Origin of the sequence: Qaidamihabitans albus (assembly GCF_016464705.1) — a bacterium.
Lineage (GTDB): Bacteria > Actinomycetota > Actinomycetes > Mycobacteriales > Pseudonocardiaceae > Qaidamihabitans > Qaidamihabitans albus.
Genome location: NZ_JAEHOB010000015.1, coordinates 56,982 through 160,225 on the forward strand (window position 1 = coordinate 56,982; position 103,244 = coordinate 160,225).

Sequence of the window (103,244 nt, forward strand, 5' to 3'; positions counted from 1 at the left end):
GGATTTCCGGCGAGCGTCCATTCCGGCCAGGAGGAGTGCTCGTGAACAGCTCGTCGATGTGCTTCGAACCCCTCACCCCCACCGCGTTCCTCGACCGGGCTGCGGCCGCGCACGCGGACCGCACCGCCGTGGTGGACGGGCCCGCCCGGTTCACCTACGCCGAACTGCACGAGCGCTGCGCGCGCCTCGCCGGTGCACTCGCGACCCGGGCACGAGGCCGTCCGGTCGCAATCCTCGCGCCGAACGTTCACGAGATGCTGGAGGCGCACTTCGGCATCCCGTGGGCCGGGGCGCCGCTCGTCACGATCAACACTCGGCTCTCGGGCAACGAGATCCGCTACATCCTCGGGCACTGCCGTGCCTCGGTGCTCGTGTACGACCCGCTGTTCGACGAAGTCGTCGACGCCGCGGTGACCGGCCTCGCCGACCCGCCGGAACGCATCCGCATCGGTGAGCAGTACGAGACCCTGCTCGACGCTGCCGAGCCGACCACCCGTGCCGTGGACGACGAGACGACATTGCTCTCGATCAACTACACCTCGGGCACGACCGGCCGGCCGAAGGGAGTGATGTACCACCATCGGGGGGCCTACCTGCAAGCCCTGGCGATGGTCGCGCACACCGGGTTGTCGCCGAGCGCGGTACACCTGTGGACACTGCCAATGTTCCACTGCAACGGCTGGTGCTTCCCGTGGGCGGTCTCCGCTGCCGCCGCCACCCACGTGTGCCTGCCACGCGTCGAGCCGACGCTCGTCTGGGAGCTGATCCGGCGGGAGGGTGTGACGCACCTCGAGGGTGCCCCGACCGTGCTGTCCATGCTCGGGCACGCACCCGAAGCGGAGCCACTGCCGCACACCGTGCACCTGGCGACCGGGGGCGCGCCGCCCTCGCCGGCGATCCTGCGACGGATGACCGGACTCGGGTTCGACGTCACCCACCTCTACGGACTCACCGAGACCTACGGCCCCGCGATGATCTGCGAGTGGCGCCCCGAGTGGAACGACTGCGACGAGCTGACGAGAGCCACGCTGTCCGCCCGGCAGGGCGTCGGGAATCTGATCGCCTGCACTCCCCGCGTGCTGACCGACGACGGCCGTGACGTCCCTGCCGACGGCACCACCGTCGGGCAGATCACGCTGCGCGGCAACAATCTCATGCTCGGTTACCTCGACGCCCCCGAGAGCACCGCCGCCGCGGCTCCCGACGGCTGGTTCCGGACCGGCGACCTCGGCGTCCGGCATCCAGACGGGTACGTGGAACTGCGCGACCGGAGCAAGGACGTGATCATCTCCGGCGGCGAGAACATCGCCTCCGTCGAGGTGGAGCAGGTCATCGCCGAGCACCCCGCCGTGCTCGAGGTCGCGGTTGTCGCTGCTCCCGACGACCGGTGGGGCGAGGTTCCGGCGGCCTTCGTCACGTTGCAACCGTCGGCTACCGCAACGGAGGCCGAGATCATCGAACACGTTCGGGCGCGAATCGCGCGCTACAAGGCCCCGAAGTCAGTCGTCTTCGGCCCCTTGCCCAAGACCTCTACGGGAAAAATCAAGAAATACGTGCTGCGCGACGAGCAACGGACGGGCTGGCAGCGCACGTCAAATGGACCTGCCCGGTCCGATTCGGACGAATCAAAGGAGGAGGAAACCGCATGACTGTTGCCAACGTGTCCCACATCAGCCTCGGTTCGGGCGCCGGCGCCGTCGAGACGTCAGGAGAGGGCCCCACGTTGCCCACCCCGTGGGCACCGCTGAAGATCACCGCTGCGGAAATTCAGGAGACCATCGAGCGGCTGGCGCGGGGACCTGCTCCCGCCAACGGTCGACGTTCGGCGGTGCTGGTACACCCCGAGTCAGCCACCGGCCGGAGCTTCGCGCCCGGAGTTGAGGTCGTGATCGAGGTGCTGCTGCCGGGCGAACGGACGACGCCGTTGCGCCGCAACTCGAGTCTCGTTCAGATCGGCATCGAAGGCTCCGGGACTGTCCAGGTCGCGGACACGTCGCTGAAGCTGGACGACCGCGACGTGGTTACCGTGCCTTCGATGAAGCCGCACCGGTTCGTGAACACCGGCGAGCAACGGTGGGTGCGGCTGGCGTACTCCAATGCTCCGTTGCTCGCGTTCCTTGGAACCCACTTCTGGGAGGAACTCGACGAGGACTGGCTCCCCGGCGTGCCGGTCGACGGACCAATCGACATGGACGAGGTCACCGACATCGCCGATCTTGGGACCGCGCCCGACCACGAGGTCTCACCGACCGGGGCACGACTGCGCGGCTACGAGTACCTGGTCGACATCGAGCCGGTCCCGAACCGTCCGCTGCACTGGCCCTACGAAACGATCGCAGGTCTGATGTCGCAGACCCTCGGCGATGGCAAGCGCACGATCATGGCGCTATACAACCCGGCCACCGAACGCAAGCAAGGTGCTACCGGCACCTTCTTCGTGACGCTTTCCCGAATCCCGCAGGGAGTCAGGCAGCGTCCCGAGGGACCCGGCCACCGGCACAGCTCGGTCGCCATCAACTACCACGTCGAAGGGACCGGCTACTCGATCGTCGATGGGCAGCGGATCGACTTCGCGCCCGGGGATCTGCTGCTCTCAGCCCCCTCTTGGCGCGAACACGCGCACTATCCAAGCGAGACCGGCCTGACTGTCTACACGGTCCAGGACCACCCGCAACACATCGGTATGGAGTCACTGATTTGGCAGGAGGATCTCAACGGCCCCATTTTCGCGCTCGGACTCGAGAAGGGCCAGACCGGCTACGTCGCCCCGCGGAACTGGGACGACGAGTGAACGGTGCCCGCCGTTCGTGCGACGGGCACCAGTGAGCGATGAAGTGTGCATTTGCGGCAGTTGGCTCACCGAAGTCCGTTCACGCCGAAGGCCCGATGCCGGCTTGCGACGTGTGAACGGAGTCACCCGGCACTGCCGCACTTGCCACTGCTGTTCGATCTGTAGACCACCAGGCCCTTTTCTCGTATCGCGAATCGGGTCTGGGCAACGAGCGCTCTCCACCACACGAAAATGATGTGAGACCATGAGCATCCCGACAGAGCTCTACATCGACGGCCGCTGGATCCCCGGCTCCACCGGGCGGCGGTTCGACGTCGAGAACCCTGCCACCCGCACCGTGCTCGCCACCGTCGCCGACGGTGAAATCGCCGACGGCAGGGCGGCGGCTCACGCTGCGGAGCGCGCCGCCGACGACTGGCGCGACACCGCACCGCGCGAGCGCGCCGAGCTCCTACGCGCGATGTACGCCGAGACCATCGCACGGACCGATGAGATCGCCGAACTCATCGTCGCCGAGAACGGCAAACCGATGTCCGACGCCCGTGCCGAGGTGACCTACGCCGCTGAGTTCTTCCGCTGGTACAGCGAGGAAGCGGTCCGGCTTCCCGGCTTCCTAACCAGCTCGCCCAGCGGGACACGGCGGATCATGGAAATATCACAGCCGATCGGCGTATCGCTGCTTCTGACCCCGTGGAACCTTCCGGCCGCCATGATCACCCGCAAGATCGCTCCCGCGTTGGCGGCCGGCTGCACCACGATCGTCAAGCCCTCCTGGCAGACCCCGCTGACCGCCTTGGTGGGTGTTCGGGGACGGCGGGCTTGGACAGAGAGGGCAGCCGGAATGACGGTCGCGGGTAAGGGCCCCTGGGCGAACATCGTCACCTTCGGCCAGTAGTGACACCCCCGGGTTTACAAACGACCGGGCTTCCGGCACGATGCTCATATGGATTGTAACCCCGGGGGTGACGCGGCGTGGGACGCGGTGCTCGCCCACCGCCCAGCCGAGGTGCGTGCCGATGTGGCTGATCGTTTCGTCGAGAACGGCATTACGCCTACCGGCGTGGCGGCGGTGCTGGCGGATATGGGCGACGGTTTGCACGCCGCGGCGGCAACAGGGGACGAGCACTGGGCGGAGCGGTTTGGGGGGCCACTTGCTGTGGCCTTGCTGGCCGCCGAGGTCAGTGCATTGGCCGCTCACCTGAACTCACGCGCCTCCGCGGTGCGGGCCATTGCCGTGGGCGGTCTGCTCGACGACTTCAGCGCTGTGACCATCGCGGCGCGGCTGGGAGTCTCGCGGCAGAAGGTCTACGACATCGCCCGCGGCAGTGCGATCGGACCCTTCATCGAACATGCCCTAGGAGGCAGCCGTGCGTGAACTTACCGAGCTCGTCGATCTGCCCGATGTGGACAAACAGCCGCTGGTGCATCCGTTGGACCTGCAAGAAGCCCGTCGGCCGTTCCGACGGGCACAATTCATCGCCGCGTTGACGAACCCCGCGGTGGGACTGTGCCTTGCCGGGATCATCTGGTTCGCTAGCGGTAGTGTCCTTCCTCCCCTGGTCGCGGCCGTTGCGATCACCGGCTTCGGTGCTCTGGCGAGTCACCTCGCCCGCGAAGAGGCTTGGGCGTTCATCCCCCGGAAGCGTCAGGATCGGCACCGCGCTCTGCCCCTGATCTGGGATCTCGGGGGCGCGGTGGTGCTCGCCGCAGTACTCGCGGTGGCGCTGGTCCTGATGGTCGTCCGCCTGTCGCAGCCGGACGTGTCCACAGAGATACGCCAATTCACCTTCGGGATGGGAGTCGGAACGGGCCTGCTCATGATCGGTGACGCGATCACCAGACTGCTGCGCAAGCAAGGCAGAAGGGCTCTGCTCGCGCTGCCAGGGCTGCTCGCCGTCGCAGGCTCGCTCGCAGCCGCCGACATCACACTGTCCGGCACCCTCCACCCGACGACCTCGCCAACCGTGGCACTGGGCCTGGTCACCATGCTCGGAATCGGCGTCGCTGTCGGCGCGTGGAAGTACTTCGAATATCGACACCGGGCACCCGCACACTGAGCACCCGTGTCGTTGTCGCCACCAGCCCGACACGTAACGCCATGCGCTCGGCCTGTGCTGGTGGGCTCCTAAGCCGGGAGGCGTGGCAATGCCGTTCGAGCAGCGGGTGACCGAGACGTTCGTGGCGTCGACGGCAACCCGGGCAGGGTCTTGACCGCCTACCCACCTTCGGAGCGGGATGCCACTGCACAGCCTCTTCACTTCCACCCCGTGCCGGTGTAGTGCCTGCGGGCAGGGTCCTGAGTCCACTTTGGTCTTACTCGGGACCACATCTTGGCTGCACCGCCTGCTTTGCCATCGCACCCGTGCCCGCTCGGGAACTGGGTGCGAGGTTGGTCCGGGGAGACGATCGTCGTGCAATGTTCCGGGGCGTGCGTACGTTTCTTGCTATGTGGTGGGCCGCCTGCCGGCGGCCTGTGCGCCTGTTCCTAAACGGGTCTGGTGAGGCGTCGGCTGAGGATACGGATCATGCTCCATCGGACGATGGCGTCGTGGTGTTCAGGGAGGCGTTGGTAGTCGCGGGCGCAGCGTCGGTGTCGGGTGATCCAGGCGAGGGTGCGTTCAACCACCCAGCGTCGGGGTAAGGACCTGGAAACCGGTGGTGTAGTCGGAGCGTTTGACGATCTCGATGGTGAGTTTGAGGCTGTCGGCGGCCCAGGTGGCGAGCTTGCCGGCGTAGCCGCCGTGGCGTATTCGCCGTAACGAGGCCGCCAGGCGCTTCAGCAGGGCGCGTCCGGCGTCGCGGTCCTGCACCGACGCGGTGTGACGGCCACGCACAGCAGCAGGCCGAGCGTGTCGGTGACGATGTGGCGTTTACGGCCGTTGATCTTCTTGCCTGCGTCGTAGCCACGACTGGGCATTGCGACGGTTTCGGGGGCCTTGACCGACTGGGAATCGATGATCCCGGCCGACGGGTTGACCGCGCGCCCGTCGCGCAGCCGTGCCCGATCGCGCAGCACGTCCAGCATGGCGCTGGTGACACCGGCCTTTTCCCAGGCTGCGAAGTAGTTATAGACGGTCGACCAGGGCGGAAAGTCCGCGGGTAGCGCCCGCCATTTGATGCCGTTGTCGACCACGTAGAAGATCGCGTCCACGATCGCGCGGCGACAATGCGCCTCGCGGCGCCCGCCCTTGCCCGGCAGCCAGGCTGGGTTCGGCAGCAGTGGATCGATCGGCGCCCACTGCGCATCCGTGGAGTCCTAAGGATAGCGGCGAGACCGTGGCCCATGACCGCGGCGGTCGGGATCGTCAGCGTCGGTCACACCGGCCACGCGTCGTCCTGCTGCGGCCGCTCGAAACCGGTTGACCGGCGAGCCCCGAGTCAGCCGCTTCACCACCGTCGTCGACGTCGGGCAGGTGATCAGTGCACGGACGGCCCGCAGCCAGCTGGTGGGTGGCATCGTCTGGGGCATCGGCGCCGCACTGCTCGAGACCAACCCGATCGAGGAGGACACCGGGCGCCTCGCCGCCGCGACCCTCGCCGATTACCTCGTCGCCGTCAACGCCGACATCCCCCCGATCGACGTCAGCTGGATCGACTACCCGGACAACGCCTTCAGCTCCACGGGAGCCCGCGGCTTGGGCGAACTCACCGCCGTGGGAAGCTCGGCCGCCGTCGGCAACGCCGTCTTCAACGCCACCGGCATCCGGATCCGGGACCTGCCGATCACACTCGACAAACTCCTCACATGAACCGCGGCCTCACAGGCCGGTCCGGGGGACCTCGGCCCGGGCGCCCGCATCGGTGCTGTATGGATCACGGTGCCAGCGAAGGGACAAACGGCCACCCCGCACGACGGCGGCACCGGCGGCTTGCGAGCTTGGCTCGGCTCAGAAGCTGGTGATCAGGCGGTAGCAGGTGGCAAGGATCGCCAGGAGGCCGATGGCCGAGATGGCGTTCTGCCACCAGCGGTTGCGCAGCTCGCCCATCAGGTTGCGGTTGTTGCCGAGGATCACCAGCAGGATACCGAGCAGGGGCGCGACCACGACGGTGAACGCCTGCGCGGTGATGATCAGCTGTACGGGGGAGCCGCCAGCGACGGCGGCGACGATCGCGCCGAAGGCGAGCACGCCGAGGATTCCGGCGCGCACCCGGGTCGAGGACAGCTGGTTGCCCCAGCCGAGGCCGTCGGACAGCAGGGTGCCGCCGGCGGTGGCGTTGGCGATCATCGACGAGAACGCGGCACCGAAGAAGCCGAGCGCGAAGATGATCCGGCCCGCGTCGCCCGCGACAGGGTCGAGGACACCGGCCAACTGGGCAAGGCCGGCGCTCTCCTCGCCGCCGAGGACCGCGGCGGCCGCGACGATGACCAACGCAGTCATCACGCCAGGCGCAACGATGCCCGGGATGGTGTCGGCCAGCGTGGTCTGCCGGTACTGGTCGCGCCGCAGCCCGCGCTCGCGGGAGGCGTAGCCGGTGTAGAAGGCGGCGTTGATCGAGAAGTTTGTCCCGACCAGCGCCACCAGAAGCAGCCCGGTGCCCTCGGGGATCGTCGGCACCAAACCCGCGGCCGCGTCACCCCAGCTGGGCCTGCTGAGCACCGCCGTGACGACGAAGCACACCGCCATCGTGGCCACGATCGTGAGCAGCACCTTCTCGAGAACGCCGTAGCGGCCGCGGCTGAGCAGCACGACCGCGACCACGGCGGTGCACGCGAGCGTCCACCACACCGGCGAGCCGCCTAGCACCAGAGAAAGGCCGAGCCCGGCCCCGACGGCGTTGCCCACCGCGAACATCAGCGTGATCGCGAAGACGCCGAGCCCGGCGGCCGTGCCGACCGGACGGCCGAGGGTCTGCTTGACGGTCTCGACGACCGAGCCCCGGGACACGATCGCGATGCGCACGCTCATGTCGGTGAACATGATCATCAGCGCGGTCGAGACCACGATGACCCAGATCAGGGCATAGCCGAAGCTACTGCCCGCCTGGACGGCCGAGGTCAGGTTGCCGGGGCCGAACTGCCAGGCCCCGGCGATGAACGCGGGACCCATCAGCGTGAGCGCCCGGAGGAACCGGAACTTGCGTACTGGGCGCGGAGAGGGCGTGGACGGGGATCCAGCACCCGTAGATCGGGGAGTTGGCACTGCGTCGGGCATGTCCATCATTCCTCGCCCTCCACGCGGGGCGTGGAGTTCGTCGGGACTTCATTGTCACCGGCCGGAGCTCCTCCGGAGCGGCTCAGATCAGTTCGGCGCGCTTGAGCGCCAGCGCGATCTCTTCCTCGGCCTCGGCCGACAGCTCGATCAGCGGAGACCGCACGGTCGCCGACAGCAGGACGCCGCGGGCCTTGAGGCCGAGCTTCAACGCCACCGTGCCCTCCATGTGCGAACCGCGGTGATACACGGCCTTCGTCACGGGCAACAGCCGGTCGTGCACCGCCCTGGCCGCCGAATAGTCGCGCGCCTTGCCCGCGGCGATGAGCTCGAGCAGCGCCTCCGGAGCGAGACCGCCGTAGCCGACGAGCGCACCGTCGACGTCGAACATGGTGTGCAGCAGGTACTCGTCATGGCAGGTCAGGATCTGCAGCTCCGGGTGCTCGGCCCGAAGCACGGGGATCTCGGTGTCCCACCGGCGCATGTTGCGCACCCCGTTCTTGGTCGCGAACACGCCGGGCTGCGCGGCGATCTCCAGCTGCGTAGGCAGGTCGTAACTGGCTTTCGTGACGTCGGGATACTGGAACAGGATCAGCGGCAGCCCGGATTCCTCGTGGATCGCCCGGTAACGGTCCTGCGGCGCGCCCGGCTGGAAGCCGAACCGCAGCCAGCCGTGCGACGGATACACCAGACCCGCGGCCGCGCCCGCCTCCACCGCACGCACCGCCTCGGCGGCGGCGACCGCCGTGCCCTCGCCGGTGATACCGGCGATGATCGGCACCGCGCCATCGACCGCCTCGACCAGCGTGCGGGTCACCGCGACCTGCTCGTCCTGGGTCAGGAACGTGCCCTCACCGGCGTGGCCAAGGCACACCAGGCCCTTGACACCGTCGAACCCGGCCAGCCACTTCCCGTAGCCGGCCAGCGCTGGGTGGTCCACCGCGCCATCTGGGGTGAAAGGGGTGACCGGCGCCGGGACCAGCCCGCGGAGATCGAGAGACATACGTAGAGCCCTTCTGGTGTGGAACGATTGCGGGAACGTTCCCAACGATGAGCGATGTGAGCCGCGCCGTCAATACCCGCCCCTGTCCGATCAACGCTGCCGGTAACCTCGGACCGGTGGTGACCATCGTGGACGTGGCCCGAACCGCCGGGGTCAGCAAGTCGACGGTCTCGCGTGTCCTCGACGAACGACTGCCCCGCTCCAACAGCCCGACCGCTGAACGCGTCCGCCGCGTCGCCGCCGAACTCGGGTACGTCCGCAACCCCCTCGCCTCCGGACTGCGCCGCACCGGCACCAGCACCATCGGCGTCGTCGTCCCCCGGCTCACCGACACCGTCATGGCAGTCCTGTACGAACAGCTCGCCGACGCCGCGGCCCACCGGGGCCTGTTCGCACTTGTCGCCACCACCCAGGACGAGCCCGACGCCGAACATGTCGCCGTCGAGAAGCTCTTGCAACGCCGTGTCGATGGCCTCGTCCTCAGTACGGCGCGGCTCGGCACGCCGACCCGCGCACGCGTGCCCTACGCGCTAGCACTTCGTACCGACGGCATCAGCGCCGCTTCCGTCGGCGACGACCGACTCGGCGGGTACCTCGCCACCCGCCACCTGCTCGACCTCGGCCACGAACGCATCGGACTGGTCAGCGGCCCTGCCTACGCCTCCAGTGCCCAAGGCCGCCGCGACGGCTACCAACAGGCACTCACCGAGTCCGGCATTCCCCTCGACGAATCCCTCATTACCGGCGACTCATTCTCGATGGAGTCCGGTGAGACGGCCGCCCGCGCGCTCCTCGACAGGTCCGACCGCCCCACCGCCATCTTCGCCGTCAACGACAACACCGCCATCGGCGTCATGGCCACCGCCCACGCACTCGGCCTCCACGTGCCCGACGACCTCTCCGTCGTCGGCTACAACGACATCCCCGTCGTCAGCAAACTCCCCGTACCACTCACCACCGTGCGTGTCCCCTTCGAGCACATCGCCCGCGGAGCACTCGACCTCCTCGCCGAGCACGACACCGGCGAGGCACCCCGCACACTCGTCACGACGCCGACCCTCATTCCCCGCGGCACCACCACCCGCCGCGCCCGGTGACCACCGCCTCTGTCGAACCCGGCGACGAGCGTGGCCGGCGCCTTCGGCAAGGGCGCAACACCAGAGTGGCCTCGGTAATGACGCCCGAAGTTCCTTCACTTCCGATGAACAGCTTCGTCAGGTCGTAGCCCGCGCCGCCTCACCGACCTCATCCTCACCCACCCTGATCGCCCGACCGACGTCCAACGGCACCTACGCGACGAACTCGCTGCCGCCTGCCCCGAGATGATCGATCTCGCCGACACGGTCCGCGGCTTCGCGGACCTGCTCACACCCAGCCCAGGCAACGTCACACGGCTAAGGGAGCGGCTGACGACCGTACGCAGCTTTGATCTGCCCTGCCTGCACTCCGTCACCCGCAGACTGGAGAAAGACGCCAGCGCCGCGACCGCCAGGCTCGCCCAGCCCTACAGCAGCAGGCCCACCGAAGGCCACATCAACCCCATCAAAATGATCAAGCGACAGATGCACGACTCCGAGCAGGACTCGACCTCCTCCGCAAACGGGTTTCTCCATACCAGCTAAAACAACGTCACAAGATCAGCGACAGAGCCGATGCCCTGACACTCCCCCGCCCGGAACTCGAGGTGCTCGCCGTCGGTGGTGCGTTTGAGTTCGATGACGACGGGCTTACCCTCGCGGTCGACGCCCAGCAGGTCAATACCCCGCCGTGCGCCAGCGAACTCGGCGAACTCTTCGCTGACGATAAGGACGTCCTTGGTCACGGCATCGATCTGCGCGCAGCAGTCGTTGCAGATCGGCGCCTTCAAGGACTTGCCCTGCGGCGAACGTTGATGACGGAACGGCCTCGAGCGTGTCGACAGCCAACTCAAAAGCGGCATGCCAGCCAGCTTGGTTGGCGAACCGAGAAGACCGAAGCACGGCGGTGTCCCAGCTGCTCCGGAAGCCCTCTCAGAATGCCCAGACTAGGACCCAGCTACCCCTGGCGAATGGCCGAAGCGGCTGTCGTGAGCGCAACGTAGCCGACCAGGTAGTCGTACCAACAGCGGGCGTCACGACGCCTGCTCGACAATCTCTAGTCGTGGCCGAAGCTCAGTCTTAGACTTCGGACTAGCGAGCGTAAGACCCCTGCTCAGTTCACGCCGGAGCTTTCTCGTCTCGTCCACGGTCAGCCTCAAGCCTTCGCCGACCGGGCCTTGCATTATGTCCGGTTCGATCACGATTGCCGGCTCCACTCACCGTGGTCATAGAGCCCAGATCCATCCTTACGCTGGTGGTAGTAGTACGGATCGAGCAGAGCTGGGCGGAATTCCCACAGAAGGTGTGAGTAGTGCATCCGATCAACTGGGTGATCGTTTTCTTTATGCTCGGAGCAACACCACGGCGGACACGACACCGCGGAATTGTCCTTCAACCATGCGGCAGGTTGAGACTTACATTCGCTTGTAGACATACCGGATCCTTTCCTCATTTCGCTGACAACGCGAGGGATAACCGGAAGGCTTGTCGCTACTCTTGCAACAAAGGCAGATTCGTCGAATTGTAAGATCGACTCAATATAAGCGTCCGTAGTTCACTCATTACGGTGAAGGTTCACGGATTCGGCGCCAACCGCACCTAGATCCGATTTCTTGCCCGCCAGCTATTTAACACCCAAAGTAATTTGGCACTTACGGAACTGCGATGCCAGATTTGATACAATGCGCCTCGCTTGCCCCGTACCGCCCTTTGGGAGTTGCCATCAACCGAGCCAGGGCGCATCACGGACTCCGTCAGCATCCGCGTGGTTTGGAGGTCGTCATGGCATGGGTCGAGCGATCAGGACAACATTCCTGGCGGGTTCGCTACCGGCAGACCGCGGGCGGCACGAGTTCAGTGGGCGGATTCCGCAGCGCCGAGGACGCCCACGCCTACCTTTCCGACATGGCCACCGATCGGCGGCGCGGTGCATGGATCGACCCCGCCGCCAGTCGGACGACCCTCGCCGAGTGGGTCCAGCGCTGGCTGCCCGCCCTCGACCTGGACGAACGCACGATCGAGAGCTACCGCAGCAAACTGCGCTGCCACATCCTGCCCCACTTCGGCACGACAGCGCTCGGCGCCATCAGCACCCTCGATGTCACCCTCTGGACCAAAACACTCGCCCAGCGCTACGCCCCCTCCACCATCGCAGGCCTGCTCAACCTGCTGTCGATGATCCTCACCGACGCCGCCGACCAACGACTCATCTCCACCAACCCAATCCACAAACACCGCCGCCGCGGACGACGCTACCGCCACATCCGCCCCGAACGGGTCTGGGCCACACCGCAACAGGTCGTCGGCGTCGCCGACCAAGCAGCCATGCTCGGAGGCCGCGTGGCCTACCTGCTCATCATCACCGCCGCCTGGACCGGCCGCCGCTGGGGCGAACTCACCGGCCTGCACCGCAGCCAACTCGACCTCGACCACGGCATCCTCACCATCCACCCGTTCCTCGGAGCACTGCACGAGTCCGCACGCCAACGCTGGCTCGGCCCACCCAAGACACCCGCCGCCGCCCGCCACATCACCCTGCCACCATTCCTGACCCACCTACTACGCGAACACCTCAACCAACACCCGTACGAGTTCGTGTTCACCACCCCGTCGGGCACCTGGCTATGGCGCTCCACCTTCATCCGGCGCGTCTTCCGACCCGCCAACGACGGCACCCACCCCGGACTCCATCCCATCCGCAGCGGCCTGACCTTCCACGGGCTGCGCCACAGCCACAAAACCTGGCTCATCGCCGACCAGATCCCCGAAATCGCCCAAGCCCGCCGACTCGGGCACCGCCTCGACAACTGCATCGTCGAGACCTACAGCCATGTCGCCCCCGAAGTCGAACACCGACTCCTCACCGCCCTCGAAGGCCGCTGGCACACTGCCACTCATCACGACCCGCCACCGGAGCCCACCCCTGACGACGGACCGCTGGCCCCGGTTGTCCCCCTCTTCGCCGGTATGCGGGACAACACCCGCCCACACCGCAACGTCGAGCGCCAGCAACGAAAGCACCGGTATACACAGTCCACACGCCACCGGCCGCTGCCCCACAAACGCCCCACATGGGGCACGTACACGGCATTCCCCCGGATCACCCAAGATCACCCCAGGGCACAGGAAAACCCCTCCGACCAGCCGAAACGGCTTCATCGAAGGGGTTCACTACGCTGTGGAGCTAAGGGGACTCGAACCCCTGACCCCCTCACTGCCAGTGAGGTGCGCTACCAGCTGCGCCATAGCCCCGGGCGCGGAGTGAACTCCGCATCGCGTGGCCATCACTCTACCCGACAGGCCCGTCGGGTTTGTAGCGGGGTGGGTCAGCGGTCGGAGCGCAGCGTGGCCGGGTCGAACGAGTCGAGGTCGTGGTCCTCCTCGGCGGGCTCGCGCGGGGTGGCGGCGGGCGTGTGGCTGCCCGCGGCCTCCAGCCTCTCCTCCCGCCTGCGCTGGAACTCCTCCACCGTGAGGCCCGGATCGTCGTCCGGGTTCCGGGCGGGTGCCGGCATGCCGGACAGCTGCTCGATCAGGTACGTCATCTCCTCGCCGAGCAGGAGTGCCACCTGGTTGTAGCTGTTCTGCGTGGCCTCCCGCATCGCGACCTGCGTGACCTCGACGACGAGCGAGCCGAGCCGCTCGGGTCCCCAGTTCACCGCGGTCGGCGCGAGCCACAGCCTCAGCAGCCTGCCCCGCGCGTCGACGGTCACCTCCATCGTGTCGTCGACATCGTGAGCGGTGCCGGCCGCCTTCGCCATCAGGCTGTCGACCTGCGCGAGCGCGTCCTGGCGTTCCCGCGCCTGCTCGATCAGCCGCCGCGTGCTGCGCTCGACGGGTACCTGCTCGACCACGGTCATCTCCCCCCGTGCCCGGGCAGTGGCGCCTCGTCCTCGTCGTCATCAGGCAACGGCTCGTAGCCGAGCCTGGCCAGGTGTTTCTCGCCGTCCTTGCCGAGCACCGGCGACAGCGAGCCGTACATCCGGTCCCCGGCGCGGCGGGTCGCCCGCTCCGCCAGCTCCATGATCTGCTGCGCGACGGCCTCGGAGCCGCCACGCAACGCGGCGTGCGTCAGCCGCACGTCGGTGAGCAGGCCGCCGGGCGCCACCTCCACGCTGATCGCGCCGTTCGCCGACTCCGCGCGACCCGCGACGCTGCCCGCCCGCTCGAACCGCTCCCGCGCACGCTCGGCCGTCCGGTCCGCCTGCTCGCCGGCCCGGGCCACCTCCCGGTCGACGTCGAACTCCGCCACGTGCGATCTCCTATCCCGTCGGCCGGTAGAAGCCGATGAACTCCTGGCCCGCGTTCGTCGTCCGGATCGGGCCGATCTGCACCGGGTCACCGGCCTCGATCATCTGCCCGTCGCCGACCACCATCGCCACGTGCCCGGACCACACCACCAGGTCGCCGGGCAGGAGCTGGTCTATCGAGGGCACCTCGGCGCCGACGGTCTGGGTGTTCGCGATCCGCGGGATCTCCAGGCCGGCCTCGCCGTAGGAGGTCATGGTCAGGCCGCTGCAGTCGAGCCCGACCCCACGGGAGGTGCCACCCCAGACATACGGCACGCCGAGCTGGGAGATGGCGGCGCGCACGGCCTTCGCCGCCGTCTCGTTGGGCGCCTCCACCGTCTGGCCGTTCGGCAGGTTGACCTTGACACCGGTTCCCGGCTGCGGCGGGATGGCCACCGGCAGGCGCGGTTTCGTGACGGTCCCGCCACCACCGCCGTAGCCACCGCCGGACGAGCCGCTGCCGCCCCCTCCGCCGCCTGTGCCCTGGCTGTTGAACGACGAGGCGACGTGCGTGTCACCCGCGGCGCTGGCGCTGGTGGACTGGCCGCCGCCGAGCCGCCCGGCGATACCGGTCAGCGTGCCCAGCGTCTGGGCGCTCGTGTCGGCCGCCTGACCGGTGAGCTCGGCGATGCGCCGCTGCAGCGCCACCATCAGCTCCCGCACCGCTGCCTGGCCGCCCGCGGGCACCGGCGGCGTCATCCGCGCCGCGGCGACGGCGTTCATCGTCGAGGTGATCTCGCGGATGATCTCCTCGCGGATCCGGTCGTTCTCGACCTGGCCGACCTTGAGCGCCTCGGCGGCGTCCGCGACCGCCGTCTCGATCTGGTGGCTCTCCTCCAGCAGCGCCCGGATCTCCTGTTCAAGGCTCTCCGACGTGCTCGTTGCGGTGTCGGTCGCGTGCCCCGACGACCGCGCGGCCAGCGCCAGCCGCTGGTCACCGGCCGTGGTGCCGACACCGTCGAGGGACGTCCGCAGCGCCGACTGCCCACCCACCGCGCCGTCGATGGCGGCGTCGTCGGTCCGCATCTTGTCGGCGAAGCGGTTCGGCAGGTCGAGGCCGGATCGCAGCACCCGCTCCGTCTCGACGCTCATCTCAGGCCCTCACCCAGCCTGCCGATGGCCGCCTGCTGCTCCGCCTCGACGGCGTCGTAGTTGGCGCTGGTGCGCCGGGCCGCGTCGCCCATCTGCTGCCAGTTGCCGCCGAGCCGGCCGATGCGCTCCTGCAGGCTCCGCATCCGGCTCGCGTAGGCACCGGTGAACCCGGCCTCGGACCCCATCGCCGAGAAGCCGTCGCCTGCGAGATCGGTGTGCGGCGCGACGTGTCTGCCACCCGCGCCGCGTACCTCCTCGCCCGTGGGATCGATCGCCCTGGCGTAGCTGTCGTACGCCCCCTCCTCGACCCGGAAACCCTGGTGTGGTGTCGCGTTCACGTGCCCTCCTCGTACCTGGAGTGCGACGTCGCGACCCGGCGACCGGTCCCCATGAGCACCCCGGGTCAGCGTAGAGCACGGAACGTGCGCCGGCGGGTGAAACCGGGCAGCGTGGCTCGTGAGTGCCTACTCGAGCTCTAACTCGTGTAGGCACTCACGAGGCGGTGCCGGCCAGCAGCTTGTCGAGCCACTGCCCTTCGGAGAAGTCGACGATCCGGCCGTCGGCCACGACCGTCGGCGTGCCGAAGCCCCGGTTGCCGTCGAAGTCCTGCTGCAGCTCGGGGTCCTGCGCGATCCGTTCCATCTCGGCCGTGAGCTGCCGCTCGTACTTCCCCTCGCGCACGCCTTCGGCGAACGCCTGGCCGGTGATGCCCAGATCGTGGCCGAGCTGGATCAGCTGCCCGTCGTCGTAGCCGCGCTTGCCCTCCTCGGGCTGGGCGGCGAAGAGGCTGTCGTGATACGCGGTGAACCTGCCCTCGTCGGCGGCCAGCAGGGCTGCGTTCGCGGCGTCGAGCGAGTAGCCCGGCGGATCCGAGCGCTCCACGAGCATCGGCACCATGTGCGTGCGCACCCGCAGGTTGCCCTGCGCCATCTCCCGCTGGAGCCGGTCGCCGTAGCTCTCCTCGAACTGGGCGCAGACCGGGCAGAGGAAATCCGCGTAGACGTCGATCGTCACGGGTGCCTCCGGGCTGCCGGACACCACCACGACACCGTCCCGGCGCTCCGGGAAGTCCGTGCTCGCCGGCTGCGCCGTGGGAATGGTCTCGCCCTCGGTCGCGTTCTTGGACGCGTCGGTCCAGAGCACGCCGCCGATCACCACCGCGGCGGCCAGCACCACCGCGCCGATGATCGCGGCCGTCTTCTTGACGTCGGTACCGCCGCGCGCCTTGGCGACGGCCTGCCCGCCGGCCGCCTGCTGCTGCCGCCGTTTACGCGCGGTCCGTTCCGCTCCACCCACCTACGGGTCCTTCCTCGTTCGTCATATCACTCGATCGTGTGCAGCCGAGCCAGCAACCACCCGGCGGCCGGCCCGAGCCTGGCCGGCGTGCCCACGCCGTCGAGCAGTCCTCGGCGCGAACGGAACACGCACCTAGGCTAGCGAGCACCCCTGAGAACCCGGTGAGGAGACGCGATGCGACTGGCGAGGCTCGGCACGGCCGTTGCGCTCGCCTGCGCCGTCGTGGCGTGCTCCGCACCCGAAGCCGCCGAGGACTCCGTCGTCACCCATGCCTACGAGAGCGGCACGCTGACGATCGGTATCCGCTTCGACCAGCCCGGCCTGTCCGAGCGCACCGTCGACGGCCGCTTCGTCGGGTTCGACGTGGACGTCGCCGAGTTCGTCGCCGGGGAACTCGGGGTGGCGGCCGGCGACATCACCTGGCGGGAGACCACCCCGGCGCAGCGGGAGACCGACATCAGCTCCGGCGCGGTGGACCTGGTCGTGGCCGCCTACTCGATCACCGAGGGCCGCAAGGAACAGGTGTCCTTCGCAGGTCCCTACTTCAAGACCGGCCAGGACCTGCTGGTCCGCACGTCCGACACCGGGATCGACGGCCCGGAGGCGCTGGCGGGCAGGCGGCTGTGCTCGGTCACCGGGTCGACGTCGGCGGCGCAGGTCAAGGACCAGTTCGCGCAGTCGGTCCAGCTGGTCGAGTACCCGCGCAACTCCGACTGCGTGACCGCGCTGCTTGCCGGGCAGGTGGACGCCGTGACCACCGACGCGGTCATCCTCGCCGGCTACGTCGCGCAGAACCCCGAGCTGCTGCGCCTGGTCGGCGAGCACTTCTCCACCGAGCGCTACGGCGTCGGCCTGCGCAAGGGCGATACCGACGGGCAGGCCGCGATCGCCACCGCCATCGAGAAGATGATCGACTCGGGCGCGTGGCGGGAGTCCCTCGAACGCAACCTCGGCCCGGACTACCCGTTGCCCGACCCACCGGAGGTCACGGAACGGTGAGGCTGCCCGACCTGCCTGTCCGCGCGGTACTCGGCGATGTCACGTCCGCGCTGTCCGGCCGCGGCACAGCGGTACTGGTGGCCCCGCCCGGCACCGGCAAGACGACCCTCGTGCCGCTCGCGCTCGCCGAGACCTTCGACGGCCGGATCGTGGTCGCCGAGCCACGGCGGCTCGCCGCGCGGGCGGCCGCCGCCCGGATGGCGGCGCTGCTCGGCGAGCGGGTCGGCGAGACGGTCGGCTACTCGGTGCGCGGCGATCGCAGGGTGTCCGCCCGCACCCGCATCGAGGTCGTCACCTCCGGCCTGCTGGTGCGCAGGCTGCAGCGCGACCCGGAGCTGCCCGGGGTGTCGGCCGTGCTGCTCGACGAGGTCCACGAGCGGCACCTCGACGCCGACCTGCTGCTGGCGCTGCTGCTGGACGTGCGCGGCGGGCTGCGCGAGGACCTGCGGGTGCTCGCGACCTCGGCGACGGTGGCCGCGGAGCGCCTCGCGACACTGCTCGGCTCGAAGGCCGCCGCACCGGTGGTCACCGCGGAGGTCCGGACGTACCCGGTCGAGATCGTGCACCGGCCACCGGCGCGCGGCGAGCGCATCGAGACCTGTGCCGCCCGCGCGGTCCACGCCGCACTGTCCGATACGGACGGCGACGTGCTCGTGTTCCTGCCCGGTGCGGCCGAGATCGCCCGCGTCTCCGCCCTGCTCGACGTCGCGGGCGTGGACGTGCTGCCGCTGCACGGCAGGCTGAGCGCCGCCCGGCAGGACGCCGCGCTGACCGAGGGACCACGGCGGCGGGTCGTGCTGGCCACCGCCGTCGCCGAGTCCAGCCTCACCGTGCCCGGCGTGCGCGCGATCGTCGACTCAGGGCTGGCCCGCGTGCCCCGCGTGGACCACCGGCGCGGGCTACCCGGCCTGGCCACCGTGCGGGTGTCCGCCGCCGTGGCCGAGCAGCGGGCGGGCCGCGCGGGCAGGCAGGGCCCCGGTATCGCCTACCGGTGCTGGCCGCGGCACGAGCACGCGAGCCTGCCCGCCTACCCCGAACCGGAGATCCGGACCGCGGAACTGTCCCGCCTCGCCCTTGAGCTGGCCTGCTGGTCAACGCCGGACGGCGCGGGGCTGTCCTGGTGGGACCCGCCACCGGAGGGTGCGCTCGCCGCGGGCCGGGAGCTGTTGCGCACGCTCGACGCCGTCGGCGCCGGTGGCGAGCTCACCGGGCGGGGCCACCGGATGGCAGAGCTCGGCCTGCACCCCAGGCTGGCCCGTGCCCTGCTCGACGGCGCCGCCGAGCAGGGCGCCGACGCGGCGGCCGAGGTGGTGGCACTGCTGGACAACGGCGCGACCGGTGTGGACATCGAGGCCGAGCTGCGCCGGCTCCGTCGGGATCAGCGGGGTCAGGCGCAACGGTCGGGCGACGACGGGGCGGCCGCCGCCCGCTGGCGCCGCGACGCGCGCAGGCTCGCCGGGCTGGTGACCGGCGCGGCCACCGGGAAGCCCGACCCGGCCGCCGTGGTGGCGCTGGCGCATCCCGAGCGGCTCGCGCGGCGGCGGGCGCCCGGATCACCGGTGTACCTGATGGCTGGCGGGACCGCCGCCGAGCTGCCCGCGGGCAGTGGTCTCGGCGACAGCGAGTGGCTGGCGATCGCCGAGGTGACCCGCGAGCCCGGCCGTGCGCACGGGGTGATCCGGCTGGCGGCCAGGGCCGACGCCGAGGTGGCGGTGCGGGCGGCGCCCGGCCTGCTCACCGATTCCGAGGAGGTCGCCTGGTCCGATGGTGACGTGCTGGCCCGCTCGGTGCGCAGGCTCGGTGCGGTCACCCTCGCCGAGCGCCCGCTGCGGTCCCCGGACCCCGCCCGGCTGCGCGCGGCCGTGCTCGACGGGCTGCGCCGCGAGGGCCTCGGGCTGCTGAGCTGGCCGCAGGCTGCGCTGCGGCTGCGCGAGCGGATGGCGTTCCTGCACGAACGGCTCGGTGCGCCGTGGCCCTCGGTGGCCGAGGACGCACTGCTGTCCAGGATGGACGACTGGCTGGAGCCGGAACTGTCGGCGGTCACCCGGCGCTCCGGCCTCGCCCGCATCGACACGACCGCGGCACTGCGGCGCCTGCTGCCCTGGCCGGAGGCGAGCCGCCTCGACGAGCTCGCGCCCGACCGGCTGGAGGTGCCGACGGGCTCGCGGGTCCGCGTGGACTACTCGGGGCCCGAGCCGGTGCTCGCGGTGAAGCTGCAGGAGACGTTCGGCTGGCGCACGACTCCGCGAATCGCGGGCGGGACGGTCCCGGTGGTGCTGCGCCTGCTCTCCCCCGCGGGCCGTCCCGCCGCGGTGACGGCCGATCTGGAGTCGTTCTGGCGCAACGGGTACCCGCAGGTGCGGGCGGAGCTGCGCGGGCGCTATCCCAAGCATCCGTGGCCGGAGGACCCGCTCGCCGCCGAACCGGCGCGGGGGACGAAACGCCGCTAGCCGAGCGGACGCACCGGCGGCGGGGCGGGCAGTTCGGCCGCGACCCGCTCGTCGTCCTCCTCGTCCTCCTCGTCCTCCTCGTCCTCCTCGTCCTCCTCGTGCAGCCCCAGCTGGACGGCCTCACGGATCTGCTCCCGGTTCTCCCTGACCACGTGCGCGAAGAACTCGTCGATGCGCTCGTCGGTGAGCACGTCGAGGATCACCCGGATCGTCGTGTCCACAATGGTCTTCACCACCTCGTCGTGGAACGGGAGCCGGGACAACCTGCCCGCCTGCCGGTCGTTCCTGAGCTTCTCGGTGACGATCTCCCGCAGCATCTCCCGGTTCTCACCGAGGGAGCGCGCGAGGTTCTGCGGGTAGTTTCCCGTCTCCAGTACCTTCACCACCTCGTCGAGCACGGCGATCGTGATCGGCTTCTTGATGGCGAGCACGATCGGGCGGGAGAACCGCTCCACGAGGCGCTGGGTGACCCGTTCGCCGAACGCGCGGTCGGCGGTGCGGGCCAGCCGCACCACCACGACGACGATGCGCAGCAGCCGGAAGCCGCGCAGCGCCGGGTGGGAGATCGGGATCATGCCGAGTATCTCGTACCAGTTCCGCAGCGGGAACCGCTTCTCCCAGTGGTTCGCTCGCCAGCGCCACAGGAACTCGATGGCGAAGACGCCGCAGATGGACGTGTCGACGATGAAGACGGTGCGGGCCACGTCCTGGCTGTGCTCGAAGAAGGTGATGTAGGTGAGCAGTACCACCGAGAACGCCGCGAGCCCCAGCATCACCAGGTCCACGGTGATCCTGCCCCAGGTCCTCGACGTTCCGTTGAGCATGCGCCGCATTCTGCCTGACGAACGGCAGGGATGACCGGTGGCCATCGGCCACTGCGGCGGCGACCCCGCGCTTCCTACGTTCGTGGTCCGTTCCCGACACCACGGAGGCAACATGATCACACTTCGCGCGCTGACGAAGCGGTACGGGGAGAAGACCGTCGTCGACGACCTCACGTTCGACGTCGAGCCGGGCAGGGTCACCGGCTTCCTCGGGCCGAACGGCGCGGGCAAGTCGACCACGATGCGCATGGTTCTCGGACTCGACCGGCCGAGCGGCGGCGAGGCCCTGGTGGGCGGCCGCCACTACGCCGAGCTGCGGCATCCGGTGCGCGAGGTCGGCGCCATGCTCGACGCCGGATCGGTCCATCCGGCCCGCAGCGCGGGCAGGCATCTGCTCGCGATGGCCCGCAGCAACGGCGTGCCGGAGCGCCGCGTCGAGGAGGTGCTCGGCGCGGTCGGCCTCACCGACGTGGCCGGCAAGCGGGCCGGCACCTTCTCGCTGGGCATGAGCCAGCGGCTCGGCGTCGCCGGCGCGTTGCTCGGTGACCCGGGCATCCTGCTGTTCGACGAGCCGGTGAACGGGCTCGACCCGGACGGGCTGCGCTGGATACGGCAGCTGATGCGCTCGCTCGCCGAGCAGGGCCGCACGGTTCTCGTCTCCAGCCACCTGATGAGCGAGATGCAGCTGACCGCGGACCAGCTGGTCGTGATCGGCAGGGGCAGGCTGCTCGCCGACGCGCCGGTCGGCGAGTTCCTCGCGGGCGAATCGCGGCAGGCGGTGCACGTCCGGCTGCCCGGCGAGGCCGCCCGGCGGGCACTGGCGGCCCGCCTGCACGGCGCGGGCGCGGACACCGAGCACCGCGGCGGCGGCGAGCTGGTCGTGCACGGCATGCCGGTCGAGCGGGTGGGCGATCTGGCACACGAGCTCGGCATCCGGCTGCACGGGCTGAGCTCGCAGGCCGTCTCCCTCGAACAGGCGTACCTGGAGCTCACCGCGGCGTCGGCCGAGTACACCACCCCGGCACGGGAAACGGAGGTCTGAGCGATGGCAGCGATGACAGCGACAGAGATCACCACGGCGGACGAGCGGACGGGCGGCGGCCTGCATGGTGCGATCCACGCCGAGTGGACGAAGCTCTGGTCCGTGCGGTCCACCTGGTGGACCGTGTCCGCGGCAGCCCTGCTACTGATCGGCTACACCGCGCTGGCCGCCATCTCGGTCCGCGTACAGGCCGACAACGGCGGCCCGGAGGAGGTGCTGCCCTCAGCGCCGCAGATCACCACCGAGGCGGTGTTCTTCCTCGCCCAGTACGCGGTGCTCGCGGTCGCGACACTGTTCGTCGCCGGGGAGTACGCCACCGGCGGCATCCGCGCGACGCTGCAGTGGGTGCCCGACCGTACGCGCGTGCTGCTGGCCAAGTGCGCGGCACTGCTGCCCGCGCTGTTCGCGCTCGGCGCCGCGCTCGCCGCGGTGTCCCTCGTGATCGCGGTGCCCGCGATCGGCGGCGCCGGAGGGGGCTTCACCGTGGGCGAGGGCGTGCGGGCCTCGCTCGCGGTCGGCACCTACTGGGCGCTGCTCGGCGCGTTCGCACTGGGCATCGGCACCGCGCTGCGCAGCGTCGCCGGTGCGCTCACGGTCAGCTTCGTCGCGCTCGTGGTGCTGCCGATGCTGTGCGGCGCCGTCGGCCTGCCTGCGGTGATCGACTACCTGCCGGGGATCGCGGGGCTCAACCTGATGCTGGGGCCGGACGCGGTGAACAACATCACCGGGCAGCCGGTGCCCTACCCGGGATGGGCCGCGGTGGCGCTGCTGGCGGCCTGGTCCGGCGCCGCGCTCGCCGTGGGCAACGCGGTACTGCGCAACCGCGACGCAGGCTAGCGCGTGAATGCGGAGACGAAGGCCGGTCGTGAGTGCGTAACAGTGTTCTAACTCGTCTCCGCACTCACGAGGCCGGCCTCGTATGCCGCGATCGCCGCCTGCACGCGGTTGCGCACCTCGAGGCGGTTCAGGATCGTGCTGACGTAGGCCTTCACCGTGCCCTCGACGACGTGCAGCGTGCGGGCGATGTCCGCATTGGACAGCCCGGCGCCCACCAGTGCGAGCACCTCCCGTTCGCGGCCGGTCAGCGTAGCGATGCGCTGCCGCGCGTCGGCGGAGCGGGAGAGCCGCTGCCCGCCGGAGAGCTGGGCAATCGCCCACCGGGCGACCTTCGGCGACAGGTAGGCCGCGCCCTCGGCGACAGCGCGTACCCCAGCGATCAGCTCACGGGGATCGCCCGACTTGAGCAGGAAACCGCTCGCACCCTCGCCGAGGGCCCGCTCGATGTACTCCTCCTCACCGAACGTCGTCAGCATCACCACAGCGGTCTCCGGCCGCACGCGCCGGGTCTCCGCGGCCGCCGCGAGCCCGTCGAGGCGCGGCATGCGGATGTCGAGCAGCGCGACGTCCGGCCTGCTGAGCCGGACCTGCTCGACGGCCTCGTGCCCGTCAGCGGCCTCGGCCACCACCTCGATCCCGTCGTCGGCCGCGAGGATCGCCCCCACCCCGGCACGGACCATCGCCTCGTCATCGGCGAGCAGAACCCGGATCATTCAGCCTCCCCGTCTCGTCGCCCTCGTTGCCGATCCTGTCCTTGGACACCAGCCGCCCGTCCGCGAAGCACAACCGGTAGACGTCCCCGCTGGAGCCGAGCAGCGTCGCCTCGGTGCCGTAGAACTCGCAGCGCGCACCCGCGGGCGGCGACGGCTGCTCACCCGCCCTGCCGTCGAGCAGCTGCTGGCCCGGCAGCAGCGGCTCCACCTCGGCGCGCGGCTGTCCCGCCCGCAGCCGCTGGTACTCCTCCGGCTCCAGGACGGACGCGACCCTGTTGTAGCTGTAGTAGACCGCGCTCACGGCGATCAGCACGGCCAGCACGACGGCGGGCACGACCAGCGCGTGCACCAGGGTCCGGCGCACCTGGCGCTGGGCGAGCGCCAGCTCCCGTGCCGACTCGGACCCGCCGTCGCCCTCGTCCTCGGCCCCTGGGGCGGCGGCGTGCGGCAACCGGGCCGTCACCTCGAACCCGCCCTCGTGCGGACCGGTGCGCAGGCTGCCCCCGACCAGCCGGACCCGTTCTCGCAGGCCGGTCAGTCCCCGCTGCCCCGACGCGGCGCCGGGCAGCGGGCCCGCAGGCGGGCGGTCGTTGCGGACGGTCACCGCGGTCTCCTCCGCCGAGCGGCGGATATCGACGGTCACCGCGGCACCGGGCGCGTGCTTCGCGACGTTCGTCAGCGACTCCTGCACCACGCGGTACGCGGCCCGCTCCACCATCGGCGGCGCCGTGCCGGGGTCGATCCGCGCGACGACCTCCAGCCCGGACTCGTGAGCCCGCTCGACCAGGTCCGCCACGGTCGCGTCGGCGGGTTCGGTGGGCGCGGCCTCGTCCTCGCGCAGCAGCCCGATGATCTCCCGCAGCCGCTCCGTCGCCGTGGCAGCACCGGCCCGCAGCTCACCGGCTGCCGCCCGGTGCCGCTCGCCGAGGTCCGCGGCGACCTCCAGCGCGCCCGCCCGCAGCGCCAGCAGGCTCAGCTCGTGCCCCAGCGAGTCGTGCATGTCGCTCGCGATGCGCGCCCGCTCCCGCAGCCGCGCGCGCTCGGCCGCGATGCGCTGCTGCGCCTCGAACTGCTCCGCCCGCTCCCAGCCCGTCCGCACGAGGTCCTCGCGCAGCCGCGTGTACCGGCCCAGATGCCAGGGCACGAACACGGCGAAAAGCAACGTGAGGACCAGCGTCGCCCAGTTGCCCATCGCGTCGTCGGACACGGCGAACGCGATCGGCAGCCCGGCCAGCGCCACCCCGGCGAAGGTCAGCAAGGCCGGGCGGACCCGCGGCATCCGGCGCCCCGCGAAGTAGCCGGCCGCGATCATCAGGAACACCGGCCACATCGGGTACCGGCCGAGGTAGTTGAACAGCACGGCGACGCTCGAGACCGACGCCACGGCGAGCGACAGCAGCGGATGCCTGCGGGCGGACGCGATCGCCACCGTGGTGGCGACGACGCCGCCCGCCGCCTCCCACGGCCCCGCGTTGTGGTGGCTCTCGTACAGGCAGAGCGCGCTGATCCCGGCCCAGAGCGCGAGATCGAGCAGCACGGACGCCCTGTGCCGCCAGGTCGTGCTCACCGCGGCGACGTTACCGGCGGCGGCGCGCGACGCGGCACTGCCGAAAGTCAGGTCATGCGGTCGTGGTCACCCGGATGAAGTCCAGCACCTGCGGCCAGGAGACCGCATAGGCCCGCTCGTTCACCTCGTTGCCGTGCCGGGCGCGGTCGCTGAAGCCGTGCTCGGCGCGCGGGTAGACGTGCACGATGCTGGGACCGGCCTCCCGCGACTGGAGCGCGTCCTGCAGCCGGGTGAAGCTCTCCACCGGCACCAGCGAGTCGGCGCCGGGGTAGAGCATCATCACCGGTGCCGTGATCCGCCCGGTGTGCTCGACGGCGTCCACCGTGTGGTTCGGCGCCGGTGTGCCGGGCACGGTCGGGTGGTAGGCGACGACGTTGGCCAGCCGCTCGTCCCGGCCGCCGAGGATCAGCGCCAGCCTGCCGCCGAGGCACCAGCCGATCACCCCGACGCGGGCCAGCCCCAGGTCGGCGAACATGTGGTCGAGCAGCCGCCGGGCCTCGTCGAGGGAGTTCTCGTCGTCGAGCGCGCGCATCATCTCGAACAGCTTCTCGCGCGGCGTGTCGTCGCTGCTGGGACCGTGCCAGGGGTCCCAGCTCAGTGCGGTGACGCCGGACCCGGCGATGTCGTCGGCGAACTCGCGCAGCTGGGCCCCGATGCCGGTGACCATCGGCAGCAGCAGCATCCCGCTCGTGCCGCCGGCCACCGGGCGGGACAGGTACGCGCGCAGGTCGCCGACGCTGACGGTGGAGGTCTCGATCTCGTGTGCCATGTCCGGCACGGTAGTACCGGGATGAGGCATGATGATCGGCCGGAGTGCAAGGAGGTGCCCAATGGCCCCGACGGCCCCGATGCCTCAGCCGAGGCGCACGCTCGCCGAGCAGCTTGGCGGTGCGCTGCCCGAGGGCATCGAGGCGCTGGACGAGGAGCACAAGCGGCTGCTCGGCGACCTGCTGCGGGACAGGCGCAGGCGCCAGGCCGCGGCGCTGTCCGCCGCCGCGGAGGGATCGCTGGCGTACGTGCCGTTCGTGCTGCGCGGCGCCGTCCGGCGGGCGGTGGGCCTGTGAGCGGGGCGCTGCGCACGCTGGAGGCGCGGGCGGAGATCCTCAAGCTGGCGCGGGTGCTCGACGGGCCGCCCGAGCGGCTGGACTTCCTCGAGGATGTATCGCCCGAGGACATCCGCGCCCTGCGGGAGCAGGCCACCGACGTGCTGTTCGACGCCAACGGCGCCGTGCTGCGGCGGATGGCGGCCGCGAGCAGGCTGCTGCCTGCCGCCGTGCTCGCCAGGATCGCCGAGAAGGTCTTCGGGCCGCTGCTGTGCGCCCGGATCGCCGGGTTGGTCGACGCCTCCCGCGGGGTGGAGATCGCCTCCCGCCTGCCGCCGGACTTCCTCGCCGACGTGGCCGCCGAGCTGGACCCGCGCCGCGCCGGAGAGGTCATCGCGGGCATCCCGACCGGCACGGTCGGCGCGGTCGCCCGCGAGCTCGTCCGCCGCGAGGACTGGATCACGGTCGGCCGCTTCGTCGGGCATGTCCCGGACGACGCCGTGTCCGCGAGCTTCGACGTGCTCGACGACGCGGCCATGCTCCAGGTGGCCTTCGTGCTGGACGACAAGAGCCGCGCGTCCTACATCCTCGGCCTGCTGCCCACCACGCGCTACGACGGCCTGGTGCGCGCGGCCGCGGCGCACGACCTGTGGCCCGCGGCGTTCGACCTGCTCACCCGCGTGGAGCCGGAGCAGCTGGACCGGCTCGTCGCGGCCGTCGGGGCGCTCGACGAGGACACCCGCGCGCTGGCCGCCGAGCGCGCCAGGGAGCTGCGGGTGCTCGACCAGCTCGGCCCCGTGCGCGACGCGCTGCTCAGTTGACGCGGTGGCCGTGCCGCCACACCGCCCAGGTCAGCGGGACCCCGGGCCGGTAGGCGAGGTGGGTCACCGAGGGCGCGTCGAGCACATGCAGATCCGCCCGCGCGCCGACCCGCAGGACGCCCACCGCGCCGTCCCCGGTGTCGCGGCGCAGCGCCCGCGCGCCGCCTGCGGTCGCGGCCCACACCGCCTCCTCCACGGACAGGCCCATCTGGAGCACGGCCGTGGCGACGCAGAACGCCATCGACGTGGTGTAGGAGCTGCCCGGGTTGGCGTTGCTGGCCAGCGCGACCGTCGCTCCCGCGTCGAGCAGCCGCCGCGCGGGGGCGAGCGGCTGCCTGGTCGAGAGGTCGCAGGCCGGCAGCAGGGTCGCCACCGTGTCCGAACCGGCGAGCGCGTCCACGTCGGCGTCGGTCAGGTGCGTGCAGTGGTCCACGCTCGCCGCGCCGAGCCGCACGGCCAGCCGCACCCCCGGGCCCGGCGCGAGCTGGTTGCCGTGCACCCGCAGGCCGAGGCCGCGGGCGGCCGCGGCGCGCAGCACCCGCTCGGACTGCGCCTCGTCGAACGCCCCGGTCTCGCAGAAGATGTCGGCCCAGTCCACGAGGGGGGCGACCACGTCGAGCATCTCGCCGCAGACGAGGTCCAGGTAGGACTCCGCGTCGGTGCCGGGCGGCACGACGTGGGCGCCGAGGAACGTCACCTCGTCGGCGAGGACCGCGGCGATCCGCGCCGACCGGACCTCGTGCTCGACGTCCAGCCCGTAACCGGTCTTGATCTCCACGCAGGTCGTGCCCTGCCGGACCGCCTCGGCCACGTGCTCCGCCGCGTTCACGGTCAGTTCGGCCTCGGTCGCCCGCCGCGTCGCCTCGACGGTCGCCGCGATGCCGCCCGCCGTGTACGGCGTCCCGGCCATCCGGGCCTCGAACTCGGCGGTGCGGTCGCCCGCGAAGACCAGGTGCGTGTGGCTGTCCACCCAGCCGGGCAGCGCGGCCCGGCCCGCCACGTCCACCGCCGTGTCCGCCACCGGCGCCGACGCGGCGTCCCCCACCCACGCCACGCGCTCGCCCTCGAACACCACGGCGGCGTCGCGCAGCCTGCCGAGGCCGGGTTCGTTCGTGGTGAGCTCCCCGATACCGGTGACGAGGGTCGATCCCTTGGCCCGTCTCATGACCACAGCCTCCCGATCTCGTCCGCGAGCACCGCCGCGGGCCGCTCGACGAACCGGTGGACGCCGTCCCGCACGACCTGCCTGCCGTCCACCAGGACGTCCCTTACGTCGGCCGGTACGGCGGCGAACAGCACGGCGGCCGGATCGGTGCCCGCGGTGCGGACCGAGCCGAGGTCGACGGCGACCAGGTCCGCCCGCGCCCCCGGTACCAGCCTGCCCGCGTCGTCTCTGCCGATCGAGCCGTGGTCGGTGGCCGCGGCCAGCAGCTCGGCGGAGGTGAACCGGCCGCGCGACTCGCTGGCGAGGCGTTCGTGCAGTTCGAGCGCCCTGGCCTCCTCGAACGGGTCCACGACGGCGTGGCTGTCGCTGCCGAGGCACAGGCCCACCCCGTTGTCGTGCAGCCGCCGGGCGGGGCCGATGCCGTCGCCGAGGTCGCGTTCCGTGGTCGGGCAGAAGCACGCCCGCACCCCGGCATAGCGCAATGTCGACATGTCGCTCAGTCCTACGTGGGTGGCGTGCACGGCGACCGTGCGCGGCCCGAACACCCCGGCGTCGGCCAGCACCGACGTCGGGCTGCGGCCGTAGAACCGCAGGCAGTCCTCGTTCTCGGCGCGCTGCTCCGACAGGTGCACGTGCAGCGGGCGGCCGGCGGCCCACTCGGCCACCACCGGCAGCGCCCAGGCGGGCACGGCGCGCACCGAGTGCACGGCGGCACCGGTCAGCACGTGCTCCCCGGCCGGCCGGAAGGCGGCGGCGCGCTCGGCCCAGCTCTCGGCGTCCCCGTCGCCGAAGCGGAGCTGGTGCTCACCGAGGTCCCGCCCGAAGCCGCCGGCCAGGTAGCAGGTGTCGAGCAGGGTGAGCCGGATGCCCGCGTCGCCCGCCGCCGCCACCAGCGCGGCGCCCATCGCGTTCGGGTCCGCGTAGCGGGTGCCGCCGGGGCCGTGGTGCAGGTAGTGGAACTCACCGACGCCGGTGTAGCCGGCCAGCACCATCTCCGCGTAGACGCCGCGGGCGAGCCGGTAGTAGGAGTCGGGATCGAGGCGTGCCGCCAGCTCGTACATCCGTTCCCGCCACGTCCAGAACGTCCCGCGCGCCTGCTGGGTCCGGCCGCGCAGCGCCCGGTGGAACGCGTGGGAGTGGGCGTTGGCGAAGCCCGGCAGTACGAGCCCGCGCAGCACCGTCCCGGTGCGGGGCGAGTCCGGTGTGACGCCGCTGATCCGCCCGCCGGTGACATCGACGCGCACGCCCGCCGCCACCCCGCCGGGCAGCCAGGCGTACTCGCACCAGTAGGTCACCGGCACAGGTGCTCCAGCACGTCCGCGAGCGCGGCGGCTCCGCGTTCGACGTCGGCGGGCTCGGCGAACTCCTCGGGCGCGTGGCTGATGCCGGTGGGGTTGCGCACGTAGAGCATTGCGGCGGGCACGTGCGGGGCGAGGATCGCCGCGTCGTGGCCCGCGCCGGTCGCCAGCTCGGGAACGCCACCCAGCACCCCGCCCAGCTCGGCACGGAGTCCGGCGTCGAAGGTGACGGTGTCCGAGGCGGACTCCTCCCGCACATCCACCGTGCAGCCCTCCGCGGCGGCCGCCACGCGCGCGGCACCGGCGACCTCCTCCACCAGCGCGTGCGTGGAGCCGTCCGGCACCCGGGCGTCCAGCCACAGCCGCACGGTGGAGGCGATGACGTTCGTACCGCCAGGGGTGGGCACGATCCGGCCGACGGTCGCCCGCGCGTCCGGCGCGGCCGCGGCGAGCTCGCGGGCGGCGGTGACCGTGGCGGCGGCCGGGAGCATCGGATCGCGGCGGTCGCGCAGCAGCGTCGCCCCGGCGTGGTTGCCCTGGCCGGTGAAGGTGAACCGCCAGCGCCCGTGCGCGATCACCGTGGAGCCCACCGCGACCGGTGAGCCGAGGTCGACCAGCCCGCGGCCCTGCTCGACGTGCAGTTCGACGAACCGGCCGATGCGGCCGAGCGCCCCCGGGTCGGCGCCGATCCGGTCCGGGTCGAGACCGGCACCGGCCGCCGCCTCGGCGAACGTGCGGCCGTCCTGGTCGCGCAGCCGCCGCGCGGCCTCCGCACCGATCGCGCCGGTGAGCAGCCGGGAGCCGAGGCACGGCACGCCGAACCGGCCACCCTCCTCCTCGGCGAACACCACCACGGCGAGCGGCCGGCCGGGCACCGCACCCCTGTCCCGCAGGGCCCGCACCGCCGCGAGCGCGCTCGCCACACCGAGTGGCCCGTCGAACGCGCCGCCGCCCGGCACGGAGTCGAGGTGGCTACCGGTCACCACCGCGTCCGGGCCCTGGCCGCCCCACCACGCCCAGAGGTTGCCGTTGCGGTCGGTCTCGGTGTCGAGCCCGAGCCGCCGCGCGTGCGCGAGGAACCAGGTGCGCAGTTCCAGCTCGGCGCCGTCGAAGACGTGCCGCGAGTAGCCGCCGCGCGTACGGTCTCTCCCGACGTCGCCGATCTCCGCCAGCAGCGCCGAGGTCACGGTCGCTCCCGCATGGGGACGCGCAGGCCGCGCCCGGCGGCCACCTCGATGGCCCGCTCGTAGCCCGCGTCGGCGTGCCGCAGCACGCCCGTGCCCGGATCGTTGGTGAGCACCCGTTCGATCTTCTGCGCGGCCAGCGGTGTCCCGTCGGCCACGCAGACCTGGCCGGCGTGGATGGACCGGCCCATGCCGACGCCGCCGCCCTGGTGGATCGAAACCCAGCTGGCCCCCGACGCGGTGTTGACCAGCGCGTTGAGCAGCGGCCAGTCCGCGATCGCGTCGGAGCCGTCGGCCATCCCCTCGGTCTCCCGGTACGGCGAGGCGACGCTGCCCGCGTCGAGATGGTCGCGGCCGATCACGACCGGCGCCGTCAGCTCACCACTCGCGACCATCTCGTTGAACCGCATACCCGCGAGGTGCCGCTCGCCGTAGCCGAGCCAGCAGATCCGCGCGGGCAGGCCCTGGAACGCGATCCGCTCCCCCGCGAGGCGGATCCAGCGGGCGAGGGGCTCGTTGTCGCCGAACAGCTCCAGCACGGCGCGGTCGGTCGCCGCGATGTCGGCGGGATCCCCTGAGAGCGCCGCCCAGCGGAAGGGGCCCCTGCCCTCGCAGAACAGCGGCCGGATGTAGGCGGGCACGAAGCCCGGGTAGTCGAACGCCCGCTCGCAGCCGCCGAGCTTCGCCTCGCCGCGCAGCGAGTTGCCGTAGTCGAACACCTCCGCGCCGCCGTCCAGGAAGCCGATCATCGCGTCCACGTGCTCGGCCATCGAGTCGCGCGAGCGGTCGGTGAACTCGTCCGGTTTCGCCGCGGCGTAGTCGGGCCAGTCGTCGACGTCCACCCCGATCGGCAGGTAGGCGAGCGGGTCGTGGGCGGAGGTCTGGTCGGTGACGATGTCCGCCTCGACGCCCCGGCGGAGCAGTTCGGGCAGGACCTCGGCGGCGTTGCCGAGCACGCCGACGGACAGTGCCCTGCGGGCTGTCCTGGCCTCGCGCACGCGCGCGACGGCGTCGTCCAGGTCCGCCGCGAGCTCGTCGAGGTAGCCGGTCTCCAGCCTGCGCCGGGCCCGCCGGGGATCGCACTCGACGACCAGCGCCACGCCGCCGTTCATCGTCACGGCGAGCGGCTGCGCACCGCCCATGCCGCCGAGCCCAGCCGTGACCGTGAGCGTCCCGGCGAGTGAGCCGCCGAAGCGCTTCGCGGCCACCGCGGCGAACGTCTCGTAAGTGCCCTGCAGGATGCCCTGCGTGCCGATATAGATCCAGGAACCGGCCGTCATCTGGCCGTACATGGTGAGGCCGAGCGCGTCGAGCCTGCGGAACTCCGGCCAGTTCGCCCAGTCGCCGACGAGGTTCGAGTTCGCCAGCAGCACGCGGGGCGCCCACTCGTGCGTGCGCAGCACGCCTGCCGGCCTGCCCGACTGCACGAGCAGCGTCTCGTCGGCCGCGAGCGTGGTCAGGGTCCGGGTGATGGCGTCGAAGCTCGCCCAGTCCCTGGCGGCCTTGCCGGTGCCGCCGTAGACGACGAGGTCGCCGGGCCGCTCGGCGACTTCCGGGTCGAGGTTGTTGTGCAGCATCCGCAGCGCCGCCTCGGCCTGCCAGTTCCGCGCCGTCAGCGCGCCGCCCCTTGCCGCCCGGACCGTTCTCGTCATCAGTTACCTCCCAGCGTGGCTCGTGAGTGCGCAGACGAGTGAGAACTCGCGTACGCACTCACGAGGCAGGTGCTCGGCTCAGGTGCTCGGCTACGGCGCCGAGAACGGCTCCCGACGCGATGAGTTCCTCGGCGGAGGCGATCTCCGGCGCCAGGTGGCGGTCGGGGCCGGGCCCGTCGACGCGGGTCCGCAAGACGTCGCGCACCGCCGTGGTGACCGGCGCGGGCCGCAGCGGCGCGCGGAAGTCGAGCGCCCTGGCCGCGGTGAGCAACTCGACGGCGAGCACGGTCCGCAGCCCGTCGACGGCGCGGCGCAGCTTGCGCGCGCACCCCCAGCCCATCGAGACGTGGTCCTCCTGCATGGCGCTGCTCGGGATGGAGTCGACCGAGCCGGGCACGGCGAGCCGTTTGAGCTCGCTGACGACGGCGGCCTGCGTGTACTGCGCGATCATGTGGCCGGAGTCGACGCCGGGGTCGGCGGCAAGGAACGCGGGCAGCCCGTGCGAGCGCGCGATGTCCAGCATCCGGTCGGTTCGCCGCTCGGCGATGCCCGCGACGTCGGCGATCGGGATCGCGAGGAAATCCAGCACGTAGGCCAGTGGCGCGCCGTGGAAGTTGCCGTTGGACTCGACCCGCCCGTCGGCGAGCACCACGGGGTTGTCCACGGCCGCCGCCAGTTCCCGGTCGGCGACGAGCTCGGCGTGGTCCAGGGTGTCGCGCGCCGCGCCGTGCACCTGCGGCGCGCAGCGCAGCGAGTACGCGTCCTGCACGCGCGTGCATTCGGGGCCGCGGTGACTCGCCACGATCTCCGAGCCGGCCAGCGCGGCGTGCATCCGGCGCGCCGAGACGGCCTGGCCCGGATGCGGGCGCAGCGCCTGCAGGTCGGCGGCGAACGCACGGTCGGTGCCGAGCAGCGCCTCCACGCTCATCGCCGCCGTCAGGTCGGCCACGTCGAGCAGCCCGCGCAGGTCCGCGGCCGCCAGCACCAGCATGCCGAGCATGCCGTCGGTGCCGTTGGTCAGCGCGAGCCCCTCCTTCTCGGCCAGCGTCACCGGCTCGATCCCGGCCCGGTTCAGCGCCTGCCCGGCGGGCGCCCGCCGCCCCGAGGAGTCGAGCACCTCGCCCTCGCCCATCAGTGCGAGCGCGACCGCCGCGAGCGGTGCCAGGTCGCCGGAGCAGCCGAGTGAGCCGTGCTCGTGCACGACCGGGGTGATCCCGGCGTTGAGCATGGCCGCCAGTGCGGCCGCGGTGCCCGGCCGGACGCCGGTGTGGCCGGTCGCCAGGGTGCGCAGCCGCAGCAGCATCAGCGCGCGCACCACCTCGGACTCGACGGCGGGCCCGGCGCCCGCGGCGTGCGATCGGATCAGCGACCGCTGCAGGTCCATCCGCCGGTCGGCCGGGATGTGCCGCACGGCTAACGCACCGAAGCCGGTCGAGACGCCGTAGGTCGCCTCGGAGGCGCCTGCCAGCGCCTCGACGTGCTGCCGTGCGCGCGCGACGTTCTTCTCCGCCGCGCCGCCGAGTGCCACCGGCGCACCGTCCCGGGCGACCGCGACCACCTGGTCCCTGGCCAGCGTGGTGGCCCCGATCTCGATCGGCCGCAGCTCGTCGTCTCGCATGTCCCTATTCCACCGCCCTGCGGACCGGTGCATCATCGGCTGTGCACCGGAAGTGTCTGGGATTCCAGACGGAAAGGTCGAGGATAACGGTGGGCGGCACGAATGTGCCCGCGCTGCGGCGCGGCCTTGCGGTGCTCGGCGCGCTCGCGCGGCACGCCGGGCCGGTCTCGGCCGCGGCGCTCGCCCGCGAGCTCGGGCTGCCGCGTTCGAGCACCTATCACCTGCTCACGGAACTGGAGAGCGCCGGTTTCGTCGTGCACCTTCCCGCCGAACGGCGCTACGGACTGGGCATCGCGGCGTTCGAGCTGGGGTCCGCCTACCTGCGGCACGACCCGCTGGAGCGGCTGGCCGGCCCGCTGCTGCGCAGACTCGTCGACCAGGTGGGACACAACGCCCAGCTGGGCGTGCTGCACGGCAACGAGCTGCTGTACCTGTTGAAGGAGCGGCCGGCGCGGCCGCAGACACTGGTCACCGACGTCGGGGTGCGCCTGCCCGCGCATCTGACCGCATCCGGCCGGGCCATGCTGGCCTACCTGCCGGCGGCGCACGTGCGCGCGCTCTACCCTTCGGCGGCGGAGTTCGTGCGCCGTACCGATCGCGGGCCACGCGGTCCCGCCGAGCTGCGGCACACGCTGAAGGCGCACCGCAGGCTCGGCTGGGCGGTCGAGCACGGTCACGTCACCGCCGGGTTCGCCTCGGTGGCCTATCCGGTGTTCGACCACGGCAGCCGCCCGATGGCGTCGATCAGCGTGACGTTCCGGCACGACTGCGACGGGCGCGGCTGCGCCGCGACCTGGCCGGAGCTGGCCGGTCAGGTGCGGCTCGCCGCGACCGAGCTGACCGCCCGCATCGGCGGGCGCCCGCGGTGAGTCTCAGGACCGCAGCTCACCCGTGCTGCCCGCGTCGACCAGCTCGCGCAGCTCCTCGGGCAGCGAGTCGCGGACCTTGTTCAGCACACCCTGCGTCGCCTCGCCGGTCACCTCGAGCACCACGCGCGATCCGTAGACCGCGTCCGGCTGCTGCAGGTGGCCGCGCTCGGCGACCCGCTGGGCGAACTCGTCCAGGCCGAACCGCTCGCCGCTGCCGGCGCCGCCCATCGTGACCGTCCGGCGCAGGTGCTCGCCGATCTCGGTGGGCAGCTGGTCGGCCACGTGGTTGGCGACCTGCTCAGGGATCCGCTCCCCGAGCGTCTCCAGCGTGGCACGGGTGACGCCTTCGGCCTCACCCCGGCTGGCGAGCTGCGCCCTTGCCTGTACCTGACCGATGAAGTGATCGTGATCCATAGGCTCAGTCCTCCGAGAGGCGCTTGGCGAGAAGCTCCTTGCCCTGGTCGCCGGCCTTCTTGTTGTTCTCCTGGATCTTGCGGAACCAGCTCGCGAGCTCCTGGTCGCCCTGACGCTCGGCGTCCGCGATGTAGGTCTCCATCTGGAACACGTAGTGCAGCGAGGCCTGCACCACCGAGATCAGGTTGTAGTTCTTGTCCTTGAGCGGGCTCTGCGGTTCGTTCGCCATGTGACTCTCCCTTCGTCGCAATGGCAGATTTGCCCGCCCGCCCGGTATCCAAACCGCCGCGCCCGGCTACGGCGTGCGGCTCACCACGTGGTCGACGAAGCCGTAGTCCCGCGCCTGCTCGGCGGTGAACCAGCGGTCACGGTCCGCGTGGGCGATGATGCGCTCCACCGGCTGCCCGGTCTGCTGGGCGGTGAGTTCCGCGATGTGCCGCTTCATCTCGCCGAACACCTCGGCCTGGATGACGATGTCGGAAGCCGTACCGCTGACGCCCGCCGACGGCTGGTGCATCACCAGCCGCGCGTTCGGCAGGGCGTAGCGCTTGCCAGGGGCCCCGGAGGACAGCAGGAACTGGCCCATCGACGCCGCGAAGCCGAGGGCCCAGGTCGAGACGTCGGGCCGGATGAGCTGCATCGTGTCGTAGATGGCCATCCCGGCGGTCACCGAGCCGCCCGGCGAGTTGATGTAGAAGGTGATGTCGCGCTCGGCGTCGTCGGCGGCCAGCAGCAGGAGCTGTGCGGAGATCCGGTTCGCGACCGTATCGTCCACTTCGGACCCGAGGAAGACGATGCGCTCGGCGAGCAGGCGTTCGTAGACGGCATCCGGGTGCCCTGTCGCGTCCGCGGTGCGGAGTTCGGGAAGTCTCTCGATCGTCGTCGTCATGTCCCGAAACTAGCCTTCCCGGGGCCCGCCCACGGCCCCGTTCGCCGAGGGCTGAGCCGCGAGTCCCCCGCCCGAGCCCGCGAGTGCCGCATTGCCGCCCCGCGAGTGCCGCACTCGCGGGGCGGCAGTGCAACGGTGGCTACTCCTTCGGGACACGCGGCAGCGGCCCCCGGTACAGCACCCCACCCGCGGCGTCGTAGGCGGTCGCGGTCACGGCACTCGCACCGATGCCGGCACCGTCCGGCTCGACGCCGGGCACGAATGCCGCGAACGTCCGCGCATGTACGTCCACGTCCACGGTCGCGCCCGCCGCCTCAAGGCGGAGCTTCGCCACGTCCGCGCTGGTCACCCCGGCGACGGTGAGACCGGGGAAATGGCTGCCGCCACGCAGGAGCGCGATCGGAAGCTCCGGCGACGTCGCCGTCTCCGGCGCCGGATGTACCCGGAAGTCCCAGGACGGCGCGATGCTGCAGGTTGCGCTGGCCCGGCCGTTGGTGGCAACGACGAAGGTGGAGTCGTAGGCCGCGGCCGTCCTACCGGACTCCGGGTCTTCGACAGCCGGGAAATGGCGGTCGAACAGCGCACCCGCCCGCCAGGTAGTGGTATCGACCACGGGACCACCGCCGTTGCCCGGCTCGTTCAGGCAGGCCGTCAGTGCGGCTCCCGCGGCCGAGGAGTCCTCGGCGGGCTCCGCGGGCCGGTCGACCTGATACACCGCCGGAGGTGGAGCCGGCAACACCTGCTCGGTCTGCTCGTCCTGCTGGCTGTCCAGCCCGAGCACCGCGACGAACCCCGCGTCGCTGACGTCGTTCAGTGCCACGCTGCCCACGAAGATGCCGTCCCGGACCGCGAACGGCCCGGCGGCCAGCGGCGCGGGCTCCAGCGCGACGTCGGTTCCCACCGGGTCCTGGGTCCGCACCTGCACCTGGTCGATCCCGGACTCGACGAATCCGACGACGGTTCCGTTCGGGCTGCTCATGGCGGTGCTGACGCGCTGCCCTTCCGGCGGCTGCGGTGAGGTGATCGGCGCGGACACCGAAACCGAGGTCAGTGACGTCTCGCAGAACAGCGAGGTATCCCCCGCCCGGATGCCGGTGACGGTGGTCGCGGGCAGCGACTCGCGGAACAGCTGGCGCCACGCCTCGCGGGCCGGGTAGGCACCAGCCTGGTCGCTGTGCTGGATCGCCGTCCAGCACCGGTCCACATCGGCGTTGCCCGCCGTCGAGACCGGGACATCCTCGCTACCGGTGCCGTTGACGTAGACGGCGCCCCCGGCGAGCACGGCGACGGCGGCGGCGATGCCCAGCGGGACCCGCGCCGGGCGGCGGCGCGGGCCGTCCATCCCGGCCCGCACGGTGTCGTAGATCCGCTCGCGGGTCTGGGACGGGAGCTCGCGATCGGGTGGCAGGCCGAGGTCGTTCATGACTCCTCCAGCATCGTGCGGAGCCGGGCACGGGCCCGGGAGATCTGGGAGCGGACGGTCGCCTCGGCGACCGACAGTGCGGACGCGGCCTCGGCCACCGTCAGGTCGCCGAGCAGGCAGAGCTGCGCGGCCTCACGTTCGGACCGGGGCAGGCGGCGTACCGCGCCGAGCACCTCGCGGAGACGTTGCTCGCCGGAGAGGCGGTCGGCGACGTCCTCGGCGTGGTCGCGGTCGGTGCCTGCCCGCGGGACGCGGCGCAGCAGCCGGTCGAACCGCCGCTCACCGCGTGCGTGCGTGCGTGCGAGGTTGCCGGCGACGGCGTAGAGCCAGGGGCGGGCGCTGTCCTGGTCGAGGGCGATCCCGGCGCATTTGCGCCAGGCGGTCAGGAACGTCGACGAAGTGAGGTCCTCGGCCGCCGACCAGGAGGCGGTGAGCCGGTAGGCGTGGTTCCAGACGGCTTTGGCGTGGCGCCGGAACAGCTCGGCGAAGGCGGGTTCGTCTCCCGTCGCGGCACGGCTCCACAGGTCGGCGTCGGTGGGCGGGACGGTATCCGGCGGCTCGGCGTTATCCGCCCTGCGTAAGCCGGTCAGAGCCCGCACCTTTCTCGTGGGTTCGGATGCAATGGTCACGTACAGGGGTGTCCGGCACCGCGGCCGTGTTGCGCCGCCCGTGCGACAGAGGTTCCTCTCCTCCCTGAAAACCCCAGCCCGTCAGCCCTGATCTTTCGGGAGATCGGCTGGGTCGTGCGGAGCGGCGGGAGTGTCGTACTTCTCGCGGTTGACGAGCACCTCGTCCATGTGCGCCTCCGCCCACATCTTGATGCCGCGCATGACGTCGTGGAGCGAGAGCCCGAGGTCGGTCAGCTCGTAGGTGACCGTGACGGGCACGGTCGGCGTGACCGTGCGGGTGAGCAGGCCATCCCGCTCGAGGGAGCGCAGTGTCTGGGTGAGCATCTTCTGGCTGACCCCGGCCAGCCGGCGGGACAGCTCGGAGTAGCGCATCGACCGCGGCGCGCCTGCGCAGTCCTCCCCGGGGTGCGGACCGTCGCTGCCGAGCGCGGCCAGGACCAGGGCCACCCACTTGTCGGAGATCCGGTCGAGGAGCCGGCGACTGGGACAGCCCGCCAGGAACGCGTCGTAGTCCACCTTCGCCCGCGCCCGCTTCTGGGCCGCCGTCATCGTCGGCATCGACGGCTCCTTCCTACCGCTCGGTGACCTACGCACTTCGAAGTGCGTACTTCCCGTTGGAGAGTTACCTGTCCAGTGTGGTGGAGCAGCACTGATATCTCCACAGGAGGCGAACATGTCCACCACCTTCCGCGCCGCGGTCGTCCGCACCCCGGGCGGTCCCGACTCCATCGAGATCATCGAGGTACCCGTCGCCGAGCCCGGGCCGGGCCAGGTCCGGGTCGAGATCGCCGGGGCCACGGTCAACCCCGTCGACCTGGCGGTCGCCGACGGCGTGTTCCACCGGCTCGGGCTGATCGACCAGCCCGAGCACACCGGCCTTGGCTGGGACTTCGCCGGCACCGTCAGTGCAGCCGGTCCGGATGTCGACCTCCCGGTCGGCAGCCGCGTCGCGGGGCTGGTCGGTGGGTTCGACCGCGACTTCGGCACGTACGCCGAGCAACTGGTCGTCCCGGCGAGCGACATCGCACTCGTACCCGACGGGCTCGACCTGGTCACGGCCGCCGCGGTCCCGGTCAACAGCCTGGCCGCGGCCCAGCTGGTCGACCTGCTCGGCGACGGCGGAGGCCGCAGCCTGCTGGTGACCGGGGCCGCGGGCGCGGTCGGGGGCTACGTCATCCCGCTCGCCCGGGACCGCGGCTGGCGGGTCACCGGACTGGCCCGGGCCGAGGACGAGGAGTTCGTGCGCGGCCTCGGCGCCGGCTTCACCGCACAGGCCGCGCCCGGCTGGGACGCGGTAGCCGATGGTGCCGCGCTCCAGGAGCAGGGCGTCGCACTGGTCCGCGACGGCGGCCTCTTCGTCGGCGTGCAACCGGGCGCATTGCCGGCAGAGGAGCGCGGCGTCACCGTCCGCGTGGTGGTGGCGGAGCCCGACGGTCCCCGGCTCGCCCAACTGCTCGACGCCACCGCGAAAGACCGCCTGCCGGCGCGGGTGCACGCCGTCGTACCACTCGACCAGGTCGCCACCGCCCACCGAGCGGTCGCGAAGGGCGGGGTGCGCGGGAAGTACGTCCTTCAGCCCTGAGTCTCGCCCGGAACGGAGCAAGTGCTTGTTGGGCGTGCTCGACAGCGTCGGCACGCCCATGACTCCGCAGGGTCGCTTATCCGGTTCCGGCGTGCTCCGAGGCCAGTTGGTCGAAGGGCGTTCCTTCGACCAGGCGATCCAGTGTCGCGACCAAGGATGAGCATTCGCGGGTCGGGTGGTCGTGGGGGCACTGCAGGGTGTGTTTCAGCAACTCCCGTGCTCCTGTTGCGCGGGCGATCAGCTGGTCGAACTCGTCGACCTGCTGGGCGACGATCTGCCGCCACTGAGCGCTGGGTGCGTCGAGGATCATGGCGGCGGCGTCCAGCGGCAGACCCAGCTGGTGCGCGAGGCGCAGGAAGGCAAGGCGGCGGAGTTCGCCGGTGCCGTACAGCCGCCGACTCCCCTGACGCGAGGCGGGGTGTACCAGGCCACGCTCGTCGTAGTAGCGCAGTGTCGACGGTCTCACTCGCAGTTGCCTGGCGGCTTGGCCGATCGGGATGAGATCCATACCGTCCAGTTGACTTCAAGCCGCCTTGAACTCTCAAGCTGGCGGCTGTGGCAGGGGCGCGAGGAACGGGACTGCAGCGGCTACCGCCCGCGGTGCGCACCGACCTGCCGGTACTGGCGATGCTGGTGCTGTGTTGGCTGATGCTGACCGTCGCGGCGTGGGCGCATCTGGCGACCGGGCTGGTGTTGGCCGTCGTGATCGGTGTGCACCTGCGTACTCGCTGGCCACAGGTGCGGGCCCTGACGCGTGGTACGGGGCGGTCGATGTCGGTGCGCCGGCTGGTCAGGCGAGCGGCGCACCGGCTGCTGTTGGCTGCGGCAGCGGCGATGATCGCCAGCGGGCTGGCGCGTTGGGCCGGTGTACCTGCGCAGGACGCGTGGCATGGCACGAGCAGTTACACGCTGCTGGGGGTGGTCACCGTTCACCTGCTACTGGTGCGGCGACGGTTGTGGATACGCCTCAGAGGCAGGCAAGCCCGGAACGAGAACCCCGGGAACCGAACGTCGTGACGAACAACGGCCTACCGGGCCGCGTCGACGGGTGGATGACGGCCCGGAGCAACGCCGTCACCGAACGGCATCCGGTCGCGCTCGCGGACCCGGCCCGGCGGACGTCTACCGCTCTCCGTGCACCAGAAATGGCTACCCGGACATTTGACCGCGCTCACCACGAGTGTGGAACGAGCCGAGTTCGAGGAGGAGATCGGTGAGCTCGGCCGGCATGGTGACCATGGCGTCGTGGCCGGTCGGCAGTTCCCAGACCTGGGCCGGGCTGCCGTTGGGCTGGGTCTCGGGGACGGGGCGTCGCTCGAAACCCTCCGGTACGACCGTGTTGTGGATGTGGGTCCGTGGGATCGCGGTCGCGGCCGGGTTGTCGAGCCGGACCGGCTCCTGCAGAGCACGCACCGGTTGGTCCGACAGCATCGTGCGCAGCCAGGCGATGTCGTCCGGGTCGGTGACGCCGAACAGGCTCGCCGGAGGGGGCGGGACCCGCCAGCCGCTCTCGGAGTTCAGCCCCATGTCGATCAGGCGCTTGGTCGAGGGCATGACGTCGGCCGCGCTCTCCCCGTCCTCGGGAACCATCGCGTCGAGGTGGACCAGCCGCCCGATCCGCTCCGGGACCCGGTTGGCGACGGCCGAGATGACCATCCCGGCGTAGCTGTGCCCCACGAGCACGACGTCGGTGAGGTCTTCGGTTTCGAGCAGCCTGACGACGTCGTCGGCGTGCGTATTCAGCCCCACCTCGGGGCCGAGCAGATGCTTTTTGTCGCCGTAACCGGTCAGCGACGGCGCGAACACCCGGTGCCCGGCCGCCTCCAGCAGCGGGACCACGCGGTCCCAGGATCGACCGCTGTGCCAGGCGCCGTGTACCAGCAGAAATGTTGCCATGTTTGACGTTCCCAACTTGTCCGTTACAGGGCCACCGACCACGTTGCCGCCGGGGCATCGACCCAGCCAGAGCCCCCGCGATCCTGGGGGTGGCAGGACCAGGCATCCGCGGGTTCCCGCGGCTACCGTGGAGACATGGCCGACGAACCGAGCCTGCTGGGCGACTTCGTGCGCGCCCGGCGCGAGCTCGTCACTCCCGAGCAGGCCGGGATCTCCGTCGCCGGGGTACGGCGCGTGAAAGGACTGCGCCGGGAGGAGGTCGCGATGCTCGCCGGCATCAGCGCCGACTACTACCTGCGCCTGGAACAGGGCCGCGACCGCAACCCATCCGTGCAAGTCCTGGAATCCCTCGCCCGCGTGCTGCAGCTCGACGACGATGCGACCGAGCACCTGCTGCGCCTCGGCGCCGCCAAACCCCGGCGGCACAGGCGGCAGGCCCGCAAGGAAACCGTCCCACCGAGCACCGCCCAGTTCGTCGCCACGCTCCCGTTGCCGGCCTTCGTCGAGGGTCGCTACTTCGACGTCCTTGCTGCCAACGCCCTGGCGACCGCTCTGTCGTCACGGCTCGCGGTGGGCGGTAACCGCCTGCGGGATCTCTTCCTCGATCCCGAAGAGCAGGCCCTCTACCCGGACTGGGCAAACGCCACCGTCGACGCGGTCGCCGGCTTCCGCGAGTCCGTCGGCACCGACACCGACGATCCCCGGTTCATCGAACTCGTCGGCGAGCTCTCCCTCGCCAGCCGCCGGTTCAGCCGACTCTGGTCCCGCCACGACGTGGTCGTGTGCTCGGGCGTGCCCATGCGCATCGACCACCCCCAGGTCGGTGACCTGCTGCTGAACCGAGAGCGGCTCGGTGTCGACGGCGAGCCGGGCCAGACGCTCGTCGTCTTCCACCCGGATCCCGGCACGGACAGCGCCGGCAAGCTGGCACTGCTGGCCTCCGCCATACCCGCGACGGTCGACTAGATGTAGTCCTGCGAGTACGACCAAGATCGGAACAAAGCGAAAGCGCCCTCCGCTCGTCGAGCGGAGGGCGCTTTCGGTCGGGTGGAGGTGCCGGGAATCGAACCCGGGTCCTCTGTCGCCTCATCAGGGCTTCTCCGTGCGCAGTTCGCTATGCCTCTACTCGGCCCCACCGGTCACGCGAACAAGCCGGTGTGACGGGCCCAGCCACTGTTGGTTTCCCAACCAGCTCCCGTGGCCGGAGCTGGCGGTAAGCCTCCTGGCTGATGCCGGCAGACCGGGTCGGAGGCTTACCCGGGCCGACAGACTCGCACTCGCTCAGGCGGCGAGGGCGAAGTCGCGCTGACTGTTCGTCTTGGCGCTTATTTTAGTGCGATGACGCTTTCGGTGGTCTCTCGCCTGCACCGGCACGCTTCCCCTGAATCAACGTCCAGAGTCGAAACCGTTCACCCCCTCGGGCTTGGAACCGCTGTGCGCTTCCGTCAAGGATAACGCCTCGGGCAACCCGATGATTCCGGCCGCCCGGGGTGGGGCCCGCCCCACCCCGAAGCTGGCAGCTCACACCATGTTCCCCGCAGGTCGGAGCCTCCATCGTAGTGGGTGTACGGCACAGAAGAGGGAGAAACCCATGACTCCGGCACCAGCCGGGCGCGCCGAGAACCGGGCCCGCCCGCCGATCGGTGGTTCGATCGCCTACCTGCTGCTCAACCTGCCCGTGGGGATCGCGGGCTTCGTCGTCCTGCTCACGCTGGGCGCCGTGGGGGTGTCCACGGCCATCGTGTGGGTCGGCGTGCCGATCGCCGCGCTCGCGGTGCTCTGCGCCCGGGGTGGCGCCCGCCTCGAGCGAGCCAGGATCCACTCGATGCTCGGCACGTACATCCCGCTGCCCTACCGGCCGCTGCCCGAAGGCGGGCAGAAGCCGCGGTGGCGGGCCCGCCTGCGCGACGGCGCGACCTGGCGGGACGTCGCCTACTTCCTGCTGCTGTTCCCGCTGGGCATCGTGCAGTTCGTCCTGGTCGTCACGTTCTGGTCGGTGAGCCTCGCCCTGCTGGCCCTGCCGGTCTACTACCGGTTCCTGCCCGGTGGTGCCTACCACTTCCCCGGCTACGACCTACGCTGGATCACCGTCGACTCGGCGCTCGCGGCGCTGCCGTGGGCCGCGCTGGGCGTGCTGTTCGTGGCGCTCTCGGTGGCGCTGACCCGTGCGCTTGCGGCCGGGCACGCGGGCTTCGCCCGTTCGTTGCTCGGCCCGAGCAGCGAACGGTTCCGCGAGGCCGAGGACTCCTTTCGCGCCGCGCGGCCGATGAGCCCGGTGGCAGGATGACCACCAGCGCGACGACGGAGGTCCCAGCCATGACCGACAACAGTGCCGTGGCCGAGCAGCCGCGGCCGAACGCCTTCAAGGCGATCGGTTTCATGGTGGTGAGCTTCCCGCTGCGGCTGGTGCAGTTCGTGCTGGTCGTGGCGCTGACCTTGATCGGCATCGCCACGACGATCATCTGGGTCGGCATCCCGGTGCTCTTCGCCGCCACGCAGATCCTCCGCTGGTTCGCCGACGTGGAGCGGCGCTGGGTACGGACAGCGCTGAACACGCCGGTTCCCGACGCGGAGCGGCTGCCCGCCGAGGGGAACGCGCTGCAGCGCTGGCGGGTACAGCTGACCGACCCCACCACCTGGCGCGACCTCGCGTACCTGATGGCCGTATTCCCGATCGGCGTCATCGAGTTCGCACTGGGCCTGGCCGCGATCGTGCTGCTGCCGATAGCGATCTGGGTCATTCCCGGCCTCGGCTGGATCCACGGCCAGCTCGCGCTTTCGCTGCTCGGCCCGCCACGGGCCCACCGGCTCGCCGCGAGGGCATCCCGGCTGCAGGCCTCCCGCGCCCGTGGCGTCGACGCGGCCGAGGCGGAGCGGCGGCGGATCGAGCGTGACCTGCACGACGGGGCGCAGCAGCGCCTGGTCTCGGTGGCGATGAGCCTCGGCCGTGCGCGGACGAAGCTGGACGGTGACGCGGAGGGCCTGCGCGAGCTCATCGACGAGGCCCACAGCGACGCGAAGCTCGCCGTCTCGGAGCTGCGCGACCTCGCGCGCGGCATCTATCCGGCTGTGCTCGCCGACCGCGGGCTCGACGCGGCGCTCTCGGCGCAGGCCGCGAAGGCGCCGATCCACGTCGACGTGACCGTGGACGTGGAGCCTCGGCCGCCCGCGGCGGTGGAGACGACGGCGTACTTCATCGTCGGCGAGTCGCTGGCCAACGTCGCGAAGCACAGCGGTGCGACCGAGGCGAGCGTGCGGGTGTGGCGGGCCGGCGATCACCTCGACAACGTCGTGGTCGAGGTGACCGACAACGGGCACGGCGGCGCCGAGCTGCGTCCCGGAGGCGGGTTGGCGGGGCTGGCCGACCGGGCTGCCACGATTGACGGCATCATCACCGTCGTCAGTCCATCCGGCGGCCCCACCGTGATCCGAGCGGACCTTCCGTGCACGTGGTGAGCCGGTTCCAGTAGCTGGGGAGTTCACATGCGCGTGGTCATCGCCGAGGACGCCGTCCTGCTGCGGGCGGGGGTGCAACGGTTGCTGGCCGACGAGGGGATCGAGACGGTGGCCGCCGTCGACAGCGGGCCCGACCTGCTGGAGGCGATCGAACGGCACCGTCCCGAGCTGGCGATCGTCGACGTGCGGATGCCGCCGACGTTCACCGACGAGGGTCTGCGGGCGGCACTGCGGGCCCGGGAGCTCGTACCGGGCCTGCCGGTGCTGGTGCTTTCCCAGTACGTCGAGGAGACCTACGCGGTCGAGCTGCTCTCCGGCGGCGCGGGCGGGGTGGGATATCTGCTGAAGGAACGGGTCGCCGATGTCACCGACTTCCTGGACGCGGTACGCCGGGTCGCCACCGGCGGCACCGCGATCGACCCCGATGTGATCGCGCAGCTCATGGCACGCGGCAGGAGGAACCCGCTCGACTCGCTGACGGCCCGCGAGTCGGAGGTTCTCGGGCTGATGGCGCAGGGGCTGTCGAACACCGCGATCGCGAACAGGCTGGTGGTCTCGCACGGTGCCGTGGAGAAGCACATCGGCAACATCTTCGCCAAGCTCGGCCTGGAGGCCAGCTCCGAGGAGCACCGCCGCGTGCGCGCCGTCCTCACCTATCTGGGCCGCTGACCCCGCACCAGCCGCCGGCTCACCGGGCCCAGGGCGGATCGATGGTCCGGCCGTGCACGGTGCCGCGCATACCCCGGGACGTGCAGACGGTGAGCCACGCAGGCCCGGCGGCCGGGTTGCCCAGCCGCAGCGGCGTGTGCGGGGCGACGATCAGCGCGTCACCGGCCGCGAGCTCGTGCTCCACCCCGCCGACCTCGGCGACCAGCCGCCCCTCGTGGAGTACGAACACCTCCTCCCGGTCCACGGTGTGCGGCTCGCTCCACGCGCCCGCAGTGGCCTCCAGTGCCCAGACCGCCAGCTCCGCCGAACCCCGGCTCGGCACGGCCAGTGGCCGGAAGACGAACCCCGCGGTCTCGAACCGCGGCGCCTCCGCCAGGGTCGCCAACGTCATCACAACCTCCAGGTAGTCAAGTAGGTTTACCGCTAATAAGGTAAACAGACCTGACCATCTAGTCAAGTAGGTTGTCTATATGCCGCCGTCCGGCGACCTGCCCGCGCTGCTCGCGGTGTCCTTCCGCGCCGTGATGGATCGCGTACACACCCACCTCGCCGCCGAGGGGTTCGGCGACGTCCGGCCCGCACACGGGTTCGTCTTCCAGTACCTGTCCTTCCACCCGCACGCCACGGCCGTCGAGCTGGGCGAGCACCTTGGCATCACCAAGCAGGCCGCGGTCCAGCTCATCGACGAGCTGGACCGCCGCGGCTACGTCGAACGCCACCCGCACCCGACCGACCGCCGCAGCCGCGCCATCGGCCTCACCGCACGCGGGCGGGCGTGCATCGAGCGGGTGGTCGCGCACTGGCAGGACATCGAACGGCGCTGGGCCGAGCTGATCGGCGAGGAGCGGGTCCAGCGGCTGCGCGGCGACCTCGCGACGCTCACCGACGACACCGCGGGCGGGCGGCCGGTGCCGCTGCGGCCGCTGTGGTGAGCGCCGCCGTCACCCTTTCCGACGTCGGCCGGTGCCCGTTCGCTCGCCTACCATGGCCGGAAGTGCCGAAAACCGAGGAGGCGCCCATGACAACCGAACAGGTGCGCTTCTTCGGCGGCCCGCTCGACGGACGCACCCAGTCGCTCGACCTGGATCCGGTTCGCGGCAGCATCCTGCGCCACGTCCATCTGCACGACGGCCCGAAGATCGAGACCTACTACCAGCTCGGCTACACCGCCGCCACCGGCTGGAGCTACCGCCTCTGCGGCCTGCCGCTCGACGACGAGACCGCCGAGCCGGACGAGGTGGGCGAACGCTGACCGTGGGGCCTGCCCCACCCTCCGCGCCGGGAGAACCGTAAGGCCACAACGGTGGCCGGCAGGGCTGTGTCCCGGCGCCCTGCCGACCAGGCTCTACGGCATGCAGACCTCTCCGGCGAGGGACACCTTCCTCGACGTCGTCCGCACTCTCGCGATCGTGGGCGTCGTCGTCCAGCACTGGGCGATGCCGGTCCTCGACCACACCGGCGGGCAGCTCACGACCGGCAACGCCCTGACCACGCCCGGCTGGTGGGTGGTGACCTGGCTGTCACAGGTCATGCCGCTGGTGTTCTTCGCGGGCGGCGCGGCGAACCTGCTGTCCCTGCGCACGGCAGCCTCGGCGGCCGACTGGCTCGCCCGCCGCGTCCGCAGGCTGTTGCTGCCGGTCCTGCCGCTGCTGGCCGTGTGGCTCGTCATCCCACGGCTGCTGCGTGACCTCGGGGCACCGGAACAGCCGCTGGCGATCGCCGGCGCGATCGCCGCTCAGCTGCTGTGGTTCCTCGCCGTCTACCTGCTCACCGTGCTCGCGACGCCGCTGCTGGCCGCCGCGCATCGTCGGTGGGGCCTCGCGGTACCGCTGGCACTGGCCTGCGCCGCCGCCCTCGTCGACGTCGTCCGGTTCGACGTCTTCGGTCCGGCCGGCTACGTGAACGCGGTCTTCGTCTGGCTGGCGGTGCACCAGCTCGGCTTCCACTACGCCGAAGGCAGGCTCGGCGACCTCTCCCGGCCCGGCGCACTGACACTGGCGGCCGCGGGCTTCGGCGCCACCGCACTGCTCGTGGTGCTCGGGCCGTATGCCGCGAGCATGATCGGCATGCCCGGTGCGCCGGTTTCGAACATGAGCCCGCCCGCGGCCTGCCTGATCAGCCTGGCCATCGGCCAGATCGGCCTGGCGCTCGCCGCCCGCCCGGCGCTCGCCGGGCTCACCCGGCGCCCGGTCCCGCGGGCCGCGCTCGACTGGATCGGCCCGCGTTTCATGAGCGTCTACCTCTGGCACATGCCCGCGCTCGTGACCGTCTCCGGGGTCGCCGTGCTGGCGCTGGACTACGCCACCCCCGCGCCCGGCACGCTTCCGTGGCTGCTCGCGCTGCCGGTGTGGCTGGCGCTGACCGGCCTGGTGCTGGTGGCGCTGCTGCGGGTGTTCGGCCGGTTCGAGACCAGGCGGCCCACCGGCGGCGACCGGATCCCGGCAGGGCAGCTGGCCGGGGCCGGGCTGCTCGCCTCGACCGGACTGCTGGGGCTCGCCGCGAACGGGTTCTCCGCGACACCGGGCGACGGGCCGGTCCTGTGGGCGGGTCTGGTGCTCGTGGCCTACGTGCTCAGCACCAAAGCGGTCCGGCCGGTTCCGGTCGCGCCCCGCTAGCAGCCGAGCAGCTTCGCCGGCGTGTCGTGCAGCACCGAGCGCAGGAACGGCTCCCCGAGCCGGTCATCGGCCTCCGCCCAGTCCGCGATCGCCCGTAGCTGGGTGGCGTAGGAGTACGGGATGTTGGGGAAGTCGGTGCCCAGCACCACCCGGTCGGCGACATCCACGAGCCGCCGCGGCCAGTCCGCGGGCAACGGCGTCAGCTGCTGCGTGAAGGGCACGCCGACCATGGTCGTGTCCAGGTACACCCTCGGATAGGCCGCCGCAAGCTCCAGCGCCCCCTCGTACTCGGGCATCGCCGCGTGGGCCAGCACGGCGACCAGTCTCGGATGCCGGGCAAGCACCTCGGCGAACACGTCGAGCCCGGTGTACTCGCCCCGCAGCGGGCCATGTCCACAGTGGATCACCACGGGGACCCCTGCGTCGGCCAGCGCGCCCCAGACCCCGTCCAGCAGTCCGTCCCGCGGATCGTAGGCCCCGACCTGGACGTGCGCCTTGAAACAGCGGGCGCCCGCCCGCAGCGCCGCGTCCACGTAGGCCGGTGCCGAGGGCTCCGGGTAGAAGGTCGCGGTGGGCACGGCGTCCGGCTCCCGCCTGGCGAACTCCAGCGCCCATTCGGTGAGCCACTGCCCCATCCCCGGCTTGTGCGGGTACACCAGCGGGGCGAAGCGGCGCACGCCGAACGAGCGCAGCGCGGCGAGCCGGTCCCGTTCGGGCACCCTGTAGTGCACCGGCCAGTCGACGCCGTAGTGCTCGGACGCCTCGTCGAAGTACGCCCAGACCTTCCGCAGCATCCGTTCCGGCAGGAAGTGGACGTGCAGGTCCACCAGGCCGTCCAGCCCGAGGCCCCGCACCCAGGCCGCGATCTCCTCGTCCGAACCGGGGCCGGTCAACCGCGGTACTTCCCTTTCACCGCCTGGCCCATCGCCCTGGCCACTTCGCGCTGGGCGTCGCGCTTGGCGAGCGCCTGGCGCTTGTCGTAGGCCTTGCGGCCCTTCGCCAGCGCGAGCTCGACCTTCACCTTGCCATCCTTGAAGTACAGCGAAAGGGGCACCAGGGAGAGCCCGCTCTCCTTCGTCTTGCCGATGAGCTTCTCGATCTCACCCCGGTGCAGCAGCAGCTTGCGGGTACGGCGCGGCTCGTGGTTGGTCCAGGTGCCCTGCGCGTACTCCGGGACGTGCAGCCCGCGCAGGAAGACCTCGCCGTCGTCGACCGTCGCGAACGCGTCGGCCAGCGAGGCTTTGCCGTCGCGCAGGCTCTTCACCTCGGTACCGACCAGGACGAGCCCGGCCTCGTAGGTGTCGAGGATCGAGTAGTCGTGCCGCGCGCGGCGGTTCGACACGATCACCTTGCGACCGGTTTCCTTGGGCATAGTACGACTCTACGTCAGTGCCGCACGTACAGCCGAAGCGTCACGTACCCGGTCACCGCCGAGATGATGATCGACACCCCAAGCAGGATCGGCGCCACGGGGAACAGCACGTCGATCAGTTCGATCTTGGGTATCGCGCCTCCCGTCGCGGCCAGGATGCGATCCAGGACGACGTACTTCAGCGCCACCAGCCCGCCGAGCCCGATGATCGCGCCCAGCACTCCGGCGACGACGGCCTCCAGGAGGAACGGTAACTGCGTGTACCAGCGGGTCGCGCCGACGAGCCGCATGATCCCCACCTCGGTCCGCCGCGTGTACGCCGAGACCTGGATGGTGTTGGCGATCAGCAGCACGGCGGCGAGCGCCGCGATGAGCGCGACGATGAAGGTGCCGTTGCGGCCGGCGTTGAGCAGGTTGAAGAAGCGGTCGAGGAACTTGTTCTGGTCATCGACGTTGGCGACGCCCGGCTGGCCGGTGTACTCCTGCAGCAGCACCTCACTGCGGGCCGGGTCGAACAGCTTGACGTGCAGCGAGGCTGGCAGCGCCTCGGGCCGCGCAAGCTCCACCAGCTCGGGCTGCCCCTCGAAGATCCGCTTGAACCGCTCGTAGGCCTCGGCCCGGTCCTCGTAGACCACGGACTCGACGGCCTGGTTGTTCTCCAGCGACTGGCGGATGGAGGCACACGGCTCGCCGGTGCAGTTCTGGTCGTTCGCACTGATGTCCTCGGTGAGATACACCGTCACCTCGACGTCGTCGAGGTAGCTCACCTTCATCTTGTCGATCGTGCGGACGAAGAGCAGGCCACCGCCGAGCATGCCGAGCGAGATGGCGGTGGTGAGGATCATCGCGATGGTCATCGTGACGTTCCGGCGTAAACCGGTGATGACCTCGCTGAACACGAAGCTGGCACGCATCGGGGCGACGTTCCTTGGGTCGGGGCTGTCGGGTGGGGCGGGGCGTTGTCGGGTTGCCTGGGCGCTGTCGGGGTCAGCGGCCCACGCCGTAGACACCTCGCTTGTCGTCTCGGATCACCTTGCCGAGGTGCAGCTCGACCACCCGGCGGCGCATGGAGTCCACGATCGAGTGGTCATGGGTGGCCATCAGGACGGTCGTGCCGGTGCGGTTGATCCGCTCCAGCAGCAGCATGATGTCCTGGCTGGTGTCGGGGTCCAGATTCCCGGTCGGCTCGTCGGCGAGGAGCACGAGCGGGCGGTTGACGAACGCGCGGGCGATCGCGACGCGCTGCTGCTCACCGCCGGAGAGCTCGTTGGGCATCCGGTCCGCCTTGCCTTCGAGTCCGACCAGCTCGAGCACCTCGGGAACGACCTTCGTGATCGTGTGCTTCGGCTTGCCGATGACCTCGAGGGCGAATGCCACGTTCTCGGCGACCGTCTTGTTCGCGAGGAGCCGGAAGTCCTGGAACACGCAGCCGATGGTCTGCCGGAGGCGGGGGACCTTGCGGCGGGGCATCTTGGCCACGTCGAAGTTCGACACCATCACCCGGCCTTTGCTGGGCGCCTCCTCGCGGAGGAGCAGCCGCAGGAACGTCGACTTGCCGGAGCCGGAGGGACCGATGAGAAAGACGAACTCACCCTTGTCCACGTCGACGGAGACGCCCTCCAGTGCGGGGCGTGTCGAGGTCTTGTAGACCTTGGAAACACTATCGAGCCGGATCACGGTCGCACATCCTACTCATGGCGCCCGTTAAGCCCTGGTTGCCTCTGCGAATCACGGCGCCGGCCCCGCCGAGCAGGACGCTTCGCCACCGCGCCGCGCCGGTTACCCGTCCGCGGTCTGCTTGCGCCAGCGGATGCCCGCTTCCAGGAAGCCGTCGATGTCCCCTTCGAGCACGGCCGAGGGGTTGCCGACCTCGTGCTCGGTACGGATGTCCTTGACCATCTGGTACGGGTGCAGCACGTAGGAGCGCATCTGGTTGCCCCAGCTGGACCCGCCGTCACGCAGCGCGTCCATCTCGGCCCGGTCCTCCTCCTTCTTCCGCTGCAGCAGCTTGGCCTGCAGGACCTTCATCGCGGCCGCGCGGTTCTGCAGCTGCGACTTCTCGTTCTGGCAGGACACGACCACCCCGGTCGGCAGGTGCGTGATGCGCACCGCCGAGTCGGTGGTGTTGACGCTCTGCCCGCCGGGCCCCGAGGAGCGGTACACGTCGATCCGGATGTCCTTCTCCGGAATCTCGACGTGGTCGACCTCCTCGACCTCCGGCAGCACCTCGACGTGCGCGAACGAGGTCTGCCTGCGGCTCTGGTTGTCGAACGGCGAGATACGCACCAGGCGGTGCGTGCCCTGCTCGACCGACAGCGTCCCGTAGACATAGGGCGCGCTGACCTTGAAGGTGGCCGACTTGATGCCGGCCTCCTCGGCGTAGGAGATGTCGTAGACCTCGGTCGGGTAGCCGTGCCGCTCGGCCCAGCGCAGGTACATCCGGAGCAGCATCTCGGCCCAGTCGGCGGCGTCGACGCCACCGGCCTCGGACCGGATGGTGACCACGGCGTTGCGCTCGTCGTACTCGCCGGAGAGCAGCGTGCGGACCTCGAGGGCGTCGATCTCCTTGCCCAGCTCCTTCAGCTCGTTCTCGGCCTCGGTGCGGCTGGCGGCGTCACCCTCGGCCACGGCCAGCTCGTGCAGCACGCCCAGGTCGTCGAGCCGCTGGCGCAGCTCGGTGACCCGGCGCAGCCGGGCCTGCTTGTGCGAGAGCTGGCTGGTGACCTTCTGCGCCTCGCCAGGGTCGTCCCACAGGCTCGGGCTGGACGCCTGCTCCTCCAGCGCACCTACCTCGTTGCGCAGCGCGTCCAGATCCATCACGGCCTCGACCTGCGTCAGCTTGCCGGCGAGATCCTTCAGGTCTGTTTCGAACTCAGCACTCACAACCAACAAGGTTACGGCAATCACGCGGCCGCCCGGGACCGGGCGCACGCGCGGACGCGGGGCACCGGAGTCACGGTGCCCCGGCTCCGCGCGCCGCCGGTCCGGCCCGGCTCAGTCCGGCTCAGTCCGGGGAGACGGCATCGAGCAGCTTCAGCGCGGCCCTGGCGTGGGCCTGGCCGAACTCCGCGACGGCCTTGGCGACCGGGTCCGGTGCGCCCTTGGCGGCGGCCTTGGCCTCGTCGAGGTCCTGCGCGTACTTGGCCCTGGCGTTCTCGAAGAGCGTGGTGCGCTGCTTCGGCGTCAGCACACCCGCGTTCACGACGCGCAGGATCAGCGGGCTGCGCAGGTGGTCGGGCCCCGGCTCGCTGATGAGCCATGCCTTGAAGGCCTTCTTACCGGCTGCGGTGATGATGTACTGCTGGCTGGAACGCGGTCCCTGCTTGCCGAGGCGGACGAGGCCGGCCTGCGACAGGGCTGGTAGCTCCCGGTAGACCTGGCTGCGCGTGACGCTGAAGAACATGCCGAAGTGTTCCTCAGCGCCGGCGACGAGCTGGCCACCGGTCGCCGGACCGTCGTGGAGCAATCCAAGCAGTGCTGCGGCAGTTGCGTTCAAATCGGACACGTATCTACCGTGCCACGTCTTCGCTCATCTGTCCACTGTGGTCATGCTTCCGTCCACTGTGGAACAGGCGGTTCAGAAGGGTCACACACGGCCTGAGCACCGAAAAGAGGCCCGGACCACCCGGTCCGGGCCTCTTCGAAATTTGGTAGCGGGGACAGGATTCGAACCTGCGACCTCTGGGTTATGAGCCCAGCGAGCTACCGAACTGCTCCACCCCGCGTCGTTGTGAGTACAACTCTACCCCACCCCTCCCGGCGTCCGCACCGGGGGTCCCCACCTGGGTTCCAGGGGCGAAGCCCCTTGGCGGAGGTCCGGGGGTTCGACCCCCGGGGTAACGCGAAAGATGCCGGGTTCGCGCTCTCCGCGAACACCCGGCATCCAGCATCTGTAGCGGGGACAGGATTCGAACCTGCGACCTCTGGGTTATGAGCCCAGCGAGCTACCGAACTGCTCCACCCCGCGTCGTGACACCCACCTTACGCCCAGGTTTCTCCTGGGCGCAAAGTGGGTGCCCGGCACGTTACCGGCGTCACCCGCCGGAGTTCTGCAACTCCTGGTAGCGCTTGGCCGCGGCGTCGAGCTCGGCCAGCGCGTCACCCTGCTGGCCGAAGTCACCCGACTGCTGGGCCGACCGCAGCTTCTCCAGCGCTGCCTGGATGTCGGCGATCGCCTGGTCCATCTCGGGGCTGCCTTCGCCACCGCCGTCCTGCGGCGGCTGCTGCGTATCCGTCTCGGTCCCGTCCTCGGGCGGCGGGGTCTGCTCGCCCTCACTGCCGTCCGGGTCGTCGGCACCCTGCGCGGGACCGGTCGCCGCATCGCCGGTGCCCTCGCCGAAGACCTGGTCGAGCGCGCCGTTGAGGGTCGAGTCGAACCCGATCTTGTCGCCGAACGACACCAGGACACGGGCCAGCTGCGGGTAGCTCTGCGCGTTGCGCTGCTGGATGTAGATCGGCTCGACGTAGAGGAAGCCGCCCGCCACCGGAAGGGTGAGCAGGTTGCCGTACATGATGTTGACGCTCTGGTTACCGAGCAGCGTGCGGTCCTGGGTGAACCGCGGGTTGCTCTGGAACCGGTTCTGCACCTGCACCGGGCCGTCCAGCTGGATGCTGCCGTCGGTCGGCAGCTTCAGCACCTGCATGTCCCCGTAGCTGCCCGGGTCCGAGGACACCGAGACCCACGCCGACAGGTACTGCCGGGCGAGCGGGGTCAGCGCGCTGGTCAGCTGGAAGTTGGGGTTCTGCTGGCCCGGTGCCTGCGCCAGCACGTAGTACGGCGGCTGCTTCGCGGCGTCCGTGTTCGGGTCGAGCCCGCCTTCCGTGGTCGGATCCTGCGGGACGTTCCAGAACGTCTGCGTGGAGTAGAACTCCTGCGGGTTCTCCACGTGGTACTTCGTCAGCAGCTCGCGCTGGACCTTGAACATGTCCTCCGGGTAGCGGAAGTGCTCGCGCAGCTCCGGCGAGATCTCCGAGCTCGGCTTGACCATGCCGGGGAAGACGCTCTTCCACGCCTTGAGCACCGGGTCCTGGTCATCCATCGTGTACAGCTCGACGGTCCCGTCGAAGGCGTCCACGGTGGCCTTCACCGAGTTGCGGATGTAGTTGATCTCGTTGTCCTGCTGCCGCGCGACGCCGCTGAGCGAGTCCTGCGTGGCATCGCCCAGGTTGGTCTGCTGGGCGTACGGGTAGTTGTTGAGCGTGGTGTAACCATCGACGATCCACTTGATCTCCCCGTCGATCACGGCGGGGTACGGGTCACCGTCGACCGTGAGCCACGGCGCCACCTTCATGACGCGGTCGCGCGGGTCACGCTCGTACATGATCCTCGAGCCATCGCTGATGGCATCGGAGAAGAGGATGTTGCGCTCGCCGTACTGGGCCGCGAAGACGGCGCGGTTGAACCAGTTGTCGATCGGCACACCGCCCTGGCCCTGGTACAGGTAGCTGCGGTCGGTGGCGGTGTCGTACTCGCCGGGCGCCTGCCCCTCCTGACCGCCGACGATCGCGTAGTCGGTCGCCAGCTCGCCGAAGTAGATGCGCGGCTCGTCGACGTGGATTCCGTGCGCCCCCTCGGGGTCCTGGGTGTCACTGGTTCCCGCCAGGGGGTAGCCACCGTCGCTGTCGGCGCCCTCGATCGCCCGGTCGATCGTGTTGGCCGGGGCGGCGACGAACCCGTTGCCGTGCGTGTAGACGAGGTGGCGGTTGATCCACGTCCGCTGGTTCTCGCGCAGGCCGTCCGTGTTGATCTCCTTGGCGGCGACGATGTAGGCCTGCCGATCGTCGTCGACGGAGTAGCGGTCGATGTCGAGCTTGTCCGGGAAGCCGTAGAAGTTCTCCCGGCCGACCCGCTGGGTGAACGTCGGGCTCAGCACGTTCGGGTCGAGCAACCGGATGTTCGGGATCGTCCCCTGGTCGCTGCGTACTTCGCTCGGGCTCGCCTCCGACTCACCCGTGTAGTCCTTGTACTGGACATCCTGCAGGCCGAACGCGTGCCGGGTCGCATCCATGTTGCGCTGGATCGACTGCGCTTCCTTCTCGTTGGCGTTCGGGCGCACCGAGAACTGCTCGAGCACCGCGGGCCACGCGACCCCGATGATGATCCCGGACAGGATCAGCAGCACCAGCGCGATCGCCGGGAGCTGGAGGTTGCGCAGGAAGGCGCCGACGAAGAACGCGACGGCGCAGAAGATCGAGATGCACAGCAGGATCAGCTTGGCAGGCATCACCGCGCTGAGGTCGGTGTACGTGGCGCCGGTGAACAGCGGCTCGTTGCGGTCCGACAGCAGCAGGTAGTACCGGTCGAAGAAGTACTCGGCCGCCTTGAACAGCACGAACACGCCGAGCAGGACGGAGAGCTGGACCCGCGCGGCGCCGGAGACCTGGCCGCCCCGGCCCGCCAGCCGGATGCCGCCGAAGAGGTAGTGCGCGAGCAGCGCGCCGATGAAGGCGACGACGACGGCGACGAACATCCAGCCGAGCAGCCAGGTGTAGAACGGCAGGTCGAAGACGTAGAACCCGATGTCGTGGCCGAACTCGGGGTCGGTCCTGCCGAAGCTGGTGCCGTTGAAGAACAGCTGCACCCGCCGCCAGTCGCCCTGGGCGGAGGCCCCGGCGATCAGGCCGGCGAACACCGGGATGCCGATGCCGAACAGGCGGACCCGCGCGACGACCGTCGAGCGGTAGCGCGCGAGCGGGTCGTCGGCGCCGGTGACCGGGACGAACACCGGCCGTGTCCGGTAGGCGATGGCAAGGCTCAGCGCGAGCGTCCCGCCGACGAGTACCGCCGCGGAGAAGAAGAGGGCGATCCGCGTGAGCAGGATCTTGGTGAAGACGCTGCGAGCGTCGACCTCACCGAACCACAGCCAGTCGACATAGGTATCCAGCAGTCTCGCGCCGAGCAGCAGGGCCAGCACGATCACACCCGCGAGGATGAGCAGAATACGGCTGCGCCGGGACAGCTTCGGCAAGCTGACAGGGGGCCGAGTGGCCACTGCGCACACTCCTGTGGTCGAAATCGGTTCTCGGGGGCCGCCAGCGTCGCGAGCGTCCCTGGATACATAACTCTACGGATAGCCGTCCGAGTTCCCGAAAGGCCCCAAACCGGACGTGCATGTCCCGTCCGGCGAGACCCTGCCACGATAGGCCCATGACGGAGAGCGAGAACCGGGCGACGGCTCCGAGTGTGGCCGCACTGGCCCGTGAAGTCGAGGAGTTCGTGGCGACCGCCGGGTGGGACCAGCAGCCGCAGCTGTTCGCGCTCGTACCGACCGGCGAGCTGCTGCGCCAGCAGCCCGAGCTGGCCGGCCAGCTCGACGCGAGCAGCGCGCTGACACCGGTCGCCCAGGAGGGGCTGCCCGAGGGGGATCTCGCCGAGGCACTCGGCCGGATCGCCTGGCCGGAGACCGTGCACGGCTGCGCACTGGCGCAGGAGATCATCGTGCTGCCCCCGGACGCCGAGTCGGAGCTGCCGGACACCGGCGACGCGGCGGACCCCGAGGACGCGGAACGGCTCCGGCGGGCCGCCGCCGACCATCCCAGCCGCACCGAGGCCCGACTGGTGGCGGCCGTGCTGCGCGACGGCCCGGGGGCGTGCGTGATGCGGCTGCGCGGCACGGGCTCGCCGGGCGGGGAGAACCAGGACGACCAGGACGACAGCGTCGAGGAGATCATCGAGCACCCGGACCTCGCGCCGAACCTGCTCGACGCGCTCCGGACCACCCTGCTTCCGTAAGAGAGCCTGTCCCTGATCCCACGGAGGCGCGGCGTTGTGCCTGGTCACCTCTCGTGAGTGCGCACGCGAGTTAGAACTCGGTTCCTCACTCACGACCGGCGACCTGCGAAAACAGGCCGCTCTGGTTCGTTCCAGCAGGTTCGAGGACAGCCTCTACGGCTACCCCGCGGGCCCGCCCGCGCCAGGCGGGGGCTCAGCAGATCGGTACCGGCTGCCNCGACCTGCGAAAACAGGCCGCTCTGGTTCGTTCCAGCAGGTTCGAGGACAGCCTCTACGGCTACCCCGCGGGCCCGCCCGCGCCAGGCGGGGGCTCAGCAGATCGGTACCGGCTGCCCGGCTTCCAACTTCTCCAGCGCGCTGATCGCACCGTCGAGGTCGGCCACCTTCACCAGCTTCAGCCCTTCCGGCGCGGCGGACGCGGCCTCCGCACAGTTGCGCTGCGGAACGAGGAACGCCGACGCGCCGGACTCGCGGGCGGCGACCAGCTTGAACGAGATCCCCCCGATGGGGCCGACCCGGCCCTTCTGGTCGATCTCGCCGGTTCCGGCCACGTGCTCGCCCCCGACCAGGTCTCCCGGGGTCATCCGGTCGACGATGGCGAGCGCGAACATGAGCCCGGCCGAGGGGCCGCCGACGTCCTCGAGGGAGATGTCGACCTCGAACGGCACGTCGGCCCGGTCGATCGGCTGGAAACCCACGAAACCCTGCGGCTCGCTCGGGTGCTCCGCGAGCGTGACCGACTCGGTGCGTTCCGGCCCGTCCTCGTGCCGGAACGTCAGGGACACCGTCTGGCCGGGGCGGGTGTCGGCCAGCGCCGCACGCACGTCGTCCTCGTTGCCGATCTCCGTGCCGTCCACGGCGAGCAGCCGGTCGCCCGGGGAGAGCACCTGGTCGGCCGGGCTGCCCGACACCACTTCCTTGACCAGCACCTTCACCGGGTAGCCGAGCGTGCGCAGCGCGGCGACCTGGGCGTTGCTCTGCGAGTCCTGGAACTGCTTGACGTTCTCCCTCCGGACCTCCTCGTCGGTCTCGCCGGGCCGGAAGTAGTCCTCCCGGGGAGCCAGCGCATACCGGCCGCTGGCCCAGCGGCGGAGCCCGTCGAACAGGGTCACGTTGTCGACCAGCGAGACCGTGGTCATCCGCAGCTCACCGGTGGTCGGGTAGGTCCGTTCCCCCTCGATGGTGACGACCTGCCGTCCGTCGACCTGCCCGAGCGTGTCGTACGTCGGTCCAGGGCCGAGCGCGACGTAAGGCACCCGGACGAAGGCCCCGAGCAGCCCGAACGCCAGGACGAGCAGGCCGCTGAGCACCAGCGTCCAGCCTCTCCGGCTCAGTCTCGGCCTCGACTCGTCAGGGGCATCCGAAACCGTCGCGGACTCCGGCTCCCGTTCAGGCTCGGCACCAGCCTGCCTGACTCCTCCACCTGATGCGTTGTCGCTGGACTCGCTCACAGCACGACAGCGTACGGTGACGTGACCGGGCGATCGCGCAGGCCATGCCGCCACATCCGCAACGGGGCGGCCGCCCGCAGGCACGTCCGCGTACGGTGGTGATATGAGCAACCCACCGTTCGGTTTCGGAGGCCCCGATCCCGACAAGCGTCGTGACAACGAGTCCGGCGGCGAGCAGCAGCCTGGTTCGGGCGCCGACGCGTTCAACCAGTTGGGTCAGATGCTCAGCCAGCTCGGGCAGATGCTCAGCCAAGCGGGCAGCTCTTCGGGCCCGGTCAACTACGACCTGGCCAAGCAGATCGCCATGCAGCGGCTTTCCAGCGGAGGTTCGTCCCAGCTGGGCTTCACCGTCGACAACAAGCCCGCCGACGCGGCCGTCCGGGACTCCGCGCATCTCGCGGAGCTGTGGCTGGACACCGCGACGATCCTTCCCGCGGGCGCGAGCACGACCGTGTCCTGGACATCCCGGGACTGGGTCGAGAAGACGCTGCCGACGTGGCAGCGGCTCTGCGACCCGGTGGCGAAGCAGGTGTCCGGCGCATGGATGGAGGCGCTACCGGACGAGGCCAAGCAGGCGGCCGGTCCGCTGCTGTCGATGGTCGGCCAGATGGGCGGCATGGCGTTCGGCTCCCAGCTCGGCAACGCACTGGCGGAGCTGGCCTCCGAGGTGCTGACCTCCACGGATGTCGGTCTCCCCTTGGGCCCGGCCGCGACCTCGGCGCTGCTTCCCGCGAACATCGAGAAGTTCACCGAGGGCCTTGAGCGCCCGAGCAGCGAGGTGATGGTCTTCCTCGCCGCGCGGGAGGCCGCACACCAGCGGCTGTTCGCCCACGTCCCGTGGCTGCGGCAGCGGCTGCTGGCGACGGTCGAGGAGTTCGCGCACGGCATCACCGTCGACACCTCGGCGCTGGAGCAGCTCGCCGGTCAGGTCGACCCGAGCAATCCCGCGAGCATCGAGCAGGCCATGTCGTCCGGACTGCTGGAGCCACAGACCACACCCGAGCAGCAGGTCGCCCTGAACCGGCTGGAGACGCTGCTCGCCCTGGTCGAGGGCTGGGTCGACGTCGTCGTAGCCGACGCGGTCGGTGACCGGCTGCCCGGCGCGGACGCGCTGCGGGAGACCCTGCGGCGCAGGCGCGCCACCGGCGGGCCTGCGGAGCAGACGTTCGCGACGCTCGTCGGTCTGGAGCTGCGGCCGAGGCGGATGCGGGCGGCGTCGGCGCTGTGGAAGCTGGTCGGGGACCAGCACGGCATGGAGCAGCGCGACGGGCTGTGGTCGCATCCCGACCTCATGCCGACCGCCGAGGACCTCGACGATCCGATGGAGTTCTCCGAGCGGCTGGGGCGCTCGGGCGAGACCGGGGACGGCCTCGACCCGATGGCCGAGCTCGAGCGCACCCAGCGGGCCGAGGCCGAGGAACGGGCCGAGGCCGACGCAGGCGATTCCGGTGAGGCCGGCGAGCGCGCCGACGACACCGGCGACGACACCGGCAAGGATGACGACACCGGCAAGGATGACGGCACCGGCAAGGGCGAGACCGGCACCTGAGCACCGCGGCTCGCGGTCAGTCCACCGCGTCGATGTCGGTGATGCCGAGACCGGCGGCGGAGGACAGCCCTTCCAGGTAGCCGATGGCGCGCTCCGTCTTGGGGTAACGCCGGACCAGCGCCCAGAACTTGGCGTTGTGCCCGGCGACCCTGAGGTGGGCGAGCTCGTGCACGAGGACGTAGTCCAGCACCCACGACGGGACGTACCGTAACCGCTCGCTCACCCGGATCGTGCCGTCCGCCGGGGTGCACGAGGCCCAGCGCGTGCGCATGGGCGGCACCCAGCGCACGCTGGTCGGCGTCGCCGTGGCGTCGAGGTAGCGCTGCGAGAGCTCCGCGCACCTCGCCAGCAGTGCCTCGTCCGAGGCGCGCGCGGGCGAGGCCCGCCTGCTCTCGGTGCGCTGGAGCTTTCGTTGCATCTCGACGACCCAGTGTTCCTCCTCCGCCCTGCTCATCGTCGCGGGAATGAGCACGACGAGCTTGTCGCCTTCCCGGTAGGCGGTCACCGTGCGACGCCGGCGCGCGCTTCGCCGGACCTCGACCTTGTCCTGAGGGACTGACGGCTGGCGCGCGTTTCTGTCCCGATTCCTCAACGAGGGCACCCGTGCTTCGGCCACCCACCCACCGTAAGGGCAGGGACCGACATCGAGGAGGGTCGCGGCACTACCTGGCTGAGTTGTCCACAGTTCGATCTGCCTGTGGACAACTGGGATGAGGCGAATGCACGCGCAGCGATGCACCGTCACTGTGGGCTACATGAAGAACTCGCCGCCCGAGAGGGCGCTGCCCCGGCGACCGCGCCTCCTGCCGGGTCTCGACGTGTTCGAACGCCGCACCGACGAGGTCCAGATCGGTCTCGACCCACGGCATGCCGTGGTGGCGACCGGCCTGCCACCCGTGCTGATGGACCTCCTGCGCGGGCTCGACGGAAGCCGGAGCACCACCTCGCTGCTCGCGCTCGCCGAGGGCGGGCACGCGGAGCGACTGCGTGATCTGCTGACCGGGCTGGCCGAACGGGGTCTCATCGAGGAGGCCGAGCCGGCGGCGGCGCCGGACACCCGCTCCGGCGAGCCGGAGCTGTGGTCACTCAACGTCGGCAGGCGCCGGCGCGACACGCTGTCCCGGCGGGCACGATGTGCGGTCCTCGTGCACGGCGGGGGCCGGCTGGCCGTCGCCGTGGCCACACTGCTCGCCGCGGCGGGCGTGGGGCACATCGATGCCGTGGCGGCGGGCACGGTCGGCGCCGACGATCTCGGCTCGGGACACCTCGATGCCGATGTGGGGCTTCCCCGGCGGCGTGCGATCACCGAGGCCGTGCGAAGAACCAGCGCGGCCACCCGGACGGGCCGCCTCCGGGGTGACCGCCGTCCCGACCTGGTGCTGCTCACCGACGCGGTCGTCCCCGCCCCCGAGGTGATCCGAGACCTCACCGCCGACGGGCTACCGCATCTCGCCGTACGGGTCCGGGACGGCATCGGCATCGTGGGGCCGCTCGTGCTGCCCGGCCGCAGCAGTTGCCTGCGCTGCGCCGACCTGCATCGAACGTCGCTGGATTCCTGCTGGCCACGCGTCGCCGGCCAGCTCGCGGGCCGCTGCCAACGCGCTGACCTCAACAATGTGCAGGCGACCGCCGCACTCGCAGCCGGGCAGGCACTGCGCTTCCTCAGCCCGGAGGACTCACCGCCGCCCACCTGGAACGGAACGCTGGAGATCGACTCCTACGCCGGCACGGTACGGAGGCGGGAGTGGCCTGCCCACCCGGACTGCCGGTGCGGCGCCAAGCGGCCGTGAATCCGGCCGCGGTGGCGAATGCGGTGGCGGCGGTCGCTGCGCGGATCGTGATCGGCAAGGCAGAATCGCCCATGTGACAGAATTCCGCGACTCGATCGACGACCGGGCCGAATCGGCGATGCCCCGCGGCCAGGCCATGCGGACCGCCAAGCTGGCGAGCCTTCCCCTGGGGATCGCCGGCCGCGCCGTCGGGGGCTGGGGCAGGCGGCTGACCGGGCAGAGCGCGGAGGAGGTCAACGCGGCGCTGTCCGCGAGGGCCGCGGAACAGCTGTTCGAAGTGCTCGGCACGCTCAAGGGCGGTGCCATGAAGTTCGGGCAGGCGCTGAGCGTCTTCGAGGCCGCCGTACCCGACGAGCTGGCCGCCCCGTACCGCGAGGCGCTCACGAAACTGCAGACCGCGGCACCGCCGATGCCGCCGAGGCAGACCCGCCGGGTGCTCGCCGAGCAGCTCGGCCGATCCTGGGCCGACCGATTCGCCCGCTTCGACGACGAACCCGCCGCCGCCGCCAGCATCGGCCAGGTGCACCGGGCCGTCTGGCACGACGGCCGCGAGGTCGCGGTCAAGGTCCAGTACCCCGGCGCCGACGAGGCACTGCACAGCGACCTGCGGCAGCTGCAGCGGTTCAGCCGGCTGTTCCAGGCTCTCGCGCCGGGCACCGATGTCAAACCCCTGCTGTCCGAGCTCGCCGCACGGATGAACGAGGAGCTCGACTACCGGACCGAGGCGGCGAACCAGCGCGGCTTCGCCAGGGCGTTCGACGGCGACGACCAGGTCCTCATCCCGAAGGTCGTGGCCAGCGCGCCAAAGGTGATCGTCACGGAATGGGTGGACGGGACCCCGCTCGCGACGATCATCAAGGAGGGCGCCGTCGACCAGCGCAACGAGGCGGGCCGGCTGCTCGCCGAGTTCCACTACTCCTCTCCCGCTCGGGCACGCCTGCTGCACTCGGACCCGCACCCTGGCAACTTCATGCTCCTGAACGACGGCCGGATGTGCGTCATCGACTTCGGGGCGGTCGCCCGGCTGCCGCAGGGAGCACCGCCGATGTTGGGGGTCATCATGCGGCTCGCGCTCGAGGGCCGCTCCACCGAGCTGCTGGATGCGCTGCGTGCCGAGGGCTTCGTCCGGCCGGACAGCGAGCTCGACGCGGACGACGTCTACACCTACCTCCTTCCGTTGATCGCTCCGCTCACCAGCGACCGGTTCCACTTCACGCGCCGGTGGGCACAGAAGCAGGCGCTGCGCATGGGCGATACACGCAACCAGGACTTTCACACGGGGCGGTCGCTGAACCTCCCGCCGAACTGGCTGCTGATCCACCGCGTGACCGCCGGGGCTGTCGGGATCCTGTGCCAGCTCGACGCCGAGCTGGCACTGCGCTCCATTGTCGAACGGTGGCAGCCCGGCTTCGCGGCGTAGGGGACGGCAACCGCCCGGTTGTCCACAATCCGGGCCCCGGCCGCGCCGACGTGCCGTTCGCACGGCCGAGTTGTCCACATTTCCCGGCGATGGCTCCCACGGACGGTGGGCCCGAGCCACTCTCGGAATCGTGACCACAACGACCAGCGCGGCAAGGACCGCACCCAGAACCGATCCGGCCGGTGCCGCCGGCGGCGGCCGCGACAGCGCCGACAGCAACAGCAGCGACCACAGCGCCGACCTCAACCACAGCGACCACAGCGACAACATCGTCACAGCCGCCCAGCTACGCGCGGCCGGCATGTCCGACCGGGCCATCGCGACGCGTTGCCGGCCGGGCGGGCCCTGGCGGCGGCTGTTGCCGGGAGTCGTCATGCTCGCCCCCGGCGAACCGACCCGGCGCCAGCTGCTCCGTGCGGCGACCAGCCACTACGGCAGCGAGGGCGTGCTCACGGGCATCGACGCTCTCGTCGCCCACGGCCTCGACCTGCCCAGTCCCCGGACCGTGCACGTGCTCGTGCCCGCGTACCGGCGCATCCTGCCGCCCGACTTCGTCCTCCTGGAACGGACGGCGCGGCCACCGGAGCCCACACTCATCCGGGGACTGCCCTTCGCGCCCGCGGCTCGGGCGGCACTCGACGCGGCCCGGCGGGAGAACGACCCCGACCGGCTTCGCGATCTGCTGACGCTGCCGGTCTACTACGGGCTGTGCTCTCTCGACCAGTTGCGCGCGGAGCTCGAAGCCGGCAACCAGCGAGGATCCGCCGCGGTGCGCGCGGAGCTGCGCCGCCTCGCCACGAACAGCGACACCTACGTGCACGGTGCGGCCCGGCAACTCGTGCTGCGCTCGCCACTGCCGCCGCCGCGATGGGGCGCAACCGTTTGCGACCTGCGCGGACGGTCGATCGGCGCGGTCGATGCGTGGTGGGACGAGCTGGGGATGGGATGGCAGTTCGGGACGCCCGCGGAGGGCGAGACGGGCCGGCTGACGCATCTCGCACTGACCGCCGCCGGTGTGGTCCTGCTGCGCACCTCTCCGCAACGCCTGCGCTCCGACGGAGAGAACGTCATCCGCGAGCTCGCGAGGGCGTTCCGCACGGCCGCGCTGCGACCCCGGCCGCCGGTGCAGTGCGATGTTCCGGGAGTGGCGGCATGACCGGCGCGGAGCCGCCGTACCCGGCGCGGAGCCGGGAGGCTCACCAGTATTCGACCGGCAGCTTGCTCTCGATGTCACGCACGTGCCTGCTCGCGCAGCGCGGGCAGAGCCAACGTGCCCGGCCCTGGTCGTTCTCGCGGACCCAGGTGAGCGCCCGCATCTCGTCTTCGGGGTCCTGCCGGTCCCCGCAGACCGAGCACATGACCGCCGCCTGCCCGCTCACGGCAGCCGCCCGTGATGAACGGTGCGCGCGAAAAGGAGGAACACGTCGTCGCGGGCCCCCAGGTACTCCGGCCACCCAGGGTCGAGCAGGCGGCGCACGGCAGCACGATCCAGGTCGCTGATCCGCTCGCCGGTGACCTCCGCCAGCCAGGCGAGCCGCTCCGCGGCGAAGTCCCGCACCGTGGAGTCTCCGGGAGCAGGATGGTCGATCAGGTAGCTGAACGAGCCGGTTTCGGTGAGACCGGCGCGGTCCAGCGCGGTTGTCCAGCCGTAGGGCATCGGTACGGCGTCCGGGATCGTGGCGCGGAGTTCGGCGAACCAGTCGTTCCGGGCAGCGTTCAGGCGCTGTTCGAGGCCGGGCTCGCCAACGCCGACGTCCCAGGGCAGGCACCGGGTTTCCAGCCCGCCCTCGGCCACGGCGAGCCGGCCACCGGCACGGAGCACACGGGCTAGCCGCGCGATGGCAGCCTGCTGGTCAGGAAGGTGGTGCACCACGGCGGATGCCCAGATCAGGTCGGCCGGCGGCACCATCTCGTGCAGGTCCACGGTCCCCACGTCGGCCACCACGGTCTCAACGCGCACCTCCGCTGCGGTGGGCGTCGGCATGGCAGCCGCTGCGACGGCCGCCTCGCTCGCGGCGGCGAGCAACTCGTCCACCGCGTCCACCAGGATCAGGGTGCCGCCGCCACGCCGGCGCAGAGCGGCTGCGAGCGCGGCGCTCATTCCACCGGCGCCGCAGCCGACGTCGATCACTGTGGCACTGTCCGGCAGATGCTCGGTGATGCGCGCGGCGACCGACGCCAGACACTCACGTTCGAGGAGGTCGAGCCTGCGCATGGCGGAGAGCCGCGCCGCCCAGTCAATGTCGTCGTGCGTATGTGCTGACACGACGAACATTCAACACCAGCGAGCACGCGCGGATCGCGGGCGAGCGGCAATCGCCACCCGCCCGCGACCCGGGCTCACCGCCTGTAGTGGCCGGATCTGTTCTCCGCCCAGCGGGCGATCCGGTCCCAGCGGCGCGCGGCACGGGCCCGGCGGGCGTGCCGCCGCCCTTCGACGGCCTGGTGCATCTCCCGTATTCGAGCTCTGGCGAGCTCTTCGTAGATCAACATTCGGGTGTTCCCCTCGAAGCTGGTCGGCACGGTGCCCGGTCGATCGAGCGGTGCCGGGATGGTGGTGTGCGGTGTGTACTGGCCGGTGCTGGTTCCCGTGGTCATGCCGCGCTCCGTTCACTCATCGATGACTCGCCGACTGGGGTCTTGCGCGGACGTCCGCGTGGTCTCTTCCTGGCCACAACGGCGCCACGTTCGAAGATCTCGCCGCCCCAGACGCCCCAGGGCTCACGCCGGTCCTGCGCGCCCGCGAGGCAGGCGGCCCGTACCGGGCAGTCGGCGCACAGCCGCTTGGCCCGTTCCAGCTCGGCCGGGCTCTCAGCGAACCAGAGGTCCGCGTCGCCCGATCGGCACGGCAGCTCGAGGTCCGGTGCGGACACCGCATCGAGCAGCTCACCGACACCTGTACTGCCGGCGAGAACGTCGGGTAACGCCCCCTCTGACGCGAAGGCGGTTGCCGATGGCATTTCCCGTTCTCCTTAGTGTTTGTCAGGTCTTCCCTGCTGGTCTGTTCTTCCTGAGACAGCACAAAGGCCGCGGATCCGATGTACGGTTCCGCGGCCTTTGTGAGCCTGTTCTCCTGACGGGAGGGTCAGGGGCATCTCTCACGTGGGTACGACGGAACCAGGGACCTACGGTCCTGCTTGCGGATCGGCCGCTTGACGGCCAGCGGTCGGAGCTCCGGGTTCATGTCCACGGCATCGCCGGTGGCGCTGCCGCCGAGCGCGCGCACGCGGTGAGCGTGCACAAGGTTCTCGGCATACTGACCAACCCGGGAAACGCCGGCACCCCAGTGCCCGGCCGTAACCATTTCGGTAGCGATGAACGACGGGGTGCCGGCGACTCCGATGAACTCGTTGAGCTTCATCACCGACACCACCTCTCTCGCGTCCAGCGGCCAGCCGGAGATCCAGCGGCCGAAACGGATGCTTCCACCCAGTACGTGCAGGCTATTGTTCCTGGGCACGGCACCGCAACCGATTTTCCAGAAAATCGCCCCGAAGGGGGCGAAGAAGCCCTGAGCTGGGCTTATGCTGCCGGCGCGGTGGCCGCCCGGTTACGGGCCGTCAGCCCCGCGCACCACGGCCAGCACCTCGGCGCCGAACCGTTCGAGCTTGGTCGCTCCGATACCCGAGATCGAGACGAGCGCGCTGTCGTCGGTGGGGCGCTGCTCGGCGATGGCCACGAGCGTGGCGTCGGTGAAGACGACGTAGGCGGGCACCTTGAGCTGGCGGGCCCGCTCGACGCGCCACTCCCTGAGCCGCGCCAGCAGGTCTTCGTCCAAATCGGCCGGACAGGTGGCGCAGCGCCCGAGCTTGACCTCCATGGTCGCGGTGAGCGCGCCGCCGCACACCCGGCAGCGCGCCTTGGGCCCGGACGATTTCGGCTGGGGCCGCGCGAGCTTCGCGGCCGGATGGTCTTCCGGCATCAGCCCGTGCAGGAAGCGGCTGCGCCTGCGGTTGGGACGGCCGCCGGGGGTTCTGGACAGCGCCCACGTCAGCGACAGGTGCTTCCTGGCCCGCGTGACACCGACGTAGAACAGCCTGCGCTCCTCCTCGACGGCGTCGCCGTCACCGCTCGCGCGCTGGATCGGCACCGTGCCCTCGGCGAGACCGACGAGGAAGACGGCGTCCCATTCCAGCCCTTTGGCGGCGTGCAGCGAGGCCAGCGTGACGCCCTCGACGGTGGGCGGATGCTGCGCCGCGGCGCGGTGTTCCAGCTCGGCGACGTAGCGCGCCAGACCCGCGCCTTCCGTGGTGGCGGCGAGTTCCTCGGCGAGCTCCACGAGCGCGAGCAGCGCGTCCCACCGTTCCTTCGCGGCACCCCCCGCGGGCGGCGACTCCGTCAGTCCGGCACCGGCAAGGACCTGCCGGACGCGCGGCACCAGCTCCCCGTCCGGCTCGGCGGCGGCGGCCGTCCGCAACGCCGCCATGGCCTGCCGGATCTCCCGCCGGGCGAAGAACCGTTCCCCGCCGCGCACGAGGTACGGGATGCCCGCTTCGGACAGCGCCTGCTCGTAGGCCTCGGACTGCGCGTTGACGCGGTACAGCACGGCGATCTCGCTCGGAGGCACTCCGGCGTCCAGCAACTCGCGGATCCGGGCCGCCACGGCGGCGGCCTCGGCGGCCTCGTCGTCGTGCTCGCCGAACCGCGGGGGCGGCCCGTCGGGCTGCTGCCCGACGAGGCGCAGCCGCGAGCCGGCAGGCCGGCCACGGGCGGCACCGATCACCTGGTTGGCCAGCGACACCACCTGCGGGGTCGACCGGTAGTCCCGTTCCAGGCGCACCACGGTGGCGTCCGGGAAGCGCCGGGTGAACTCCAGCAGCGGGCGTGGCGACGCGCCGCCGAAGGAGTAGATGGTCTGGTTCGCGTCGCCGACCACCGTGAGGTCGTCCCGGCCGCCGAGCCACGCGTCGAGCAGCCGCTGCTGCGCGGGCGTCACGTCCTGGTACTCGTCGACGATGAAGCAGCGGTACCGGTCGCGGAACTCCTCGGCGACCGCGCTGTGCTCCTCCAGTGCCGCCGTCGTGTGCAGGAGGAGGTCGTCGAAGTCGAGCAGCCGAGCGTCGTTCTTGAGCTTCTCGTACATCCGGTAGAGCTCGGCGAGCCGCGCGGCGGGTTCGGGAATGTCGCGGCTCAGGCGCCCGGCGACCGCCGGGTAGTCGTCCGGGCCGACGAGCGAGGCCTTCGCCCATTCGATCTCACTCGCGAGGTCGCGCAACACCTCGATCTCGGTGGGCATGCCCAGCCGGTTGGCGGCCTGCCCGACGAGCCGCAGCTTGTTCCCTTCGAGCAGGTCCCACTGCCGGTCGCCCACCACGCGAGGCCAGAAGTACCGGAGCTGGCGCAGGGCGGCCGCGTGGAACGTCCGCGCCTGCGCTCCCTCGACGCCGAGGCGACGCAGCCGTGCGCGCATCTCCCCCGCCGCGCGTGCGGTGAAGGTGACGGCGAGGACCTGGCCCGCGGCCACATGACCGGAATCGACCAGGTAGGCGATGCGATGGGTGATCGTCCTCGTCTTGCCCGTGCCCGCACCCGCGAGCACGCAGACCGGGCCGCGGGGGGCGCACGCCACGGCCCGCTGCTCGGGGTCGAGCCCCTCGAGCAGGCTCGGCCGGAGCTTCGATTGACGTGCGCTGCCCACGGCCGCATCCTCGCAGAGGGGACCGACAGGTCCACGCCTGGCCACCCGGCCGTATCCTGGTCGGCATGGCGGGAAAGCAGGACAAGGAAGCTGCTAAGCAGGCCAAGAAGGAGAAGCGCGCGCAGAGCAAGGCCAAGCGCGGGCAGATCTTCCAGGCGTTCAAAATGCAGCGCAAGGAAGACAAGGCACTCATCCCCTGGATGCTGGGCTCTTTCGTGGTCGTCGCGGGCGCGGTGTTCGGGATCGGCTGGCTCTTCGCCATCCAGTGGTTGCTGCTGCCGATCGGCCTCATGCTCGGGCTGCTTGCCGCCGTGATCATCTTCGGCCGCCGGGTCCAGAAGACCGTGTACAGCAAGGCCGACGGTCAGCCGGGTGCCGCCGCGTGGGCACTGGACAACCTGCGCGGCAAGTGGCGGGTGACGCAGACCGTGGCCGCGACGACCCAGCTCGACGCGGTGCACCGCGTACTCGGCGGGCCCGGCGTCGTGCTGGTGGCCGAGGGCGCGCCGCACCGGGTGAAGGGCCTGCTCGCGCAGGAGAAGAAGCGGATCTCCAGGCTCGTCGGCGACACGCCGATCTACGACCTCGTCATCGGCCACGAGGAGGGCCAGGTGCCGCTGCGCAAGCTGCAGAGCCACCTGGCGAAGCTGCCGCGCAACCTCAAGCCCAAGCAGGTCGACGCGCTGGAGGCCAAGCTGGCGGCGCTGGGCAACCGAGGCGCCGCGATGCCGAAGGGGCCGACGCCGCAGGGCGCCAAGATGCGTAACGTGCAGCGCACCATCCGCCGCCGCTGACCATCCTCCGCCGGACTTGGCCGGCGGCGGCATGACGGCCCCGTCGGCATGGCCTCGCCGCCAGGGCGGACGGTCAGCGCATCCGGACGACGACGGTGCCGGTCGCCCGGTCGTGCCAGCCACGGTTGTCGGCGTTGCGCACCGCCGCCGGGATGATGAGGAAGGTGAGCACGGCGCGCACGAGCGCGCGCCACACGCCCACCATGCTGCGGCCGTCGAGCCTCGCCACCCGCACGCCGCACACCGCCATGCCCGGGGTGAAGCCGAAGACGGCCGCGGGAACCGCGGTGATCGCCACCCACATCACCAGTGACCAGATGTTGAACTGCTGCATCACGCCGGGGTCGGCGAACTCCGGCCGGATGAACAGGGAGGTCAGCAGCGACGCGAGCAGCAGGTCCACGACCAGGCCGAGAAAGCGGCGGCCGCTTCCGGCCACGGCGCCAACGCCGTCCTCCGGCAGCCGGAGATGCTCGCCGGGCCAGCGCGGCGGCTCGCTGTCGGCCGCGGCACGCGCGGTCGCGGGTGAGGAGAGCCACTCGCCGGTCCATCTAGCCACCCGAACAGGGTATGTGGCTGGCGCGGAGGCCGCCCGCCCTGGTCGACCAACCGGCATCCACCAACCCGTTAACGTCGGCGAAACATACGGGTGACGGTCGGGCAACACCGCGCTCTTAGCGTTAGCCGAAGAGAGTACTGCCGCCGGCAACGAACACAAAGGAGTCACCGAGGGTGTCCACTACTCCAGACGATGTCCAGCGTCTCATCGCCGATGAGGACGTGCAATTTGTCGACGTGAGGTTCTGTGACCTGCCGGGTGTCATGCAGCACTTCACCGTCCCCGCCAAGGCTTTCGACGCGGACGCCTTCGACGAGGGCCTTGCCTTCGACGGGTCCTCGGTGCGTGGGTTCCAGTCGATCCACGAGTCGGACATGCTGCTGCTTCCGGACGCGGCCACGGCGCGCATCGACCCGTTCCGCAAGCACAAGACGCTGTCGCTGAACTTCTTCGTGCACGACCCGTTCACGCGTGAGCCCTACAGCCGGGATCCGCGGAACATCGCGCGCAAGGCCGAGCAGTACGTTGCCGAGTCCGGCATCGCCGACACCGTCTTCTTCGGGCCGGAGGCCGAGTTCTACACGTTCGACTCGGTGCGTTTCGACTCCACCGAGAACAGCTCCTTCCACGAGATCGACTCGGTCGAGGGCTGGTGGAACACCGGCCGCGACGAGGAGGGCGGCAACAAGGGCTACAAGACCAGGTACAAGGGCGGCTACTTCCCCGTGCCGCCGGTCGACCACTTCGCCGACCTGCGGGACGAGATCTCCAAGAAGCTCATGGAGTCGGGCTTCGAGCTCGAGCGAGCCCACCACGAGGTCGGCACTGCCGGTCAGGCGGAGATCAACTACAAGTTCAACACGCTGTTGCACGCTGCCGACGACCTGCAGCTGTTCAAGTACATCGTGAAGAACACCGCGTTCGAGGCGGGCAAGTCGGCCACCTTCATGCCGAAGCCGCTGTTCGGTGACAACGGCTCGGGGATGCACTGCCACCAGTCGCTGTGGAAGGACGGCGACCCGCTGTTCTACGACGAGTCGGGTTACGCCGGCCTTTCCGACATGGCCCGCCACTACATCGGCGGCATCCTCACCCACGCGCCGAGCCTGCTCGCCTTCACCAACCCGACGGTGAACTCGTACCACCGGCTCGTCCCGGGCTTCGAGGCGCCGGTCAGCCTGGTGTACTCGCAGCGCAACCGCTCGGCGTGCGTGCGTATCCCGATCACCGGCAACAACGCCAAGGCCAAGCGCATCGAGTTCCGCTGCCCGGACTCGTCCGGCAACCCGTACCTGGCGTTCGCCGCGATGATGATGGCCGGCCTCGACGGCATCAAGAACAAGATCGAGCCGCCGGAGCCGATCGACAAGGACCTCTACGAGCTGCCGCCCGAGGAGGCCAAGAGCGTCAAGCTCGTCCCGGGCGACCTCGGGTCGGTGCTGGACTCGCTCGAAGCCGACCACGAGTTCCTGCTCGAGGGTGGTGTCTTCACGCCGGACGTGATCGAGACCTGGATCGCGTTCAAGCGGGAGCACGAGATCGACCCGCTGCGGCTGCGCCCGCACCCTTACGAGTTCGCGCTGTACTACGACGTATAGAAAACGGCTGGCTGAGCAGCACCGATGCGGCAGATGCGCCGCCTGGCGAGAGAGCCGGGAGGAGTGTCACCTCCCGGCTCTCTCGGTCAGGAGATGCCGAGGAGCCGGGCCGCGTTGCCCCCGCTGACGAGGTCGACCTCGGCCTGCGGCATCCCCTCCCTGCCGAGGAACGCCAGCGGGTCGTCCTCGCCCATGTCGTAGGGATAGTCGGTACCGAGGAGGATGCGATCGGCGCCGTACTTGTCGATCAGGAATCTCAGTTGGTCGGTCTCGAACACCATCGTGTCGAAGTAGAACCGACCGAGGTAGCTACTCGGCGGATGCGGAACTCCCTCGCTGACATCCTCTCGGGCCCGCCAGCCGTGGTCGATCCTGCCCGCGTATGCCGGCAGGTATCCCCCGCCGTGCACGACCACGATCTTCAGGTCCGGGTAGCGCTCCATGACACCGTCGAAGATCAGGTGCGCCTGGGCAAGTGTGGCTTCGAATGCGTGGCCGATGATGTTGACGAAGTTGTGACCCTGGAGCCGATCGGGGTGGGTCGCGCCCTGGGTATGGATCACCACGACGGCACCCAGCGCTTCCACCTCGGCCCAGAACGGGTCGAGCCGCGCGGCGGAGATCTCCTCGCCCTCCACATGCGTGCCGATCTCTATACCGCGCATCCCGAGCTCATGGACCAGGTACCGCAACTCCTGCACCGCTGCGTCGACATCCTGCAGCGGCACGGAACCCAGGGGGACGAAGCGGCCCGGACGCCTGATCGTCGCCTCCACGAGCTCTTCGTTCATCAGGCGTGACACCTTCGCGCCGAGGTCCGCGTCAGCCCAGTAGTAGAACTGGTAGACGGCAGGAGCCACGGCCTGGATGTCCACGCCCATCATGTCCATGTCGGCGATCCGGACATCGAGGTCGTCCATCTTCGGCCTGATCGCTGCAAGCTGGCGCTCGTTCACCCTGCGCGTCGTGGCGTTCCCGTGCCCGAGGGCCACCTTTCCGGCGGCGATCGACGCCTGCTGCATGAACTGGGTCGCGGGGGCGCACTCACGGTGGCAGTGGATGTCGACGACGGGGCCGTCGCTACGGCGTGGCCTGCTCATGCTCTACACCAGCTCGCCGGTCTTGTCGTAGTTCGGATCGACGAGCAGCTTGAACGACAGCGCCGTCGTGGCTTCCTTGGCCACGGCCCGGTGCGGCACGTTGGAGGGATGGTAGCTGGCCTGGCCGGGACGGACCTCGTAGACCTGCTCGCCGAGGGTGACCTCGAAGACGCCGTCGAGCACGTAGAGGATCTGTTCCTCGGGGTGCTGGTGCATCTCCGCACCCTTGCCGGCATCGAAACGGATCTTCGTCAGCTCCATCATGTCGCTGCGAAGGACCTGCCCACGCCCGGTGGAGTAATGGCCGGCGACCAGGTTGTCCGCGTCCCGCTCATCGAAAGTTACCAGCCCCACGTGATGACTCCTTTTCCGGTGACGACGTTGGGCGCTGCAGAAGACTGCCGGCGCTCGCCCACCTTTACGCGCGTCGAGTTTGTCGCGGATTTTATACGATGCATGGTGCACCGTCAACCGCGCATCCGGTCTCTGCGACGTTCCGATCGGTCCGGCCACCAGGGCGCTTCGAAAGACACAGGTGTGCCAGTGAGAGTAAAGTCCTATACTTTACAGATTCGCACAGATGTAGTGCAGTAGGCACGGAAAGCTGGTCGAGGAAGGGAACAGGCGTGGAACGTATCAACGTAGGCGTCATCGGCACCGGCTGGTGCGGAGGGATCCGGGCCCGCACCGCCGCGGGCAGTGCTCTCGTCGGCGAGCTCCACCTGTGCGAGACGAACTCGGAGCGGTTGTCCGAAGTGGCCTCACAGACCGATGCCACGTCTGCTACCGCGGACTACGAGTCGTTGATCCGCAACCCCGACGTGCACGCGGTGATGATCTCCGCCACGCCCGAGACCACGCACTATCCGATGGCCCGCGCCGCTCTGACGGCAGGCAAGCACGTGCTGTTGGAGAAGCCACTTGCGCTCACCCTCGACGAGGCCGACGAGCTCGTGACCCTGGCGGAGAAGAACGGGTTGAAGTTCACCATCGGCTACTCGCAACGCTTCAACTCCAAGCAGGCGCTGGTGAAGAGGAGTATCGACGACGGCACTCTCGGGATACCCGTCAGTGGCCTTGTGAGCCGGCACATCACACGGAAGCTCGGCGACAAGATCGGCGGCCGGATCAAGTTGTCACCGGCCGCGATGGAGGCCACCCACGACATCGACTTCCTGCTCTGGTGCATGGAGCCGGCGAAGCCGGTGCGGGTTTACGCCCAGGCGGTCGAGCGGGTCATGAAGGACAAGTACGACGTCGCCGACTGCATGTCCATCGTCGTCACCCTGGACAACGGCGTGGTACTGACGATCGGCGCCGGCTGGGTCCTGCCGCCCGGCTACCCCAACTTCTCCTCGACCTGGATCGAGGTCGTCGGCAGCGAGGGAGCGCTCATCATCGACGACACCCACCGCGACACTGTCCTCAACACGATGTCGGACGGCATGATGCTGCCCCTGTCGACCATGCCCGGTGAGGAGGTGGAGCACGTTTTCGCCGGCCCGATGCACGCCGAGACCCTGCACTTCCTCGAGGCCGTGGCCCGCGACCGGCCGGTACTCGTGACCCCGAGGCAAGCACGGCAGGCGATGGAGGTCTACATCGCCGCTGACCTCTCCGCGGAGACGAACCAGTCGGTGACGCTCCCGCTGGACACCATCCAGCAGTCGGAGGCGCTCGCCCTGGCCGGGCTCGTCACGCGCTGAGCTGAGCGCACGCGATGAGCGAAGAGCATCCAGAGATCACGCTGGAGGTCAACGGGCATCGACACCGGTTGCGGGTGCGGCCCACGACTCCGCTGATGTACGTGCTGCGCAACGACCTCGGGCACAAGGGCGTACGAACCGGCTGCTCCATCGGCGAGTGCGGCGCGTGCCGTGTCCTCATCGACGGCGCGTCCGTCCAGTCCTGCCTGACGCCGGTCTCGGAGGTCGCCGGGTCCAGCGTCACCACGCCCGAAGGCCTCGGTGGCCCGGAGAGCCCTCATCCAGTGCAGCAGGCCTTCCTCGACGAGCAGGCGGGCCAGTGCGGCTACTGCGTCAACGGCATGATCGTGAGCGTCGCCGCCCGTATCGATCAAGAACCCGCACCCAGCGCCGAGGACCTGCGCGACACCCTTGATGAGCACTTGTGCCGCTGTGGCACCCACGCAAGGATGCTGCGGGCCGCGGCCCGGTCGGCCGGCCTTCCGTGCGACGCGGGCAGGGGTAGCGCCGACGAGCCGGACGAGAATCCTGGCCACGGTGCCGACGGGCCGATGGATCTCGAGCTCCCGGCCGCGGTACACCGGGACCCACAGATTCGGCGTTGGGTAGAGCTGCGCGAGGACGGGGACGTGCTGTGCTATCCCGGCAAGGTTGAGCTCGGGCAGGGCACCAGGACCGCCTTCAGGCAGATAGTGGCCAGCCAGCTGGGCCTGCCCGTCGAGAAGGTCCATGCCTGTCCTACCGCGACCGACCGTTCCCCCGACCAGGGGCAGACATCAGGCAGCTTCTCGATGGAGCACGGCGGCGAGGCCCTGGCCATGGCTGCGGCCGCCTTGCGACGGGTACTCGTCGCGAGAGCCGCGCGACAGCTGGACGCTGCCCGGGAGGGGATCGAGCTCGACGCCGACGGAGTGCTCGACGCCGCCACGGGACGACGGCTCTCGCTGGCGGAGCTGGCGGCGCTGGGACCGGTGGAGGAGCCTATCGAGCCGTCCGATCGACCCGACTGGGATGCACCCGTGCTCGGGCAACCGGTCGCGCGCGACGACCTTCGCGTCAAGCTCACCGGGGCTCCCGCCTACGTCCAGGACATGACCATGCCGGGCATGGTTCACGCGAGGACCGTCCTTCCACCCGCGTACGACGACGTACCCACCCGGTTCGACATCGACGCCTCCCGCAGCCTTTCCGGTGTGCTCGACGTCGTGCAGGACGGGCGGCTCATCCTGGTGGTGACCGAGCGCGAGGACCAGGCCGTGCGCGCCCAGGCCCGCCTCAATGCGCAGATCAGCTGGCAGCGCGGGCGTGACATCGACGAGCACGATACCGAACGCCTCTTGCGCAGCCTGCCCGTCGAAGAGTACGTGCACCGCCGCGACGACAACGTCCGGGAGCGACTGAGCTCGGCGCGCATTCATCAAGCGTCATACGCCAAGCCCTACCAGGCCCACGGACCGATGGCCCCCTCTGCGGCGCTCGCGGTCATGGAGGGCGATCTCCTGACGGTGTGGACGCACAGCCAGGGCGTGTATCCGCTGCGTCGGGAGATGGCCGCCTTTCTCGACATGGACGAGGAGCAAATCGTCGTCCGGCACGCGGACGGGCCCGGCTGCTACGGGATGAACTGCGCCGACGATGCTGCCATGTTCGCCGCCGTCGCGGCGCGTGCCGTCCCGGGTCGCCCCGTCCGCTTCCAGTTCTCCATGCCGGAAGAGTTCGGCTGGGACGCGTACGGACCCGGAATGGTCGGTGACCTCGAGGCTGCGCTCGGCGACGACGGATCCATCCAGGCATGGCACTACCGGGTGATCTCCGACTCGCACAGCACCAGGCCGAACGGTGACGGAGATCGGTTGATGGCCGCGTGGCTGAGCTCGCGGGACGCCGAGCGACCGTGGGCAGGCCTGGGTGAACCGTCTGCCCGCAACGCCTTGCCCCTGTACGACGTCCCGGCCATGGACATCACCTCGCACGGTGTGCGCGGCCCGTTGCGTACCGGCCCGCTGCGCTCGCTGGGTGCGTTCTTCAACGTGTTCGCCACGGAGTCCTTCATCGACGAGCTGGCCGAGCGCGCAGGGGCTGACCCCGTCGCCTTTCGCCTGGCGCACCTGCGTGACGAGCGGGCGATCCGGGTGCTCGAGGCTGCCGCCGAGCGCGCCGGCTGGCAGCCGCACGTCGGGCCGAGCGGTCGAGGCCTAGGTGTCGCGTTCGCCCGGTACAAAGACACCAAGGCATACGTCGCCGAAGTCGCGGAGGTGGAAGTGGACACCGAGCGCGCCGACTTCCGTGTCACCCGCCTGGTGGCCGTGTGCGACGCAGGAACAGTCGTCAATCGCGATGGTCTTCGTAACCAGCTCGAAGGCGGGCTCATCCAGGGGCTCAGCCGCACCCTGCACGAGGAGCTGAGCCTGGCGGAGGACGGTGTTCGCGAGCGGGACTGGACGACGTACCCGACCCTGCGCTTCGCCGGGGTCCCGGAGCTCGACGTCACCGTCCTGGATCGGCCTGGCCTGCCTCCGCTGGGTGCGGGCGAGGTGAGCACTCCTCCGGTGCCGGCAGCGGTGGCCAACGCCATCGACGACGCGATCGGGGTCCGGCTGCGGAAGCTCCCCCTGACAGTCGGCAGCCTCGAGAGCCGCCTGATGGAGATGGACGAACAGGAGTCGAGTCGGGTGCTCCTCTGAGCAGTGCGAGACGTGGCTCAGCGTATGGCTCAGCGCAGTCCTCAGTCGCTCGCCGGTGCGCGCACGTCGGCCGCGGCGAGCACACCGGCCAGCAACTGGTAGTAGCCTACGAGCACGGCGATCTCGACCAGCCCCTCATGGCCATGATCGGCGGAAACCTCCGCATGGACGGAGTCGTCGACGACGTGGTCCCGCAGGAGCGCGTGCGCCAACCGCAGCGCCGAGCGCTCCGCTGCCGACAGCCCTGCGAGCAACGCGCCGTTGCGCAGGCCGTCGAGTTCCGTACTACTGATGCCCACCTCGAGGGCCATCCGGCGGTGGGCGTACCACTCGTAATCGGAGTCGACCTCAGCGGCCACCGCGCAGATGACCAGTTCGCGAGTGCGCGCCGGCAGCGTCCCCTCGAAGCGAAGCGCGACACCGAGGCGTTGCACCTGCGTCGCGAGCGCGGGAACGTACATTAGCGCGTTGAACGGCCCGGTCAGGTGACCGGCCTCGTCGACGATCGGCAAGGGTCCGCCACCGCGCGGGCCGTTCGCGATGGCCTCGTAGACGGCGCGCTGCTCGGGTGTCAGGCTCTCGGGCGCAAGCAGCGGGAACCGGTGGCGCGCGGTAGACATCGTGCGCGTCATCCCTGCGGAAGGGCAACGAAGAACAACTGGGTGAACACCAGATACGCCCCCACACATGCCGCGAGCGCGATGACGGAGGACACGAGTGCCGTCCGCCAGTTCCTGGTGGCACTCAGGAAGACCGACGCCAGTGCGAGCATGAAGAAGCTGGGCACCCAGAAGCCCACCAACGCAATCGAAACGGCGTACACCACCGCTCCGGCAGCGAAGATCACCACGCCCATCGCAGCCGCCGGCATCCGCAGATCCGAGGGCCGCCCCTGAACTACCTTCCAGACACCGGATACCACCAGCATGACGGCGACAGCGAAGAGCGTGTACGTCAGGACGCGCGGAAAGATCCAGTTCCGTATATCGTCTCCCATCTGCGAGAGGGAGACCAAGCCCAGCGTCGCCAGCACCGCGGCACCGGCGAGGTCGGCGTTGGGCCTAAACAGACGTCCCGGCATCGCCGCTGGGTGCGTTGTGGACTTCATGTGCATCCTTCTTCCTATCCCTTTGCCTCTGGTAGACAGACCAGCCCACCGAGAACGCCGTCAGCGCGATGAGCACGATGCTCACGGTGGAACCGAGGAACACGTCCGTCATGGACGACGCCTCGGAAAGGGCCAACGACTGCACCAGGGCCGGCTCGACGATCGGCCCGAGAATCAGGCCCAGTCCGATCGGCCCGGCATGGAACCCGATCTTCGAGACCAGGTAGCAGAAGACCCCGAGGCCGATCATGAAGTAGACGTCCAGCATGTAGTTGCGAATCGCGAACGACCCGATGACCGAGAAGAAGAGGATGATAGGTGCCAGCATCCGTACGGGGATGCTGATCATCCGAACCAGACCGCGGGACAGAACCATGCCGAAGGCGAAGGTGGCGACGCCGGCCAGGATGATCGCCCAGGCGAAGCTGTAGACGAGTGTGGAGTCTGTCGCGAAGAGGGTCGGACCCGGGCGCAGGCCCTGCAACAGCAGAGCACCCAGGATGACCGCGGCCGGCGCAGAGCCGGGGACCCCGAGGATCATCATCGGCACCATCGAGCCACCGGCGGCCGCGTTCCCCGCGGTCTCCGAGGCTGTCACACCTTCGATCGCCCCTTTGCCGAAGCGCTTCCTGTCCTTGCTCCACCGGACCGCTTCGTTGTAGGAGAGCAAGGAGGCCACCGGACTTCCGGCTCCCGGAAGGATGCCGACGAACGTGCCCAGCAGGCCGGACCGCATGAGGTGCCATGGCTTGGTCATCACTGCCTTGACGGCTTCGAGTGCCTCACCACGCCGTGGCGAGTACTCGGCGACGTACTCCTTCTCCCGCCGGCGCAGGACCATGTCCAGGACCTGCGGCAGCGCGAAGACTCCGATCAGGGCCGCCACTAGGCTTACGCCACCCTCGAGCTCACCGAAGCCGAAGGTGTACCGGCTCTCAGCACCTGTCTTGCTGAGCCCGACGGTCCCGATGAGCATGCCGATCGCGCCACCCGCGATCCCCTTGATCATCGAGTTTCCAGCGATGCTCGCGATGATCGTGACGGCGAAGACGCCGACCCAGAAGAACTCCGGTGGCCCGAAGGTCAAGGCGACGTCGGCCAGCGGCCCTGACAGGAACAAGAAGCAAAAGCCGCCGATGAACGTGCCGACCATGGCACTGAAGCACGACGCGACAAGTGCGGTGCGACCCTTGCCCTGGAGGGTCATTTTGAACCCGTCCAAGGCTGTCGCCATGGCGGAGGGAGTGCCGGGGGTGTTGATCATGCAGGCCGGTACCGAGTCGGCGAACATGGCCGCGACGTACAGCGCGCCCAGCATCGCCAGAGCCGCTGTGGGCTCCATGGTGAAGGTAAACGGCAGCAGGAGGGCAGTCCCCATCGTGGCCGTGAAGCCCGGGAGGGCGCCCATGATGATGCCCCCCACCACACCGATGCATATCACCAGAAGCACGTCCGGCGAAAGCGCCGCCATGAGTCCTTCGAGCATCTAGGTCTCCCATCTTGGCCAGCCCCCTCACGCCCGGCCGCTGATCTTCTCGAGTGGACGACTGTGTCGTCTTGGTCCACGTGCACGGAGCCATCGCCCGCGCTGATCTGTCGGCGACAGGCGATGGCTTTTCGCCTGGCTGATGGAACCTACTGCTCCACCAGGTCGCGTGCCGTGTCCAGGTTCTTCTCGACGAACGCTTCCGCCTCGGCGGGCGTCTGGTGCAGGGGCGTCAGCGCGTCCTTGCGCATCTCCTCCTCGGTCGCCTTGACCGCCTCGTTGAGCGCCTTGTTGAGCTTCTGCACGATGGGTTCGGGTGTTCCCGGAGGTGCCGCTGCTCCCCATGAGGTCTGCAGCAGGATCCCCTTGTATCCCGCGGAGTCGAAGGTCGGGATGCCGGGGAGTGCCGGCGAGGGGTCGGTTCCCGAGATCGCCAGCGCCCGAAGAGTGTCGGGGTTCTCGAGGACATGGGACGCCCCGAAGAAGGCGGCGTCGACATGGCCGCCTACCAGCTGGGGGATCATGCCGCCCACACCACCGGAGACGGGCACGAACGTGATGTCGATGTCGGCGGCCTCCGCGACCTGGCGGATCAGGGTCTTGCCCTCGTTGCCGACGCCGGCCACGGTGACGTCGCCGGGATTCTCCTTGGCCCTCGAGATCAACTGCTCGAGGTTGTCGAACTCGCTGTCCTTGGCCACGACGAGAGCGTTCGGTGTCGTCTCGGTCCAGGCGAGGTAGGACAGCTCCTGTGCCTTGAACCCGATACCGCCCTCCAGGTCGAGGACCAGAATGTTCGGGATGACGACGTTGCCGATGGTGTAGCCGTCGGGTTCCGCCTTCACCAGCTGCTGCCAGCCGACCGCTCCGTCGCCTCCGGTCTGGTAGACGACGTTGATCTTCTGGCCAAGGGCCTCCTCCACATGAGGCTGCAGGCGCCGTACCTGCGCATCAGAGCCGCCGCCAGGCTCGTAAGGCACGATCCAGGTGATCGGTTTCGACGGGAAGTCTTCCGCGCCACCGGCAGACGCGTCGTCGCTGCCGCTTCCCGCACTCCCGCAGGCCGCGGTGAGCAACGCGAAGACGGCCACCAACGCGCCCATACTCCTGGTGCCCTTGCGTGAGAACATCTCGTGCGCCATCCCTTCAGCTCAGCGTCACGTTTCTGAACTTGGTGACACGGAGGCGACCCGCCGAACCGGCCGCGCAGCGCTCGGGATCCCGCGCGCTTTCCGCACGACCCACCAGCCCGCCGCCGATGCGCTGTCCGCATCAGCACGGCATGTCATAACCTGCATCCTGTAAGATGTTGGCTTTGAGTGTCAAGGGTCACAAAGCATCGAGACTGATTCGTGGTGGCGAGGAGGTGCCCGGCGTGGACCCGGGGCCACCCATGTCGACGCCGGCCATCTCGGAAGTCGGCACCGCGTCACGCAGGTGGGCCGCTCACCCACCGAGCGACCAGTTCCCGGTGGCCGGCTTACCGAGGGAACCGCGGGATCGGGTGTGCGTCGCGAATGTATTAACCGGCCTCGCGAGCGGCTTCGCGGCTACGAAGGCCCGGCACCACTCAGATTCTGTGCCCGACGCCGCCAAGCACGCTCTTGCAGCTGAGCACCTCGGTGTCGGCGAGCGCGGTGACCCCGTGCGGCACGTTCGGCGGGGCGTGGAAGCCGGAACCGGCCTCGAGCACTGCCTCCTCGTCGCCGAGGTTCACCCGCAGCTTGCCCTTGAGGATCACCACGATCTGCTCGTGCGGGTGCTGGTGGCGCTCGGCGCCCTCGCCACTCTTGAAGCTGAGTCGGCCGACCTCAATGGACTCGCCTGTCGCCAGCTCCCCGTACGCCGTCGAGTGCTTCGGCGTGACGTACTCCTTCTCCACCTCGTCATAGTGAATGAATGGCATCTGTGCACACTCCTCTTGTCGGTGACTCGGTCCCACTGACCGACTCAGCGCTTTGGACCGACCCGGGGCGGCCTGGTCGCCAGGAAGCCTCGCGTCATGACTCCTGCTGACGCGGGATCACCGGCAGCAGCAGGTAGGACTGGCGCCCTCCTCCGGTGTGCACGGTGAGGTTGCCCGCGAACGTGTCCGCTGGTCGGTCCCTCGCGTCGTCGTGCACGAAGGGCCCGCAACCGCGCAGCTCGTTGGCGAAGTGGCCCAGGCGAGCCCCCTCGAGGCCGTGGTCGTAGTCGCGGCCGGCGATGGTCAGCGCGATCCGGTACCCGGCGGGAATGACCAGACTGGTGGGCCAGATCTCGATGTCGAGGCAGTAGGGCTCACCCGGGGTGAGTGGCTGTGACTCGGCGTGCGTGTGCACAGGGCGTTCCGGCGTGCTGAGGCGCTCGTCGAGCTTGCGGTGGGACGCGCGCAACCAGCCTTGGGCGATCGGTGTGCGCGGGTCGATGGCTCCTTGGAAGTGCACCTCCTCACCGTCTGGGTCGAAGACGCGGAGCGTGGCGAAGACGTCGGCGTCCGTCGTCGACGATGAGACGAAGACACGCGCGGCGACGGGCCCGGTCACCTCGGTCTCCTGTTCAAGCGCCGGCGCGGTGAAGGTGACCCCTTGGCCGGCCATGTCGACACTGTGGCTCGCTGGCGGCGCCGACGGATCGTCGGTGAGTGTGAGTTCCTTCGCGTCGAGGTAAGCGCGGGTCCACTGGGTGCGCGCCAGCGGCCACTCCGACTCCGCGCGGTCCTCGAACCCGTCCAAGGTACGCACACGCAGGATGACAGGCGGTCGGCGGTCCCAGCCGTTGTCCTCGCCCTTGAGGAAGTGGTCCAGAAACTGCCGCTGCAACGTCACGCCGTACTCGGTGTAGTACTCGGTCCAGTGCTCGAGCCCGTGCAGCTCCAACCACTTGTGCTCGGACGCCGCCCGAACGAAGCCCTCGATGTTGCCGCGCAGATGGAGGCCCTGACCACCCCAGTTGCCGGCGGACAGGAAGGGCACGGTGATCCGTGACCAGTCCGGCGAGCGCTCGCGGTGGTAGGCATCGTCGAGCGGGTGAGCAAGAATCTCGTCACCGAACTCCACGCGGTTCGCGGCCAACTCCTCCTCCGAGAGGGTGGCGTCACCGCAGACCGGTTGGCCGGTGAACCGGCTCGTCGGACCGCGTTCCCCGCGACCGTGTTGCACGGACTTGACCTGGATCCGGTACCAGTGGTGGAAGAAGGTGCAGTAGATGCCCCCGTGGTAGCTCATGTCGCGATAGAAGTCGGCGGCACCCTCCCAGGGGATCATGCAGGTGAGATGGGGCGGCTGGAGAGCGGCAACGTGCCACTGATTGATGGCGTAGTACGAGATACCGCTCAACGCGACTTTTCCGCTGCTCCAGGGTTGGACGCCGGCCCACTCGACGCACTCGTAGAGGTCCCTGGTCTCACGTGCCGAGAAAGGGTCGATCACTCCGGGTGACCGACCGGCGCCGCGGGAGTCGACCCGAACACACACGTAGCCGTGGGGAACCCACTTCTCCGGGTCGGCGACCTCCCAGTTCTGGTAGCGGTTGCTCGAGCCCGCCGCTACGTCGGGGTGGTTCTCGACCATGATGTCCCATGCCGAACCGTAACCGTCCTGGAAGGCCAGACCCTTCCCGTACGGTCCGTAGCTCAGCAGGACCGGATACGGGCCGTCCCCTTCCGGCCGGAACACGTCGGCGCGCAGCGTGAGGCCGTCGTCAACGGTGATCGGCACATCCCAGTCGATCTGCATCTGGCTCATCCTGCGCGCTCCCGAATGTACGGCGATGTACGGCTCAGCGATGGGATTGCACTCTACATGATATGTGGTTTGTGTTCGGCCTCGACAAGAAGCCCTTCAGAGTAGATCGCCACCGGCGGATCATACATGTTACACTATATCTCCGCTTGTGGAGACCATTTTGGTCCGGTTGGCCGGCGCCGACAGCGCTCTGCCGCATTTGTGCGCAAGCGTGTTTCGGAGTGCGGCGATGTCGAGGTCCGGCCGGCGACCCGGGATTGAGGAGAAACGAATGGCCAACCAGCAGACGCCCTGGAAGACCGACCACTGGTTCACCAGCCCGTGGAACCACGACAGCGAGGTGTCTTCGGGTTACCGGTTCCCGGAACAGATCCAGATCCACGACGTGACCCTGCGCGATGGCGAACAGCAGTCCGGGGTGGTGTTCACCCTTGACGAGAAGATCCGGATCGCCGAGTCACTCGCAGAGGCAGGAGTGCACCGCATCGAGGCGGGCTTGCCCGCGGTGTCGACGGAGGACGAGAAGGCCGTGCGGGCCATCGCCGGACGTGGTCTCCCCGCCGAGGTGTACGCGTTCTCGCGCTGCATGCTCGACGACGCGAAGCGCGCCGTCGACTGTGGCGTCAGTGGCGTCGTGATGGAGATCCCCTCCAGCCGGCACCTGATCGAGCTCGGTTACCGATGGAGCGTCGAGCGCGCGATCGAGCTCTCGGTCGAGGCCACCAACTACGCCCACGAGCAGGGCCTCAAGGTCGCCTTCTTCCCCATCGACGCCACTCGGGCCGAGCTGGGCGACTACCTGGATCTCATGGAGCGGGTGGCCACCGACGGGCACATGGACTCCTTCGTCCTGGTCGACACCTTTGGCGTGCTTGCGCCGCACGCGGTGCAGCGCTTCGCGGAGGTGACACGGGAGCGCCTCCAGGTCCCGCTCGAGACACACTTCCACATGGACTACAGCCTCGGCGTGGCCAACAGCCTGCTGGCGGCAGCCTCAGGTGCCAGCGTCATCCAGACGACGATCGCCGGTCTGGGCGAGCGGGCCGGCAACACGCCCATGGAGGAAACCGTCATGGCCCTGCTGACCCTCTACAACCGGGACATCGGCATCAAGACCGAGCAGCTGACCTCGATCGCGCGCACGGTGGGCGAGATCTCCGGTGTTCAGCAGCCGAGCAACCGCCCGGTGACCGGCGAGCGGCTCTTCGACATCGAGTCCGGGATCATTGCCACCTGGTTCCGCAACTCACGCGACCAGGACATGACCGAGTCGGTGCCGTTCCTACCGTCCCTGGTCGGACAGGACGGTCCGGAGATCGTCTACGGCAAGGGCAGCGGGGTGGACTCGGTCACCGAGGCCCTGGAGCAACTGGGACTCGAGGCAACCGCCGACCAGCACATGGCCATTCTCGAAGAGCTCAAGACGGTTGCGATCGCCAAGCACGGGCTGCTCGACCTCGACGAGGTCGCACAGATTGCCCGCAAGGTCCTGGACCCGCAGGCGCAGAGCCCGGTCCACGGTGCCGGACCTTCCTGAGGACCTGGACGGGCCGGACAGGCACGCCACCTACCGCCCGACATCGGGATGACTCCGTCCCAGGCCTCCTCCGCAGGAGCCAGGGGAGGGGGAAAGCGGCACGCGGCCAGCGCGCTGGCATGCACCATCGTCGGCGTGCTCCCGTCCGCCCTTCTGGGCGGCCTCGCGCCGCTGATCCGTGCCGACCTGAACATCCCCGCCTGGTGGATCGGTGTCGGTGTCGCCATCGCCTTCGGCACCGCGGCACTCGCCTCGGTGCCGGGAGGCCGGCTCGCCGACCGGCTCGGTTCGCGCAGGTCGCTGTGGATCGGTGTCACGCTCAGCGCCGTCTCCCTCTTCGGCATCGGGTTCCTCGTACAGGACTGGCTCCTCCTCGGGGTGTTTCTGGGCCTGGGTGGAGTGAGCAACGCGATCATCCAGCCTGCGGCAAACCTGGCCCTCGCGCGAGGGATCCCGGCCGGCCGCCGCGGCCTCGCCTTCGGACTCAAGCAAGCGGCCATCCCGACAGCCGCCGCCCTCGGCGGCTTCGCCGTTCCGCTCGTGGGCGTCACGTTCGGCTGGCGCGCGGCGTTCCTGGGCGGTGGCCTGCTGGCCGTGTTCGCGGCCACGCTGCCGGGACCGGCCGCTTCCTCCTCGACACAGCCGCGCGGCGCACGTCCCTCGTTCACCGTGCCACCGTCGTTGCGGCTGCTCACCGGGGGGATCGGCCTCGCAAGCGCCGCCGCGAACGCGATGGCCGCCTACCTGGTCGAGTCCGCAACCGCAGCCGGATGGGACGCGGCCGCGGCCGGCTTGTTCCTCGGCGCGGGAAGCGTCCTGGGAATCGTCAGCCGCATCGTGGTCGGCTGGCTGACCGACCTGATGACGTCCGGCTGGCTTCGGCTCGTCACGGCCATGATGCTTGTCGGTGCCGTCGGCTTCGGCTTCCTGGCCTTCCTCGAGATACCCGTGTTCCTCGCCGTCGGCGTCGCACTGGGGTTCGCCGCCGGCTGGGGACACAACGGGCTCTTCCTGTACGCGGTCGTGCGGCTGCACCCCGAGGCACCGGCCGCCGCGACCGGAATGACACAGGTGGGCGCGTTCGGCGGCCCGGTTGTCGGGCCACCGCTTTTCGGCTTGATCGCGACGACCGTCTCATACTCCTGGGCTTGGGGCGCCACGGCGCTGATGAGTGCCCTTGCCGCGCTGTTCATCCACCTCGCGCGCCGGCAGGTCCTGCGCGAGCGAGTCCGGTGAACCCGGCCGTTCTCACGAGCCGGCCGACGCCTGCGAGCGCCATGCCGCCAGCTGGCCGCGGAGCGATCCCAGCGCGAAGGCGACGCCTTGGGCCCGCCTCATCTCACGATCCGCGGCCGGCAGGATCCGTTCCTCGACGTGTACCGACCCGTCCGGGCGCGCGACCCCACTCGTTGCCGTGCCGGCCGGCAGATGCCGCGTTGGCTCGCAGTCGTCACCGACACCGACAACCGCGATCGCGAAGTCCGCGCCGGCACGTCGCTGCACCGCACGGCTCAAGGCCTCGGCCGTCTGCCGGCCGGCCGCTCCGGCCTCTGGCGACATCCGCCCGGCGTCGCCGAGGATGTCACGCCGCATCGCGGGAGTCCGGACGACGTAGCCTCCCCTCAGATGGGCGGATGCCGAGCTCACGGACGAGAGCGTGGCAGCGAGCCGCCCACCGGTGAACGTTTCCACCGTGGCGACCGATACGTCGGAAGACACGATCAACTGCCCGACTTCCTCCTCGAGCCTGCGGTCGTCGACACTCGTGACAGCTTCGCCCAGCAGCTCGGCGGCTTCCCGCAGGAGCGGCTCGGCGCGGTTGCGAGCGGTCTCCGGATCCGGTCCGGTGACGCTGAGCCGGACGAGGACCTCGTCCTCGTTCGCGAGAAGACCGAGCTCGACCCAGTGCTCCGGGGCCTCGGGACGGTTTCTCGCCTCGCTGACGCGGTCGACGACGGGTCTCAACGCCTCGCCGACGCCCGATTCCCCCAGGCCGGTCACGCGCAGAGTCCGGGTGATCCGCACCGATCCACCGGAAAGCCGCACGACCTCGGGCAGTACCACCCGCTCCGCGAGCTCCCGGTACTCCCACGGCACTCCCGGCAGGACGTGCACCCGCACCACGTCACCGCCGCAAGCGGCATCGAGTGAGAATCCCGCCGCCGTACCTCGCGGAGTGTGCACCTCGGCCGTCGCCGGCACGTCGGCCTGCCGCAGCGCTTCCACCGGCATGGTGCGGCCGAGCCGCTCGTAGACCCGCTCGAGATGCACGACCAGCTCGTCGTGACGCTCCAGGCCGACACCGGCGAAGTCGGCCACCGCGTCGCGGGTGAGGTCGTCGAACGTGGGTCCCAACCCGCCGCCGACCACGAGGACGTCGCAGCGCTCGGCGAGCCAGCGCAGCGCCTCCACGAGCCGGTCGCGGTCGTCGCCCACCACGAGCATCGCCGACACGCTGCCATCGGTCTCGGCGACCCGGCGTGCGAGCCAGGCGGCGTTGGAGTCGGCGACATGGCCCATGACGAGCTCGGAGCCGACCGAACAGATCGCCACCCGCAAGTTCTCGCCCCTCGGCATGTCGGCCATTGTCGCGCGCTGCTCAGTCGATGAGCAGCGCCGCCGGGTCCGGCATGAGCTCGACCGGCTTGCCGATGCGGGCAGACTTGTCCATCGCCATCGTGACCAGGAGGTTCCGGTGACCGTCGGCCGCGGTGGCGTGGTGCGTCGGCCGGCCGGAGAGAACCCGGTTGAACCACGTCATGGTTTCCTCGCGCATGGGTCCCCAGAAGCCGATCGAAGTGTCGTCACCGAACGGTTTGCTTCCCAGGAAGTCGACATGCCGCGGAATCGGGGTGTCGTAGTCGTTCGGCGCGTAGCCCACCGACGCACTCTGCCCCACCTCGGAGGCGAGGACGAGGTCGCGGTGGGTGTCCTCGATATCGAGCGCACCAGAGGTTCCGACGATGCCGATCTGCAGGCCGTAGACGGCACCGGGCCACGTCGCGGGTAGCGCCCAGCTGATGTTCATGCTCCACAGCGAGCCGTCGGCCAGGGTGAAGATCGCGAGCGTGTTGTCCTTTGTGCCGTACTCACCGAGCACCCGGTCACCCGACTTGGCGTAGACCTCCACGGGCTGCTTGCCCTCGATACCCTCCAGGAGCCACAGGCAGGCGTCGAGGCTGTGGGTGCCCGACACCACCATCGGGGTCAGGTTCCGGTGCTCCTTGGTCCGCGCCAGTGTCGCGATCGGCACCATCCTGTTCATGAACGCGCGCGTGACGACCGTGGTCACATCGCCGATGGCACCTTCCAGGATCCGCTGGCGAGAGGTGATGAACCGACGCCGGAACCGCTGCGTGTAGCCGACGACAGCGTCGACGCCATGGTCCTCGATCGCCTTCAGCACGCGGGCTGACTCCACCGGGTCGGTGGCCAGCGGCTTCTCGATGAACAGGCGGTGTCCGTGCTCGGCGCCGGCGAGGATGGGCTCGACATGCCAGTTCTCGTCCGTCGCCACGATCACCGCGTCGACCTCGGGCCGCTCGACCAGATCGTGGAAGTCGTCCGTGTGGAAGTCGGCTGCCGTGTCCTTGGCCAGGCCCTCGCGGGCACGCTCGTCGATGTCGCAGACGCCCAGCCATCCGAGCCCTGGGTGCTCGCGTGCCAGCTCCGCCCGTACCCTGCCGATGGTGCCACACCCGATGACGGCAAGCCCGAACTCGTCCTTCGCCATGATCTCCCTTCCGGAGTTCGCCTCGAGCGCCCGAGGTCAGTTGACCCTGTAGTCCAGCGGCCGGCCGGTCAGAGTGTTGATCACCTGCGTCGTGGCCTTGAGTTGCGACTCCTGCAGGGCTTCTTCCGAGTAGAAGGCCATGTGCGGGGTCACCAACATCCCCGGCACCATCAACCGTCCCGTGTCCTCGGGGGGCTCGGGGTCGACGACGTCGAGGCCCGCGCCGCGCAGAGTTCCGGACTTCAGTGCGAAAATCAAGGCGTCCAGGTCGACCAGGGGCCCTCTGGAGGTGTTCACCAGAACGGCGTGCGAGGGCATGCGTTCGAGCTGCTCCCGGCCGATCAGGCCCCGAGTCTCCGGCGTCAGCGGGCAGTGCAGCGATACAGCGTCCACAGAGGACAGTAGCTCTTCGAGCCCGTCCACGAAGGACACGTGCTCGTCCGCCGTCGCCCGCGCCTGGTCGCTCAGAAAGGGATCGAAGACCACGCAGCGGACCCCCAGCGGGGGCAGCGAGCGTGCCAGTCGCTGAGCGATCCGGCCGAAGCCCACCAGACCCACCGTGACCTCGGAGAGCCGGCGGATCGGACGCGTGCGCCCGATGTTCCACTCTCCGGCCCGAACCGTCTCCACCCCCTCCGGGAGTCGGCGCAGCAGCGCGAGCAGCAACGTGAGGGTGTGCGCCGCGACCTCCTCCACCGAGTAGTCGGGGACATTGGTGACGGCGATGTCGGCCGAGGCGGCCGCCTCCAGGTCGATGTTGTCCACCCCGATCCCGTAGCGTGCGACCACCTGGCACCGCTTGAGACTGGAGACGAAATCCGCGTCGATCGGCAGGTAGGTGTTCAGCAACGCGTCCGCGTCCTGCGCGACCGTGAGGACCTCTTCGCGGCCGCCACTGGCCACGACGAGCTCGGCGTCGATCTCCGCGAGCATCTCGCGCTCGATGTCAACTGTCGGGAACACCTGGTCGGTGACCACGACTCGGTACGTGCTCATCCTCGCCTCCTGCCAGCCACGTCGACCCGCCGTGCCGCCCCGCTGCCGCGCTGCCCTCGAAATCTGTCGAGAGCCGACACCAGCCAGGTTTGATAGAATGCATCCTACGTGACCCTACAACGGGTCCCGCCCTATGTCACTCGTCCGGGCGCCCGTCTTCCAGACCGAGCGGGCATGCACTCCGGCGCGTTCAGGCACCATCCGATGTCGCCGCAGGAAAGGGATGGTCTGTGATGCCGAGCCGTTCGGCCAGCTCGCGAAGCCGATTCGCGGTGCCGGGCGGCAGCGTCAGACCGTGCTCGGCCGCCGCACGCTGCCGCCGGGGCATCTGGTCGCCGGGAACACGGACCGGCGGCTGCCCCGGCATGGGTGTCGACGAGCGCAGCTCGCGGATCCGCTCGTCCATCTCCACCTTGAACGCCTCGAGCGGCTGGAACAGGTCCGGCCGCACCATCACCAGTGTCTGCCCCGTGTTGGTCGGCGTGTCGTGATCCTGCGTGAAGTCGACGACCCGGCTTCCGAACGCGGCCCCGTTGAGCACGCCGGCGAGCATGCCGATCACCAGCCCCAGCCCGTAGCCCTTGTAGCCGCCGATCGGCACCAGAAAGCCCTCGCCGCTTCGGTTCGGATCGGTCAGCGGGGCACCGGTCCGGTCGACCATCCAGCCTTCGGGGAGCGTTTCTCCCTGATCCCGGGCGATCTTGATGCGGCCGTACGAAACCACCGTCGTAGCCATGTCCAGCACGATCGGCGCCTCGAGCCCCGCGGGGATCGCCACCGCCAACGGGTTTGTGCTCAGCAACGGATCGGTCCCGCCCCAAGGAGGAAGATGGTTCGAACTTCCGACCGCGAGGTAGACCCCGATCAAGTCGTGCTCCAGGGCCATCGACGCGTACACGCCCGCCGCGCCGGCATGGTTCGAACCCCGTACCCCGACCCACGCGACTCCGTGCTCCGCCGCCTTCTTGATCGCGATGTCGGCGGCCCGAGTCAGAACGACCTGCCCGATACCGTTGTCCCCCTCGACGAGCGCGCTGACCGGCGTCTCATGCGTCGCACGGATATCCGGCCGGACGTTGTACCCGCCGGCCTGGAGCCTCGCGACGTACTGGGGAAGGCGAAAGACTCCGTGCCCGCTCATACCGCGCACGTCGGCGTCGAGCATCCGGCGAGCTGCGACCTCGGCGTCGTCGAAGGGTACGCCGTGCTGTTGCAGGACGAGCCGAACGAACGCCAGCAGCTTCGAGACCGGGTACCGGGTCACTGTGCGACCTACTCCGCGTGTGGGCTTCTCCTAGACGATGTGCTCACGGGCGTCGTCGAGCACACGCAACGTCAGGTCGAGATGGGTTCGGGTCAGCTCGGCGCAACGCTCGGAGTCCCCCGCCGCGATCGCTTCGAGAATCAGCAGATGTTGCTCGTTCGCCATTTCGAACTGCTCGCGTCCCTGGCTGCGCAAGGCCATGGCGACGTACGGCGCCAAATTCCCCGACAGCGAGATCAACAGGTTGCGGAGGCGCACGGACGGGGTGGCGTCGAGAAGCTGTCGATGGAAGTCCTGATTCAGCTCCGCCCACAGCGCGGAATCGGTCTCCGTGCGCATTCGCTCTGCCAGCTCGCGTGCCCTGTCCACCACGGCACGCGAGGCCGTTGTCGCGACCTGGCGCATCGCCTCCGGCTCGACAAGCCGAGACAGCTGATGGATGTCCAACAGATCCTCGAAGGTGAGCTGGGACACCGTCCCGCCACGGTGCGCATCGAGCTGCACCAGCCCCTCGGTAGCGAGGTCACGCAGCGCCTCGCGGACCGGTGTCGTGCTGACGCCAAGGCGTTCGGCGATCTCCGACTGGACCAGGCGCGTGCCGCCCTGGAGCGTTCCCCTCAGGATCCCCTGCCGAAGCGCTTCCCGCACGTACTGGTGAGCTGTCCGACGAGGGCCACCCAAGGTCAGTGCGACATCTGGACCCAAGGCGGCGGCCAAACCTCCATCCTGAGTACCAAACGCCATAGGACACACCTTTCCTCGCCCACCCCCCGGGGGTCGGGACTCCCTTGTCTCGCCTCGACCGGCGCCGACTCGTGCGGCTCCAGCGCCTAGCGAAAATGCCATTACACACTGTACAACATATCGTGTCGGACAGGACTCGACGGCCCGACGCGCCGTCGCTGGCCGGGCCTTCGCGTCCGGGCGTCGGTGGTCACTTCATCGCTGCCGCCGCGTCCCGAGTAGCCTTCCGCTGCTCCTCGAAGTACTTGCGGGCTTCGTCCACATTCTGGTGGAGAACGGTGAAACCGGCCCCCTCCTCGTACTTCTTCTTGACCTCAGGATCCTCCAGAGCTTGCTGCACCGCCTCGTTCCAGGTCTGGACGATCTCGTCAGGAGTCTCCGGAGGCAGGATGAAACCCCAGGTCGTCACCAGCTTGACCCCCGGGTAACCGGCCTCCCCGAAGGTGGGCACGTCTGGGAACGCGTCCGAGGGAGCCGACAGCACCAACGGCTTGAGCTGGTCGCCGTCGAGCAGCGAGAAGCCGGAGACGGCGGAGTCGATGTGGCCGCCGAAGACCTTGAAGATGATGTCGCCGACACCACCGCTCACCGGGACGTAAGACAGCTCCATCCCCGTCGCCTTGTTGATCTCGCTCATCAGCAGTCGGCCGTTGTCACCGACCCCGGCGATCGTCATCCCGCCCGGTGCGGACTTCGCCTCGTCGATGAAGGCCTCAATCGAGTCGTACGGCGCGTTCTTGGACACGGCGATGATGTTGGGAGAGAACTCCGTCCATGCGATGTACTCGAAGTCGGCAGCTTTGAAACCGACATCTCCGCCCATGCTGAGGTTGACGATGTTCGGCGCCACCACGTTCGAGATCGTGCACCCGTCGGGCTCGGCGTCGGCAAGCGCGTTCCAGCCGACCGCGCCGTCGCCGCCCTCCATGTAGGTGACATTCAACCTCTTGCCGAGCGCGTCCTCCAGGGCCGGCTGCAACCGTCGAACCTGCTGGTCCGACCCGCCGCCCGGGGAGTACGGAACGATGACCCGGATGGTCGGGCAGTCGAGGCCGCCCTGCGCGTTGGAGGTGCCGCCTCCCCCCGGCGACGAGCACGCCGCCAGGACAAGCGCCGAGACAGTGACGAGGAGCACGATCAGTTTCCGTGTTCGCATGCTCGCGGCCTTTCTGAAGCGAGGACGGAGGGCAGGCACGTACCACTGTGGTATATATTACGTCGATACATTGCACAATATCGCACGGCCCGGAAACTCACCAGGGAGCCGCATGCACATCGACGCCGAGGACCGTAGCCAGTTCAAAGATGCGATGAAGGACCTGCTGATCATCGACCGGTCTCGTACGGTGGCGCTGACGATCGACCTGCAGCGCGAGTACCTCGACGAGTCGGTGGGCCAGTCGGTCGTCGAGCCGGACGAGGCCGAGCGGGTCCTGAAGGCCAACGAGCGCCTGCTGGACGCCTGCCGAGCCGCGAGCATTCCCGTTGTCCACGCCTACGTCGAGCGCCCCCAGCACGAGCTCGACGCCGGCTTCTACGCCGGGGGGCTGGCCTATCTCAAGGCCGCACAGGAGGCAGGGATCTCCCAGATGCCGCACCGGCCTGCCAGGACACGCATCGACCGGCAGGCCGGCGCACCGGAGGCAGAGGTGCCTGCGGGTCTGGTCGCCCCCTCGGACATCCACATCCGGGACAAGAAGAGCCTGGACAGCTTCGCCCACACCGAGCTGGAGTTCCTGTTCTCCCGGATCTTGCGCCCCACGTTCGTCGTCATGACCGGCATCAACACCGACACCTGCGTCTATGCGACGACCTTCACTGCTGCGAACCTCGGCTACTCGCCCATCGTCGTGACCGACTGCGTGGCGAGCATGCGAGGGAAGGACTCGCACCGGATGGCGCTCGAACTGATGTCTCGCAGCATCGCGTGGGTGCTGACCCTCGACGAACTTCTGGAACGGCTCGGCTGAACCTCCCCGGGCGCGGCTGTCGCGTGCCCGGCCGAGCCGGGCACGCGACGTCGCTTACGCGGTCTCCCGTAGTGGGTCACCGACCGGCAGAACCGACACCCTTCCGTTGTCTCCGTCGACCGCGATCAGCGGTTCGCTCCCGTCATCAGGGATCACGAGGTTGCAGCCGACCACGGTGGGGACCCCGATGGAGTGGGCGAACTCGATCAAGTGGGCCGACGTACTACCCGCCCGTGTCACCATGCCCGCCGCGTTCCACAACAACGGCGCCAACGCGGGGACCGGCTGGCCGGCGACGATGACGTAGCGCCCCTCCGGCGAGGGCGATCGCGACTCGCTGGTGAAGATGTACGCCCTTCCGGCGCCCGCTCCCGGCGCCGCCGCCCTGCCGTGATGGCACTCGCCCGCTGCCCGCACCACCCCGTGCACGAACGGTTCCCACCGGTCTGCGCCGAGCCGGGTCTCCGCCCAGGCCAGTCCCTCGGCGAGCACCCGCTCGAGCTCGTCCGCACCCAGCCGCCAGAATGACGCGTCCGAATCGAGTACTCCCGTGGAGCGCAAGTACCGCCGGACGGTTTCCAGATGGCCCAGGATCGACGCCGCTCGGTCCGGGCTGAAACTCGGCAGACCGGCCAGCACGTCGATGGCCGCGGCCGGGGCGCTGCCACGAAGGTTGCGCAGCACGCGCTCGGCCTCCGCCCTGGCGCTGCGCGGCGACCCACCCCACAGCTGCGCGACCAGTGCGTTCGCCTCGGCGCGGGCAGCCGCCAACGCAGCAGTCGGCGAGGTGTCGGAGGGCACGACGTCGGGCACCCGCCCTCCGAGCGCCGCCGCCCACGGCAGGACGAGCTCGTGTCCCAGCCGCCCGGGGCAGCGCTGAGTCCAGGCGGCTACCCGCACGGCGACGTCCGACAACAGGGTGGGCTCGACCGTCGCGGGGTGGGTCTCCCCCGGCGGGGACGCCACGGACGACCGCAAACTCTGCAGGAGGTACACGCGCCCCTCGGCGGCGGCCCACTCGATCAGTTGGTGTTCGAGCACCTCGTGGACCCGGCGGACCAGCCCCGCGACGCGCCGCGCCAGGTGCTCGTGGACATCCCCATGCTCACGGACGGAGTCGTCCGGCCCGACGGCCGATACGGAGCCCTCGACATGACCCTCCATCAGGGGGAACAGCGGGCCGGTTGTCGACGTGATCTCGACGCTGCCGTCGGCTCTGAGCGCAGCGGTGCCGCCGACATCAGGCTGCAGCTCGGGCTGCACCAGCACCGCCAGGCCGAGATCTTCCGGCGATGTGCCGGTGTTACTCGCCCTGTCGAGGACGCCGGCCGAAAATGCCGACCCCCAGCAGCCCCGGACCGCGGTGCCCAGGTCGTCGACCGTGATCCCGTGGAAGCTGGAGAACGCGCCCGACCATGTGCCGTCGGCCTCGAGGGGGCTCGAGGAGCGCACGATCAATGGCTCCGAGAAGCCGCTCAGTCGCGCGCACAGCTCGCCGAGCAGCTCTGCCTCAGGTTCCGTCTTCATGACCGCGAGCCGGGCGCGACCGGCGCTCCCGTGGGAGCCCAGCGCACCCGTCGCTGCGCTGACCACGTCGGCGGACTCCACAACGGGTACGACCACTCCGGGAAGCACCGGGAGACCGGCCGCGGACGCCACGGCCAGACCGGCGGCCTTGGCGCCCGCGACGGCGGCGTCGCGCGCTGCCTCGTCGGACAACGTCAATACGCGCGGCACGTTCAGCCTGCCTCGATGATCTCGTGCGACTTGTAAGTCGACACCATGTCGGCGCCGTCGTCGGTGACGATGAGCATCTCCTCGAGCCGCACGCCGTGATCGAACTTCTTTCCGTGCTGGGTCTCCAGCGCGAAGACCATTCCGGGCTGGATCTCCTGGGGATGGTCCAGGGACCAGATACGCGAGATGACCGGCTGGTCGTACTGGGCGAGCCCGAGTCCGTGGCCCCACAGGTTGGCGGCGGCCTGGTCCTCGTCGACGTAGCCCCATGCCTCGGCGGCCGAAGGCCACTTGCTGGCGATGTCTGCGGTCGTCACACCGGGACGAACCGTCTCGATCGAGTCCCACAGCCACTTGTGGGCGGTGTCGTAGGTTTGCCGGTGCTCGTCCGTGGGCTTGCCTCCCACACAGTAGGTGCGGTACACGCACGACTTGAAACCGTTCCAGGTCAGCGCCGCGAGGTCGATGATGACGAGCTCACCGGGACGGATGATGCGGTCGGAGAAGTTGCGCCAGTTCGGCCACGCGTTGGGCCCCGAGGACACGATGACGTCCTCGACGTCCTCCATGCCCGGGATCGAGTACAGGTACTCGAAGCCGAAGGCGGCGACCTCGTTCTCGGTCAGCCCGGGCTTCAGGAACTGGCTGAACTCGTAGTGCAACGCGTCACAGATGGCGCCCACAATGCGGACCGCCTTCTGCTCGTCCGGACTCTTGATGGCGCGTGCCTCCATCATCGGCGTCATGCCGTCGGTCCAGGTGATGCCCGCGCGCTCGAAGGAGCGGATCATGTTGATGTCGATGAAGTCCACGCCGAGTGGCTTGTCCCGCACGCCCGCGTCCTCGAGATCACCAAGGATGGCTTCGGTGAACTTGTCGACCTGCTGCGTGGACGCCGGCCCGGCCGCACCCTTGATCCAGGCGAAGGAGTGGCGGATGTTCTCCTTGGGGATCCACGGGTTGTGCACCTCGAGGTGGAAGCCGATGTCACCCTGCTCGTATACGATCGGCGCCTTGCCCTCGACGAGCAGGACATAGCGCAGACCCGGCTTCAACCGGTTCCAGCCCGGGGTGTACGTCGAGGAGACGTAGCGCATGTTCTCGTCGTACATGCACAGGATGGCACCCAGCCCGTGCCGCGCCATCGCCTCGCGTGCCCGTGACAGCCGCCACTCGCGGACCTTCGCCCAGTTGATGCCCTCCTTCCAGTCGCTGCTCAGGACGCCGAACGCTTCCTTCATGCTCGCTCCTCCAGATCCAATGCACCCACCCCGCACGCGCAGAGCCATGACAGTTTGCAAAATGTAGCATATCTCAAAGTGTTCGTCCGGGGCTTCGAGGCGCCGGTCAGCCTCGTGTACTCACGGCCGCTCGGCTTCCCCTGCCCGGACGCGTCCGGGAACCGGGGCCGATCGACAAGGACGTCTACGAGGTGCCACCCAGGAGGCGACGGGCGCCAAGCTCTTCACACCGGACGTGATCGGGACGGGGATCGCGTTCGAGCGGAGCACCAGATCGACCCGCTGCGGCTGTGCCCGCACCTTCACCCGAGCCTGCGTCAGTCGCTATAAGAAAGATGTAGTACCTGGTACGGGCGAACTGGTGGTTTGGTACCGGGAGTGCGGACGATGCGCGACAGGGTCCCACCCGAACACCGAGCCGAGGCCGGCCGACGTTCGCATATGTTCTTGCGGCCCACGACACCGCTGCCGCGGGAGCGCTCTCCCCTGGCACCCAGCGGGTCCGGGAATGCACGCATGTGGAAGCCAGGTGTTGCCGACTGGTGAGGGCTGTTGATCCCCACATACAGCAACGTCCCATACAGCAACGTCACACAATGTGACATCATGTATGGCACAGCGAGGAGCCCCGCCGCGAGCGCGGCGGGGCTCGACGACGTATCGACAGCCGCGCTGGATCACTCCTCGCCACAGAGCAGGCGGGTGTTCACCCCGGCCTGCTCGAAGCGGCCTCGCGGGTCCACGACGAGCTTGCGGCGGTCGAGGTCCATCAGCCCGAGCGTGCAGGTGATCTCGGCGGCGAGCGTGCCGTCGGCACGGTAGATGTCGGAGTCCATCCGGAACGTCTTGCCGCTGCCGAACTTCACCACGCACGTCACGTCGATCTCGTCGCCCGCCCGCAGCTCCCGCCGGAAACTGATGGTCGACTCGAGCATGACCGAGGCGAGCCGCTGGTCCTGGAGCCCGCCGTCGAGGCCGCCGGCCCGCTCCAGCAGTTCGAGCCTGGCCACCTCGCCGTAGGAGTGGTAGACGGCATGGTTGACGTGGCCCAGTGTGTCGAGCTCGTAGTGCCGCACCTTGATCCGGACCCGGAATGGTTCTCGTTCGGTCACGGTCCACACCCTAGGTTCGCCGCGCCCACCCGTCCCGCGAAGGTGAGCAAGAGCTGGGCGGTCAGCTCTCGTAGAAGAGACGCTCCACGACGGCGTGTCCGCGCCGCGTCGTGCGCCGGTAGGCGTCGAGGAACTCGCCGGGGTCGTCGTCGGCCGAGTAACCGAGCACGCGCGCGACCGCCGCCAGGCCCCGGCCCGACGGGGGCAGCTGGTCGACCGGCTTGCCCCGTACCAGCGTCGCCGCGTTCCTGGCCTTCGTGGCCAGCGTCCACGCGTCGATGAGCGAGCGGACGTCCGCGGCCTCGGCCAGCCCGGCGTCCGCCATCGCGTGCAAGGCCCCTGGTGTCGAGGTCGTCCGCAGCTCGGGCACCTCGTGCGCGTACCGCAGCTGGAGCAGCTGCGCGGTCCACTCGACGTCGGCGAGGCCGCCCCTGCCGAGTTTGGTGTGTGTGGTGGGGTCCGCGCCCTTCGGCATCCGCTCGGTGTCGACCCGTGCCTTGATGCGGCGGACCTCGCGCACCCGGATGGCGTCGAGGCCACCCTCGGGGTAGCGGAACGGATCGATGATGGCCGTGAACCGGTCGCCGAGCTCTTCGTCGCCCGCGATGAACCGTGCCCGTAGCAGCGCCTGTGCCTCCCAGACCTCGCTCCACCGTTCGTAGTACACCCGGTAGGACTCGAGGGTCCGCACGAGTGGACCGCTGCGACCCTCCGGCCGCAGGTTCGCGTCCACTTCGAGGGCGGGGTCCTGACTCGGTGCGCCGAGCGAGCGGCGCACCGTCTCGGCGACCGAGGCCGCGAACTTCAGTGCCTCGGAGTCGGCCGCGCCCTCCGCCGCCTGGCACACGAACAGCACGTCGGCGTCGGAGCCGTAACCGAGCTCCGCGCCGCCGAGCCGCCCCATGCCGATGACCGCGATCCGCGCGGGCTCACCACCGATCTCGGCGGCCTTGTACCGGATGGCCGCAGCGAGAGCGCTCTGGAGGACCGCGGCCCACACCGACGACAGGGCCCCGCACACGGCGGGCACGTCCAGCAGGCCGAGCAGGTCGGCGCAGGCGACTCGCAGCAGCTCGTGCCGCCGTAGCGACCGGGCCGCCGTGACGGACGCGCGGAGCCCGGGCTGCCTGCGGGCGGCTGCGCGCAACGACGTCGCCACCTCTTCCGGTGAACGTCCGGCGAGGCGCTCCGGATGTCCGAGCAGCTGCAGGACCTCGGGCGCCCGCACGAGCAGGTCGGGCACCAGCCGGGAGGTGCCGAGCACCGTCGCGAGCCGCTCCACGACCGCGGCCTCGTCCCGCAGCACGCGCAGGTACCAGGGGGTGTCCGCGAGCGCCTCCGAAACGCGCCGGTAGGCGAGCAGGCCGCCGTCCGGGTCCGGGGTGTCCGCGAGCAGGTCGAGCAGCACCGGCAGCAGGGCCTGCTGGATCGAGGCCCTGCGGGAGACGCCGGAGGTGAGCGCCTTGATGTGCTGCAGCGCGCCGTCGGGAGCCGCATAGCCGAGCGCGGCGAGCCTGCTGGCGGCCTGCTCGGTGGTGAGCCGCAGCGCGGCGGTCGGCACCCGTGCCACCGATTCCAGCAGCGGGCGGTAGAACAGCTTTTCGTGCAGGCGGCGGATGCGCTGCACGTTCCGGCGGAACTCGGCCGCCAGCAGTTCGCTCACCGAGCGGCCCCGTGCCGGCCGCATCCCGCAGGCCCGGGCGAGCCAGCGCAGTTCCGTGGTGTCGTCGAAGTCGGGGAAGAGATGCGTGCGGCGGAGCCTGCGCAGCTGCAGCCGGTGTTCCACCATGCGCAGGAACTCGTACGAAGACGCGAGCTCCGCGGCGTCGGCCCGGCCGACGTAACCAGCCGCACCCAGCGCTTCGAGTGCCTCCATGGTGGATCCGGACCGCAGGTCGGGGTCCACCCGGCCGTGCACGAGCTGCAGCAGTTGCACGGCGAACTCGACGTCCCGCAGGCCCCCTCGGCCGAGCTTGAGTTCACGGTCGGCGATCTCGGCAGGCACGTGCCGCTCCACGCGCCTGCGCATCTGCTGCACGTCGGGCACGAAGTTCTCCCGCTCCGACGCCGACCACACCATCGGCGCGACGAGTTCGGCGTAGCGCTGCCCGAGCTCGGCGTCCCCGGCGACAGGGCGAGCCTTGAGCAGCGCCTGGAACTCCCACGTCCGCGCCCATTTGCGGTAGTAGGCCTCGTGCCCGTCGAGTGTGCGCACCAGCGCGCCGGCCTTGCCTTCCGGGCGCAGGGCGGCATCGACCTCGAAACAGGCCGTGCCGACGATGCGCATCATCGTGGTGGCGAGGCGGGTGGCCGCCTGGATGTCCCCGTCCCCGACGAACACCACGTCGACGTCGCTGACGTAGTTCAGCTCCCGGCCGCCGCACTTGCCCATCGCGATGACGGCGAGCGTGGCGTCCGCGGCGCCGGGGACGTCGTGCCCGGCCACGGTGAGCCCGGCCCGCAGCGCCGCCTCGGCGAGTGCGGTGAGCGCGCTCGCCGTCGCGACGTAGGACGGCTCCGTCAGCTCCGGCTCCACCAGGTGTCCCAGGTCGACGGCGGCGATCTCCAGGAGCAGCCCGCGGTATCCGGTCCGCAGCGCCAGGGCCGCGTCGTTGCCGGTGAGCACATCGCCGTCGCGCCGGATCGCCTGATCGAGGGCCGCGCTGTAGTCGTCGGCGGCCGTGCACGCCACTCCGGCGAGACGCCGCCACTGCTCCGGCGTACTGACCAGGAAGTCGGCGAGGGCGCTCGAGGACCCGATCACGGCGAGCAGGCGTCCGCGCAGGACGGCGTCCACCCGCAGTGCCTCGGAAAGCTCCGGCCAGCCGGCGGGGTCGGCCTCGCGGATGCGGTCGATCGCACGGAGCGCGAGATCGGGGTCGGGGGTCCGGGACAGGGCCGCGAGTACGGGTTCGCCGCCGTTCGCCGGCCCCGACTCGCCCCACCAGCCGGCAGCACGAAGATCCGCCTCGGCGCGGTCTTCGGTGAACCCGAACCTCGCCGCGGACGCGGTCGGCCTGGCACGCTCTACCATCGGCTACCACCGTAGCCGCAGGCGCTCCCGGTTCGGCGTCAGGCGAGGGGAAGGGTGCGGGGGCGGGAGCCGGCGGGTTCCAGCTCGCCCGCGGCGAGGCGGACGAAGCGGTGGGCGAACGGCCGCCAGGTCTCGGCGAGGTCGGTGTGCGTCTCGGCGAGCGCGCCGGGCTCCAGGGATCCGGTACGTGCGGTTTCGGCGATCTCCGGCGCGTTCCCGGCCCAGTCCCGGACGGTCTCGGGGGTCGTCTCGATGTGGAACTGGAGGCCGTAGGCGAAGCGGCCCACGCGGAACGCCTGGTGCGGATATCGCGGTGCGGAGGCGAGCAGCTCCGCGTTCGGCGGCAGCTGGACGACGGCGTCCCGGTGGAACTGCAGCACGTCCTGCACAAGGGGCAGCTCGGCGCAGAGCGGATCCTTCCACGCGGCGTCCTTCTTCGAGACCAGCGCGGGACCGGCCTCGGGGCCGTCGGTGCCACGGTCGACCCGGCCGCCGGTGGCGACGGCGAGCAGCTGCGCCCCCAGGCAGACCGCCAGCGTCGGCGATCCGGTGCCCGCGGCCCTGGCGAGGAGCCTGCGTATGTCGGCGAGCCACGGATGGTCCCGGTCGTCCTCCGCCCCCATGCCGCCGCCCAGGCACACGACGCCCTGGTACTCGGCGGCATCCTGCGGGAGAACGTCGCCCGGTGGCCGCCGCACGTCGAGCTCCGCTCCGGCCTCGACGAGCCAGTCACCCAACGGGCCGGGCGGGTCGGCCGCATCGGGCTGGATGATCAGCAGTCGTGGGGTGCTCACACCGTCCAGGGTACGGACGCCTCCCCGGCCGGGCGGAGGGCCAGTTCGGCGGTCTCCAGTATCGGGCGGTAGCCCAGCCGCCGGTAAACCCTGTTCGACACCGGGTTGGTGGTGTCGGCGAACAGGACCACGTGCCGGACGCCGGCTTCCCGCAGCCGCCGGGACGCGGCCGCCGTGACCGCTGCCGCGTAGCCGTGGCCACGCAGTTCGGGCGGTGTGTAGACGTAGCCGATTCTCGACATCCCGCACTGCGGTTTCCTCGCGAGCGCCATGGCGACGGGCTCGCCGTCCACGCACCAGAGGCCGTACGTTTCACCGCCGTCGATCACCCGCGCCACGGCACCGGCCGGATCGGCCTCCGGCGGTGCCAGTGGCAGCGCCTCGCGCGTGAAGGCCTGCCGCCAGCGCGTGAGCAGGCCGGTGTCGGCCGCGGTGGCGAGGCGCGGTTCTCCGCGCACACCTACCGGTTCGGCCAGCTCACCGAGTTCGTAGAGGCGGTTGGAGTGTTCCCCGCTCACCGTCGCGCCGGTGAGCGCGCACCACTCGCGGGCGAACGCCTCCGCCTCGCGGCGTGGCCCGGTGACGCCGCCCAGGTGGGAGTGCGAGGAGGCCAGTGCGCCCGCGACCACGGGGGCCGCCTCGGCCGGCACGCCGCTCACCACCGCCGGGAACGGGGCGTGCCAGCTCAGGACGGCGCCGAGCCCATCACGATCATCGGCGCTGATCAGCGCGGTAGCCCCACCGGCGCGCTCGATGTCGCGCAGCGCGGTGAGCGCGCCGGTGTGCCGGACCGGATCGGCCGCGTAGAAGGGCCGCGCCAGCTCGGCGAACGCGCCGACATCGGTGTGCAGCGTGACATCCACCCGGCCAGCTTCGCAGCCACCCGGGCGACGGTCCAACGAAATACGCCGACATAAAGAAAACCCCGGGAACGATCGAGAGAATTCACATTCTCAACCGATCGTTCCCGGGGTTTCTAATTTGTGTACGGCGGTGTCCTACTCTCCCACACCCCTTCGGG

At 70.1% G+C, this 103,244-nt stretch carries 99 protein-coding genes, 3 tRNA genes, 1 other RNA gene and 3 pseudogenes (1 of these 106 only partly in view); 38 read left to right on the forward strand and 68 right to left on the reverse strand.

Translation table 11 applies throughout. The annotated features are described in order from the left end of the window. The 6 genes from JAP66_RS24665 to JAP66_RS24690 form a co-directional block, all read left to right on the forward strand. Positions 1-45, forward strand: partial view of a flavin reductase family protein gene (locus JAP66_RS24665; protein ID WP_199434231.1) — the 3' end only. Its footprint begins 531 nt before the window's first position; 45 of the gene's 576 nt are visible here — the last part of the coding sequence; the start codon falls outside the window, past its left edge; the stop codon is at positions 43-45. Positions 46-56: 11 nt separating this feature from the next. Then, on the forward strand, positions 57-1,649 hold the full coding sequence (locus JAP66_RS24670; RefSeq protein ID WP_199434327.1) for an AMP-binding protein: 1,593 nt from the start codon (positions 57-59) through the stop codon (positions 1,647-1,649). Between the two features lie 236 nt (positions 1,650-1,885). Continuing rightward, on the forward strand, positions 1,886-2,791 hold the full coding sequence (locus JAP66_RS24675) for a cupin domain-containing protein (RefSeq protein ID WP_307849707.1): 906 nt from the start codon (positions 1,886-1,888) through the stop codon (positions 2,789-2,791). A gap of 244 nt (positions 2,792-3,035) precedes the next feature. Then, the gene (locus tag JAP66_RS24680; protein WP_199434233.1) at positions 3,036-3,686 is read left to right on the forward strand and encodes an aldehyde dehydrogenase family protein; all 651 of its coding nucleotides are present in this window, start codon (positions 3,036-3,038) and stop codon (positions 3,684-3,686) included. A 48-nt stretch (positions 3,687-3,734) separates the two neighbouring features. Then, on the forward strand, positions 3,735-4,166 hold the full coding sequence (locus tag JAP66_RS24685) for a hypothetical protein (protein WP_199434234.1): 432 nt from the start codon (positions 3,735-3,737) through the stop codon (positions 4,164-4,166). After that, positions 4,159-4,848 (forward strand): hypothetical protein, encoded by a 690-nt coding sequence (locus JAP66_RS24690; RefSeq protein WP_199434235.1) that lies wholly within the window; start codon positions 4,159-4,161, stop codon positions 4,846-4,848. The genes JAP66_RS24685 and JAP66_RS24690 overlap by 8 nt, the downstream gene beginning before the upstream one ends. Positions 4,849-5,276: 428 nt before the next feature. Here the strand turns inward: JAP66_RS24690 and JAP66_RS24695 are convergent. Then, positions 5,277-6,110, reverse strand: a pseudogene (locus JAP66_RS24695) (IS5 family transposase). Between the two features lie 40 nt (positions 6,111-6,150). Between JAP66_RS24695 and JAP66_RS24700 the strand changes: the two are divergent. Next, positions 6,151-6,540: a molybdopterin cofactor-binding domain-containing protein gene (locus JAP66_RS24700; RefSeq protein WP_199434236.1), complete on the forward strand. Its 390-nt coding sequence runs from the start codon at positions 6,151-6,153 to the stop codon at positions 6,538-6,540. A gap of 138 nt (positions 6,541-6,678) precedes the next feature. Here JAP66_RS24700 and JAP66_RS24705 read toward each other — a convergent pair whose 3' ends face one another. Beyond that, positions 6,679-7,839 (reverse strand): Nramp family divalent metal transporter, encoded by a 1,161-nt coding sequence (locus JAP66_RS24705; RefSeq protein ID WP_235999410.1) that lies wholly within the window; start codon positions 7,837-7,839, stop codon positions 6,679-6,681. 187 nt (positions 7,840-8,026) lie between these two features. Then, positions 8,027-8,944, reverse strand: coding sequence for a dihydrodipicolinate synthase family protein (locus JAP66_RS24710; RefSeq protein ID WP_199434238.1), 918 nt, complete (start codon positions 8,942-8,944; stop codon positions 8,027-8,029). Positions 8,945-9,060: 116 nt separating this feature from the next. Between JAP66_RS24710 and JAP66_RS24715 the strand changes: the two genes are divergently transcribed. After that, entirely contained in the window at positions 9,061-10,041 is a 981-nt protein-coding gene (locus JAP66_RS24715) for a LacI family DNA-binding transcriptional regulator (protein WP_199434239.1), read from the forward strand. Here JAP66_RS24715 and JAP66_RS33315 read toward each other — a convergent pair. Then, positions 9,981-10,180: pseudogene (locus tag JAP66_RS33315) on the reverse strand (FAD-binding oxidoreductase); the annotation flags it as partial. The gene JAP66_RS24715 and the pseudogene JAP66_RS33315 overlap by 61 nt on opposite strands. A gap of 86 nt (positions 10,181-10,266) precedes the next feature. On the opposite strand from JAP66_RS33315, the gene JAP66_RS24720 reads away from it, so the two are divergent. After that, entirely contained in the window at positions 10,267-10,566 is a 300-nt protein-coding gene (locus JAP66_RS24720) for a transposase (protein ID WP_199434240.1), read from the forward strand. Here JAP66_RS24720 and JAP66_RS24725 read toward each other — a convergent pair. Beyond that, positions 10,563-10,883, reverse strand: coding sequence for a hypothetical protein (locus tag JAP66_RS24725; RefSeq protein ID WP_199434241.1), 321 nt, complete (start codon positions 10,881-10,883; stop codon positions 10,563-10,565). The two genes, JAP66_RS24720 and JAP66_RS24725, sit on opposite strands and share 4 nt — an antisense overlap. A gap of 1,042 nt (positions 10,884-11,925) precedes the next feature. On the opposite strand from JAP66_RS24725, the pseudogene JAP66_RS33320 reads away from it, so the two are divergent. After that, positions 11,926-12,801: pseudogene (locus JAP66_RS33320) on the forward strand (tyrosine-type recombinase/integrase); the annotation flags it as partial. 398 nt (positions 12,802-13,199) lie between these two features. Here JAP66_RS33320 and JAP66_RS24740 read toward each other — a convergent pair. The 6 genes from JAP66_RS24740 to JAP66_RS24765 form a co-directional block, all read right to left on the reverse strand. Further along, positions 13,200-13,272 (reverse strand) — tRNA-Ala (locus JAP66_RS24740). 74 nt (positions 13,273-13,346) lie between these two features. Further along, positions 13,347-13,877 (reverse strand): YbaB/EbfC family nucleoid-associated protein, encoded by a 531-nt coding sequence (locus JAP66_RS24745; protein WP_199434242.1) that lies wholly within the window; start codon positions 13,875-13,877, stop codon positions 13,347-13,349. After that, complete coding sequence (locus tag JAP66_RS24750; RefSeq protein ID WP_199434243.1) at positions 13,874-14,269, reverse strand: YbaB/EbfC family nucleoid-associated protein; 396 nt, start codon at positions 14,267-14,269, stop codon at positions 13,874-13,876. Before JAP66_RS24750 ends, JAP66_RS24745 begins: the two co-directional genes overlap by 4 nt. Before the next feature lie 10 nt (positions 14,270-14,279). Next, complete coding sequence (locus JAP66_RS24755; RefSeq protein ID WP_199434244.1) at positions 14,280-15,398, reverse strand: C40 family peptidase; 1,119 nt, start codon at positions 15,396-15,398, stop codon at positions 14,280-14,282. Beyond that, positions 15,395-15,736: a hypothetical protein gene (locus JAP66_RS24760; protein WP_199434245.1), complete on the reverse strand. Its 342-nt coding sequence runs from the start codon at positions 15,734-15,736 to the stop codon at positions 15,395-15,397. The genes JAP66_RS24755 and JAP66_RS24760 overlap by 4 nt, the downstream gene beginning before the upstream one ends. Positions 15,737-15,890: 154 nt before the next feature. Continuing rightward, a complete protein-coding gene (locus JAP66_RS24765) occupies positions 15,891-16,694 on the reverse strand; it encodes a DsbA family protein (RefSeq protein ID WP_199434246.1) in 804 nt (267 codons plus the stop codon). Positions 16,695-16,868: 174 nt separating this feature from the next. Between JAP66_RS24765 and JAP66_RS24770 the strand changes: the two genes are divergently transcribed. Together JAP66_RS24770 and hrpB are read left to right on the forward strand one after the other, a co-directional pair. Further along, positions 16,869-17,693 carry a glutamate ABC transporter substrate-binding protein gene (locus JAP66_RS24770; RefSeq protein ID WP_199434247.1) on the forward strand — a complete coding sequence of 275 codons (825 nt, stop codon included), beginning with the start codon at positions 16,869-16,871 and terminating at the stop codon, positions 17,691-17,693. Next, positions 17,690-20,143, forward strand: a complete 2,454-nt coding sequence (hrpB, locus tag JAP66_RS24775) for an ATP-dependent helicase HrpB (protein ID WP_199434248.1) — start codon at positions 17,690-17,692, stop codon at positions 20,141-20,143. The genes JAP66_RS24770 and hrpB overlap by 4 nt, the downstream gene beginning before the upstream one ends. On the opposite strand, the gene JAP66_RS24780 is transcribed toward hrpB, so the two are convergent. After that, on the reverse strand, positions 20,140-20,967 hold the full coding sequence (locus tag JAP66_RS24780; protein ID WP_199434249.1) for an ion transporter: 828 nt from the start codon (positions 20,965-20,967) through the stop codon (positions 20,140-20,142). The genes hrpB and JAP66_RS24780 overlap by 4 nt on opposite strands. A 112-nt stretch (positions 20,968-21,079) precedes the next feature. Here JAP66_RS24780 and JAP66_RS24785 point away from each other — a divergent pair, with 112 nt between their 5' ends. Next, complete coding sequence (locus JAP66_RS24785) at positions 21,080-22,009, forward strand: ATP-binding cassette domain-containing protein (protein ID WP_199434250.1); 930 nt, start codon at positions 21,080-21,082, stop codon at positions 22,007-22,009. Between the two features lie 12 nt (positions 22,010-22,021). Continuing rightward, on the forward strand, positions 22,022-22,846 hold the full coding sequence (locus tag JAP66_RS24790; protein WP_199434251.1) for an ABC transporter permease: 825 nt from the start codon (positions 22,022-22,024) through the stop codon (positions 22,844-22,846). Positions 22,847-22,893: 47 nt separating this feature from the next. On the opposite strand, the gene JAP66_RS24795 is transcribed toward JAP66_RS24790, so the two are convergent. From JAP66_RS24795 to JAP66_RS24805, 3 genes are read right to left on the reverse strand one after another with little or no spacing between them, the layout of a single operon-like run. Then, positions 22,894-23,559, reverse strand: coding sequence for a response regulator (locus tag JAP66_RS24795; protein ID WP_199434252.1), 666 nt, complete (start codon positions 23,557-23,559; stop codon positions 22,894-22,896). Continuing rightward, on the reverse strand, positions 23,534-25,126 hold the full coding sequence (locus tag JAP66_RS24800; RefSeq protein ID WP_199434253.1) for a sensor histidine kinase: 1,593 nt from the start codon (positions 25,124-25,126) through the stop codon (positions 23,534-23,536). Before JAP66_RS24800 ends, JAP66_RS24795 begins: the two co-directional genes overlap by 26 nt. A 52-nt stretch (positions 25,127-25,178) precedes the next feature. Continuing rightward, positions 25,179-25,895 (reverse strand): dienelactone hydrolase family protein, encoded by a 717-nt coding sequence (locus JAP66_RS24805; RefSeq protein WP_199434254.1) that lies wholly within the window; start codon positions 25,893-25,895, stop codon positions 25,179-25,181. Between the two features lie 61 nt (positions 25,896-25,956). Here JAP66_RS24805 and JAP66_RS24810 point away from each other — a divergent pair, with 61 nt between their 5' ends. Together JAP66_RS24810 and JAP66_RS24815 are read left to right on the forward strand one after the other, a co-directional pair. Continuing rightward, a complete protein-coding gene (locus JAP66_RS24810; RefSeq protein WP_235999414.1) occupies positions 25,957-26,190 on the forward strand; it encodes a hypothetical protein in 234 nt (77 codons plus the stop codon). Beyond that, positions 26,187-26,990: a hypothetical protein gene (locus JAP66_RS24815; protein WP_199434255.1), complete on the forward strand. Its 804-nt coding sequence runs from the start codon at positions 26,187-26,189 to the stop codon at positions 26,988-26,990. Before JAP66_RS24810 ends, JAP66_RS24815 begins: the two co-directional genes overlap by 4 nt. Here JAP66_RS24815 and hutI read toward each other — a convergent pair. The 5 genes from hutI to hutH are packed head-to-tail and all read right to left on the reverse strand — an operon-like array spanning position 26,983 to position 33,907. Beyond that, entirely contained in the window at positions 26,983-28,155 is a 1,173-nt protein-coding gene (gene hutI / locus JAP66_RS24820) for an imidazolonepropionase (protein WP_199434256.1), read from the reverse strand. The two genes, JAP66_RS24815 and hutI, sit on opposite strands and share 8 nt — an antisense overlap. Next, positions 28,152-29,450, reverse strand: a complete 1,299-nt coding sequence (locus tag JAP66_RS24825; RefSeq protein WP_199434329.1) for a formimidoylglutamate deiminase — start codon at positions 29,448-29,450, stop codon at positions 28,152-28,154. Before JAP66_RS24825 ends, hutI begins: the two co-directional genes overlap by 4 nt. Next, a complete protein-coding gene (locus tag JAP66_RS24830) occupies positions 29,447-30,640 on the reverse strand; it encodes an allantoate amidohydrolase (RefSeq protein ID WP_199434257.1) in 1,194 nt (397 codons plus the stop codon). The genes JAP66_RS24825 and JAP66_RS24830 overlap by 4 nt, the downstream gene beginning before the upstream one ends. Next, positions 30,637-32,289 (reverse strand): urocanate hydratase, encoded by a 1,653-nt coding sequence (gene hutU / locus JAP66_RS24835; protein ID WP_199434258.1) that lies wholly within the window; start codon positions 32,287-32,289, stop codon positions 30,637-30,639. Before hutU ends, JAP66_RS24830 begins: the two co-directional genes overlap by 4 nt. Before the next feature lie 58 nt (positions 32,290-32,347). After that, positions 32,348-33,907: a histidine ammonia-lyase gene (hutH, locus tag JAP66_RS24840; RefSeq protein WP_199434259.1), complete on the reverse strand. Its 1,560-nt coding sequence runs from the start codon at positions 33,905-33,907 to the stop codon at positions 32,348-32,350. 89 nt (positions 33,908-33,996) lie between these two features. On the opposite strand from hutH, the gene JAP66_RS24845 reads away from it, so the two are divergent. Beyond that, positions 33,997-34,776, forward strand: coding sequence for an IclR family transcriptional regulator (locus JAP66_RS24845; RefSeq protein WP_199434260.1), 780 nt, complete (start codon positions 33,997-33,999; stop codon positions 34,774-34,776). Positions 34,777-34,779: 3 nt separating this feature from the next. Here the strand turns inward: JAP66_RS24845 and JAP66_RS24850 are convergent, their stop codons facing one another. The 6 genes from JAP66_RS24850 to JAP66_RS24875 all read right to left on the reverse strand — a co-directional run bounded on the left by JAP66_RS24850 (position 34,780) and on the right by JAP66_RS24875 (position 38,689). Then, positions 34,780-35,190 carry a DUF2267 domain-containing protein gene (locus JAP66_RS24850; RefSeq protein WP_199434261.1) on the reverse strand — a complete coding sequence of 137 codons (411 nt, stop codon included), beginning with the start codon at positions 35,188-35,190 and terminating at the stop codon, positions 34,780-34,782. Between the two features lie 4 nt (positions 35,191-35,194). Continuing rightward, a complete protein-coding gene (locus tag JAP66_RS24855) occupies positions 35,195-35,419 on the reverse strand; it encodes a hypothetical protein (RefSeq protein WP_199434262.1) in 225 nt (74 codons plus the stop codon). Positions 35,420-35,485: 66 nt separating this feature from the next. After that, a complete protein-coding gene (locus JAP66_RS24860; RefSeq protein WP_199434263.1) occupies positions 35,486-36,079 on the reverse strand; it encodes an ATP-dependent Clp protease proteolytic subunit in 594 nt (197 codons plus the stop codon). Between the two features lie 139 nt (positions 36,080-36,218). Then, a complete protein-coding gene (locus JAP66_RS24865) occupies positions 36,219-37,502 on the reverse strand; it encodes a hypothetical protein (protein WP_199434264.1) in 1,284 nt (427 codons plus the stop codon). Next, the gene (locus JAP66_RS24870) at positions 37,499-38,092 is read right to left on the reverse strand and encodes an RNA polymerase sigma factor (RefSeq protein WP_199434330.1); all 594 of its coding nucleotides are present in this window, start codon (positions 38,090-38,092) and stop codon (positions 37,499-37,501) included. Before JAP66_RS24870 ends, JAP66_RS24865 begins: the two co-directional genes overlap by 4 nt. A 120-nt stretch (positions 38,093-38,212) precedes the next feature. Beyond that, the gene (locus tag JAP66_RS24875; RefSeq protein WP_199434265.1) at positions 38,213-38,689 is read right to left on the reverse strand and encodes a winged helix-turn-helix transcriptional regulator; all 477 of its coding nucleotides are present in this window, start codon (positions 38,687-38,689) and stop codon (positions 38,213-38,215) included. A 115-nt stretch (positions 38,690-38,804) separates the two neighbouring features. On the opposite strand from JAP66_RS24875, the gene JAP66_RS24880 reads away from it, so the two are divergent. Then, a complete protein-coding gene (locus JAP66_RS24880; RefSeq protein ID WP_199434266.1) occupies positions 38,805-39,713 on the forward strand; it encodes an NADP-dependent oxidoreductase in 909 nt (302 codons plus the stop codon). 76 nt (positions 39,714-39,789) lie between these two features. Here the strand turns inward: JAP66_RS24880 and JAP66_RS24885 are convergent, their stop codons facing one another. Next, the gene (locus tag JAP66_RS24885) at positions 39,790-40,221 is read right to left on the reverse strand and encodes a MerR family transcriptional regulator (protein ID WP_199434267.1); all 432 of its coding nucleotides are present in this window, start codon (positions 40,219-40,221) and stop codon (positions 39,790-39,792) included. Between the two features lie 92 nt (positions 40,222-40,313). On the opposite strand from JAP66_RS24885, the gene JAP66_RS24890 reads away from it, so the two are divergent. After that, the gene (locus tag JAP66_RS24890) at positions 40,314-40,730 is read left to right on the forward strand and encodes a hypothetical protein (protein ID WP_199434268.1); all 417 of its coding nucleotides are present in this window, start codon (positions 40,314-40,316) and stop codon (positions 40,728-40,730) included. A gap of 132 nt (positions 40,731-40,862) precedes the next feature. On the opposite strand, the gene JAP66_RS24895 is transcribed toward JAP66_RS24890, so the two are convergent. Then, a complete protein-coding gene (locus JAP66_RS24895; RefSeq protein WP_199434269.1) occupies positions 40,863-41,609 on the reverse strand; it encodes an alpha/beta hydrolase in 747 nt (248 codons plus the stop codon). Positions 41,610-41,744: 135 nt separating this feature from the next. Here JAP66_RS24895 and JAP66_RS24900 point away from each other — a divergent pair, with 135 nt between their 5' ends. Further along, positions 41,745-42,575 carry a helix-turn-helix domain-containing protein gene (locus tag JAP66_RS24900; RefSeq protein WP_199434270.1) on the forward strand — a complete coding sequence of 277 codons (831 nt, stop codon included), beginning with the start codon at positions 41,745-41,747 and terminating at the stop codon, positions 42,573-42,575. Positions 42,576-42,654: 79 nt separating this feature from the next. Here JAP66_RS24900 and ssrA read toward each other — a convergent pair. Continuing rightward, positions 42,655-43,026, reverse strand: a transfer-messenger RNA (tmRNA) gene (ssrA, locus tag JAP66_RS24905). Positions 43,027-43,200: 174 nt separating this feature from the next. On the opposite strand from ssrA, the gene JAP66_RS24910 reads away from it, so the two are divergent. From JAP66_RS24910 to JAP66_RS24920, 3 genes are read left to right on the forward strand one after another with little or no spacing between them, the layout of a single operon-like run. Then, positions 43,201-43,896: a sensor domain-containing protein gene (locus JAP66_RS24910; RefSeq protein ID WP_199434271.1), complete on the forward strand. Its 696-nt coding sequence runs from the start codon at positions 43,201-43,203 to the stop codon at positions 43,894-43,896. Between the two features lie 29 nt (positions 43,897-43,925). Next, complete coding sequence (locus tag JAP66_RS24915) at positions 43,926-45,065, forward strand: sensor histidine kinase (RefSeq protein ID WP_199434272.1); 1,140 nt, start codon at positions 43,926-43,928, stop codon at positions 45,063-45,065. Between the two features lie 27 nt (positions 45,066-45,092). Continuing rightward, on the forward strand, positions 45,093-45,734 hold the full coding sequence (locus JAP66_RS24920) for a response regulator transcription factor (RefSeq protein WP_199434273.1): 642 nt from the start codon (positions 45,093-45,095) through the stop codon (positions 45,732-45,734). Positions 45,735-45,753: 19 nt separating this feature from the next. Here the strand turns inward: JAP66_RS24920 and JAP66_RS24925 are convergent, their stop codons facing one another. Continuing rightward, a complete protein-coding gene (locus JAP66_RS24925) occupies positions 45,754-46,125 on the reverse strand; it encodes a cupin domain-containing protein (protein ID WP_199434274.1) in 372 nt (123 codons plus the stop codon). A gap of 79 nt (positions 46,126-46,204) precedes the next feature. On the opposite strand from JAP66_RS24925, the gene JAP66_RS24930 reads away from it, so the two are divergent. The 3 genes from JAP66_RS24930 to JAP66_RS24940 all read left to right on the forward strand — a co-directional run bounded on the left by JAP66_RS24930 (position 46,205) and on the right by JAP66_RS24940 (position 48,349). Next, complete coding sequence (locus JAP66_RS24930; RefSeq protein WP_199434275.1) at positions 46,205-46,666, forward strand: MarR family winged helix-turn-helix transcriptional regulator; 462 nt, start codon at positions 46,205-46,207, stop codon at positions 46,664-46,666. An 86-nt stretch (positions 46,667-46,752) separates the two neighbouring features. Further along, on the forward strand, positions 46,753-46,986 hold the full coding sequence (locus JAP66_RS24935) for a DUF8847 domain-containing protein (RefSeq protein WP_199434276.1): 234 nt from the start codon (positions 46,753-46,755) through the stop codon (positions 46,984-46,986). A 100-nt stretch (positions 46,987-47,086) separates the two neighbouring features. Next, positions 47,087-48,349: an acyltransferase family protein gene (locus tag JAP66_RS24940; RefSeq protein ID WP_199434277.1), complete on the forward strand. Its 1,263-nt coding sequence runs from the start codon at positions 47,087-47,089 to the stop codon at positions 48,347-48,349. On the opposite strand, the gene JAP66_RS24945 is transcribed toward JAP66_RS24940, so the two are convergent. From JAP66_RS24945 to JAP66_RS24985, 9 genes are all read right to left on the reverse strand, one after another. Further along, on the reverse strand, positions 48,346-49,242 hold the full coding sequence (locus JAP66_RS24945; RefSeq protein ID WP_199434278.1) for an amidohydrolase family protein: 897 nt from the start codon (positions 49,240-49,242) through the stop codon (positions 48,346-48,348). The genes JAP66_RS24940 and JAP66_RS24945 overlap by 4 nt on opposite strands. Beyond that, positions 49,239-49,721 carry an SsrA-binding protein SmpB gene (gene smpB, locus JAP66_RS24950; protein ID WP_199434279.1) on the reverse strand — a complete coding sequence of 161 codons (483 nt, stop codon included), beginning with the start codon at positions 49,719-49,721 and terminating at the stop codon, positions 49,239-49,241. Before smpB ends, JAP66_RS24945 begins: the two co-directional genes overlap by 4 nt. A gap of 14 nt (positions 49,722-49,735) precedes the next feature. Next, positions 49,736-50,635 carry a permease-like cell division protein FtsX gene (ftsX, locus tag JAP66_RS24955; protein ID WP_199434280.1) on the reverse strand — a complete coding sequence of 300 codons (900 nt, stop codon included), beginning with the start codon at positions 50,633-50,635 and terminating at the stop codon, positions 49,736-49,738. Between the two features lie 73 nt (positions 50,636-50,708). After that, complete coding sequence (ftsE, locus tag JAP66_RS24960; RefSeq protein WP_199434281.1) at positions 50,709-51,398, reverse strand: cell division ATP-binding protein FtsE; 690 nt, start codon at positions 51,396-51,398, stop codon at positions 50,709-50,711. A gap of 102 nt (positions 51,399-51,500) precedes the next feature. Continuing rightward, entirely contained in the window at positions 51,501-52,604 is a 1,104-nt protein-coding gene (gene prfB, locus JAP66_RS24965) for a peptide chain release factor 2 (protein WP_199434282.1), read from the reverse strand. A 121-nt stretch (positions 52,605-52,725) separates the two neighbouring features. Beyond that, entirely contained in the window at positions 52,726-53,226 is a 501-nt protein-coding gene (locus JAP66_RS24970) for a PadR family transcriptional regulator (protein ID WP_199434283.1), read from the reverse strand. Positions 53,227-53,369: 143 nt separating this feature from the next. Continuing rightward, positions 53,370-53,446: transfer RNA gene (locus tag JAP66_RS24975), tRNA-Met, on the reverse strand. A 168-nt stretch (positions 53,447-53,614) separates the two neighbouring features. After that, a tRNA-Met gene (locus JAP66_RS24980) sits at positions 53,615-53,688 on the reverse strand. A 67-nt stretch (positions 53,689-53,755) separates the two neighbouring features. Beyond that, positions 53,756-56,713, reverse strand: a complete 2,958-nt coding sequence (locus JAP66_RS24985) for a UPF0182 family protein (protein WP_199434284.1) — start codon at positions 56,711-56,713, stop codon at positions 53,756-53,758. Positions 56,714-56,868: 155 nt separating this feature from the next. On the opposite strand from JAP66_RS24985, the gene JAP66_RS24990 reads away from it, so the two are divergent. After that, a complete protein-coding gene (locus JAP66_RS24990) occupies positions 56,869-57,453 on the forward strand; it encodes a PPA1309 family protein (protein ID WP_199434285.1) in 585 nt (194 codons plus the stop codon). A gap of 311 nt (positions 57,454-57,764) precedes the next feature. Here JAP66_RS24990 and JAP66_RS24995 read toward each other — a convergent pair whose 3' ends face one another. Then, the gene (locus tag JAP66_RS24995) at positions 57,765-58,766 is read right to left on the reverse strand and encodes a YlbL family protein (RefSeq protein WP_199434331.1); all 1,002 of its coding nucleotides are present in this window, start codon (positions 58,764-58,766) and stop codon (positions 57,765-57,767) included. A gap of 241 nt (positions 58,767-59,007) precedes the next feature. Here JAP66_RS24995 and JAP66_RS25000 point away from each other — a divergent pair, with 241 nt between their 5' ends. After that, complete coding sequence (locus JAP66_RS25000; protein ID WP_199434286.1) at positions 59,008-60,453, forward strand: zinc-dependent metalloprotease; 1,446 nt, start codon at positions 59,008-59,010, stop codon at positions 60,451-60,453. Between the two features lie 16 nt (positions 60,454-60,469). Here the strand turns inward: JAP66_RS25000 and JAP66_RS25005 are convergent, their stop codons facing one another. Next, positions 60,470-61,045, reverse strand: coding sequence for a M48 metallopeptidase family protein (locus JAP66_RS25005; protein ID WP_210770619.1), 576 nt, complete (start codon positions 61,043-61,045; stop codon positions 60,470-60,472). A gap of 163 nt (positions 61,046-61,208) precedes the next feature. On the opposite strand from JAP66_RS25005, the gene JAP66_RS25010 reads away from it, so the two are divergent. The 3 genes from JAP66_RS25010 to JAP66_RS25020 all read left to right on the forward strand — a co-directional run bounded on the left by JAP66_RS25010 (position 61,209) and on the right by JAP66_RS25020 (position 64,819). Beyond that, a complete protein-coding gene (locus tag JAP66_RS25010) occupies positions 61,209-62,243 on the forward strand; it encodes a ThiF family adenylyltransferase (protein ID WP_199434288.1) in 1,035 nt (344 codons plus the stop codon). 118 nt (positions 62,244-62,361) lie between these two features. Next, positions 62,362-63,663, forward strand: a complete 1,302-nt coding sequence (locus JAP66_RS25015; RefSeq protein WP_210770620.1) for an ABC1 kinase family protein — start codon at positions 62,362-62,364, stop codon at positions 63,661-63,663. Positions 63,664-63,964: 301 nt separating this feature from the next. Then, a complete protein-coding gene (locus JAP66_RS25020) occupies positions 63,965-64,819 on the forward strand; it encodes a hypothetical protein (RefSeq protein WP_210770621.1) in 855 nt (284 codons plus the stop codon). Positions 64,820-64,859: 40 nt separating this feature from the next. On the opposite strand, the gene JAP66_RS25025 is transcribed toward JAP66_RS25020, so the two are convergent. From JAP66_RS25025 to JAP66_RS25050, 6 genes are all read right to left on the reverse strand, one after another. After that, on the reverse strand, positions 64,860-65,042 hold the full coding sequence (locus tag JAP66_RS25025; RefSeq protein WP_199434333.1) for a hypothetical protein: 183 nt from the start codon (positions 65,040-65,042) through the stop codon (positions 64,860-64,862). Next, positions 65,039-65,929 carry a methyltransferase domain-containing protein gene (locus tag JAP66_RS25030; protein WP_199434290.1) on the reverse strand — a complete coding sequence of 297 codons (891 nt, stop codon included), beginning with the start codon at positions 65,927-65,929 and terminating at the stop codon, positions 65,039-65,041. Before JAP66_RS25030 ends, JAP66_RS25025 begins: the two co-directional genes overlap by 4 nt. Positions 65,930-66,003: 74 nt before the next feature. Beyond that, entirely contained in the window at positions 66,004-66,261 is a 258-nt protein-coding gene (locus JAP66_RS25035; protein ID WP_199434291.1) for a hypothetical protein, read from the reverse strand. Continuing rightward, complete coding sequence (locus tag JAP66_RS25040) at positions 66,258-66,623, reverse strand: WhiB family transcriptional regulator (RefSeq protein WP_199434292.1); 366 nt, start codon at positions 66,621-66,623, stop codon at positions 66,258-66,260. Before JAP66_RS25040 ends, JAP66_RS25035 begins: the two co-directional genes overlap by 4 nt. Before the next feature lie 125 nt (positions 66,624-66,748). Beyond that, positions 66,749-67,027: a hypothetical protein gene (locus tag JAP66_RS25045; protein WP_199434293.1), complete on the reverse strand. Its 279-nt coding sequence runs from the start codon at positions 67,025-67,027 to the stop codon at positions 66,749-66,751. Positions 67,028-67,213: 186 nt separating this feature from the next. Next, positions 67,214-69,301 carry an ATP-dependent DNA helicase UvrD2 gene (locus tag JAP66_RS25050; RefSeq protein WP_199434294.1) on the reverse strand — a complete coding sequence of 696 codons (2,088 nt, stop codon included), beginning with the start codon at positions 69,299-69,301 and terminating at the stop codon, positions 67,214-67,216. 65 nt (positions 69,302-69,366) lie between these two features. On the opposite strand from JAP66_RS25050, the gene JAP66_RS25055 reads away from it, so the two are divergent. Beyond that, the gene (locus tag JAP66_RS25055) at positions 69,367-70,095 is read left to right on the forward strand and encodes a DUF4191 domain-containing protein (protein WP_199434295.1); all 729 of its coding nucleotides are present in this window, start codon (positions 69,367-69,369) and stop codon (positions 70,093-70,095) included. A gap of 73 nt (positions 70,096-70,168) precedes the next feature. Here JAP66_RS25055 and JAP66_RS25060 read toward each other — a convergent pair whose 3' ends face one another. Then, positions 70,169-70,654 (reverse strand): RDD family protein, encoded by a 486-nt coding sequence (locus JAP66_RS25060; RefSeq protein WP_199434296.1) that lies wholly within the window; start codon positions 70,652-70,654, stop codon positions 70,169-70,171. Positions 70,655-70,827: 173 nt separating this feature from the next. On the opposite strand from JAP66_RS25060, the gene glnA reads away from it, so the two are divergent. Then, positions 70,828-72,252 carry a type I glutamate--ammonia ligase gene (gene glnA / locus JAP66_RS25065; protein ID WP_199434297.1) on the forward strand — a complete coding sequence of 475 codons (1,425 nt, stop codon included), beginning with the start codon at positions 70,828-70,830 and terminating at the stop codon, positions 72,250-72,252. An 86-nt stretch (positions 72,253-72,338) separates the two neighbouring features. Here glnA and JAP66_RS25070 read toward each other — a convergent pair whose 3' ends face one another. Beyond that, the gene (locus tag JAP66_RS25070) at positions 72,339-73,352 is read right to left on the reverse strand and encodes an amidohydrolase family protein (RefSeq protein ID WP_199434298.1); all 1,014 of its coding nucleotides are present in this window, start codon (positions 73,350-73,352) and stop codon (positions 72,339-72,341) included. A gap of 3 nt (positions 73,353-73,355) precedes the next feature. Beyond that, a complete protein-coding gene (locus JAP66_RS25075) occupies positions 73,356-73,706 on the reverse strand; it encodes a cupin domain-containing protein (RefSeq protein ID WP_199434299.1) in 351 nt (116 codons plus the stop codon). Between the two features lie 272 nt (positions 73,707-73,978). Here JAP66_RS25075 and JAP66_RS25080 point away from each other — a divergent pair, with 272 nt between their 5' ends. Together JAP66_RS25080 and JAP66_RS25085 are read left to right on the forward strand one after the other, a co-directional pair. Further along, complete coding sequence (locus JAP66_RS25080; protein WP_199434300.1) at positions 73,979-75,058, forward strand: Gfo/Idh/MocA family protein; 1,080 nt, start codon at positions 73,979-73,981, stop codon at positions 75,056-75,058. A 14-nt stretch (positions 75,059-75,072) separates the two neighbouring features. Beyond that, a complete protein-coding gene (locus JAP66_RS25085) occupies positions 75,073-77,742 on the forward strand; it encodes a molybdopterin cofactor-binding domain-containing protein (RefSeq protein ID WP_199434301.1) in 2,670 nt (889 codons plus the stop codon). Positions 77,743-77,783: 41 nt separating this feature from the next. Here JAP66_RS25085 and JAP66_RS25090 read toward each other — a convergent pair whose 3' ends face one another. The 6 genes from JAP66_RS25090 to JAP66_RS25115 form a co-directional block, all read right to left on the reverse strand. Next, positions 77,784-78,374 (reverse strand): carboxymuconolactone decarboxylase family protein, encoded by a 591-nt coding sequence (locus JAP66_RS25090; RefSeq protein ID WP_199434302.1) that lies wholly within the window; start codon positions 78,372-78,374, stop codon positions 77,784-77,786. Continuing rightward, positions 78,371-78,850 carry a tripartite tricarboxylate transporter TctB family protein gene (locus JAP66_RS25095; protein WP_199434303.1) on the reverse strand — a complete coding sequence of 160 codons (480 nt, stop codon included), beginning with the start codon at positions 78,848-78,850 and terminating at the stop codon, positions 78,371-78,373. The genes JAP66_RS25090 and JAP66_RS25095 overlap by 4 nt, the downstream gene beginning before the upstream one ends. Next, positions 78,804-80,336 (reverse strand): tripartite tricarboxylate transporter permease, encoded by a 1,533-nt coding sequence (locus JAP66_RS25100; protein WP_199434304.1) that lies wholly within the window; start codon positions 80,334-80,336, stop codon positions 78,804-78,806. Before JAP66_RS25100 ends, JAP66_RS25095 begins: the two co-directional genes overlap by 47 nt. Before the next feature lie 149 nt (positions 80,337-80,485). Next, positions 80,486-81,478: a Bug family tripartite tricarboxylate transporter substrate binding protein gene (locus tag JAP66_RS25105; protein WP_199434305.1), complete on the reverse strand. Its 993-nt coding sequence runs from the start codon at positions 81,476-81,478 to the stop codon at positions 80,486-80,488. A 428-nt stretch (positions 81,479-81,906) separates the two neighbouring features. Continuing rightward, positions 81,907-82,242 (reverse strand): cupin domain-containing protein, encoded by a 336-nt coding sequence (locus JAP66_RS25110; protein ID WP_199434306.1) that lies wholly within the window; start codon positions 82,240-82,242, stop codon positions 81,907-81,909. 94 nt (positions 82,243-82,336) lie between these two features. Then, positions 82,337-84,061 carry a CocE/NonD family hydrolase gene (locus tag JAP66_RS25115; protein WP_199434307.1) on the reverse strand — a complete coding sequence of 575 codons (1,725 nt, stop codon included), beginning with the start codon at positions 84,059-84,061 and terminating at the stop codon, positions 82,337-82,339. Between the two features lie 271 nt (positions 84,062-84,332). Here JAP66_RS25115 and JAP66_RS25120 point away from each other — a divergent pair, with 271 nt between their 5' ends. Continuing rightward, entirely contained in the window at positions 84,333-85,598 is a 1,266-nt protein-coding gene (locus tag JAP66_RS25120) for a LeuA family protein (RefSeq protein WP_199434308.1), read from the forward strand. Positions 85,599-85,646: 48 nt separating this feature from the next. Next, positions 85,647-86,834 (forward strand): MFS transporter, encoded by a 1,188-nt coding sequence (locus JAP66_RS25125; protein WP_235999416.1) that lies wholly within the window; start codon positions 85,647-85,649, stop codon positions 86,832-86,834. Between the two features lie 12 nt (positions 86,835-86,846). Here JAP66_RS25125 and JAP66_RS25130 read toward each other — a convergent pair whose 3' ends face one another. The 6 genes from JAP66_RS25130 to JAP66_RS25155 all read right to left on the reverse strand — a co-directional run bounded on the left by JAP66_RS25130 (position 86,847) and on the right by JAP66_RS25155 (position 93,530). Next, positions 86,847-88,175 (reverse strand): molybdopterin-binding protein, encoded by a 1,329-nt coding sequence (locus JAP66_RS25130; RefSeq protein ID WP_199434310.1) that lies wholly within the window; start codon positions 88,173-88,175, stop codon positions 86,847-86,849. 22 nt (positions 88,176-88,197) lie between these two features. Further along, the gene (locus tag JAP66_RS25135) at positions 88,198-89,331 is read right to left on the reverse strand and encodes a Gfo/Idh/MocA family protein (protein ID WP_199434311.1); all 1,134 of its coding nucleotides are present in this window, start codon (positions 89,329-89,331) and stop codon (positions 88,198-88,200) included. Between the two features lie 36 nt (positions 89,332-89,367). Then, entirely contained in the window at positions 89,368-90,327 is a 960-nt protein-coding gene (locus JAP66_RS25140) for a C-terminal binding protein (RefSeq protein WP_199434312.1), read from the reverse strand. Between the two features lie 190 nt (positions 90,328-90,517). Next, on the reverse strand, positions 90,518-91,591 hold the full coding sequence (locus JAP66_RS25145; RefSeq protein WP_199434313.1) for an Ldh family oxidoreductase: 1,074 nt from the start codon (positions 91,589-91,591) through the stop codon (positions 90,518-90,520). A 30-nt stretch (positions 91,592-91,621) separates the two neighbouring features. After that, positions 91,622-92,335: a GntR family transcriptional regulator gene (locus JAP66_RS25150; RefSeq protein ID WP_199434314.1), complete on the reverse strand. Its 714-nt coding sequence runs from the start codon at positions 92,333-92,335 to the stop codon at positions 91,622-91,624. Between the two features lie 190 nt (positions 92,336-92,525). Beyond that, positions 92,526-93,530: a tripartite tricarboxylate transporter substrate binding protein gene (locus JAP66_RS25155; RefSeq protein WP_199434315.1), complete on the reverse strand. Its 1,005-nt coding sequence runs from the start codon at positions 93,528-93,530 to the stop codon at positions 92,526-92,528. A 73-nt stretch (positions 93,531-93,603) separates the two neighbouring features. On the opposite strand from JAP66_RS25155, the gene JAP66_RS25160 reads away from it, so the two are divergent. After that, positions 93,604-94,305, forward strand: a complete 702-nt coding sequence (locus tag JAP66_RS25160; protein WP_199434316.1) for a cysteine hydrolase family protein — start codon at positions 93,604-93,606, stop codon at positions 94,303-94,305. Between the two features lie 54 nt (positions 94,306-94,359). Here JAP66_RS25160 and JAP66_RS25165 read toward each other — a convergent pair whose 3' ends face one another. From JAP66_RS25165 to JAP66_RS25190, 6 genes are all read right to left on the reverse strand, one after another. After that, positions 94,360-96,042: a PEP-utilizing enzyme gene (locus JAP66_RS25165; RefSeq protein WP_199434317.1), complete on the reverse strand. Its 1,683-nt coding sequence runs from the start codon at positions 96,040-96,042 to the stop codon at positions 94,360-94,362. A gap of 2 nt (positions 96,043-96,044) precedes the next feature. Then, on the reverse strand, positions 96,045-97,283 hold the full coding sequence (locus JAP66_RS25170; RefSeq protein ID WP_199434318.1) for a M24 family metallopeptidase: 1,239 nt from the start codon (positions 97,281-97,283) through the stop codon (positions 96,045-96,047). A 677-nt stretch (positions 97,284-97,960) separates the two neighbouring features. Beyond that, complete coding sequence (locus JAP66_RS25175; RefSeq protein ID WP_199434319.1) at positions 97,961-98,395, reverse strand: acyl-CoA thioesterase; 435 nt, start codon at positions 98,393-98,395, stop codon at positions 97,961-97,963. A 61-nt stretch (positions 98,396-98,456) separates the two neighbouring features. Then, positions 98,457-101,429 carry a bifunctional [glutamine synthetase] adenylyltransferase/[glutamine synthetase]-adenylyl-L-tyrosine phosphorylase gene (locus JAP66_RS25180; RefSeq protein ID WP_199434320.1) on the reverse strand — a complete coding sequence of 991 codons (2,973 nt, stop codon included), beginning with the start codon at positions 101,427-101,429 and terminating at the stop codon, positions 98,457-98,459. 38 nt (positions 101,430-101,467) lie between these two features. Beyond that, positions 101,468-102,223, reverse strand: a complete 756-nt coding sequence (locus JAP66_RS25185; protein WP_199434321.1) for a type 1 glutamine amidotransferase — start codon at positions 102,221-102,223, stop codon at positions 101,468-101,470. Then, positions 102,220-103,086, reverse strand: a complete 867-nt coding sequence (locus JAP66_RS25190; RefSeq protein ID WP_199434322.1) for a GNAT family N-acetyltransferase — start codon at positions 103,084-103,086, stop codon at positions 102,220-102,222. The genes JAP66_RS25185 and JAP66_RS25190 overlap by 4 nt, the downstream gene beginning before the upstream one ends. Positions 103,087-103,244 lie beyond the last annotated feature (158 nt).

Bases quoted from the DNA above. Each gene is read 5' to 3' on its own strand.
- JAP66_RS25125 (WP_235999416.1), top strand. From the start codon at position 85,647: ATGACTCCGTCCCAGGCCTCCTCCGCAGGAGCCAGGGGAGGGGGAAAG.
- JAP66_RS24895 (WP_199434269.1), bottom strand. From the start codon at position 41,609: ATGGCAACATTTCTGCTGGTACACGGCGCCTGGCACAGCGGTCGATCC.
- JAP66_RS25095 (WP_199434303.1), bottom strand. From the start codon at position 78,850: ATGAAGTCCACAACGCACCCAGCGGCGATGCCGGGACGTCTGTTTAGG.
- JAP66_RS25115 (WP_199434307.1), bottom strand. From the start codon at position 84,061: ATGAGCCAGATGCAGATCGACTGGGATGTGCCGATCACCGTTGACGAC.
- hutH (WP_199434259.1), bottom strand. From the start codon at position 33,907: ATGCGAGACGACGAGCTGCGGCCGATCGAGATCGGGGCCACCACGCTG.
- JAP66_RS25090 (WP_199434302.1), bottom strand. From the start codon at position 78,374: ATGACGCGCACGATGTCTACCGCGCGCCACCGGTTCCCGCTGCTTGCG.
- JAP66_RS25120 (WP_199434308.1), top strand. From the start codon at position 84,333: ATGGCCAACCAGCAGACGCCCTGGAAGACCGACCACTGGTTCACCAGC.
- JAP66_RS25100 (WP_199434304.1), bottom strand. From the start codon at position 80,336: ATGCTCGAAGGACTCATGGCGGCGCTTTCGCCGGACGTGCTTCTGGTG.
- JAP66_RS24860 (WP_199434263.1), bottom strand. From the start codon at position 36,079: ATGACGACGACGATCGAGAGACTTCCCGAACTCCGCACCGCGGACGCG.
- JAP66_RS24875 (WP_199434265.1), bottom strand. From the start codon at position 38,689: ATGCCGACGATGACGGCGGCCCAGAAGCGGGCGCGGGCGAAGGTGGAC.
- JAP66_RS25040 (WP_199434292.1), bottom strand. From the start codon at position 66,623: ATGCCATCGGCAACCGCCTTCGCGTCAGAGGGGGCGTTACCCGACGTT.
- JAP66_RS24990 (WP_199434285.1), top strand. From the start codon at position 56,869: ATGACGGAGAGCGAGAACCGGGCGACGGCTCCGAGTGTGGCCGCACTG.
- JAP66_RS24920 (WP_199434273.1), top strand. From the start codon at position 45,093: ATGCGCGTGGTCATCGCCGAGGACGCCGTCCTGCTGCGGGCGGGGGTG.
- JAP66_RS24725 (WP_199434241.1), bottom strand. From the start codon at position 10,883: ATGCCGCTTTTGAGTTGGCTGTCGACACGCTCGAGGCCGTTCCGTCAT.
- JAP66_RS24720 (WP_199434240.1), top strand. From the start codon at position 10,267: ATGATCGATCTCGCCGACACGGTCCGCGGCTTCGCGGACCTGCTCACA.
- JAP66_RS24885 (WP_199434267.1), bottom strand. From the start codon at position 40,221: ATGGATCTCATCCCGATCGGCCAAGCCGCCAGGCAACTGCGAGTGAGA.
- JAP66_RS25070 (WP_199434298.1), bottom strand. From the start codon at position 73,352: ATGAGCAGGCCACGCCGTAGCGACGGCCCCGTCGTCGACATCCACTGC.
- JAP66_RS25085 (WP_199434301.1), top strand. From the start codon at position 75,073: ATGAGCGAAGAGCATCCAGAGATCACGCTGGAGGTCAACGGGCATCGA.
- JAP66_RS24925 (WP_199434274.1), bottom strand. From the start codon at position 46,125: ATGACGTTGGCGACCCTGGCGGAGGCGCCGCGGTTCGAGACCGCGGGG.
- JAP66_RS25140 (WP_199434312.1), bottom strand. From the start codon at position 90,327: ATGAGCACGTACCGAGTCGTGGTCACCGACCAGGTGTTCCCGACAGTT.
- JAP66_RS25010 (WP_199434288.1), top strand. From the start codon at position 61,209: ATGAAGAACTCGCCGCCCGAGAGGGCGCTGCCCCGGCGACCGCGCCTC.
- JAP66_RS25105 (WP_199434305.1), bottom strand. From the start codon at position 81,478: ATGGCGCACGAGATGTTCTCACGCAAGGGCACCAGGAGTATGGGCGCG.
- JAP66_RS25180 (WP_199434320.1), bottom strand. From the start codon at position 101,429: ATGGTAGAGCGTGCCAGGCCGACCGCGTCCGCGGCGAGGTTCGGGTTC.
- JAP66_RS24900 (WP_199434270.1), top strand. From the start codon at position 41,745: ATGGCCGACGAACCGAGCCTGCTGGGCGACTTCGTGCGCGCCCGGCGC.
- JAP66_RS24785 (WP_199434250.1), top strand. From the start codon at position 21,080: ATGATCACACTTCGCGCGCTGACGAAGCGGTACGGGGAGAAGACCGTC.
- hutU (WP_199434258.1), bottom strand. From the start codon at position 32,289: ATGACGAGAACGGTCCGGGCGGCAAGGGGCGGCGCGCTGACGGCGCGG.
- JAP66_RS25000 (WP_199434286.1), top strand. From the start codon at position 59,008: ATGAGCAACCCACCGTTCGGTTTCGGAGGCCCCGATCCCGACAAGCGT.
- JAP66_RS25135 (WP_199434311.1), bottom strand. From the start codon at position 89,331: ATGGCGAAGGACGAGTTCGGGCTTGCCGTCATCGGGTGTGGCACCATC.
- JAP66_RS25150 (WP_199434314.1), bottom strand. From the start codon at position 92,335: ATGGCGTTTGGTACTCAGGATGGAGGTTTGGCCGCCGCCTTGGGTCCA.
- JAP66_RS24940 (WP_199434277.1), top strand. From the start codon at position 47,087: ATGCAGACCTCTCCGGCGAGGGACACCTTCCTCGACGTCGTCCGCACT.
- JAP66_RS24790 (WP_199434251.1), top strand. From the start codon at position 22,022: ATGACAGCGACAGAGATCACCACGGCGGACGAGCGGACGGGCGGCGGC.
- JAP66_RS25055 (WP_199434295.1), top strand. From the start codon at position 69,367: ATGGCGGGAAAGCAGGACAAGGAAGCTGCTAAGCAGGCCAAGAAGGAG.
- JAP66_RS24865 (WP_199434264.1), bottom strand. From the start codon at position 37,502: ATGAACGACCTCGGCCTGCCACCCGATCGCGAGCTCCCGTCCCAGACC.
- JAP66_RS24705 (WP_235999410.1), bottom strand. From the start codon at position 7,839: ATGGGTCCCGCGTTCATCGCCGGGGCCTGGCAGTTCGGCCCCGGCAAC.
- JAP66_RS24795 (WP_199434252.1), bottom strand. From the start codon at position 23,559: ATGATCCGGGTTCTGCTCGCCGATGACGAGGCGATGGTCCGTGCCGGG.
- JAP66_RS24880 (WP_199434266.1), top strand. From the start codon at position 38,805: ATGTCCACCACCTTCCGCGCCGCGGTCGTCCGCACCCCGGGCGGTCCC.
- JAP66_RS24755 (WP_199434244.1), bottom strand. From the start codon at position 15,398: ATGAGCGTCGAGACGGAGCGGGTGCTGCGATCCGGCCTCGACCTGCCG.
- JAP66_RS24930 (WP_199434275.1), top strand. From the start codon at position 46,205: ATGCCGCCGTCCGGCGACCTGCCCGCGCTGCTCGCGGTGTCCTTCCGC.
- JAP66_RS24780 (WP_199434249.1), bottom strand. From the start codon at position 20,967: ATGCTCAACGGAACGTCGAGGACCTGGGGCAGGATCACCGTGGACCTG.
- JAP66_RS24770 (WP_199434247.1), top strand. From the start codon at position 16,869: ATGCGACTGGCGAGGCTCGGCACGGCCGTTGCGCTCGCCTGCGCCGTC.
- JAP66_RS24810 (WP_235999414.1), top strand. From the start codon at position 25,957: ATGGCCCCGACGGCCCCGATGCCTCAGCCGAGGCGCACGCTCGCCGAG.
- JAP66_RS25160 (WP_199434316.1), top strand. From the start codon at position 93,604: ATGCACATCGACGCCGAGGACCGTAGCCAGTTCAAAGATGCGATGAAG.
- JAP66_RS24915 (WP_199434272.1), top strand. From the start codon at position 43,926: ATGACCGACAACAGTGCCGTGGCCGAGCAGCCGCGGCCGAACGCCTTC.
- smpB (WP_199434279.1), bottom strand. From the start codon at position 49,721: ATGCCCAAGGAAACCGGTCGCAAGGTGATCGTGTCGAACCGCCGCGCG.
- JAP66_RS24710 (WP_199434238.1), bottom strand. From the start codon at position 8,944: ATGTCTCTCGATCTCCGCGGGCTGGTCCCGGCGCCGGTCACCCCTTTC.
- JAP66_RS24670 (WP_199434327.1), top strand. From the start codon at position 57: ATGTGCTTCGAACCCCTCACCCCCACCGCGTTCCTCGACCGGGCTGCG.
- JAP66_RS24680 (WP_199434233.1), top strand. From the start codon at position 3,036: ATGAGCATCCCGACAGAGCTCTACATCGACGGCCGCTGGATCCCCGGC.
- hutI (WP_199434256.1), bottom strand. From the start codon at position 28,155: ATGAGACGGGCCAAGGGATCGACCCTCGTCACCGGTATCGGGGAGCTC.
- JAP66_RS25110 (WP_199434306.1), bottom strand. From the start codon at position 82,242: ATGCCATTCATTCACTATGACGAGGTGGAGAAGGAGTACGTCACGCCG.
- JAP66_RS25170 (WP_199434318.1), bottom strand. From the start codon at position 97,283: ATGAAGGAAGCGTTCGGCGTCCTGAGCAGCGACTGGAAGGAGGGCATC.
- JAP66_RS24745 (WP_199434242.1), bottom strand. From the start codon at position 13,877: ATGACCGTGGTCGAGCAGGTACCCGTCGAGCGCAGCACGCGGCGGCTG.
- JAP66_RS24855 (WP_199434262.1), bottom strand. From the start codon at position 35,419: ATGGCGAACGAACCGCAGAGCCCGCTCAAGGACAAGAACTACAACCTG.
- ftsX (WP_199434280.1), bottom strand. From the start codon at position 50,635: ATGCGTGCCAGCTTCGTGTTCAGCGAGGTCATCACCGGTTTACGCCGG.
- JAP66_RS24805 (WP_199434254.1), bottom strand. From the start codon at position 25,895: ATGGCACACGAGATCGAGACCTCCACCGTCAGCGTCGGCGACCTGCGC.
- JAP66_RS25035 (WP_199434291.1), bottom strand. From the start codon at position 66,261: ATGACCACGGGAACCAGCACCGGCCAGTACACACCGCACACCACCATC.
- JAP66_RS25020 (WP_210770621.1), top strand. From the start codon at position 63,965: ATGTCCGACCGGGCCATCGCGACGCGTTGCCGGCCGGGCGGGCCCTGG.
- JAP66_RS25015 (WP_210770620.1), top strand. From the start codon at position 62,362: ATGCCCCGCGGCCAGGCCATGCGGACCGCCAAGCTGGCGAGCCTTCCC.
- JAP66_RS24685 (WP_199434234.1), top strand. From the start codon at position 3,735: ATGGATTGTAACCCCGGGGGTGACGCGGCGTGGGACGCGGTGCTCGCC.
- JAP66_RS24910 (WP_199434271.1), top strand. From the start codon at position 43,201: ATGACTCCGGCACCAGCCGGGCGCGCCGAGAACCGGGCCCGCCCGCCG.
- JAP66_RS25130 (WP_199434310.1), bottom strand. From the start codon at position 88,175: ATGCCGAGGGGCGAGAACTTGCGGGTGGCGATCTGTTCGGTCGGCTCC.
- JAP66_RS24935 (WP_199434276.1), top strand. From the start codon at position 46,753: ATGACAACCGAACAGGTGCGCTTCTTCGGCGGCCCGCTCGACGGACGC.
- JAP66_RS24850 (WP_199434261.1), bottom strand. From the start codon at position 35,190: ATGGATCACGATCACTTCATCGGTCAGGTACAGGCAAGGGCGCAGCTC.